The organism is Falsiroseomonas sp. HW251 (genome assembly GCF_050563545.1).
Taxonomy (GTDB): Bacteria; Pseudomonadota; Alphaproteobacteria; order Acetobacterales; family Acetobacteraceae; genus Falsiroseomonas.
In genome coordinates, this window is the sequence record NZ_JBNXUM010000011.1 from 53,782 (window position 1) to 164,565 (window position 110,784).

Here is a 110,784-nt window from a genome sequence, read left to right on the forward strand (position 1 = left end):
TGACGGCATAGGCCAGGAAATCCGTGCAGATCGGTCCGATCGGCACCAGGTCCGTCCAGGTGTCGTAGGTCAGGTTGTCGAACAGCAGCGGCGTCGTGGTGATGGTGCCGGTGTTGGTGAAGTAGAGCGCCGTGCCCGCCGGCGACTGCACGAAGGCCTGGGCGGAGAGCACGCCCTCCGCTCCTGGCCGTGCATCCACCGGGAAGGGCTTGCCGAAGCGCGCGGCCAGCGCCTCCGCGATCACGCGGACCATCACGTCGGTGGAGCCGCCCGGCGCACCCGCCGAGACGATGCGGATGGCCTGGTCGGGCCAGGCGGGCTGCGCCCGCGCGCCCTGTCCCAGCAGAAGCAGCGGCGCCGCCAGCGCCGTGCGGCGCGGCATGTCCCAGGTCCTGGCCATCGTCGTTCCTCCGGCCCACAGGTCAGCGCAGGACGCTCCGGCGCGCAACGGGGCAGGGGCCTCTCCCGACGCGCCGGCCGGCGGGGTAGCGTGGCGCGGCACTCCCGGGGGAACGACTGGATGACGCGGCCCGTCCGCATCGCCGTGGATATCGGCGGCACCTTCACCGACCTGCAGATCCTGGACGCCCGGCAGGGTCGCGTCGTCGCATGGAAGACGCCGACGACGCCGGCTGACCCGTCGGAGGGCCTGCTGGAGGGCGTGCGCCAGGCCGCCGCGCGCTTCGGCTTCGCGCTGGCCGATGTCGGCCTGCTGCTGCACGGCACGACCATCGCGACCAACGCGGTGCTGGAACGCAAGCTCGCCCGCGGCGCGCTGCTGACCACGGCGGGCTTCGAGGATGTGCTGGAGATCACCCGCCATGTACGCCGCGACATCTACGGGCTCGCGCCCGATCCCTTTCCCTGTCTGATCCCGCGCGACCTGCGGTTCGGCGTGACGGAGCGGCTGCGCGCCGATGGCAGCGTGGAGACGCCGCTGGGTGACCTCGAGCCCGTGCTGGATCGTCTGCGCGCCGCCGCGCCGGAGGCGATCGCGATCGGCCTGCTGCACGCCTACGCCAATCCCGCGCATGAGCAGGCGCTGCGCGACGCCGTCGCGGCCGCGCTGCCCGGCGTGCCGGTGAGCCTGTCGTCGGATATCAGCCCCGAGATCCGGGAATACGAGCGGCTGTCCACCACCGTGCTGAACGCGCTGCTGGTGCCGGTAGTGCGGCGGTATCTGGAGAAGCTGGAAGCCCGCCTCGGCGAGGGCGGCTTCGCGCCGCGCATCTTCCTCGTGCAGTCCAATGGCGGCATGTGCAGCCTGGCGCGTGCGGCGGAACAGCCGGCGCGGCTGCTGCTGTCGGGCCCCTCGGGCGGCGCGCTGGCGGCGGAGCGGCTGTCGCGGCGCCTCGCGCGAGAGAACCTCGTCGCGGTGGACATGGGCGGGACGAGCTTCGACGTCTCCGTCGTGCAGGGCCATCGCGTCGGGCTCGTCACCCAGGGCGAGGTGGACCGGCTGCCCGTCCGCCTGCCAATGGTGGAGATGCGCACCATCGGCGCCGGTGGCGGTTCGATCGCATCGGTGGACGCGGCGGGGCGGCTGACGGCGGGCCCGCGCAGCGCGGGGGCGCGTCCCGGGCCCGTCTGCTACGGCCGCGGCGGCGTCGAGCCGACAGTCACCGATGCCAACGCCGTCCTCGGCCGCTTCGATCCGGATTTCTTCCTGGGCGGCGCGATGAAGCTGGAGCTGGACGGCGCGCGGGAAGCGATGGCGACGCGCATCGGCAACCCGCTCGGCCTCTCCGCCGAGCAGGCCGCCGAGGGCGTGCTGCGCGTGACCAACGCCGCGCTCGCCGCCGCCGTCCGGCTCTCGCTGTTCGAGAAGGGGCTCGATCCCCGCGACTTCGCGCTGCTGTCCTTCGGCGGCGCCGGCGGGCTGCATGCCTGCGACGTTGCGGACGAGCTCGGCATCACCGAGGTCGTCTTTCCGCGCGAGCCCGGCACGCTGTCGGCCTATGGCATCCTGTTCTCCGACCTCGTGCAGGATCTCGCGCGGTCGCGGCTGATGCCGGTGGACCCGGCGCATGAAGGCGCCATCGCCGCCGAGGCCGCGGCGTTGCGCGAGGCCGGCTTCGCACGGCTGGCGGAGGATGGCGTGCCGGAAGCGGATCGCGCGGTCGGACTCGCCGTCGACCTGCGTTATCGCGGCCAGGCCTTCGAGCTGCTGATCCCCTGGCCGGAGGCGCCGGCGATCGAGCCGCTGCTCGCACGTTTCCACGCCACGCACCGGGCGCGCTTTTCCTATGCCGCCGAGGGCGAGCCCGTCGAATTCGTCACGCTGCGGGCTTCCGCGATCGGCCGTCTGGCGAAGCCCGAGGAAGCCGCGCCGACACCGCCAGTGGAACCCGGCAGGCCCGCCGCGCGCCGCGCCTGGCAGGATGGCGCGGTCAGCGACTGGCCGGTCTGGCACCGCGACAGGCTGGGGCCGCACGATCGCGTCGAAGGCCCCGCCATCATCGAGGAAGCCTTCGCCACCCACGTCATCGCGCGCGGCTGGACCGCCGCGCTGCACCCCGAAGGCGCCATCGTCGCACGGAGGACCGCCTGATGCTGGGGCCCATCGAGATCGAAGTCATCCGCAACGCGCTGACCGCCGCTGCGGCTGAGATGGACGTCACGATCTGGCGCACCAGCCGCAGCACCATCGTGCGGGAACTGCTGGACTACTCGACCGCCGTCTTCGACGCCGAGGGATCGAACCTCGCGCAATCCGCGCGCATCCCGAGCCACCTCAATTCCATGACCCATGCGCTGCGCGCGCTGCTGGCCGACCATGTGAAGCCCGACACCTGGAACGAGGGCGACGTCGTCATCTTCAACGACCCCTATTGCGGCGGCCAGCACCTGCCCGACATCCTGGCCTTCCGCCCCGTGTTCCACGACGGAATCCGCATCGCCTTCGTCGGCACGCTCTGCCACCACATCGACGTCGGCGGGCTCGCGGCCGGCAGCTATGCCGCCAAGGCGACCGAGATCTTCCAGGAAGGGCTGCGCATCCCGCCGGTGAAGCTGTTCGACCGCGGAATCCGCAACGACGCGGTCTGGGCGATGATCCGGCAGAACGTCCGTAAGCCCGACCTGCTGCTGGGCGACCTGTCGTCGCAGCTCGCCAGCCTGGAAGTAGGTGCCGCGGCCATCACGCGGCTCGCGCGGCGCTTCGGCGCGGCGGCGGTGATCGAGGCGGGACAGCGCATTCTTGACATGAGCGAGGCTGGCATGCGCGCCGCGATCGCGCGCATGCCCGACGGCACCTACGAGTTCGAGGACTTTCTCGACGACGACGGCATCGATATCGGCAAGCCGATCCGTCTGCATGTCCGGCTGACCATCGAGGGCGACACCGCGATGGTTGATCTCTCGGGCTGCTCGCCGCAGGTGGCGGGCCCGACCAACGCGACGCTCGCCAGCACCAATGCCGCGGTGATGTTCGCGCTGATGTGCTGCGCCGATCCGTCGCTGCACATGTCGGCGGGCTGCTACCGTCCAATCAGCGTCGTGGCGCCCGAGGGGCTGGTGGTGAATGCGCGCCATCCCGCGCCGGTCGCGCATCGCATCGCCGCGACGCACCGGCTGCTGAATGCCATGATGGGCGCGCTGCACCAGGCCGTGCCGGACCTCATCCCCGCCGCCTATTACGGCAACAGCTACGTCACGACCTTCCAGACCGTGGCCGAGACCGGCGCGCGCGAGGTGCTGGTGGAGATCGAGATCGGTGGGTCGGGCGCGCATCCCGCGAAGGACGGCGTCAACGCCTTTGCCTCCGGCATGCACAACAACGCGAACATCCCCGTCGAGATGATCGAGGCGCAGCTGCCGCTGACGGTCCTGCGCTATGGCCTGCGGCAGGGCAGCGGCGGCGCGGGGCGCTTCCGCGGCGGACTTGGCCTGGTCCGCGAGTGGCGCGTGGACAGCGCGCGCTGCTTCTTCACCGCCAACATGGACCGCTTCGACCACGCGCCCTATGGGCTGGCCGGCGGCGGCGCGGCGGCGAAGGGCGCGCTGCTGCTGCGCCGCGCGGGGGCGGAGACACCGATCCCGCCCAAGACCGACAATCTGCCCCTGGTGCAGGGCGATGTCGTGCGGCTCGAGACCTCGGGCGGCGGCGGCTTCGGCGATCCCGCGGCGCGCGACCACGAGGCCGCGGCACGCGACGCTCGGTTGGGCTACGTCTAGAACCCTCTCCACCCGCAGGGGGGAGAGGGCTTTCAAGGGCGCGCGCTGGACCGTCGGGGATCATCCGACCATGCTCGCTCCGACAACGGGGAGGAGATAAGCGATGCGCCTCGCTTTCCTGGCGCTGGCGGGTGCCGTTGCGCTCGCCGGCGCGGCCTCGGCGCAGACGCCGGAAGCCGCCTGCGCCGCACTGGCCGGGCGCGCCATCGCGGCCGAGGACATCGGCCTGCCGACCGGCGGCGCCACCGTCGCCACCGCCACCTTCACCGCGCCGGCCGGCCCGTCGCGCGACGCGACGGGCTTCCCGGTCTCCGCCCAGCCCGCGCATTGCCGCCTGCTCGGCAGCATCGCGCCGGTGGATCCGCAGGCGCCGCCGATCCGTTTCCAGCTCAACCTGCCGATCGCGGCCGAGTGGAACGGCAAGGCGCTGCAATATGGCGGCGGCGGCTTCAACGGCGTGCTTATCACCGGCCTCGCGCCGCTGCGCGATTCGCTGCCCGGCGCGCCGACGCCGCTGACGCAGGGCTACGCGACCTACGGCACGGATTCCGGCCACCAGAACGAAGCCCTGCCGGAGATCCAGGCCTTCGCGCTGAACGACGAAGCGCTGACCAACTTCGCCTACGCGTCCTACAAGAAGGTGCGCGACGTCGCGATGTTGCTGGTCGCCGCGCATTACGGCCGCGCGCCGGCGCGCACCTACTTCTTCGGGGGATCCGAGGGCGGGCGCGAAGGCCTCGTCGTCGCGCAGCGCTTCCCGCAGGACTATGACGGCGTGGTCAGCGCCGTGCCGGTGATCAACTGGGTAGGGCTCATGCTCGCCTTCGTCGAGCGCGGCGGCGTGGCGCAGGCCGATGGCGGCTGGCTCGATGCGCAGCGCGTCGCCGTGCTGCGGCGTGGCGTCATCGCGGCCTGCGACGGCATGGACGGGCTCGCCGACGGGGTCGTCAGCGATGTCGAGGGCTGCGCCCGCCGCTTCGGCCCCGATGCGCCGCGCTGCCCCGATGGCCGCGAGGGCGCGGAGTGCCTGTCGGACCGGCAGCTCGCGGCGGTGCGGAGCGTGCGCTCTGCCTTCCGGCTGCCTTTCGCGCAGATCAACGGCCTCGACGCCTACCCGCCCTATCTCTACGGCGGCGAGGACCAGCCCGATGGCATGGTCGCCTGGACCTTCGGGCCGGAGGCGCCGCGCTTCCCGATGCCTGCGCCGGAGCGGCAGAGCCGGCTCTGGTGGTACGGCAACGGCATGGTCCGCTACTTCGTCGCGCGCGATCCGGCCTTCGATCCACTGCGCTTCGATGCGTCACGTTTCGCCGCGCGGCTCGCAGAGCTCTCGCGGCTGATGGACACGACGAACCCCGACCTCTCGGCCTTCGCCGCGCGGGGCGGGCGGCTGATCCTGAAGGAGAACCTGGCGGACTACGCGCAGAGCCCCATGGCGGGCATCGAATACTTCCGCTCCGTCGTCGCGCGCCTGGGCCAGGACAACGTCGACCGCTTCATGCGGCTCTACACCGTGCCCGGCGCGAACCATGGCGGCCGCGTCTTCAGCGGCCTGGACGGTGCCGCGATGCCGAGCCATGTGGACCTGCTCGCCCTGCTCGACGCCTGGGCGGAGCGCGGCACGGCGCCGCCCGACGCGCCCACGCTCACTGGCCATGCGGCCGAGGCGCCCTTCGCCGCCACGGCCTCGCGCCCGATGTGCCGCTGGCCGGCCTGGCCGCGTCACGACGGCACCGGCGATCCGCGGCGCGCGGAGAGCTTCGCCTGCATCACGCGATAGACCGGGAGAAAACGATCATGCACCGATTCACGCTGCCCCGCCGCGCGGCGCTGCTTGGCGCGCTCGCCGCCCCCTTCGCCGCCCGCGCCCAGGCACCGAGGACGATCGAGCTCATCACCTTTCCCGGCGGCTTCAACTGGCCGATCTGGGTCGGCATGGAGAAGCGCGCCTTCGAACGCCACGGCGTGCGCATCAACCTGACGCCCACGCCCAATTCCGTCTTCCAGCTCACCAACCTCATTGGCGGCCGCTTCGACATGGCGGTCACCGCCATCGACAACGTCATCGCCTATGTCGAGGGCCAGGGCGAGGCGCCGGCCGCCGACGCCGCCGACCTTGTCGTCGTGATGGGCGGCGACAACGGCTTCCTGCGCCTGGTCACCGTGCCGGAGGTGACGAGCTTCGCCGACCTCCGCGGCAAGGAGCTTTCCGTGGATGCGCTGACGACCGGCTACGCCTTCGTGTTGCGCAAGCTGGTGGAGGTCGGCGGGCTGCGCCAGGACGAGGTCAGCTACGTTCGCGCCGGCGGCGTGCTGCAGCGCTACCAGGCGCTGCTCGAGAAGCGGCACGCCGGCACGCTGCTGATCTCGCCTTTCGAGGTGCAGGCCGAGGCGCAGGGCTTCCGGGTGCTGGCCGATGCCGCGCGCGCGCTCGGCGCCTATCAGGGCCTGGTGGGTGCCACGCGGCGAAGCTGGGCGGCGCAGAACCGCGACGCCGTGATCGGCTACATTCGCGGCACGGTGGACGCGCTCGGCTGGCTGTACGATCCCGCCAACAGGGCCGAGGCGCTGGCGATCCTCCGCCGCAACGTGCCCACCATGAACGAGGCGGTGGCCGAGGCGTCGTATCGCGTGCTGCTCGACCCCACCGGCGGCTTCGAGCGGCGCGCCGCGCTCGACATCCCGGGCATCCGGACGGTGCTGCAGGTGCGCAACCAGTTCGGGCCGCCCGCGACGAACCTGACGGATCCCATGAAGTACCTGGACCTCAGCTTCTATCGCGCAGCGCTGCCGGCATAGCCGTCTCGCGCCAGGGCTCCTCGGGCCAGGCGTGCTTCGGGTATCGCCCGCGCATGTCCTTGCGCGCATCGAGCCAGCCGCCGCGCCAGAAGCCCTGCAGGTCGCCGGTGACGGCAATGGGCCTGCCGGCCGGCGAGAGCAGCGCGACCTGCAACGGCACCCGGCCTTCCGCCAGCGCCGGCAGCGCGTCCAGGCCGAACAGGTGCTGCGCGCGCGCTTCTAGCGTCGGCACCTCGCGGTCGTAGTCCACCGCGGCGCTGCGCCGGCCCGGCAGCTCGATACGCGCGGGCAGCGCGGCGTCGAGGCGGCGCTGGCGGTCGTAGGATACCAGGCTGCGCAGGATGGTCGCGACATCCAGCGCCTTCGCCTCGGCCAGCTTCGTGCGGCCGTGCAGATGGGGCGCGAGCCAGTCCTGCACGCTCGCGGCCAGCGCGTCGTCCGACATGTTCGGCCATTCCTCGCCCTCGACGCCGCGCATCCAGCGCAGCCGCGCGCGCGTCTGCTTCGCGGCCTCGGTCCAGTCGAGGTCGCGGAAGCCCCGCTCCGCGATCGCTGTCGCCAGTGCGGCGGCGACCACGGCGGGATCGGGCGAGGGCAGCACCTGCTCCTCCAGCACCAGCGGGCCGAACATCCGCCGCCGCCGCGCCAGGACCGCGCCGGCGCGCGCGTCGAAGGCGGCCCCTTCCTCCCAGCGCAGGCGATCGGGGAAGCGGCGTTCCAGCACGGCGAGGTCCAGCGGCGCGGCCATTCGGATGCGCGCCTCGGTGCCCGCGAGTTCCAGGTCCGCGACCGCCAGCAGCGGCGTCTTGGCCAGCCGGTCATTCGCCGCGAGCCGCGCGCCCTGCCCCGACGCGAGCCGGAACGCGCCGTCCATCGTGCCGCGCTTCGCCGCGATCCGGTCGGGGAAGCCAGCGGCGAGCAACGGTCCGGCCTCGCCGCCCGGCAGCGCGGTGCCGTGCAGGCGGAGCCGCCGGCGGTGCAGCGCCGCGGCGCGGCGGATGCGGTGGATCGTGGCACGGTCGGCGTTCGGGTGGTCGGCGCCGTGCAGCAATTCGAGCCGCGCATTAATGTCGGAAGGCGCTTCGCGATCGCGGATGGGATCGCGTTCCTCCAGCAGTGCGGCGAGGTCGGCGGCGAGCGCCTTCTCGCGCTCGTCCTCGGCTGCCAGCAGCAGCCGCGCGAGCCGGGGATGCGTGCCCATCCGCGCCATGGCGCGGCCCATCGGCGTGACGCGCTCCGCCGCGTCCAGCGCGTCGAGCTCGCGCAGCAGCGCGCGCCCCGCGGCGAGTGCGCCGACGGGCGGCGGGTCGAGGAACGCCAGGTCCCCCGGCGCCGCGCCCCAGGCCGCCAGATCCAGCGCGAGGCCCGACAATTCGGCCTCCAGGATCTCCGGCCGGTCGGCCGGCGGCAGGCCGCGATGCAGCGCCTCGGTCCAAAGGCGGATCGCGACGCCCGGCGCGGTACGGCCGGCGCGGCCGGCGCGCTGCTCGGCCGCGGCCTTGCTGATGCGCACGGTGACCAGCCGCGTGAGGCCCGACGCGGGATCGAGCCGCGGTGCGCGACGCCAGCCGCCATCCACCACGATGCGCACACCGGGGACAGTCAGCGAGGTTTCGGCGATCGACGTCGCCAGCACGACCTTGCGGTTCGCCGAGGGGTTCAGCGCGCGGTCCTGCTCGGCCGGCGGCAGCTCGCCATGCAACGGGATCACCTCGGCGGCGATGCCGGACAGCCGCTCGGCGGTGCGGCGGATCTCGCCCCAGCCCGGCAGGAAGGCCAGCAGGTCGCCGGGATGCTTGACGAGAGCCGCGCGGATCGCCTGCGCCATTGCCTCCGGCAGGTCGCGGGCCTCCTTCAGGTCACGCTCGCGGTGCTCGATCGCCACGGGAAAGGCGCGGCCGAGCGATTCCACCACGGGACAGTCGCCCAGCACCGCGGCGAAGCGCGCCACGTCCAGCGTCGCCGACATCGCGAGCAGGCGCAGCTCCGGCCGCAGCGCGCGCTGCAGGTCCAGGCACAGCGCCAGCGCGAGGTCGGTGTCGAGATTGCGCTCATGCGCCTCGTCGAACAGCACCGCCGAGACGCCGTCCAGGCCCGGGTCGGACTGCAGGCGGCGGACCAGCAGCCCCTCGGTGATCACCTCGACCCGCGTGCGGTCCGACACCGCGCGATCGAGCCGCGTGGCGAGCCCGATCGTGCCGCCGGGCTGCGCCTCGGCCAACAGTTCCGCCATGCGGCGGGCCGCGGCGCGGGCGGCGACGCGGCGGGGCTCCAGCACCAGGATGCGCCCCGTCGCCCAGGGCTCCCGCATCAGCGCGAGCGGCGCGAGCGTCGTCTTGCCCGCGCCGGGCGGGGCGACGAGCACGGCGTTGGATCCGTCTCGGAGCGCCGCGGCCAGGCGGGGCAGCGCCTCCGTGATCGGCAGGTCGGGCAGGTCGGCCATGGCGGCCGGGCATAGACCGGATCGCGCGCCATCGCGAACCCCGCGCCCGGCGCCTGCTGGGCGTCACACTTCCTCACGGCTGACCCGCGCGGTTTGGGGTTGCCGAACGCGCCTTGCCTCGCTCTATGGAAAGCCATGTGGCGCCTGGCGGTCATGTTCCTGCTCGGCCTGGCCGCGCCCGCCCTCGGGGCGGAAAGCGCGCCGCATCGCTCGCCCCGCGCGACGGCGACGCTGGCGACCGATGTCGCGGCGGTCGCGCCGGGCACCGGGTTCCAGGCGGGGCTGCGGCTGCGGCTGGAGCCGGGCTGGCACAGCTACTGGCGAAACGCCGGGGACGCCGGCGCGCCGACCGAGATCGCGCTGACCCTGCCGGACGGCGCGACCCACGGCCCGATCGCCTGGCCGGCGCCCTGGCGCATTCCCTACGGCCCGCTGGTCAACTACGGCTACCGGAACGAGGTGCTGCTGCCGATCGCGGTGCAGGTCCCGGCCTCCGCCCGGCCGGGCGAGGCCTTCCGGATCGAGGCCGAGGCGAGCTGGCTGGTCTGCGCCGAGCTCTGCATCCCCGAGGAAGGCCGTTTCGTCATCGAGCTGCCGGTCGCGGACCGCGCCGTCCCGGCCCCCGTCGAGGCGCCGCTGTTCGAGGCGACGGCGGCCCGCATTCCCCGCCCCGCCCCCTGGACCGTCCAGGCCGGCATGACCGGCGCGACGGCGAGCCTGGCGCTGGCTGGCCCGGGCCTGTCGCCCGAGATCGTGCGGGAAGCCAGCTTCTTCCCCTTCGAGCCCGGCGTGATCGAGACCACCGCGCCGCAGAGCCTGGCCTGGCGCGACGGCTCGCTGGTCCTGGGGCTGCGGCTGGCGGAAGGCGCGCGACCGCAGGCGCTGGCCGGCACGGTCACGCTGCGCGACGCCGGCGGCCAGCGCGCCAGCTTCGACGTCTCGGGGCCCGTCACCGGGCCGGCGCTGGCCGCGCCGGTGATCCCCTTCGCGACCGCGATCCTCTTCGCGCTGCTGGGCGGGCTGATCCTGAACCTGATGCCCTGCGTCTTCCCGGTGCTCGCGATGAAGGCGATGGCGCTGGCCCGCCTGTCCGGCGAGGCACGCCGCGAGGTGCGGATCCATGCCGCGAGCTACACCGCGGGCGTGATGGCCACCTTCGCCGCGATCGGCGGCGCACTGATCGCGTTGCGGGAAGGCGGCGAGGCCGCGGGCTGGGGCTTCCAGTTCACCAATCCCGCCTTCGTCGCCGGCATGGCCTGGCTGATGCTGGCCGTCGCGCTGAACCTGCTCGGCGTCTTCTGGGTGCGGCCGGTCGGCGCCGGCCATGGGCTCGCGGCGCGCGGCGGGCATGCCGGGGCCTTCTTCACCGGCGCGCTGGCGGTGCTGCTGGCCACGCCCTGCACGGCGCCTTTCATGGCTGCGGCTCTCGGCGCCGCGCTGGCCATGCCGGCGGAGCAGGCGGTGGCGGTGTTCCTGGCGCTCGGGCTCGGGCTGGCGGCGCCCTATGCGCTGCTTGGGGTGGTGCCCTCGCTCACGCGGCTGCTGCCGCGGCCCGGGCCCTGGATGGAGCGGCTGCGCCAAGCGCTGGCCTTCCCGATGCTGGCCGCCGCGGCCTGGCTGGTCTGGGTGCTGGCGCAGCTCGCGGGGCCGGACGGGGTGATGATCGCGCTGGCAGGCGCGGTGGTGCTGGCCATCGGGCTCTGGGCGCTGGGCTGGGCGCAGCGGGCGGATGCCGGGCGCCGCGTGACGCTGGGTCGGGCGGCCGCGGGGCTGGCGCTGCTCGGCGCCGTCGCCCTGCTGCCGCAACTGACCACCGCGCCGGCCTCGGCGGCCGATGCCGGGCCGGGCGCCGAGCCCTGGTCCGCCGCGCGCGTCGCGCAACTGCGGGCCGAGGGACGGCCAGTCTTCGTCAACGCGACCGCGGCCTGGTGCATCACCTGCCAGGTGAATGAGCGCATCGCGTTGCGCGGTGCGGCCGTGCAGGACGCGTTCGCGGCGCGCAACGTCGCCTACCTCAAGGCGGACTGGACTCGGGGCGACCCCGCCATCGGCGCGCTGCTGCGCGAGCACGGGCGGGAAGGCGTGCCGCTCTATCTGTACTGGGCACCGGGCGCGGCGGCGCCCATCGTGCTGCCGCAGCTGCTGACCGAGGGCATCGTGACCGAGGCGCTCGGGCTGTAAAGCTTCGGTTCACGCCGGCGCGGCAGTCTCGGGCCATGCGCTGTCTCCTCGTCCTCCTCCTCTTCGCGGCACCCGCCCTGGCGCAGGTCCAGGAAACCGAGGTCGTCGGGAGCGATCCCATGGCCTGCACCGACCGGCGCGCCGGCGCCGTCGCCTGCATGGCGGGCAGGCTCTGTGCCTGCGGCTACCAGCGCGGCGGCATCGTGTCGGGGCGGCCGGATGGCTGGCGCTGGGATTGCGGCGTGCTGCGCCCGGCCTGCGGCGATCCCGTGCCGGCGACGGCGCCGTCCCAGCCCATGCCGATGCCGCAGCTCTTCATGAACCTGCCCACGCCGCAATACCCGCAGCCGCCCTACACGCCCTGGCAGCGCTGAGCCGGCACCCGCCGGCGAAGGCGACGGGCTACCTCCGCCGCGCAGCCAGCATCCCGATCGCCATCGCGCCGGCGCCGGCCAGCGTCGCCAGCGTGGCTAGGGGATGCAGCTGCGCCTCCAGCAGCAGGCTGGTGCGGCGCGCGGCGCGGCCGAGGCTCGATCGCGCATCGCCGCCCGGCCGGCCGCGGCGGAGGTTGTCGCGCCGTTCGGGCAGGCCTTCCGGTGACGCGGCCTGGCCCGGCTTGCCGACGGCCTCCATCGCGAAATCCGTCAGGCGCGGGAACAGCGCGCCGGCCAGCGCGATCACCGCCCCGCCGCCGCCCACCACGAGGTCGCGGCGCGGATTGGCGCAGGCGAAGCAGATCGCGCGGGCGACAAGCTGCGGATCATAGACCGGCGGCGGCACGCGCACGCCGGGCAGCTCCCAGGTCAGACGCGCGTGTTCCTGGAAGGGCGTGTCGATCGAGGACGGCTTGATCAGTGTGACGGAGATCGGCGCGCCTTCCGCTTCGAGCTCCATGCGCAGCGTGTCGGTGAAGGCCTTCACCGCGTGCTTCGTCGCGCTGTAGGTGCCCTGGTAGATCAGCGCGCGGTCCGACAGCACCGACCCGACATTGACGATCGCGCCGCCGCGCTGCCGCAGCCGCTTCGCCGCGACCAGGCTGCCGTTCACCGTGCCCCAGTAGTTCGTGTCGAAGAGCCGGCGCTGGTCGTCGATCGGCGTCTCCTCGAGCGTGCCGACGACGGAGGTGCCGGCGTCGTTGACCCAGCTGTCGAGTGCGCCGAACTCATGCTCCGCGCGAACCGCAGCGGCTTGCAGCGCGGCGATGTCGGCGACGTCGGCGACGTGGAAGGCGGCACGGCCGCCGAGGTCGCGGATCGCCTGCGCGGCCTCCGACAGCGACGGCTCGTCGCGCGCGACCAGCATCACCGCGGCCCCGCGCGAGGCGGCCATCCTTGCCGTCGCGAGCCCGATGCCGGAGCTCGCGCCGGTGATCAGGACGACCTGCCGCGCGAGCGGCTTCAGGCGGACGGGCATGCGCGACCTCATGGGGAACCGGATCGGATCGCCGCAGGGCAGGATTGCCCGGAGGCGTGAATCCGATCCGCATTTGGATCGGATCGCCGCAGGGCAGGATTGCCCGGAGGCGCGAATCCGATCCGCCATCAAGTGTCGCGCAACACGGTCAGATGCTGAGGGTTCCCGCCTTGGCCGCCGCGTAGCGCTCGGACAGCTTCGACCAGTCCAGCACGTTCCACCAGGCCGCGGTGTATTCGGGCCGGCGGTTCTGGTAGCGCAGGTAGTAGGCGTGCTCCCAGACGTCGTTGCCCATGAGGACACGCTGGCCGTCCATCAGCGGGTTGTCCTGGCCGGGCCTGGTCACGATGGCCAGCCGCCCGGCCGGCGTGACGGTGACGAAGGCCCAGCCCGAGCCGAAGACGCCGTTCGCGGCGGCGTTGAAGCGCGTCCTGAAGGTGGCGACGTCGCCGAAATCCTGCGCGATGGCCGCCGCGAGCTCCCCCGTGGGCTCGCCGCCCGCGCCGCCCATGATCTGCCAGAACATCGTGTGGTTGGCATTCCCGCCGCCGTTGTTGCGCACGGCGGTGCGAACGGCCTCCGGCACCTCGTTCAGCTTCATCAGCAGCTGGTCGAGCGGCATGGCGCCGAGCTGCGAATGGTCACGGAGCGCGGCATTCAGGTTCGCGACCTGCGCGCCGTGGTGGAAGCGCCAATGGATCTCCATGGTGCGCGCGTCGATCGCCGCCTCGTTCTTGTCGAAGGCGTAGGGCAGCGGCGGCAGGGCGAAGGGGCCGGACGGCGGCGTGGATGCCTGCGTCCCTTGGGACAGGGCCGGGCGCGCGCTCGCCCAGACGGTGGCGGCCGCGGCTGCGGCGCCGAACAGCGCCCGGCGGTTGAAGGCGGTCATGCAGTGTCTCCTGGGCTCTTCCCCGGGCGGGAGATTAGGGCGGTTCGCCCGATGCGCCAGGGGTTGATTGCCAGCCCGGGGTTCCGGGGCGAGGATGGGCGATGGGAAGGGGACGCCGATGATCCACGAGCTGCGCATCTACCATTGCCTGCCGAACCGCCTGCCCGCGCTGCTCAAGCGCTTCGAGACGGAGACGCTGCGCATCTGGGACCGCCACGGGATCCGCCAGGCCGGCTTCTGGACGGTGCTGGTCGGGCCGTCCAACCACGCGCTCTATTACCTGCTGGCCTGGGAGAGCATGGCGGAGCGCGAGGCGAAATGGGCCGGCTTCATGGCCGATCCCGAATGGCAGGAAGCACGACGGAAGAGCGAGGCGGACGGTCCGATCCTGTCGAGCATCGAGAACATGTTCCTCCAGCCCACTGCGTTCTCCTCGGTCAGGTAGCAGGACGGCGGAGCCAGGCGACGGCGCCGAGCAGCAGCAGCGACAGCAGCACCATCAGCGTCGCGGCCGCCATCACGGTCAGGCTGATCTCATCGTTCAGGCCCGCGAACATCTGCCGCGGCAGGGTGCGCTGGCCGGGGCCGGCGAGGAACAGCACCACGACCGTCTCGTCGAGCGAGGTCGCGAAGGCGAAGACCGCGCCGGCGGCAACGCCCGGCGCGATGCGCGGCAGGCAGACCCGGAAGAAGGCCCGCCAGGGATCGGCGCCGCATGACGCCGCGGCGCGCAGCAGCACGCGGTCGAAACGCGACAGCGAGGCGAGCACCGTCACCACGACGAATGGCACGCCAAGCATCGCATGCGCGATGACGAGGCCGGCGAAGGTATTGGCCAGGCCGCGCGGCCCGAAGGCCAACAGCAGCGCCACCGCGACGACGATGGCGGGCACCACCATCGGCGCGAGGATCACGCCGAGCACGAGCCGTCGCCCCGGGACATCCGCGAGCCATAGCCCGAAGGCGGCCGGCACGCCGAGCATCGTCGCGAGCGCGGCGCTTGCCGTCCCGAGGGTGAGCGAGTTCCATAGCGCCGGCAGCCAGAAGTCGGAGGCGAAGAAGGCGCCGTACCAGCGAAGCGACAGCCCCGGCAGGGGATAGTGCAGGAAGCTGCCGGCCGAGAAGGACAGCGGCACCACCACCAGGATCGGCAGCGTCAGGAATGTCAGCACGAGAAGGCCGAAGGCCCAGAGCGCGGCCCTCACGCCGTCTTCACCTTGTCGAAGCCGACCAGGCGCCCGTAGAGCCCGATCACCGCCGCCACCGCCGCCAGCAGCAGCACGCTCAGCGCCGCCGCCATGCCCCAATCCACCGTGCGGTTGGCATAGAAGCCGATGAACCAGGAGAGCATCTGGTCATTGGGCCCGCCGAGCAGCGCCGGGGTGACGTAGAAGCCGAGCGCCTGCACGAAGACCAGCAGGCAGCCCGCGCCGACGCCCGGCAGCGACAGCGGCAGCAGCACGCGGAAGAAGACGCGCGACGGCGCCGCGCCGAGCGAGGCCGCCGCGCGCGCCAGGCGCCAGTCCATCTCGCGCACCACGGCCAGGATCGGCAGCACCATGAAGGGCAGCAGGATGTGCACCATCGCGACCAGTACGGCGAAGCGGTTCAGCAGCAGCGGCAGCGGCCGGTCCAGCATGCCCGCGCCGATCAGCGCGGCGTTGACGATGCCTTCCTTCTGCAGCAGCACCATCCAGGCCGCGGTGCGTACGATCAGGCTCGTCCAGAACGGCAGCAGCACGCCGCCCAGCAGCCAGGGCTGCGCGCGCGCCGGCGCGACCGCGATCAGCCAGGCCAGGGGATAGCCGAGGATCAGGCAGAGGATCGTCGCCGACGCGCTGATCCCGAGCGTGCGCCCGAGGATGCCGCGCCAGATCGCCGCGTCCCGAGGCACCGCGACGATCGCGCCGGCGCCGTCGCGTCCGAGGTCGAGCGCGGCGAGCAGGCGGAAATCGGTGACGGGCCCGCCGGCGCGCTCGATGGCGCGCCACGGCGCCGGCGTCGCCCATTCCTCGCTGACCGAGAGGATGCGCGACCGGTCGTCGCCGGTCTGGGCGACACGGCGGCCGGTCGCGGGCAGCAGGGACCGCATGCCGGGATGCTCGGCATTCAGCCGCGCGGCGGCGCGGGCGATGCCGCCGGCGCCGGTCTCGGTGTCGCGGGCGCGGGCCTCGCGGAGGTCCTCGGCGAGCGCGGCGAAGGCGGCGTCGGGGATGGCGGCGCCGTCCCAGGATCGCAGGACGGCCAGGGTTCGCGGGAGGACCGAGGGGACCTCGACATCCGCGACGGCGCGCCAGAGGAAGGCGCCGATCGGCGCGACGAAGCCGATCAGCAGCGAGAGCAGGAGCGGCGCGACGAGAAGGACGGCGCCGCGGCGGGGAGTCATGGGGCCGTCGGGAGTTGCGCTGCCCCCTCGCCATCCCTCCCCCGCACGCGGGGGAGGGTGCCCGCACAGCGGGCGGGTGGTGTCAGCGCCACCGTCAGCAGCCGGGATCTACCGGCTCACCCACGCATTGAACCGCGTGTTCAGCCGGTCGAGGTTGTCGAGCCAGAACTTGTCGTCGATCTGCAGCGCCGATTCCGCATTCGCCGGCGCCGTCGGGAGCTGCTGCAGCACCTCGCGCGGGATCAGCGCGTTCGCGGCCTTCGACGTCACGCCATAGGGAATCCTGGGCGGCAACTGCGCCTGGACCTGCGGCTGACCCACGAAGCGCAGGAAATCCAGCGCCTTCTGCCGGTTCGGGCTGCCCTTCATGATCACCCAGCTGTCGAGCGTGTAGAGGTTCTGGCTCCACTGGATGCCGAAGTCGCGGCTGTCGTTCGCATTGGCCGCGGCGATGCGCCCGTTGTAGGCGTTGGTCAGCGCGACCTCGCCGCTCGCGAGCCATTGCGCGGGCTGGCTGCCGCGTTCCCACCACGCGAGATTCGCCTTGATGGCGTCCAGCTTGCGGAAGGCGCGGTCCAGGCCGGCATCCGTGCCGAGCACGCGATAGACCTCGCCCGGCGCGACGCCGTCCGCCAACAGCGCGACCTCGAGCGTCGTCTTCGGGCCCTTGCGCAGCGCGCGGCGCCCGGGAATTCGCGCGGTGTCGAAGAAATCCGCCCAGCCGCGCGGCGCTTCGCGGACGCGGCCGCGGTCCCAGGCGAGGACGAAGGAATAGAGGATCGCGCCGACGCCGAAGTCGCTGACGGCCTGCGGGATATAGGCGTCGCGCCCGCCGATCGCGTTCCAGTCCAGCCGCTCGAACAGGCCTTCCTCGGTGCCGATCAGCAGCTCCTCGGATTCCACCTGCACGACGTCCCAGGTGTTGGCGCCGGACTGGATCTTGGCGCGCAGCACGCCGACGCCGCCGTCCCAGGTCTCCTCCAGCAAGCGCTGGCCCGACTGCGCCATGAAGGGGCGGAAATAGACCTCGCGCTGCGCATCCTGGTAGGCGCCGCCCCAGGAGACCACGGTCAGGTCGCGCGCCTGCGCATCCGCCCCCTTCGGCGCGAGCGCCGCCGCCGCCAGCGCCCCTGCCGAGCCGATCACCGTCCTGCGCCGCATCGCGATCCTCCGTCTCCGACTGGAGGCGGGGACGCTATTCCGCGACGGCGGCCATGCCAACCGGCCGGCCCGCCCGTTCGAGCCGCGCGAGGGTCTCCAGCGCCTCGGCCCGGCGGCGGCGCAGCGTCTCGGCCAGGCCGCGCAGCTCCGATCCCGGCATCAGGCGCATCGGCTGGGCCGGCGCGACCAGCGCCACGCCCTGGTCCAGCTGCGCGGCGCGCGCGGACGCGCGCTCGGCGATGCGGCGGGCCAGGGGGGCGGCTTCGGCGGCATCGTCGCAGGCCAGCATGACCTCGGCCGCAGCCTGAGTGGTGGCGAGGAGCTCGGCCTCGAGCAGCAGGTCCCCGCCCACGGAGCGCAGCAGGGAAGGCTGGTCGTCGCGCGTATCGGCCCGCCGCCGGCCCGCATAATCCGCGGCATCCGGCGCCGAGACCGACTGGGCTGCGAGCGCGCTCAGCAGCAGCGCGCCGCCGATCGGGCCGCGCGGCGGGATGAAGGGCATGCCCCCGGCGTAGACATTGCCGACCGAGCCGGGCTGCGCGGCGAAGAAGGTGTCGGCGCGCTGCAACTGCTCCCGCGCCGGCGTGCAGCCCGTGCCGGAGGTGAAGATCTGCGGCGCCGGCACGGCCGGGGGAGGCGCGGCGCGGCCCGCGCAGGCTGTAAGCGGAAGCAGCGCGAGAAGAAGGATCCTGCAACGCGGCATGATGGCGTCCCATCCGATTTCGCGCATTAGTGGAAAAGAATTCCGCCGCCGCAACCGAAATCCTGCCGCAGCGCCCGATCAGTCCATGTCGGCACCGCCCCGGAAGACCAGGGCCTCGTCGGGCGCCCAGGCAACGCCGACGGTGCTGCCGGGTTCTGGCAGGGGCTCGCCGCCCACCGGCCGCCTGGCGATGATCTCCTCGCCGCCGGCCAGCGCCAGGCGCAGGCGGAAGTGATCGCCCTGAAACAGCACCTCGGCCAGCGTCGCCCGCAGCGCGCCGGCCACGTCCGGCGCGGTCAGCGCCACCCGCTCCGGGCGCACCATCAGCACGCCCTGGCTGCCGGCCGGCAGGGCCTCGCCCAAGGCGGCCCGCACCTCGGTCCCGTCGGACAGGCGCAGCTTCGCATGACCGTCCAGCACCGCCGCCACGCCGACCCTCAGGCTGTTGTTCTCCCCCACGAAGCCTGCGACGAAGGCGTCGGCGGGCTCGTCGTAGAGCTCGCGCGGGGGCGCGACCTGGCGCAGCCGGCCGCGCGCCAGGACCGCGATGCGGTCGGACAGCGTCAGCGCCTCCGACTGGTCGTGGGTGACGTACATCATGGTCAGGCCGAGCCGCTGGTGCAGCGTGCGGATCTCGTGCTGCATCTCCTCGCGTAGCGCCTTGTCCAGCGCGCCGAGCGGCTCGTCGAGCAGCACGATCGGCGGCTCGAAGACCATCGCGCGGGCGAGCGCGACGCGCTGCTGCTGGCCGCCGGAAAGCTGGGCCGGGCGGCGGTCGCCATAGCCGGGCAGGCGCACCATCCCGAGCGCGCGCTGCACGCGCTCCGCCCGCTCGGGCTTCGGCACGCTGCGGGCCTCGAGCGGGAAGGCGACGTTCTCCGCCACCGTCATGTGCGGAAATAGGGCGTAGGACTGGAACACCACGCCGATGCCGCGCTTGTGCGGCGGCAGCCGCGCGATGTCGCGGCCTTCCAGCAGGATGCGCCCCTCGTCCGGCAGCTCGAACCCCGCGAGCAGCATCAGCGTCGTCGTCTTGCCCGACCCCGAGGGGCCGAGCAGCGTCAGCAGCTCGCCCCGCGCAATGTCGAGATCGAGCGCCGAGAGCGCCGCGGGCGTCTCGGCGCCCTTCGTCGCGGGGTAGCTCTTCGAGACATGCTCGAAGCGCAGGAGCGGGGAAGTCATCGCGGGAACGCTTCCCGCCCGCTGCCGCGCCTGTCAACCGCTGCGTGCCGGAACCCCGCCCGTCATCGGGCGTTCGTTGCGTGACATTCCAGAACCAGGGAGATGATCGATGTCGCAACCCGCGAACGACATGCGCGACCTGCGCGACGAAGCCGTGGCCTCCGGCACGAGGCTGGCCGAGGATGCCCGCACCGAGCTCGCCCGCCTGCGCGCGCAGGTGGAGCGGCTGATGCAGGACCGCGTGACACCGGCCCTCGGCACCGCCGCGGAAACAGTGGAGGACTATTCCCGCCGCGCCCGCGACACCATCGAGGAAGGCGCCGAGACATTCGCCGAGACGGTGCGCGAGCGTCCGATCCTGGCGATCGCCACGGCGGGGCTGGCGGGCTTCCTGATCGGCCGCCTGATGGGCGGCACCACCTATGTCTACTCGAACGACAAGCGGCGCTGATCGGTGCGTCTGCTGAGCCTTGCGAAGGCGGCCTGGGCGGCGGAGGAACTCCACCTCCGCCGCCTGGTGCGGTCGCGCGGGATGCAGGCGGGCTATGCGGCCGCGGCCGTCATCTTCCTCGTGATGATGCTGGTCATGCTGCACCTCGCCGCTTTCGCCGCGCTCGAGCCCGGCCGCGGGCCCGTCGTGGCCGCGATGTGGGTGGCGGCCGGCGACCTGGTGCTGCTGGCGCTTCTGGCCTGGATGGCATCGCGCGCGGGGCACGACCCGGTGGCCGACGAAGCGGTGCGGCTGCGGCAGGAAGCCGTGCGGCAGATCGGCGACCAGGCCGCGCGGGCGATGGTCCTCGCGCCGCTGCTGCGCAGCCAGAACGCGAAGAAGGGCCTGCTCGGCGCGGCGGTGACGGCGGTGGTCGTCGGCTTGCTGTCGCGGCGATAGAACGCCGTCGAGGTCGGCTCGGCGCCGCGGGCAGCCGCGACCGGCTCTCCCGCTCCACGTCCGTTCGGGATGATCGGCTCGACGGATCAGCTCACGGGGTCAACGAAGCGGCATACGCGGCGACGGCGACCAGGTCATCCGGCGAGAGGCTTTCGACGACCGATCGCATCGGCGCGCTGTCGGCGCCCGCCCGCGCGCCTGTCCGGTAGTCGTAGAACTGGCGGACCATGTAGCTCGGCGATCGCCCGGCAATGCCGGGAACAGCTCCGACGCCGCGGAGCGCGGGGCCGTGGCAGGCGCTGCACTGCACCGCGTCGCCTGCGTCGGTGGTCGCCAGCACCCGGCCCCGTTCGAGGCTGCCCGGCGGCGCATAGGCGACGAAGCGTGCCCGTCCGTCGCGCAGCGCGAAGCTGTCCGGGTCTTCCGGCACCTCGATGACGCGTCGTCCGATGGGTTCGGTGCCGCCGCCCCCCTGGGGCACGAGATACCAGCCGGTCACCTGGGTGCTCGGCACCTGCTCGGCCTCGACCACCCGGATGGCCGCCCTTGGCCGGATCGCGGCGAAGTAGGCGGCGGCGGCCTCGACCTCCTCGCTGGTCATGGATCGCGCGGTCGCGATCATCAATTGCGTCGGTGCCCGTCCGGGCACCGAAGTGCCGCGCGCGCCGCTCCGGAATTCGGCGATCTGCTGTCGGAAATACTCGATCGGCAATCCCGCGAGACCGGCGTTCTCCGGCCCGCCTGAGCCGTCGGCACGGTGGCACGAGCCGCAGGCCATCACCGCTGGCCTGCGCCCCTGGGACACGATGTCGGGCATGGGCGGGTGATCGTCGGGATGCCAGTCAGGCGCGAAGAACAGGTTGCGGGTTTGGGTCAGGGTGAAGGCGGCGGCGCTTCCCGGCACGCGCCGGGGAATGCCGTCATCCGGTGGTGGGGAGAAGGCCGGCGGGTTGACCGCGTAGGCCCAGGCGGGCGGGCCGTCGTCGCCCTGCGCGAGGGCGCTGGCAGCGACCGCCAATGCGACGCATGCAACGGTCAGTCCGAGACGCATGATGCCCGCCCCTCGAAGGACGACCGAAGCCTATATCCAGTCGCCTCATTCGGGCCAGGACGTTCCCGGAGGAATCCGCGAACACCACGCGGAGGCGGGCACTCGCCGGTCATCCCGTCCGCCCGTTCGAACCGGGTTGCCCTCCCGCCGGCGAGGCGCTAGCCCCGGGCCAGGCCTGCGGGAAACGCCCATGTCCGACGAGCCCAGCGTCATTGCCCGCCGCGAGGGCGCGGCCGGCACCATCCTGATGAACCGCCCGCGCGCGCTGAACGCGCTCGACCTGCCGATGATCGAGCAGCTGAGCGCGGCGCTGCGCGGCTTCCGCGACGACCCGGAGGTGAAGCTGGTGGTGCTGGAAGGCGCGGGCGGCCGCGCCTTCTGCGCCGGCGGCGATGTCAGGCGCATGCGCGAGCTCGCGCTCGCCGGCGATGCCGCCGCCGTCGAGGCTTTCTTCGCCGGCGAATACGCGATGAACCTGGCGATCGCCGAATTTCCCAAGCCCTGGATCAGCCTGATCGACGGTGTCTGCATGGGCGGCGGCATCGGCGTCTCGGTCCATGGCCGCTACCGCGTGGTGACGGAGCATGCGCTGCTCGCCATGCCGGAGACGGCGATCGCGCTGTTTCCCGACGTCGGCACCAGCTACGTCCTGCCGCGCCTGCCGGGCTCGGTCGGGATGTGGCTCGCGCTGACCGGCGCGCGGCTCAAGGGCGCGGAGGCGGTGGAGGCTGGGCTTGCCACGCATTACGTGCCGCGCGCCGACCTGCCCGCGCTGCGCGAGGCGCTGCTGGAAGGCGAGGCGGAGGCGGTGGGCCGCTTTGCCCAGATCGTCCATCCCGGCGCGGTCGCCGCGGTGCGGGACGCGGTGGACCGCTGCTTCGGCGAACCAAGCCTCGAGGCGATCGAGGACGCGCTGGGGCGCGAGGGCACGGAGTGGGCGAACGCGCAGCGCGCGACGCTGATGCGGATGTCGCCGACGAGCATGGCGGTGACGATGGAGCTGCTGCGCCGTGGCGCTTCCATGTCGCTGGCGGAGTGCCTGCGGATGGAGCTCGCGCTGACCCGGAAGGTCGTGTTCCACCCGGATTTCGCGGAGGGCGTGCGCGCGGTGCTGGTGGACAAGGACAACGCGCCGCGATGGGCGGAGCGGGCACGGGTGGAGGAGATGTTTTCGTAGCGCGCTGCCTCAGCCGCTGCGCGGCTCCCTCCCCCGCAAGCGGGGGACGGATGGGGTGGGGGCAGGAAGTGCTCGGCGAAGGAGCGAGCTCTGCGGCGCGAAAATCCGCCTCAGCTCTCCGGCCTGATACCCAGCCGGCGGATCAGCCCACCCCAACGCTCGATCTCCGCGCGCTGCAGCGCCGCGAACTCGGCCGGCGTGCTGCCGACGGGCTCGAAGCCTGCGGCCTCCAGCACCCTCCGCTGCTCCGGCTGGTTCAGCGCGACCTTCGCCTCGGCCGACAGCCGCGCGACGCGGTCGGCCGGCATCCCCGCCGGGCCGAACAGGCCGATCCAGGCGACGACGGGCTCGCCGGGCGCGCCGGCCTCCTGCATCGTCGGCAGATCCGGCAGCTGCGGCATCCGCGTCGGGCCCGTCACGGCCAGGCCGCGCAGCTGCCCGTCCCGGATGTTGCCCGCGACGCCGGCCAGCGGCGCGAAGAAGGCCTGGATGCGGCCGGCCACGAGGTCCAGCACCGCGGGCGCCACGCCACGATAGGAGATGTGCTCGGCCCGGAAGTTCTCCCGCGCCGCCAGGTCCTCCATCGCCAGGTGCGACAGCGTGCCCGGCCCGGTCGAGCCGTAGTTCACCCGGCCGGGGTTGGCGCGCGCGTAGTCGAAGAACTCCCTTACGCTGGTCACCGGCAGGGACGGGTGCACCACGAAGACGAAGGGCAGCCGCGCCAGGAGCGAGATCGGCGCGAGGTCGGTGGCGGGATCGAAGCCCAGTGCGGGGTTCAGCACCTTGGCCGTGCTGCCGGGACCGCCGATCGTCACGCCGATGGTGTGCCCGTCATTGGCGCGCGCGATCGCCTCGGTGCCGATGTTGCCGCCGCCGCCGGCGCGGTTGTCCACCACGAAGGGCTGGCCGAAGACCTGCTGGAAGTGGTTGACCAGCGTGCGCGCCGCGAGGTCGGGGGTGGAGCCGCCGGGGAAGGCCACGATGAGGCGCACCGGACGGTCCGGCCAGGCCGCGCCTGGCTGACCCTGGGCGCCGGCGGCGATCGGCCAGAGGGCGACGGACGCGGCAAGCGCGCGGCGGGTGAGCATGGACGTTCCTCCCAGGGCTTCTATCGCGCCGAGGTGTACTCCAGCCGCGGCAGCACGAAACCCCGGGCGGGGTAGGCCGTCGTCCCGAGGTCGTTGATGCGGGGATACCACACCCGCACCAGCGTCCAGTCGTTGCCGGAGGAGACATCCACCACGCGCTGGTCCGTCGCGATGCGGCCGCGCGCCGAGCCCGTCGCCCAGTTCGCGTGGTCCACCCGGATCTCGCGCGACGACACGACGCGCGAGACCACGGCGACGTGCCCGTTCGGCATGCGGCTGGTGCGGCTGATCACCAGCACCGCGCCAGGGGCGGGGCTGCGCCCGCGGACATAGCGCCCGGCCGCCTGGTCCCACCACTGCCAGGCATCGCCCTGCAGCTGGATGCCCGACCGCGCCCTTGCATAGGGCACGCAGGAGGTCGGCTCGGTGATCCCGGCCTGCGGCCCCGGCGCGCGGGTGGTCCCGCAGGCCGCGAGGGCGAGCAGAAGCAGCATGGCAAGCGCGGCGCGCATGATCTTGATTTCGTTAGCGCGACAGAGGCAGGGATCGCAAGGCGAATCGGCAAACCTGGCCAGCACGGCGAAATGCGCACGGGCGCGCCCCGGCCTTATGCTACCGTCGCGGCGCCGCCGGGCGGAGACGTCACGATGGAACGCAGGCGACTGCTCTCCCTCCTGCCCATGCTCGCCGTGCCGCGCGCGCTGGCGCAGGCACCCCGGCGCATGGGGCTGCTGGTCAACGGCGCGCCGCCGCTGCAGCAGCCGCTCCTGCGGCCCTTCCTCGACGCGCTGGCGCAAATCGGCCTGGTCGAGGGCCGCGACTTCGTCCTCGAGCCCCGCTTCGCCGAGGGGCAGCTCGGCCGGCTGCCGGCGCTCGCCGCCGAACTCGTCGCGCTGCGCTGCGACCTGATCTTCGCCGGTGGAGGCGTGGCGGCCGCGGCGGCGCAGCGGGCGACCGGCAGCATTCCGATCGTCTTCGCCATCGTCACCGATCCCGTCGCGCTTGGCCTCGTTGCCTCCGCCGAGCGGCCGGGCGGCAACATCACCGGAGCGACCAGCCTCGATCCGCGCCAGGCCGAGGCGCAGTTCGCTCTGCTGCGCCAGGTGATGCCGGCCATCGAGCGCGTCGCGATCCTGAGCGACGACACCATCCCCGGCGGCGATGCCGAGGGGCATGCGCCGATCGACCGTGCCAACATCGCCGCTGCCCGCGCCCTCGGCATCGTGCCGCAACTCGTCAAGCTGCGCGGTGCCGGGCCGGGCCGGCCGGAGGTGGATTTCGAGGCGGCCTTCGACGCGATGGCGGCGGGGCGCGCGCAGGCCGTGGTCGTGCTGGATACGCCGATCCCCTTCGCTGCGCGGCAGCGGATCGGGCAGCTCGCGCTGTCACGTCGGCTGCCCTCGGTCTTCGCGGGCGGCCTGCGGGACGGCGGCGGCGTCATTACCTACGGCACGAGCGTCGTCGAGACCTGGCCGCTGACCGCGCCGCAGATCGAGCGCATCTGGAAGGGCGAGAGTCCCGCCACGATCCCGGTCCGCTTCCTGGAGCGGCGCGAACTGGTCTTCAACCTGCGCAGCGCCGAGGCGACCGGCGTGACCATCCCGCCCGACCTGCTGGCGCTGGCCGATACCGTGATCCGCTGACCCGGCGCGGGGAGGGTCACGGCCGCGCATCGCGTAGCGCACCGAGGCCCGGTGCCGAGCGCGGGTCGCGCGCGAAGTCCAGCATCATCGCGCCGGCCTCGATATCGGGCGTCGCGCGGCCATAGAGCAGCAGCAGCGGCCAATCGTCGCGGCCCGGAAGCCGGTGGCCGCCGCCACGGATCTCGTAGAGCAGCGTCGCCACCTCCGCCCGGCAACCCGTCGCGCGCTGCACGAGCACATCGGGCTCCCAGGCTGCGCCGAGGCGGGGCAGGGCGACGGGGGCGGCGAGCCCGGCGCAGCCATTCGCCCGGCGCCAGTAGGCGAAACCCTCGGGGACGGCCATGCGGCGCTCGAGCTCGCCGAAGGGGCCGAACATCACGCCGCCGTCCCAGCGCACGACGGGATCGTCCGTGCCGGCGGCGATCAGCACCGGCAATGGGCGGGCGGGTGCGCAGGGCTCGGCGGCCTGCGTCGCCGCGATCACCAGCAGCGAGGCCAGCCGGCCGGCACGCAGGCATGCATAGCGGAGCGCCAGCATCCCCCCGCTCGACAGGCCCGCGAGGTGGATGCGCGCGGGATCGGCGATTCGCTCGGCCACCAGCCGGTCGAGCAGGGCATCGAGGAAGCCGATGTCGTCGGCCGCGGACAGCAGGCCCGGCATGCGCAGCGCCATGGTGCCGTCGTTCCAGAACGGCCCGCCGGCATCGGGATAGACCACCGCGAAGCCCGCCGCGCGGGCGCGCTCCGGCAGGTGGAGCATGCCGCGCATCTCCTGCCCGCCGAGCCCCGCGCCGTGCAGCACGACCAGGGTGGGCGCCGGCGTGTCGGCCGGGCGGTCCAGCACGGCGCTGCGCCCGTCCGGCAGGGTCAACCTGTCGCCGCCGCAGCCCGCGAGGAGCAGCGCGCCGAGCGCCCGGCCCAACCAGGACGCGGCCCGGCGCGCCGTCAGCGTCAGGCCGCCTTGCGCGCGGCCGGCACCGCCCGCATCCGCCCGCCCGGCACGCCGCCGGGCACGCCCGCCGCAAGGTCGGCGGCGACCAGCAGGCGAGACCAGTCCACGCCGGTCTCCACGCCCATGCGCCGGAACAGCCAGGCCACGTCCTCGGTCGCGACATTTCCCGTCGCGCCCGGCGCGAAGGGGCAGCCGCCGAGGCCCCCCGCCGCGCTGTCCACCACATCGCATTCCGCATTCCACGCCGCCGCTACGTTCGCCACGCCCATCCCGTACGTGTCGTGGCCGTGGAAGGCGATGCGGTTGGAGCCGTCCGGCGCCGGCCAGGTCCGCACGGCATGCCCGACCACGCGCGCCACCTGGTCCGGCGCGGCGTTGCCCGTGGTGTCGCAGATCGCGACCTCCATCCAGGGATCGAGCGCGACGGCGCGCTCCACCCAGTCCAGCGCGTCGCGCTCCGGCACCACGCCCTCGAACGGGCAGTGGAAGCAGCAGGAGAGGTTGAAGCGCACCTTCATCCCCGCCGCGACGGCGTCGCGCACGATCGCCGAGAGATCGGCGAAGCTCTCCGCGCAGGAGCGGTTCACGTTGGCCTTGTTGTGGCTCTCGGTCACCGACATGAAGAGGCCGACGCGATGCGCGCCGGCGTCGCGCGCCGCCTCGAAGCCGCGGCGGTTGGGCGCGAGGACCGTGCATTCCAGCCCGGGCAGGGCGAGGGCCGCCTTCAGCACCTCGCCCGTGTCGGCCATCTGCGGCACGGCCCTGGGCGAGACGAAGCTGCCGACCTCCATCCGGCGCAGCCCCGCATCATGCAGCGCGCGGACCAGCGCCACCTTGGTCTCGGTCGGCACGAAGGCGCCGATCGATTGCAGCCCGTCGCGGGGCGAGACCTCGCTGATCGAGACGCGGGCCGTCATGCGCTCTTCTCCGCCAGAAGCTCGTTGAAGACGTGGTCGTTGTGCGCGCCGACCGCCGGCGCGGTCCACCGCACCATCTCCGGCGGTGCAACGCCGTCGAAGCGGAAGGGCGCGGCGGGGTGCAGCAGGGTGCGGCCGAGCAGTGGGTCTTGCACCTCCACCACGGTCTGCCGCGCGCGGAAATGCGGGTCCTCCGCGCAATCCTTGATGTCGAACAGGCGCGAGACCGGGACCTCGGCGGCTTCCAGCAGGCGCTCGGCCTCGGCCGCCGGCAGCGTCTTCGTCCAGGCCCCGATCGCCGCGTCGATCTCCTTCACGTTCGCGCAGCGGCCGATATTGGTCTGCAGGCGCGGATCCCCAGCCAGCTCCTCGCGCCCGATCGTCCTCATCAGCCGCCGGTAGATCGCGTCCGAATTGCCGCCGACGCAGAGCCACTTCCCGTCCGCGCAAAGATAGGTGTTGGTCGGCGCCGCGGTCGGCAGCGCCGCACCCTGGGGCTGCCGCACCCAGCCGAAGAGGCCGTATTCCGGCAGCATTCCCTCCATCAGCGAGAAGACGGAGGAGACGAGGTCCACGTCGATGATGCGCCCCTTCGCCTCCGGCTCGCCCTTGCAGGCCCATGCCGCGCCGATCACCGCCATGGCGGCGTACATCCCCGCGATGTCGTCGCTGATGGAAACCCCGCAGCGCGGCGGCGGATGCTCCGTGACGCCGGGCGTCGCGGTGAGGTGCCGGATGCCGCCCATCGCCTCGCCGATCGAGCCGAAGGCCGGCTTGTCGCGATAGGGCCCGTCCTGCCCGAAGCCCGAGACCCGCGCGATGGTCAGGCGCGGGTTGATGGCCTGCAGGACCGCGGGGCCGAGCCCGATCCGCTCGAGGTAGCCCGGCCGGAAATTCTCGATCAGCGCATCGGCGCGGCCACAGAGCTTCTTCACCTTCTCCCGCCCGTCCTCGGACTTCAGGTCGAGCGAGACGCAGAGCTTGTTGCGGCCATGGATGCTGAACCAGACGGCGTGGCCGTTCACCTGGCTGCCCCAGCCGCGATGCGGGTCGCCCTCCGGCGGCTCGATCTTGATGACCTCGGCGCCCATGTCGGCGAGCAGCCGCGCGGCGAAGGGCCCGGCGATGTAGTGGCCGAGCTCGACGACCCGGAATCCTTCGAGCGGAAGCTTGGTCATGGCGCGACGGGATCCTCCGGCAGGTCGCGGGTTTATGCGGCGGCCGGCCAAGGCGGGAAAGACTCGCCACGGCAAGGATCGCTCAAGGCTTCCAGGCGATAAGGCAATGGGGTTGCCGAGTTGTGCACCCCGTCTCTCCCTCCCCGGGGGGCCGGCCATCTCCCCCCAAGGCCAGCCTCCCGACCTTGGGCGAGGTCCCCGCAAGGGGGCCTCGCCCGTTTCTTTTCAGCCGGGACGGCCGTGCCAGGCGACGGCGAGCGCGCCGAGGCTGAGCGCCAGGCCGACGCCGAAGACCGCTGCGTGGCTGTCCCCCGTCGCGGCGAACAGGGCGGCCAGCGCGAAGCCCAACCCGACCTGCGCGACGCCGTAGAGGGCCGTCGCCCGGACCCAGACCACGCTGGCCTGCGCGCCTGCGATCTCGCGCGCGGCGGCGAGCGTGACCGCCGTCGCCCCGATCCCCGCGAAGCCGCCGAGCGGCCCGGCGAGCGCCAGCGCCGGCCACCACGGCACAAGGCAGAGCGCCAGAGCCAGCACCTGCACCGCCATCCAGGCCGGCAGGGCGCGCCGGCCGCCGATCCGTCCCGCGACCCGGCCGCCGGTCAGCGTCCCCGCCAGCGCCCCGGCGCCGAAGCCCATCCAGACCGCGGCGGCCGCCTCGATCGGCAAGCCACGGCCGCGCACCGCGAGATCGGCGAGGTAGACCATGGGCGGCACCATCCCCGCGGCCGAGAGCGTATAGGCCGACAACAGGGCTGTCGCGGCTGGCACGGTCCGGGCCGTCGCTTCCCCCGGCAAGGCGGGAGGATCGGGCCAGGCGCGCCGCGCCACGACCCAGACCAGTCCGACCGCGACGGCGAGCCCGAGCCACGCCACCGGCAGCCCGCCGCCGGCGAGCAGCAGCGGCACGATCAGCCCCGCCAGCACGATCCCCATGCCGGCGCCGCCCATCACGATCCCGCCGGCCAGGCCGCGCCGCTCGACCGGCACGGTCGCCTGCACGGCGGGCCCGGCCAGCGCCATCAGGATCCCGCCCGCCGCCCCGGCCAGCGCCCGCCAGGACAGCAGCCAGCCCAGCCCCCCGGGCCAGGCGCAGGCCGCGAAGGCGAGGATCGCCAGCCCCATGCCGAGGTCGAGCGCGCGCGGCACGCCAAGCCGCGCGCCGACCCGCCCGCCGGCCAGCACACCGAGCAGGTAGCCCGCGAAGTTCCCGGCCCCGAGCAGCCCCGCCCCGCCGCCATCCACCCACCCCGCCGCGACCATGGCGGGGAAGAGAGGCACATAGGCGAACCGCGCGAGGCCCACGCCCGACGCGATCGCCCCCGCCGCGGCGAATGCCACCCTCATTTCTCGAGCCTGAGGCGCCGGCGGCCTGGCTCGCCAGACTGCCGGCGGGACGCAGTCGCGGCCTCAGCTGGCTGTGTCGGCTGCCAATCAGGCCCGATCACGACAGCGCCATCGCGCCGATACGCGGCCGCGCCGGTTGAAGCATCGCGCTCCCTCCACCATCCTGCGGGGAGCCTACCTCCCGAGGGTCCATGTCCTCCTGCACTCCCCGCCCGGCGGCGCGACTCGGCCGCCGGTCCTTCGCGATGCTCGGCCTGCTGCCCATCGTCGGCTGCGGTGCGCCGGATGCCCAGGCCCAGCGCAACCTGGCCGCGGCGCTGCCCGACTTCGCCGACCTCGCGGAGCGCGTCCTGCCGGCGGTCGTGAACATCTCCGTCACCGCGGAATCCCGCAACGAGGTGCCGCCCGAGATGCGCGGCACGCCGCTAGAGCGCTTCTATCGCGGGGCGCCGCGGCGCCAGCAGACGCAGGGCGCGGGATCGGGCTTCGTCATCGACCCCTCTGGCCTGGTCGTGACGGCGAGCCACGTCGTGGGCAACGCGACCCGCGTCGTCGTCGCGCTGCAGGACGGGCGTGAGTACAATGCCCGCGTCGCGGGGATCGACGAGCTGACCGACCTCGCCCTGCTGCGGGTCGAGGCCGGGCGGCCGCTGCCCTCGGTGCCCTGGGGCAGTTCGGGCGGCATGCGGGTCGGCAACTGGGTGCTGGCCGCGGGTAATCCCTTCGGCCTCGGCGGCACCATCACCACCGGCATCATCTCGGCCCGCGGCCGCGACATCGGCTCCGGCCCCTTCGACGACTTCCTGCAGACCGACGCGCCGATCAACCCCGGCAATTCCGGCGGGCCGCTGTTCAACCTGGCGGGCGAGGTGATCGGCATCAACACCGCGATCTACTCGCCCTCCGGCGCCTCCGCCGGCATCGGCTTTGCCGTGCCCTCCGACCTGGCACGGCCCGTGATCGAGCAGCTGCAGCGCAACGGCCGCGTGGACCGCGGCTGGCTCGGCGTGCAGGTGCAGGACCTGCCGGGCGGCGAGGAAGGCCGCAGGACCGCCGCCAACGCGCCCCGCGGCGTCCTGATCGCCGGGGTGGAGCGCGGCAGCCCCGCCGCGCGCGCCGGCATCCGCCAGGGCGACCTGGTGACGGCGATCAACGGGGAGCGGATCGAGACCTCCCGCGCGCTGGTGCGCAACATCGCCGCCGTGCCGCCCGGGCAGTCCGTGCGACTGTCCGTGACGCGGGACGGGCGGCCGACGGAGATCACGGTCCAGGTGGGCCGCCGCCCGACCCAGCCTGCGGGGTAGGCCGGCGTGACAGGGACGCCACGGAGCTGACGGGCCTGTAAGCCTCGGGACTAGGAATCGGCGCCTTTCCCGCTCTAGGGTCCGACCATAAAAGGTTCCGGGGCACGCCATGCGAATCCTGCTGGTCGAGGACGATGCCGAAGTCGCACGCTTCGTGCGCAAGGGCCTGATGGAGGCCGGCCACACCGTCGAGCACGCCGCCAACGGGCGTGACGGGCTGTTCATGGCCGCGTCCGAATCCTTCGACGTGCTGGTGCTGGACCGCATGCTGCCCGGCGGCGTGGACGGCGTCCGCCTGGTGGAGACGCTGCGCGGGCAGGGCAACCGCACGCCGGTCCTGTTCCTCTCGGCGCTGAACGGCGTGGATGAGCGGGTGAAGGGCCTGAAGGCAGGTGGCGACGACTACCTCACCAAGCCCTTCGCCTTCGCCGAGCTGCTCGCCCGGGTGGAGGCGCTGGGCCGCCGCCCGGCCGCCGAGGTGCCGACCACGCGCCTAAAGGTCGCCGACCTCGAGCTCGACCTGCTGTCGCGCACCGTGACGCGCGGCGGAAAGAAGATCGACGTGCAGCCCCGCGAGTTCCGCCTGCTCGAGCACCTGATGCGCCATGCCGGGCAGGTCGTGACGCGGACCATGCTGCTGGAGAAGGTGTGGGATTATCACTTCGACCCGCAGACCAACGTGATCGACGTGCATGTCTCCCGCCTGCGCCACAAGCTCGACAAGGGCTTCGACAAGCCGCTGATCCACACGGTGCGCAACGCGGGGTACATGATCCGGGCGGATTAGGCCGCCCGGCCCGCGGAGCCGCGCCATCAACCCGCCCCCCCGCCCCGCGCCGCCCCTGATCCAGCCGCCGCTGCTCGGCCTGCTGCGCAGCGCCTCCGGGCGGTTCGCGCTGTTCTTCACCGCCGTTTTCGCCGCCGCCGCCACCGCCGCCTCGCTCGTGCTGTGGTGGAACACCGCCGGCACGCTCGACCGCCAGACCGAGGCGGCGATCCGCGCCGACGCCACCGCGCTCGTCGAGCGGCGGCGCAACGGCGATATCGGCGACCTCATCGGCGCGATCGAGGACCGCATCGCACTCGATGTGCAGAACGAATCCCTCTACCTGCTGGTCGCGCCGAACGGGACGCGCATCGCAGGCAACCTCTCGACCTGGCCCCCGGAAGCCCGTGGCGAGAGCGCCTGGCTCCAGATCCCGCTGCAGCGCGACGGCACGGAGACCGAGGCGCGGCTCTTCCGCGTCGAACTCGGCGGCGGCTGGCGCCTGCTGGTCGGGCGCGACGTCGCGGAGAAGCTGCGCCTGCGCGGGCTGCTGTCGGAAGGCATCGCCTGGGCGGCGGCGTCGTCCGCCGCTCTCGCGCTGCTCGGCGCCTTCCTGCTGCGCCGCGCGCTGGAGAACCGGCTGCGCCCGGTCTACCGCACGGCGGCGGCGATCGGCACCGGCGACATGACGCGGCGCGTGCCGCTGTCCGACCGCGGCGACGAGTTCGACCGGCTCGGCGGCACGATGAACGCCATGCTCGACCGCATCGCGCTGCTGATGGAGGGCGTGCGCGGCGTGTCCGACGCGATCGCGCATGACCTGCGCACGCCGATCGCGCGCGCCCGCGCCAAGCTCGAGGAGGCGCTGGCTTCCGCCCGCGACGAGGAGGCGCTGCGCGCGGCGCTGGAACAGGGCATCGCCGACCTCGACGGCATCGCGCGGGTCTTCCAGGCGGTGCTGCGCATCGCCGAGGTCGAGGCCGGCGCGCGCCGCGCCGCCTTCGCGCCCGCCGACCTGTCGCCCATGCTGCACGACATCGCCGAGCTCTACGCGGCCTCGGCGGAGGCGCGCGAGCAGCACCTCGATGCCGAGATCGCGGACGGGCTGACGCTCGTCGGCGACCGCGACCTGCTGGGCCAGGCCGTGGTGAACCTGCTGGACAACGCGCTGAAGTTCACGCCGGATGGCGGGACGGTGCGGCTGCGCGCCCGTGCCGAAGGGGGCGCGATCGAGATCGCCGTATCCGACGATGGTCCCGGCATGCCGGAAGCCGACCGGCAACGCGCCGGCGAACGCTTCTTCCGCGCGGACACCGCGCGCTCCACGCCGGGATCGGGCCTCGGCCTCTCGCTGGTGCGTGCCGTCGCCGCGCTGCACGGCGGCGCGGTGTGGCTCGCCGACACCTACGCCGGCGCCGATCCGCCGGGGCTGACGGTTACGCTGCGCCTGCCCGCCGCGGCGGCCTCGTCGGAGGGTTGACGCGCCGTCACCTGATGACCCCGCTTTCACCCCGACGCCACGCGCGTGAGCGGCGGGGTGCGGCATGCTGACGCGCATGTTCGGACCGATTCGGGTGCTGCTGGCGGCATTGGCTCTTCCCGTCGCCCTCGCCGCCGCCCCGGCCAACGAGCAGCAGCTCCGCGTGACCACGGACAGCGCCGCCTATTGCCAGGAACTGGCCGTGCGCGTCGCCGCGCAGCCCGGCCTCGACACCGATCCCGCGCTGCGCAGCCTGGCCGAGGAAGGCCAGCGCCTCTGCGGCAACGGCAACGTGCGGACCGGCATCGCCAAGCTGCGCCGCGCGCTGCGCGCCGCCCAGCCCGGGAGTTAGTCCGTCGCGCCGAACACCTTCGGGTCGAAGACCGGCGTCGCGATCCCTTCCAGCCGCGCCTTGATCTGCATCGCGAGCAGCCGCGAGTAGAAGCGGGCCTGCAGCAGGTTGCCGCCCATCATCCAGAGACCGTCCTGGCGCGTCGGCTTCCACATGTTGCGCAACTCGCCATGCCACGGCCCGGGATCCTTCGCCGTGTCCGATCCCAGCCCCCAGACGCGCCCGACGCGCGCCGCGACCTCGGGCGAGATCAGCTCCGCGACCCAGCGCTCCATCGGTTCGAAACCGGTGGCGAAGACGACGAGGTCCGCCGGCAGCCTCTCCCCGCTGTCGAGCACGACGCCATCGGGCTCCATGCGCGAGAGCGCGACGCCGGCGCGCAGCGCGATGTGGCCGTCGATGATCAGCTCCGACGCGCCGACATCGATGTAGTAGCCGGATCCCCGGCGGAAATACTTGAGGCCGTGTCCGGTCCCGTCCTCGCCGAAATCCAGCAGGAAGCCCGCATCCTGCAGCGCCGCATAGAAAGGGGCGTCGGCGCGGCGGATCTCGTCGTACGCCGCGCGCATCATCGCCGGCAGGATCGCGAAGGGTCGCGATGCGCCGGTCATGTCGGCCTGCTCCGTCGTGATGCCGGCGGCCAGCGCTTCCTCGGAATAGAGCTTGCCCCAGCTGTGGCGCATCAGTATCCCGCTGCGCACCACGGTGGTCGCGGAACGCTGCAGCATCGTCACCTCCGCGCCGCGTTCCCAGAGATCGGCCGCGATGTCATGGGCGGAGTTGTTGGAGCCCACCACGACGCAGCGCCTGCCCGCGAAGGCCGCGCCGCTGCGGTACTCGCTGGAGTGGCAGGCCACGCCGCGGAAGGCTTCGGCGCCGGGCACGACCGGGCGATGCGGCGCGCCCGACATGCCGGTCGCGATGACGAGGTGGCGCGGGCGGAGCGTCAGCGTCCCGCCCTCGTGGTCCAGCGCCACTGACCACTCGCCGCGATCGGGATCGTGGCTTGCGGCGCGGGCCGTCATCCCGCCCCGGACGTCGAGCTCCATCGCCTCGGCATAGTGGTCGAGCCAGTCGGCCATTCGGTCCTTCGGCGTGAAGACCGGCCAGCTCTCGGGGAAGGGCAGATAGGGCAGGTGGTTGGTCCAGACGGGATCGTGCAGGCAGAGCTGGTCGTAGCGCGTGCGCCAGGCATCGCCGGGCCGGGCGTGACGATCCACCAGCATCGTCGGCACGCCGAGCCGCTTCAGCCGCGCGCCGAGCGCGAGCCCGCCCTGGCCGGCGCCGACCACCAGGCAAAAGGGCTGCTCGGTGTGCCCCATCGCAGCGCGTTCCGCGGCGCGGCGCTGCGGCCAGCTCAGCCGGCCGCGGATCGCGCCATGCTCGACCCCCATCGGGCGGCGCGGGCCGGTAGCCTCCGGATGGTCCTTCAGCGCGAGCAGCAGGGTGAAGACCGTCCAGGCCAGGCCGTCGCGCAGGCGCAGATGGCCGCGCGCCGGGCCGCTCGCGGTCTCGAAGCGGAACCAGGCCTCGGCGATGCCATCGGCCTCCGTCGCCGTGCCGGGCTCGAGCGCGAATCCCCGCGGCGCCGTGCGATCCAGGCACTCGGCCAGCAGCGCCGAGACGCCCCCGGGCCCGTCCACCGTCACGATGGACCAGGTGAAGGCGAGCATGTCGCGCCAATGGCTCTCGGCGGCGAAGAGGGCGGCGGCGCCGTAGCGGTCGCGCGCCTCGAGCCGCCCGGCGAGGTCGCGGAGCCAGGCGGCCAGTCGGGCCTCGGCGTGCAAGCGCTGTTCTCCCCCCGCGGTCGTGACGCAGCAGGCCACCGAAGCGGGGCCGGCGTCGAGAGGGGGGCGCGCACCACCTGCTCAGGGGCTGCGATGCGGTGCCGGGCGCCGCCGGACGGGCACCGACGCAAAGGGCCCGGGCGGCGCCTGCCGCCCGGGCCCCCTTCGTGTGCGACGGATCAGGCGTGGGCGGGGCGCGCCGCCTTGCCAAGCAGCTTCGCGGGATCGAGCGCGAAGGCGCCCGCGCCGAGGCCGGCCTGCACCACCATCAGCACCGTCCAGATCGCCGGGAATTCCCAGCCGCCATTCGGGTTGCCGTTGAACACCCAGCCGAAGGGCGCGTGCGTCAGCGTCGCGCCGATCATGATCGGCAGCGTCAGCAGGCTGACCAGCCGCACCCAGACGCCGGCGATCAGCGCCACGCCGGCCGCGATCTCGGCGAAGGCGACGATCGCGCCGAGGACGGGCGGGTAGCCGATCGAGCCGAAGAAACCCATCGTTCCGGCCAGGCCAAAGGTGCCTAGCTTCAGCAGCGCGCCATGCGCGAGGAAGGCGACGCCGAGCGTCACGCGCAGCAGCGCCGCGGCATAGGGGGTGGTGGTGCGGGTGTCGGGGATCATCGTCGTGGCTCCTGGATCGGGGCCGGGCGGGGCGCCCGGCGTTGGCGGCTTGATGCACCCGGAGCGGCCTGCGCTTCCAACAGCGGGGCGGAACGGCCATCATCACCACCGTCAATGACAAGAGGGGGGCGATCCCCTGGCCGACCTGCAGAGCCTCGACCTGAACCTGCTGCGCGTCTTCGACGCCGTGGCGCGCGAGCGGCACGTCACGCGCGCGGCGGAGAAGCTGCACCTCTCGCAGCCCGCCGTGTCCAATGCGCTGTCGCGGCTGCGCCAGGCGCTCGGCGACGAGCTCTTCCTGCGCCGGCCCGGCGGGGTGGAGCCGACGACGCTGGCGCTCTCGCTGGCGGGGCCGGTGGCAGAGGTGCTGGACCGGCTGCGACAGACGCTCGCGGTGAACGCGCCCTTCGATCCCGCCACCACCGACCGCGTCTTCACCTGCGCGATGAGCGAGTATTCCGAGAGCGTGCTGGCCCCGCCACTCTTCGAGCTGCTGGCGAAGGAGGCGCCGAACGCGCTGATCGCGATCCGCCACGCCGACCGCACCAACGCGATGGAGCTGCTGGAGGGCGGATCGGCGGAGCTAGCGGTCGGCGTGCTGGCGGAGCCGCCGGCGCTCTACACCCGCGTGCGCCTGCTGCCGGAGGTGTTCCTCACGTTGATGCGCCAGGGCCATCCGCTGGCCGAGGGGCCGATGACGATCGAGCGGCTGGCGCAGTACCCTCACCTCCTGCACTCCGCGAACGGCTCGCGCGACGGGGCGCTGGACGGCCCGATGGCGGAGGCGGGGTTTCCCCGGCGGCTGGGCGGCGTCGTCGCGCATCTCGGCGCGGTGCCGGAGATCCTGGTGCGGACCGACATGGTGATGACGCTGTCGGCGCGGCTGGCGACGCGGCTGGCGGAGACCTACGGCCTGGTGCTGCGGCCGAGCCCGGTGCCGATCCGGCACACCAGGCTGTCGCTGATCTTCCATCGCCGCTTCGAGGCGGATGCGGGGCACGCCTGGTTGCGGCGCACGCTGCTCGCGGTGGCGCGGGAAGTGGGGCCGGTGCCGGGGGTGGGGGCGTGACTTTCGACTTCGTCATCGTCGGTGCCGGCAGCGCGGGGTCGCTGCTCGCGGACAGGCTCTCCGCCGGCGACGCCTCCGTCGCCGTAATCGAGGCCGGCGGCCGCGACCGGCATCCCTGGCTGCACATTCCCGCGGGCTATGCGCGGATCCTGGACCATCCGACGCTCACCTGGGGCTACCGCACGGCGCCGGACGCGGCGACGCGCAACCGCGCCATCGACTATCCCCGCGGGCGGGTCTGGGGCGGGTCGTCCTCGATCAACGGGCTCGGCCATGTCTGGGGCGATCCCTCGGACTACGACCTCTGGGCGCAGAAGGGCTGCACGGGCTGGTCCTGGTCGGACCTGGCGCCGCATTTCGCGGCCTATGAGAAGGCGCAGGAGGACGGGCCGCATCGCGGGCGCGGCGGCGCGCTGTCCGTCGAGCACTTGGCCGAGGTGCCGCCGCTGGTCGCGCGAATGCGCGACGCCGCCGCCGCGATCGGCCTGCCGACGCCGCGCGACATGAACGGGCCGCTGCGCGAGGGCTTCTCCACCTTCCAGCAGACGCGCCGCGGCCGCGCGCGGCATTCCGCCGCGACGGCCTTCCTCAAGCCCGCGCTGAAGCGCGGCGTCGCGCTGTTCGACCGGGCGCTGGCGCGGCGCATCGTGGTGGAGGATGGCCGCGCCGCCGGCGTCGCGATCAGCCGCGGCGGCGAGGAGCAGGTCATCCGCGCGCGGCGCGAGGTGATCCTGAGCGCGGGCGCGATCGGCTCGCCGCAGCTCCTCATGCTCTCCGGCATCGGCCCGGCCGAGGAGCTCCGCGCGCTCGGCATCGCGGTGCTGCGCGACGTCCCCGGCGTCGGGCGCAACCTGCAGGACCACTACATCGCGCGGCTGACCTATCGCCTCGCGTCGCATGAATGGTCGGCCAACCGCCGCATCGCCTGGCCGCGGCTGGCGCTGGAGGTGCTGCGCTGGGCGGCGCGCGGCGATGGCGTGCTGACTTGGTCGCCCGGCATGGTCGGCGTCTTCGCGAAGACGGCGCCGGGGCTCGAGGCACCGGACATCCAGCTCAATGGCGGCCCGGTCTCCTGGGCCGAGGGGCTGATCGGCGTGCCGGAGGATCAGCCCGGCCTGACGCTCGGCGTCTGGCAGACGCGGCCGCTCTCGCGCGGGACCGTCACGCTGCGCAGCCCGCGCGCCGAGGACGCGCCGGTCATCGCGCCGCGCTTCCTGACCGCGGCGGAGGACCGCGCCGCGATCGCGCGCGGCATCCGCCTCGCGCGGCGCTGGATGGCGGCGGCACCGCTGCAGGGCATAGTCACCGGCGAGGTCCGGCCCGGCCCCGCCGTCGAGACCGATGTACAACTCGCCGACTTCGCCGCCGCGACCGGCGGCACCGTCTATCACCCCTGCGCCACCGTCCGGATGGGCACCGAGGCCTCCGGCGCGCCGCTCGATCCTGCGTTGCGGCTGCGCGGGATCGAGGGGCTGCGCGTCGTGGACGCATCGGTCTTTCCCGACATCCCGGTCTGCAACATCAACGCGACGGTGCTCGCCGTCGCGCACAAGGCGGCCGGCTTGATTCTCGGTCATTGAGCGGGCCCGCGCGGCTGGCGCAGGATGCGGTGCGGAGGATGCGATTCATGACAGCCACCACCACCAGCCACGCCGCCGATGCGCAGTTCGAGCGCGGGCTGCGCGCCTTCTTCGAATACCGCGACCTCGGCATCCGCGGCGCCACGCGGGGCGAGTTCGGCGCGCATGTCATCCGCGCCATCCCCGGCGCGCACGCCACGGGCCAGTGGCACACCCATGACCTCGGCTTCCAAATGTTCTTCGTGCTGAGGGGCTGGGTGCGCTTCGAGTACGAGGATATCGGCGAGAGAACCTTCCGCGCCGGCGACAGCTGCTACCAGCCGCCAAAGGTGCGCCACCGCGAGATCGAGCATTCCGACGACCTCGAACTGCTGGAGATCACCGGGCCGGCGGAGTTCGCGACCTCGGAAGTGCCCGCCCCTTCCCGCGCGGCGGAATAGCCACAGGGGCCCGCCCTTCCGCCTGTCGGTGTCGGCGGATGCAGACCATTCCGGGCCTTGCGTGCTAACAGGCGCGCGATGGCCCGCGCCAAGCCCGCCCGCAACGCCGCGTCGCGCAGCATGGCGCCCGGCCCCGCCGCGCACCCCGCGGCGGGCGGCGGCTTGCGCTGGCTGCGCTGGCTGGTCCTGCTCTCGGTCTGGGGCGGCATCGCGCTCGGCGCGCTGCTGCTGGTCCTCACCTGGGACCTGCCGCGCACCGACATCGCGCTGAACCAGACGCGCCGCCCCGGCGTGACGCTGGAAGCCGCCGACGGGCGCGTCATCGCGACATCCGGCGACGTCGTCGGCGACGTCGTGCGGCTGCGCGACCTCCCGGCCCATGTCCCCGCCGCCATCGTCGCGATCGAGGACCGGCGCTTCCGCCAGCATCTCGGCATTGACCCCATCGGCATCGCCCGCGCGGCCTGGGTGAACTGGACCACCGGCCGCGTCGCGCAGGGCGGCTCCACCCTGACGCAGCAGCTCGCCAAGAACCTGTTCCTGACGCCGGAGCGCAGCCTGCGCCGAAAGGCGCAGGAGGCGATCCTGGCGCTCTGGCTGGAATGGCGGTTCAGCAAGGACGAGCTGCTCGAGATCTATCTCAACCGCGTCTATCTCGGCGCCGGCGCCTATGGCGTAGATGCGGCCGCGCGGCTGTTTTTCGGCGTGCCGGCGACGCGGCTATCGGTCTGGCAGGCCGCGATCCTGGCCGGGCTGCCCAAGGCGCCCTCCCGCCTCAATCCCCGCACCAACCCCGAAGGCGCCGCGGCCCGCGGCGTCGAGGTGCTGGACGCCATGGCCGAGACCGGCGCGCTGACCCGCCAGCAGGCGAGCCTGGCTACGGAGCAGATGCGCATCCCACCACGCCCGTCCCGCGCGTCGGGCTGGTTCGCGGACTGGGTGATGGACGACCTCGCCGACCGCTTCCCCGGCAATGCCGACCTGACGCTGCGCACCACGCTCGATCTCCGCATGCAGGCGGTGGTGGAGAGCCGGCTGGAGACGGTGCTGGCCGGCGCGGGCGCGCGGGCGCGGGTCACCCAGGGCGCGGTGATCCTGATGGAGGCGAACGGCAACATCCGTGCGATGGCCGGCGGGCGGGACTACCGCACCAGCCAGTTCAACCGCGCGGTGCAGGCCCGCCGCCAGCCCGGCTCCGCCTTCAAGCCCTTCGTCTTCCTCGCCGCGATCGAGCGCGGCGCCACGCCCGCCGACCCGGTCGCCGACGGGCCTCTCACGCTCGGCGGCTGGTCGCCCGGCAACGGCACCTGGCGGCCGCGCGGCGAGATCAGCCTGGAGGAGGCGCTGGCGCACTCCGTCAACACCGCGGCGGTGCGTATCCTGCAGCGCGCCGGCGGCCCGCGGGAGGCCGCCGCCGTCGCCCGCCGCTTCGGGCTCGCCGGGCCTTTCCCGAATGACGCGACGGTCGCGCTCGGCACCGGCGAGGTCACGCTTCTCGAGCTCACCCGCGCCTATGCCGCCTTTGCCAATGGCGGGCTGCTGCCGGCGCCGCGCGGGCTGGCTTCGGCGCGGGCCGACGGCCATGCCGTCCCCGTCGCGCCGCCCTCGGCGACGCGCGCCGCCTCGGCCGAGGACGCCGCCGCCATCCGGCGCATGCTGGAGGCCGTGGTGGCCCGCGGCACCGGCCGCGCGGCGCAGCCGGCGGGCGGGCGGCAGGTCGCGGGCAAGACCGGGACGACGCAGGACTACCGCGACGCCTGGTTCCTGGGCTTCACGTCGGGATCGGTCGCCGGCAGCGCGGCACCTCTCGTAATCGGCATCTGGTTGGGCAACGATGACGGCTCTGCGATGTTGGAGGTGAGCGGCGGGTCGCTGCCCGCCCGACTCGCCCGGGAGATACTCGAGGGCCTCGGCGCCGAAACGCGCGCCGCGGCCGGGGGATGAGGATGTTGACCGTGGACAGCGACACCGTCCCGACCACCCGCGCGCCGGCCGAGCTGGTCGCGCTCCGCCATGACCGCCTCCGCCGCACCGCGCCCGCGGTGCAGCACGAGGTCAACAACGCCCTGATGGTGCTGAGCTCCAACCTGGAGCTGCTGGGCCGCCACGCCGTGGAGGGCGCGCCGCGCCGGCAGCTCGACCGTGCGCTGGAGGCGATGCGGCGGCTCGAGGCGACGGTGCGCGGCTACCTCGACGCCGCGCGGCGGGAGGCCGAGGACCCCGCCGCCGTCGCGCCCGATGCAGCGGTGCGCCAGGCCCTGCCGCTGCTGCGCGTGGTGCTGGGCAACCGCTTCGCCGTCGACCTTGAAGGGCCGGAGAAGGGGTTGCCTGCCGTGCAGCTCGACCGCGGGCGGCTCGACCTCGCGCTGCTCTGCCTGGTGCGCGACGCCGCGGGGCGGATGGCGCATGGCGCCCGCATCCTGGTTCGCGCCGAGGACCGCGGGACGGAAGTCGCGCTGGCGCTCGACCTGCCGGAGGGCGCGGCGCCCGAGGGCGACGCTGCTCGCATGTTGGCCGAGGCCGCGGAGGTGACGGGCGGGCGCTTCGCCAGGCTGCCAGCCGGGATCGTGCTGTCCTGGCCCAGGGCCGGCTGAGGGGGCTGCGCCACAGGCCGCCCGGAAGGGAGGCGCGACGAGGCGCGTGCAACCGCATTTATTGCGATCCTGCCACGAAAGATTTACCGGTTTGACGCCCGGCCTTACGCTGCGCCAATAAGACCCTTCATGACGAAACCTTTCCCGCCCGCGAAGCGGCGCGGCGGGGAGGGTACATGGAGGAGGCATCACGATGAACGCGTATCGCGTGGCCCGGCGCGCCCTGGCCGGACTGGGCCTTGCCGTCGGGCTGGCCACAACCGCCCTTGCGCAGCAGCCCGCGGCCCCGGCGGGCGCCGCCGCCACGCTGGACGCGATCCGCGCCCGCGGCACGCTGATCTGCGGCGTCAACACCGGTCTGGCCGGCTTCGCCCAGCCCGACAGCCAGGGCGTCTGGCGCGGCTTCGACGTGGATTACTGCCGCGCCTATGCCCTCGCGATCTTCAACGACCCGAACAAGGTGCGCCTGGTGCCGACCACGGCGCAGAACCGCTTCACCGCGCTGCAATCCGGCGAAGTGGACGTGCTCAGCCGCAACACGACCTGGACGCTGTCGCGCGACACCTCGCTCGGCTTCGACTTCGCCGCGATCAACTTCTTCGACGGCCAGGGCTTCATGGTGAAGACCTCGGCCGGGGTGCGGACCGCGCGCGACCTCGACGGGGCGACGATCTGCGTCCAGCCCGGCACGACCACCGAGCAGAACCTGACGGATTGGGCGCGCGCCGCCCGCGTGCGCTTCACCCCCGTCGTCATCGAGCGGCTGGAGGAGGTGGTGCAGGCCTTCATCGCCGGCCGTTGCGATGCCTATACCACCGACGTCTCGGGCCTGGCGGCGATCCGCTCGGCCCAGTCCAATCCGCGGGACTACACGATCCTGCCCGACGTCATCTCGAAGGAGCCGCTCGCCCCGCTGGTGCGCCAGGGCGACCAGCGCTTCGCCGACCTGATCCGCTGGGTGCATTTCGGCCTGGTCGGCGCCGAGGAACTCGGCATCACCGCCGCGAATGTCGAGCAGCAGGCGCAGGGCAACCAGAACCCCGAGGTGCAGCGCATGCTCGGCCGGTCCGGCGACCTTGGCCGCATGCTGTCGGTGGACAATGCCTGGCTCCTCAACGTGATCCGCGGCGTCGGCAACTACGCCGAGATCTTCGAGCGCAACCTGGTGCCGATCGGCATCCAGCGCGGCCCGAACGCGTTGTGGAACGCGGGTGGCCTGCAGTACTCCCCGCCCTTCCGCTGAGCCGGGCCGGGGCCGGGCGCGACCCTGGCCCCGTTCTTGCTCCTTCCGGCTCCAGGAAGGTCGGAGCCGGGGCGGCACCAGCACGTGACCAATGAGTTGCACCCATCCTGCCATTCTGGGGTAGGATTTTGCACGTGCCGCAAGCATTCATGCGGCACGTGCATGCCGTTGATGGGGTAGACGCATGTCGTCATCGACCGCCGATCCACGCTTCGCCTCGGCGGGGCCACCGAGACGCCCGCTTCGCCTGTCCTGGCGGGACGAGCGGGTGCGCGGCATCGTCTGGCAGGTCCTGGTCGTCGGCCTGGTCGGCACTGTCGTGTGGTGGCTCTGGTCGAACACCGTCCACAACCTCGAGGTCCGGCGGATCGCGACCGGCTTCGCCTTCCTCCAGCGCGAGGCCGGCCTGCCGATCGGTGAGAGCCTGATCCCCTACGAGCCCACGGACACCTATCTCCGCGCCCTGACCGTCGGCGTGCTGAACACGCTGAAGGTCGCGGTCATCGGCATCGTGCTGGCGACCATCCTCGGCACGGCCATCGGCATCGCGCGCCTGTCCAACAACTGGCTGCTGTCGAAGCTGGCGGGGATCTATGTCGAGGTGATCCGCGACCTGCCCCTGCTGCTCCAGCTGCTGTTCTGGTACACCATCCTCCAGTCGCTGCCCGGGCCGCGCCAGGCGCTGAACCCCGTGGACGGCGTCTTCCTGTCCAACCGCGGCATGAAGCTGCCCTTCATCGAATGGCTGCCGGCGCATTGGTGGACGTTGCTGGCGATGGTCGCGGGCATCGGCATGACCTGGGCCTATGCGCGGGTGATGCGAGAGCGCCAGTACCGGGACGGACAGCCCCGCAAGGTCTGGCCCGCGGCGCTGATCCTGATCCTCGGCCTCCCGCTGGCCGTCTGGGCCGCCTTCGGCGCGCCGTTCACGCCCGACGTGCCCGCGCTGCGCGGCTTCAACTTCCGCGGCGGCATCACGGTCAGCCCCGAATTCTTCGCCCTGCTGCTCGGCCTCGTCACCTACACCGCCGGCTTCATCGCCGAGGTGGTGCGCGCCGGCATCCAGTCCGTGCAGCACGGCCAGTGGGAGGCGGCGCAGGCGCTCGGGCTTCGGCGCGGCGACATCCTGCGCCAGATCGTTCTGCCGCAGGCGCTGCGCGTCATCATCCCGCCGATGACGTCCAACTACCTGAACCTGACGAAGAACAGCTCGCTCGCGGTCGCGATCGGGTACCAGGACATCGTCAGCATCGCGAACACCACGCTGAACCAGACAGGGCAGGCGATCGAGGGCATCGCGATCATCATGCTGGTCTACCTGACGATCAGCCTGTCCATCAGCCTCTTCATGAACTGGTACAACGCGCGCATCGCGCTGGTGGAAAGGTGAGCGTCATGACGCAAGCCGTCACGCATGTTGCCGCGCGTTGCCATCTCCCCTTGCGTGTCCGGCCGATGGCCGGGCACGACGCGCGCATCGCGCTGGTGGAAAGGTGAGCGTCATGACGCAAGCCGTCACGCGTATGGCCGCGCGTTGTCATCGCCCCTTGCGTGTCCGGCCGATGGCCGAACACGACGCGCGCATCGCGCTGGTGGAGCGCTGAGGCCATGAGCGACATCACCCTGGACGCCGCCACCCGCGCGCCCGAAGCCGCACCCCGCAGCGCCCCCATCCGCACCACCGGGCCGATCGCCTGGATGCGCCAGAACCTGTTCGGCTCTTGGCTGTCCACCGCGGTCACGCTGCTGCTGGGCTACCTGATCGTCCGCTGGACCATCGGCTTCGTCGAATGGGCCTTCGTCAACGCGGTCTGGTCGGTGCCGCAGGTGAACGGCCAGCCGCAGACCCAGACCTGCCGCGACATGAAGGGGGTCGGCGCCTGCTGGGCGGTGATCTCGGAAAAGCACCGCTTCATCCTCTTCGGCACCTACCCCTATGAGCAGCACTGGCGCCCGGCGCTGGTCTGCCTGCTCTTCGTCGGGCTCTACATCGTCTCGGCGATGCGGCGCTTCTGGAACTGGACGCTGGTGCCGATCTGGGTGGTGACGCTGACCGTCATCGGCATCCTGATGTGGGGCGGCATCCTGGGCCTGCCCTATGTCCCGCAGGAGCGCTGGGGCGGCCTGCCGATCACGCTGATCCTGTCCACCTTCGGCCTGGCGCTGGCCTTCCCGCTGGCGGTGCTGGTGGCGCTCGGCCGGAGGTCGAAGCTGCCGGCGATCAAGGTGCTCTGCGTGCTCTATGTCGAGCTGATCCGCGGCGTGCCGCTGATCTCGCTGCTCTTCATGGCGAGCGTGATGTTCCCGCTGTTCCTTCCGGAAGGGATGAACATCGACAAGCTGCTGCGCGCGCAGCTCGCGATCACGCTGTTCGCCGGCGCCTACCTGGCCGAGGTCGTGCGCGCCGGCCTGCAGACCCTGCCGCGCGGCCAGTACGAGGCGGCGGAGGCGCTCGGCCTGTCCTACTGGCAGAAGACCGGGCTGATCATCCTGCCGCAGGCGCTGCGCCTGGTGATCCCGCCGCTGGTCAACACCTTCATCGGCTTCTTCAAGGACACCTCGCTGGTGCTGATCATCGGCCTCTTTGACCTGCTGACCGCGGGCAAGACCGCGATCGTCGAGCCGGCCTGGCAGGGCTTCGGCGTTGAGGTCTATGTCACGGTCGGCATCATCTACCTCTGCTTCTGCTTCGCGATGTCGAAGTACAGCCAGGGGCTGGAGCGCGACCTCAATGCCCATCGCCGCCGCTGACGGGGACGGCGCCATGAACACGAACGGGACCGGGGACCTGCGATGAGCGAGATGACGATGGGCGAATCGGTGATGACGGCGCCGGTCGCCTCGGCGGTGAAGGCGGACGCGCCGCCGGCGATCGTGCTGGACAGCGTGAACAAGTGGTTCGGCGCGCTGCACGTGCTGCGCGACATCAACCTCCAGGTCGCGACCGGGGAACGCGTGGTGGTCTGCGGGCCGTCGGGTTCCGGCAAGTCCACCATGATCCGCTGCATCAACCGTCTCGAGCAGCACCAGGAAGGACACATCATCGTCGACGGCATCGAGCTGACCGACGACCTGCGCAGCCTGGACGCGATCCGCCGCGAGGTCGGCATGGTGTTCCAGAGCTTCAATCTCTTTCCGCATCTGACCGTGCTGGACAACTGCACGCTGGCGCCGATCTGGGTCCGCCGGATGCCGAAGAAGGAAGCCGAGGAGGTGGCGCGCGGCTATCTCCAGCTCATGCGCATCCCCGAGCAGGCCATGAAGTATCCCGGCCAGCTCTCAGGCGGCCAGCAGCAGCGCGTCGCGATCGCGCGGGCGCTCTGCATGAAGCCCAAGATCATGCTGTTCGACGAGCCGACCTCCGCCCTCGACCCCGAGATGATTAAGGAGGTGCTCGACACCATGGTCATGCTGGCGGAGATGGGCATGACCATGGTCTGCGTGACGCATGAGATGGGCTTCGCCCGCCAGGTTGCCGACCGCGTCGTCTTCATGGACCGCGGCGAGATCGTGGAGCAGGGCGAGCCCGAGAGCATCTTCACCAACCCCCAGACCGACCGCCTGAAGCTCTTCCTGTCGCAGATCCTGCGCGGGCACTGAGGCGCGGCGGCCGGGACGCTGCCATGGGTGACGGCAGCGTCATCGCGCGATCATCTGTCTGCGTCGCCCCGGCCGGCCGCTTGCACGGCGGGCGGAACCGGCCGTATGCCTTGCGGCGTTCCGCTGCCGGAGCGCGACCTTGACCCATGCTTCCGCGGCCGACCGAAAGCTCTCGGCGGCTGCCCTCATCGGCGTGCTCGGCGTCGTCTATGGCGACATCGGCACCAGCCCGCTCTACGCCTTCCGCGCCGCGATGACGCATTTCTCCGGCGACGGGATCGAGCAGTGGGAGATCCTCGGCCTGCTCTCCCTGATCGTCTGGTCGCTGATCCTGACGGTGACGGTGAAGTACGTCGCCTTCATCCTGCGCGCCGACAACCGGGGCGAAGGCGGGATCCTCGCGCTGATGGCGCTGGCGCAGCGCTGCGCGCGGACCGAGCGCGGCAAGTGGATCGTCGCGCTGATCGGCATCGCGGGCGCGTCGCTTTTCTTCGGCGACGGCGTCATCACGCCCGCGATCTCGGTGCTGTCGGCGGTGGAAGGTTTGAAGGTCATCTCGCCGGCGCTGGACGGCATCGTGGTGCCGATCGCGGTGGTGATCCTGGTCGTCCTGTTCCTCGTGCAGTACCGCGGCACCGGCAGCCTGGGGCGATATTTCGGGCCGATTACGGCGGTGTTCTTCGCGACGATCGGGCTGCTCGGGCTGATCGAGCTCGTGAAGCATCCCCATGTGCTGGTCGCGATCTCGCCGCATCACGCCATCGTCTTCTGCGCGCATTACCAGCTGGCGGCCTTCATCGCATTCGGCTCCGTCGTGCTCGCGGTCACGGGGGCCGAGGCGCTCTATGCCGACATGGGGCATTTCGGCCGCAAGCCGATCCAGCTCGCCTGGCTGTTCTTCGTGCTGCCGGCGCTGACGCTCAACTACCTCGGCCAGGGGGCGCTGATGCTGTCCGACCCCGAGGCGATCGAGAATCCCTTCTTCCTCCTCGCGCCTGAGTGGTTTCGCCTGCCGCTGGTTGTTCTCGCGACCATGGCGACCATCATCGCGAGCCAGGCGATGATCTCCGGCGCCTTCTCCATCGCGCGGCAATGCGTGCAGCTCGGCTTCCTGCCGCGGCTGCAGGTCGTCCACACCAGCGAGACCGAGCAGGGCCAAATCTACATGCCCCAGGTCAACATGATGCTGCTGATCGGTGTCATCATCCTGACCGTGACCTTCAAGGATTCCGACAGCCTGGCAGCGGCCTACGGGCTCGCGGTGACGGGCACCTTCCTCTGCACCTCCTGCCTCGCGCTGCTGGTGTTCCGCCGCATGTTCAACTGGCCCGCGGCGCTGGTTGGCGGCGTCTTCGGCCCACTGCTGCTGCTCGACGCGTCCTACTTCGTGTCCACCGCGCTGAAGATCCCGCAAGGCGGGTACGTGCCGCTGATCCTCGGCATCCTGACCTTCACGCTCATGCTGACCTGGAAGCAGGGTCGGGAGCTTCTTTTCGCCCGCTTCCGCCAGGACAGCCTGCCGCTGAAATCCTTCATCGCCCGCCTGCCGCAGAGCCGCACGGTGCGCGTGCCCGGCATCGCTGTCTTCATGACCGGGCAGGAGGATTTCGTGCCCGGCGCGCTGCTGCACAACCTCAAGCACAACAAGGTCCTGCATGAGCGCGTTCTGTTCGTCACCGTCCAGAACGAGGACGTCCCCCGCGTCGAGAACCGGCGCGCGGTGACCGAGCTTGCGCCCAACATCCACCGCGTCATGCTGCGCTACGGCTTCCAGGAAAGCCCGGACATCCCGAAGGAGCTCGAGGCGCTGCGCGAGGTCGGCGTCGCGTTCGAACCGATGCAGGCCAGCTACTTCCTGGGCCGCGAGACCGTCGTGGCCGCCGCCGTGCCCAAGATGTCACGCTGGCGCCAGTGGATCTTCACCCTGCTCAGCCGGAATGCGATTTCGGCGACGGAGTTCTTCCGCATCCCGTCCGACCGCGTGGTCGAACTGGGCGTGCGGGTGGCGATCTGAACCGGCGCATGCGGCGCCGCGTTGGATGGCAGCCGGACGGCAAGGAGCAGGCATGACGGCCGCGAGGCTGGTGACGGTGACGCTGGCGCGGGCCTGGGATCCCGCCGACACCGCGGGAGCGCCGGGTCGGATCGAGTTCGCCATCGCGCTGGACGCGCAGGGCGCGCCGGACCTGCGGGCGTGGTTCGAAGACCCCAAGGTGTGGCCCGCCACCCGGTGGACGGACGGCGCCGAGCCCGAGACCGGCGACGTCGCGCATGACGACGAGGGCTGGCAGCTCCGCTTCTTCTCCGGCGCGCGCGATCCCGACGCGCCGGCCCATCGCCTGCTGCATGCCGAGGCCGGGCTCAGGCCCGGCGCCGTGCTCACCCTTGTCGCGCCGGAGGGCCAGGAGACCACCTGGCGCGTCGTCGGCGTGCAGTAGAGCAGATCGCGTTCTACTCCGCGGCGATCATCGCCGGCGCCCGGCGCGGCGCACCGGCCAGCAGCAGGTGCACCAGCCGCCCGAGGAAGAGCAGCGCGCCGGCGAACCACACGATGCCCGCCACGATCGCGACCACGGGCTGCTCGTGCATCACCGCGAGGTAGATGCCGGGCGGGAAGCAGATCGCCGATCCCGCCGACATCACGAACTGCGTGACGGCGAGCCTGCCCTCCGCCAGTTCGGGCCAGGCCCGGAAGGTCAGCCCCATCAGCGACAGCGACGCCCAGCCCACGAGGTTCGTGTGCGCATGCACCGGCGCCAGCTGGAAGTCATGCGCGATGCCCATGCCGATGCCGAGCGCGACGCCGCAGACCAGGCAGGACGCCGCGGCGACGAGGAACAGGAGCGGGATGCGGTTCATGGCGGGATCTCCTCCGTGACTTGGGGTTCCCGCCTTCTGCCGTGGTCCTGTTTCGTCGCGATGGCGCGCGCGGGGGAATCAGGTTGCGTGTGTGACGGCCGACCCGTCACACACGAAACAGAACCGTCCCGCCTTCATCCCAGTAGCTGCCCGCCATCCACGATGATCGTCTGTCCCGTGACCCAGCGCGCGGCCGGGCTCGCCAGGAACAGCACGACCTCGGCGACCTCCTCCGGGGTGCCGAGCCGGCCGAAGGGGATGGAGTCGAGGATGCGGCCGTAGAGCGCGGGGTCGCTCGTCCTGCGCTGTTCCCAGCTGCCGCCCGGGAACTCGATCGAGCCCGGCGCCACCGCGTTCACCCGCACGCCGTCCGGCGCGAAGGCGGCGGCCTGGCTCGCCGTGTAGTTCACCAGCAGCGCCTTCACCGCCGCATAGGCCGGCGTGCGCAGCGACGGGCGAAAGCCCGAGATCGAGGTGACGTTGACGATCGAGCCCTTGGACGCGCGGAGGAACTCGCCCGCGGCGCGCGATGCGCGCACCGTCGCCATCACGTCCACGTTGAGGCCGCGCGCCCAGTCCTCCTCCGTGTCGCGGGCGCCGAAGCCCGAGGCGTTGTTCACCAGCACGTCTACGCCGCCGAGCGCCGCCGCAGCCTGCACCACCCAGCGCGTGACCTCCCTGCCCTCGGCCAGGTCGGTCGGCACCGCATGGGCGGTGACGCCCTGCGCCGCGATCTCGGCGCGCGTCCTCTCCAGCGCCTCCGCACCGCGCGCGCAGATCGAGACGGACGCGCCGCGCTCCGCGAAGGCCAGCGCGACGCTGCGCCCAATCCCCTTGCTGCCGCCCGCAACCAGCACGCGCTTGCCCGCGAAAGACATGGTCCGCTCCCTCTGCACGGGGCCATGCAAGGCCGACCCGGGTGCCCTGGCAAGCCCGCCTTGCGCATGGCATGACAGCGCCGCGGGTTGCGGAGGATGCGATGCGGGATGGCCGGGATGGCGGCGACGCTCGCACGGTGGCGGAGGCGCTACTGGCGGACCTCGCGCGGCGCGGCACCAGGCGCATCTGGGGCGTGCCGGGCGGCGGTTCGTCGCTGGACCTGATCGCGGCCATGCCGCGCTTCGGCCTCTCCTTCGTGTTGACGAGGCACGAGGGCGCGGCGGGCATGGCGGCGATCGCCGATGCCGAGTTGACCGGCGCGCCAGGCGTGTTCCTCACGACCAAGGGCCCCGGCCTCGGCAACGCGCTGAACGCGCTCGCCTGCGCGAGCCTGGAGCGCGCACCGGTCATGCTGGTGTCCGACGGCTTCACGCCGAGGCAACTGGGCTGGGTGACGCACCAGGTCTTCGACCAGAAGCAGGCGAGCGCGGCTTTCGTCGCGGCCTATGCGCGCGCGGAGGGCGAGGCGCCGGCGGCGGAGGCGGCGGCGCTGCTGGACCTCGCGCAGGACCGCCGGCGCGCGGTGCATCTCGACCTGACGGGAGAGGCCGCGCGGCGGCCGCCGGGGGAGCAGCGGCCGGCGCGCGCGGCTGCCCCGCCCATGGTGGATCCCGCGGCCGCGCTCGGCCTCCTCGCACACGCGACACGGCCCGTGCTGGTCGCGGGGCTTGAAGCCGCCGACGGGATCGCCGCCGCGGCGCTGCGCGACCTGGCCGAGGCGCTCGGCGCGCCGGTCCTCGTTACCTACAAGGCGAAAGGCGTGCTGCCCGACGGGCATGCGCTGCATGCCGGCATCTTCACCGGCGGCGCGCTGGAAGGGCCCGTCATGTCGCGGGCCGACCTGATCGTGACCGTCGGCCTCGACCCCGTGGAGTTGATCCTGCAGCCCTGGCCCTACGGGGCGCGGGTGCTGGACGTCGCGCTCGGCGGGCATCCCGTGCGCTATGTCGAGCCCGCGGCGTCGCTGCACGGGCCGATCGCGCACTCCCTGGCAATGCTGCGGGAGGCCGCCCGGGCCGGCGGCTGGACCGCCGCGGAGATCGCGGGACTGCGCGACGCCGCGCTGGCCTCGCTGGCCTGGCGCGGGGATGGCGGCGTCGCGCCGCCCGCGATCGCCGGGATCGCGCAGGAGGTGGCGCGCGAGGCTGGGCGCGACCCGCGGGTGACGGTGGATGCCGGCGCGCACATGTTCAGCGCCACCGCCTTCTGGCGCTGCGACCGGCCGCGCGACCTGCTGATCTCGAACGGCCTGGCGAGCATGGGTTATGCGCTGCCCGCGGGCATCGCCGCGGCGCTGCACGATCCCGCGCGCGGCGCCGTCGCGATCACCGGCGACGGAGGCCTGATGATGGTAGCGGGAGAGCTGGCGACGGCCGCGGCGGCAAAGGCGCGTCTGGTCACCATCGTGCTGAACGACGGATCGCTGTCGCTGATCGACGTCAAGCAGCAGCAGCGCCAGCTGGCGCCCGAGGGCGTGCGCTGGGACCGGCCGGACTTCGCCAAGGTCGCCGAAGGCTTCGGCGTGAAGGGATTTTCCGCGCGCGATCCCGCGGCGTATCGCGCCGCCCTGCGCGCCGCCTTCGCGCATGATGGCCCGTCACTGGTCGATGTGCATGTCGAACCCGGCGGCTATCCCGCCCAGCTGCAGGCGATGCGGGGATGACGATACCCGCACTCCGCCTCGGCACCGCATGGGCGCGTCTCTGCGGCCTGATGGACGAGGCGGCGGAAAGCTTCGTCCGCACCTCCTTCTCCTCTGTCGTGCGCGACAACTGGGACATGGCGGTCGGGCTGATGGACAGCGCGGGCCGCCAGGTCGCGCAGTCCAGCCGCTCCGTGCCGAGCTTCGTCGGCACCATGCCGCGCACCCTCGCGGTCATGCTGCGGCGCTATCCCGCGGCGACGCTGCGACCGGGCGACGTGCTGATCTCGAACGACGGCTACCACGGCACCGGCCATCTCAACGACATCACCATGGTCAAGCCGCTGTTCCGGCAGGGGCACATCGCGGCCTGGATCGGCAGCACCTTCCACTGCACCGACATCGGCGGCGCCCCGTCGGTGGACGCGCGCGATTCCTGGGAGGAAGGCCTGACCATCCCCGTCGCGAGGATCCTGCGCGCCGGCGAGGAGAACGAGGACGTCGTCGCGTTCCTCGAAGCCAATCTCCGCCAGCCCGAGGAGGCGCTGGGCGACATCCGCGCGCAGCTCGCGATGTACGACCAGGCAGAGCCGCGCCTGTTCCGCATCCTGGATGAGGAAGGCATAGCCGGCCTCGATCCGCTCGCCGAGGAGATTTTCACGAGATCCGAACGCGCGATGAGCGCCGCCATTGCTGCCGTGCCGGACGGAGAGGTCATTGACGAGGTCACCGCGGACGGCTTCGAGCATCCCGTGACCATCCGCCTGCGGCTCGCCGTCCAGGGCGAGCGCATCCTGCTGGATTTCACCGGCACCGACGCGCAGATCGCCCGTCCCGTGAACTCGCCGCTGAACTTCACGCGCGCCTATTCCAACTACGCCGTGAAATGCGCCTTCGATCCCGCGACGCCCAACAACGACGGCAGCTTCCGGCCGATCGAGCTGATTGCGCCGGAAGGCAGCATCGTGAATCCGCGCCGCCCCGCGCCGGTCTGGGGGCGGCACCTGACGGGCCATTACCTCCCGATGCTGGTGCTGGCGGCGCTCGGGCGGCTGATGCCGGACCGCGTCATTGCGGAGTCCGGCAGCCCGCTCTGGAACGTCTATTTCACGGGCGAGAAGGACGGACGGCGCTTCGTGCGCATGTTCTTCATGAACGGCGGCCACGGCGCCGCAGCGTCGCATGACGGCGCGTCCTGCCTGTCCTTCCCCTCCAACGTCGCGACGCAACCGGTCGAGCAGTTCGAGAACGCCGTGCCGATGCTGATCACGGAGAAGTCGCTGATCGCCGGCAGTGGCGGCGACGGCGCGCGGCGCGGGGGCCTGGGCCAGCGCATCGGATTCACCGTCGTGGGCGACACTGCCGTCACCGCGACCTATCGCCATGAACGCGTCCAGCATCCCCCGCGCGGCCTGCTCGGCGGCGGCGCGGGGCGCGGGGGCAGGGACCTCCTCAACGGCAAGCCGGTCGCGGCCAAGGCCCGCATCGTCCTGCAGCCCGGCGACACCATCACCTTCGAGACGCCGGGCGGCGGCGGCTTCGGCGATCCGACGCAGCGCAGCGCCGCCGATCGCGACAGGGATGCGGCGGAGGGGTACGTGTGATGCGCCCGGCCCCCTCCCCATCTCTCTCCCGCAACAGCGGGGGAGGGGGCAAAGAGCGCGCGCCGACTTCTCCCTCCCCCGCTGTTGCGGGGGAGGGCGGGGAGGGAGCCTCTGACCTGACATGACCGCCCAAGCCATGTCCCCTTGGCGCATCGGCGTCGACATCGGCGGCACCTTCACAGATCTCGTGATGCTCGACACGCGCGATGGAAGGCTCCTTAACGGCAAGGTCCTGACCACGCCGCACGCGCCGGAACAGGCCGTGCTGGACGGCATCACCGGACTGCTGACGCAGCACGGCGTCGCGCCGGATCAGGTCCGCCACGTTATCCATGGCACGACGCTGGTCGCCAATGCGCTGATCGAGCGCCGCGGCGTCCCGACCGGCTTCCTGACGACGCGCGGCTTCCGCGACGTGCAGGAAATCGGCACGGAGCTTCGCCACGACACCTACGACCTCTTCATGCGCCGCCCCGACCCGCTGGTGCCGCGGCGCCTGCGGCTGGACGTGCCGGAACGCCTGGCGCCCGACGGAAGCGTTCGCGAAGCGCTCGACGAAGCCGCCGCCCGCGCCGCAATTCGCGCGCTGCGCGACGCCGGCGTGCAGGCGATCGCGGCCTGCCTGCTGCACGCCTTCGTCAACCCCGCGCATGAACGCCGCCTCGCCGAGCTCGCCGCCGAGGAAGCGCCTGAGCTCGCGGTCTGCCTCTCCGCCGAGCTGGTGCCGGAGATCGGCGAGTATGAGCGCGGTAGCACGACGATCGCCAACGCCTATGTGCTGCCGGTCTTCGCGCGCTACCTCGCGCGGCTGGACGAGGGGCTGCGCGCCGCCGGCCTGAAGGGCCCGCTCTTCCTCATGCTCTCCGACGGCGGCACCGTGGCGCGCGACGTCGCGGCGCGGCATCCGATCCGCCTGGTGCAGTCCGGCCCCGCCGGCGGCGTGCAGGCCGCGCGCGTGATCGGCGAAAGCGCGAAGGCGCCCGACATCCTCTGCTTCGACATGGGCGGCACCACAGCCAAGGCCGCGCTGATCGATGCCGGCCAGCCCGCGCGTAGCCTCGATTTCGAGGTGGCCCGGACCGACCGGTTCCGCAGGGGTAGCGGCCTGCCGCTCAAGGTGCCGGTGGTCGAGATGATCGAGATCGGCGCGGGCGGCGGCTCCGTCGCGCGCGTGGACGCGCTGGGCCTGGTGAAGGTCGGCCCGGACAGCTCCGGCAGCGATCCCGGTCCGGCCTGCTACGGCCTGGGCGGGCGCGAGCCCACCGTCACGGATTGCGACCTGCTGCTGGGCTATCTCGCGCCCGGCAGCTTCCTCGGCGGCGCGATGAAGCTCGACGTCGCCGCCGCGGAAGCCGCGGTGCGCGATCGCCTCGGCATGCCGCTCGGCCTGTCGCCGGTCGAGGCCGCCTGGGCCGTGCACGAGACCGTCAACACCGCCATGGCCCAGGCCGCCGCGATCCATGCGCTGGAGAAGGCGCGTCGCATCGAGGGCTACACCCTCGTCCCGATCGGCGGCGCCGGCCCCGTGCACGCGGTAGAGGTCGCCCGAAAACTTGGCATCGCTACGCTGGTCGTGCCGGCCGGCGCGGGCGTCGCCTCGGCCTTCGGCTTCCTTGCTGCCCCGATCAGCTTCGCGCTGCTGCGCGGCCTGGTCGCGCCGCTCGCGACGCTCGATCTCGATGCGCTGCGCGCCATGCTGGCGGAAATGGAGGCCGAAGGCCGCGCGCTGGTCGCGCAGGCCGGCGTGGACGCCGCGGAGACGCGCGTGCGCGTCGCCATGCGCTATGCCGGCCAGGGCTACCAGGTCGAGGCGGACGTCGCGACGCTCGACCGCGACGCGATCCGCTCGGCCTTCGAGGCGGAGTACAGGCGCCTCTACGGCCGCACGGAGCCGGCGCTGCCCGTGGAATGCGTGGGCTGGCGCGTGACGGTGAGCGGACCGACGCCGAGGCTCGACCTCGCCGCCGCGTCGTCGCCCTCCGGTACCGCGTCGCGCGGCACGCGGGCCGCGTATTTCGGCGGCCGGTTCGTGGAGGCGGCCGTGCTGGACCGCGCCGTGCTGAAGCCAGGCGACGTCGTGACTGGCCCCGCGCTGGTGGAGGAACGCGAGAGCACGCTCGTGATCCCGCCGGGCGCGCGCGCGACCTGCGACGCCCCGCTGAACCTGGTGGTGGAAGTCCGCTAGACCGGCGTCCGCCACTCCGGATGCGCGTCCGTGGTGCCGCGCACCACGGCCTCATACGCGGCCTGCAGCCGCTTCGTGACCGCGCCCGGCGCGCCGTCGCCGACGGGCAGGCGGTCCACGCTGGTCACCGCCACAAGCTCCTGCCCGGTGCCGCAGAGGAACACCTCCTCGGCGACATAGAGTTCGGTCCGGTCCACCTCGCGCTCCTCGACCGGCACGCCGAGTTCGCGCGCCAGCGTGATCACCGTTCCGCGCGTGATGCTCTCCAGGATGTCGCTGGAGCGGCTCGGCGTGACCAGCACGCCGTCGCGGAGCAGGAACAGGCAGGCCGCCGCGGCCTCGCTGACCTTGCCGCGCTGCGTCAGCAGGATCGCGCTGTCGTAGCCATCCGCCCTGGCCTGCAGCGTCGCGAGGCGCGAGGCGTGGTAGTTCGCGCTCGCCTTCACCCGCGGCGGCATCGCGTTGTCCGGCAGCCGCGTCCAGGACGACACCGCCGCCGCCAGCCCCGTCGCGAATTTCCGGCTGCGCTCGCGCGGCAGCGCCGCCGCGATCCAGCCGACCGGGCCGGTCGTCGCCATCATGCCCATGCCCTCGATCTGCACCTGGACCCGCAGATAGGCGTCGTCGTCGGGCTCGTTCAGCCGGACCGCATCGAGCACGGCGTTCCGCAGCACGTCCTTCGGCGGCGGGTCGTCGAAGCGCAGCACCTTCATGCCCTGCGCGAGGCGATCCAGATGCTCCTCCAGCCTGAACACCGTGAAGCCGCCGGAAGGATGGCGGTAGGCGCGCAACCCCTCAAACACCGCGATGCCGAAGGCGACGCCGAGCGCAAGCGGGTGGATGCTCGCCTCGCCGAAGGGGATCGCGCGGCCGTTATGGATGATGGTGCGGGCGGTCCACATGCCGCTTGCTCCCCCGATGCGTCGGGGCGACTCTGTTCCCGCAAAGGGAGGATGGAAAGAGGCATGGACCCGCTCGGCGGCCTTCCCGATGGGATCACCGCACGCCTCCTCGCCGGCGTGAACGGGCTCGAGATGCATGTGTTGGAAGTCGGGCGCGCCGGCGATCCCGTGCTGCTGCTGCTGCACGGCTTCCCCGAGCTCGCGTATTCCTGGCGCAAGGTGATGCCCGCGCTCGCCGGGGCCGGCTTTCGCGTCGTCGCGCCGGACCAGCGGGGCTATGGCCGCACCACGGGGTGGGACGCGGGGTACGACGCGGAGCTCGCGGCCTTCAGCATGCCGAACCTGGTGCGCGACCAGTTGGCGCTGCTGCATGCCCTGCGGATTCCTCGCGTCCACGCCGTGATCGGGCATGATTTCGGCTCGCCCGTCGCGGCCTGCTGCGCGCTGATCCGGCCCGATGTCTTCCCGCGCGTGGTGATGATGAGCTCGCCCTTTGCCGGTGCGCCGTCCTGGGACCCCGCGCCGCGCGACACCGTGCATGACGACCTGGCCGCGCTGCACCCGCCGCGCAAGCATTATCAGTGGTACTATGCGACGCGCCCCGCCAACCACGACATGCTGCGCGCGCCGCAGGGCCTGCACGACTTCCTGCGCGCCTACTACCACCACAAATCCGCGGACTGGCCGGACAACACGCCGTATGAGCTCAAGGGCTGGACGGCCGGGGAACTCGCCAAGCTCCCGACCTACTACGTCATGCACCGCGACGAGACGATGGCGGAGACCGTCGCGCCGCACATGCCGTCGCTCGCGCAGGTCGCTTCCTGCCGCTGGCTGCCGGATGCCGAGCTCGCGACCTACGCCTCGGAATACGCGCGCACCGGCTTCCAGGGCGGGCTGCACTGGTACCGCTGCCAGACCGGCGGCGGGAACGCGCAGGAGCTGCGGCTCTTCAGCGGCCGGCGGATCGAGGTCCCGAGCCTCTTCGTTGCTGGCGCCCAGGACTGGGGCATCCACCAGGTCCCCGGCGCGCTGCGACGGATGCAGGGGGAAGCCTGCACCGACATGCGCGGCGTCCGCCTGATCGAGGGCGCCGGCCACTGGGTACAGCAGGAACGGCCGCAGGCCGTGACGCGCGCCCTGCTGGATTTCCTGCACGAAACCGGCTGATCTCCTGATATGGCCATCCTCGCCACGACAGCCGATCCGCGCTCCGACGCCTATCGGGCCAACGCCGCCGCGATGCAGGCGCTGGTCGCCGAGCTCCGCGCCACCGTGGACCGCATCCGCGAAGGCGGCGGGGAGGTCGCGCGTCAGCGCCATCTCTCCCGCGGCAAGCTGCTGCCGCGCGAGCGCATCCGCACCCTGATCGACCCCGCCTCGCCCTTCCTGGAGTTCAGCCAGCTCGCGGCCCAGGGGCTGTACGGGGAGGAGATCCCCGCCGCCGGCATCATCACCGGCATCGGCCGCGTGAGCGGGCGGGAATGCGTCATCGTTGCCAACGATGCGACGGTGAAGGGCGGCACCTACTACCCCATGACAGTTAAGAAGCACCTGCGCGCGCAGGAGATCGCGGAGGCCAACCGGCTGCCCTGCCTCTACCTCGTGGACAGCGGGGGCGCGAACCTGCCGAACCAGGACGAGGTCTTCCCCGACCGCGACCATTTCGGCCGCATCTTCTTCAACCAGGCGCGCATGTCCTCGCTCGGCGTCTCGCAGATCGCGGTGGTGATGGGAAGCTGCACCGCCGGCGGCGCCTATGTCCCGGCGATGTCCGACCAGGCCATCATCGTGCGCAACCAGGGCACGATCTTCCTCGCGGGCCCCCCGCTAGTGAAGGCCGCGACGGGCGAGGTCGTGAGCGCCGAGGATCTCGGCGGCGGCGACCTGCACAGCCGGACCTCCGGCGTGACGGATCACCTGGCGGAGAGCGACGCGCATGCGCTGGGCCTGGCGCGGCGTATCGTCGCCGGGTTGAACCGCGGCAAGCCCGCGGGGCTGGACGACCCCGTGGCGCCGCGCGCGCCCCTTTATGACGGCGTGAACGGCGTCATCCCCGCCGACATCCGGGAGCCCTATGACGCGCGCGAGGTCATCGCCCGCATCGTGGACGGCAGCGAGTTCGACGAGTTCAAGCCGCTCTATGGCCCGACGCTGGTCACGGGATTCGCGCGGATCTGGGGCTACCGCGTTGGCATCGTTGCCAACAACGGCGTGCTGTTCAGCGAGAGCGCGCAGAAAGGCGCGCATTTCATCGAACTCTGCGACCAGCGCGGCATCCCTCTGGTCTTCCTGCAGAACATCACGGGCTTCATGGTGGGACGGAAGTACGAGGCCGGCGGCATCGCGAAGGACGGCGCGAAGATGGTGACCGCCGTCGCGACCGCGCGCGTGCCAAAGTTCACGGTGATCGTCGGCGGCAGCTTCGGCGCGGGCAACTACGGCATGTGTGGCCGCGCCTATGCGCCGCGATTCCTCTTCATGTGGCCGAATGCCCGGATCTCGGTGATGGGCGGCACCCAGGCCGCGTCCGTCCTTGCGCAGATCCGCCGCGACGCGATCGAGGCCAAGGGCGGCACCTGGCCGCCGGAGGAGGAGGCCAGTTTCAAGGCCCCGATCGAGGCGCAGTACGAGGCGCAGGGCAATCCGACCTATGCCAGCGCGCGGCTATGGGACGACGGCGTGATCGCGCCCGAGGATACGCGGATGGTGCTCGCGCTGTGCCTGTCCGCGGCGCGCAACAACCCGGTCGCGGGCTGGGACGGCGAGCCGCGGTTCGGGGTGTTCCGGACGTGAGGGACATCTTGTTGATCGCGCCTTTGCCCCCTCCCCATCCCTCCCCCGCGACCGCGAGGGGGGAAGAGGCGCAATGCGCTGTGGCCTGCTCTCTCCCCCGCAGTCGCGGGGGAGGGTGGGGGAGGGGGCAAGCGCTTCGATGACTTTCGCCACCCTCCTCATCGCCAACCGCGGCGAGATCGCGTGCCGCGTGATCCGCACGGCCCGACGCATGGGCCTGCGCACCATCGCCGTCTTCTCCGACGCCGATGCCGAGGCGATGCATGTCGCCATGGCCGACGCCGCGATCCGCATCGGCCCGGCCCCGGCACGCGAGAGCTACTTGTCCGTCCCCGCGCTGATCGACGCCGCCCGCGCGACCGGCGCCGAGGCCATTCATCCCGGCTACGGCTTCCTGTCGGAAAACCCCGACTTTGCTGAGGCCTGCGCCGCCGCCGGCATCGTTTTCGTGGGACCGCCGCCATCCGCGATCCGCGCCATGGGCAGCAAGGCCGCGGCGAAGGCGCTGATGGAGCAGGCCGGCGTGCCGCTCGTCCCCGGCTATCACGGCGAGGACCAGTCCGACGCGACCCTGCGCGCGTCCGCCGCGCGCATCGGCTTCCCTATCCTGGTGAAGGCCAGCGCCGGCGGCGGCGGAAAGGGGATGAAGATCGCGCGCGACGCCGCCGAACTCGACGAGGCCATCGCGCTCGCGCGCGGAGAAGCCGCGTCGGCCTTCGGCGACGACCGCCTGCTGCTCGAGCGCTACCTCACCAAACCGCGCCACATCGAGATCCAGGTCTTCGCGGACACCCACTGCAACGTCGTCTCGCTGTTCGAGCGTGACTGCTCCATCCAGCGCCGTCACCAGAAGGTGGTGGAGGAAGCGCCGGCGCCCGGCATGACGGCCGAACGCCGCGCCGCAATGGGCGAGGCCGCCTGCGACGCCGCGCGCGCCATCGGCTATGTCGGCGCGGGCACCGTCGAGTTCATATCGGAAGGCGACACCTTCGCCTTCATGGAGATGAACACCCGCCTGCAGGTCGAGCATCCCGTGACCGAGGCGATCACGGGTCTCGACCTCGTGGAATGGCAGCTTCGCGTCGCCGCCGGCGAGCCCCTGCCCACGACGCAGCCCGGCATCACCGGCCATGCGATCGAGGTCCGTCTCTATGCCGAGGATCCCTCGCGCGACTTCGCGCCGTCGGTCGGCACGCTGAAGCATCTGGCGCTGCCGACGGGCGAGGGCATCCGTGTCGATGCCGGGGTGCGCACCGGCGATGCGATCCCCATCCACTACGACCCCATGGTCGCCAAGATCATCGCGCATGGCCCGGATCGCGAGGCCGCGCGTCGCCGCCTGCTGCGCGCGCTGACGCAGACCGAGGTTGCGGGCGTCCGTACCAACCTGCCTCTGTTGCGCGCCATCGCCGCGAGCCCGGGCTTCGCGCAAGCCGATCTCGACACCGGCTTCATCGCGCGGCACCCCGATCTGCTCGCGCTGGCCGGCGCCGCGCCGCGCGCTGCCCTCGCCGCCGCCGTGCTCCGCCTGCTGCGCGACGAGCCCGTCATCGATCCCGCCGATCCGCATTCGCCCTGGGGTCTCGCCACGGCCTGGCGGCTCAACGGGGAAGGCTGGCAGGACTTTCATCTGTTCGGCGGCGAGGATTCCCTCACGATCCGCGCCCATCTCGGCGCCGCGACCACGCTTGGCCTGCCCGACGGCACCGGCCGCGTCGACGGCGCGCGCTGGGACGGCGACGCGCTCGCCTTCCGCCTTGACGGCGCCGCGATCCGCGCGCGCGTGCTGCGCGAGAACGATGCGCTGTCCGTCATTCTCGACGGCGCAACACATGAACTTCGCCACGATGACCCCCGTGCACCTTCGGGCGCCGCGGACAGCGCCGGCGGGCGCGTCATCGCGCCGATGCCGGGCCGCGTGCTTCAGGTGCTGGTCGCGCCCGGCGATGAGGTCGAGCGCGGTGCCGTGCTGCTGGTGATCGAGGCGATGAAGGTGCAGATGCGCATCACCGCCCCTGCCGGCGGCACGATCGCCGCCATCCGCTGCGCCGCCGGCGACCTCGTGGAAGACGGCGCGGAGCTCGTCACGCTGGAAGCCCCCGCGGCTTGACTTGCCACCGCGCGGCCCGCAGATACTTAGACAACGAAGCATTTTCGCGGAGGAACTTCGGATGGAGGGCGGAGCGCCGTTCCGCGGCCAGGGTTTGCCCGAACCGAGCACGCTGCCGACCGTGCTCACCGGCCAATACTTCGAGGCGCTGGAGAACTTCACCCGCACTTTCCGTCCGAAGCCGGACGACCGCATGGTCTTCCTCGCCGACCGCAACCTCGACCCGCTGGTGATCGCCGCGATCAGCGGCCTGGCGCGTGCGAACGGCGTGCGGCCCGTGGTGTACATGGCCGACACGACGCAGGTGCTGGCCGTGCCGGAGGAGGTGAAGCCGCTCCTGGAACGCGCGAGCTTCGTCGTCTCCACCTGGTTCTGCTCGATCATCGATCCCTTCTGCATCGCGCTGCGCAAGAAGGGCCAGCGCTGGGTGAAGATCACCTATTTCCGCAACCTCGATCTGCTGAAGACGCCGCAGGCGCGGTTTCCCATCGACATCGTGGGCGAGATCATCCGCGGCACCGCCGCGCGCTATCCCAAGGGCCAGGATTTCGACCTGCACTTCGCCGACCCGCGCGGCACGGACCTGACCATCCGCTTCACGGCCGGGATGCGCGACAACCAGCTGAAGTCCAACCGCTGGCGCGGCAGGATGACGCCGGAGGAGCCCGGCAGCTACGTCCACTTCATGCCGACGCACGGCCCGAACCTTTACGACCGCACCAGCGTCAACGATGACGAGGAGCTGATTGTCCCGGTCAACGGCGTCGTCTATCCCGAATGGGCCGTCGGCTTCGAACGCCCCTTCGAGGAGCGCGTGGGCGTGGTCTTCAGGGATGACCGGATCACGGAAGTCTTGGGCGATACGAAGCTCGCCGGCATCCTGCGCGACATGCTGGTCGGCGGACGGCTGATCGAGTTGGGCTGCGGCTTCAACCCGAAGGCGCCGCGGCGCGGCATCTATCCCGCGGGATCGAACAGCCCGGGCGCCCTGCATTACGGCATCGACCTCATCAAGCCCTGCGACTACATCCGCCGCGTCATGCCGGAATGGGAGGAGCCGCCGGTCCACATGGATCTCGTCGCCTTCGACAGCACCGTGCACGCGGGGAACACGCCGCTGATCACCGACGGCTTCCTGGAATCGCTGCGTGACGAGAGCGTGGTGGAGATGGCGAAGCGCTACGGCGATCCCGTGGACCTGCTGGAAGCCTGGCCGGATTGAAGATTGACCTTCCTGCCCTTCCTCTGCCTCCCCCGCAAGCGGGGGACGGCCGGGGCGGGTGCGGAGGATGAGCGCGTACTGAACGATGCCCCCACCCTGACCCTCCCCTGCGTTCGGTGGAGGGAAATGGAAGAGCGGGGAGGAAAGGACGGGAGGGAACGACGTGACGCCCACCATCACCCGACGCGGCGTGCTGTCGCTGGCCGCCGCGGCGGTCGCCGCGCCCGCGGTCGCGCAGCAGCGCCAGGTGCGCCTCGTCGTGCCCTATCCGCCGGGCGGCACGACCGACCTCACGGGCCGCATCATCGCGCCGCGCAGCGCGGAGATCCTCGGCCAGACCTGGGTGATCGAGAATCGCTCCGGCGCCAACGGCGCGGTCGGCGCCGAGGCCGTGGCGCGGAGCGCGCCGGATGGCACCACGCTGCTCTATTCCAACGAGGTGCTGACGGTGCTGCCCTTCGTGCAGCGCAACGTGCCCTTCGATCTGCAGGCCGACCTCACGCCCGTCGCGCGCACCGTCTCCATCCCTTATGTCATGATCGGCGGCGCGCAGCTGCCGCAGGTGAACCTGGCCGCGCTGCTGGAGGCCATCCGGCGCACGCCGCAGCAATTCTCCTTCGCGGGATCCTCGCTGGGATCGGTCGGGCAGCTCGCCACCGCGGCGCTGTGGCAGAAGCTCGGCATCGAGGCGACCTTCGTCTCCTACCGCGGCACCGGACCGGCCATCAACGACCTGATCTCGGGTGCGGTCAGCCTCTTCATCGCGCCGCTCGGCCCGGCGCTGCCGCTGGTACGCGACGGGCGCGCGCGCGCCTTTGCCGTGACCTCCGCGCGTCGTGAATCCGTGCTGCCCGACGTGCCGACGCTGGCCGAGGCCGGCTTCCCCGACCTCGTCTATGAGGGTTGGTGCGGCCTGTGGGGTCCGCGCGGCCTGCCGTCGGACCAGGTCGCGCGGCTCAACGCGGCCGTGAACCAGGCGGCGAACGATCCCGCCAATGTCCAGCGCATGGCGGCCGTCGGCCTGACGCCGCTGAACGAGACGCCGGACGCCTTCGCGCGCCTCATCGCCGCCGAGATCCCGCGCAACCGCGACCTCGTCGCCGCGGCCCGCATCCAGCCGGAGTGACACGATGCGCCGCCGTACGCTGATCGCCGCCTCGCTCGCGCTACCCTCGCTGGCCCGTGCGCAGGCCTGGATGCCGGACCGTCCGATCCGCGTCATCGTGCCCTTCGGCGCGGGTGGCCCGACGGATGTCGTCGCGCGTCTGCTCGCCGATCCCGTCGCCGCGGCGCTCGGCCAGCCCGTGGTGATCGAGAACCGCGCCGGCGCCGGCGGCAACCTCGGCACGCGCGCGGTCGCGCAATCCGCCCCCGACGGTCACACGCTGGTGCTGAACGCGGCCTCGCCGCTGGTGATCAACCAGTTCCTCTATCGCGACCTCGGCTACGATCCCGCGGCGCTGGCGCCGATCACGCTGCTGACGACGGGCCCGCTGCTGGTCATCGCCAATCCGCGCCTGCCGATCGCGACCATGGCGGAGCTGGTGGAGACGGCGCGGCGTCGCCCGGGCGAGCTGAACTATGCGACCGCGGGCAACGGCACCGTGCCGCATCTCGCGACCGAGCTCTTCATGCAGCGCGCCGGCGTGCGGCTGACCAACGTCACCTACCGCCAGACGCCCGACGCCACGCAATCCGTGATGCGGGGCGACACCGCGGTCTTCTTCGACGCGCCGCAGAGCATGCAGTACGCGCGCGCGGGCCAGGTGCGTGCGCTGGCGGTGACCACGCCGCGCCGCTTCGCCGCCTTCCCCGAGATCCCGACCGTCGCGGAATCCGGCGGCCCCGAGATGTCGGTCGAGGCCTGGTACGGCCTGCTCGCCCCACCCGCAACGCCGGCGCCCGTCGTGGCCAGGCTGCACGATGCCTTCATTGCGGCGCTTGCGCGGCCCGAGGTGGCGTCGCGTATCGCCTCGCTTGGCTTCGAGACCGTCGGCAACACGCCCGCCGACTTCGCGCGCTTCATGCAGGCCGAAGCGCCGAAGTGGCGCGGCGTGATCGAGGCCGCGCAGATCCGGATCGAGTGACCGGGATCAGCGCGGTCGACCTCAGATCTGCACGCGCTGCGGTGCGACCTGCTGCAGCGGGCCGGTCCAGATCACCTGCTGCGGCGTGACGTCGCGCGACAGCCGGTTCATCCCGCGCAGCTGATCAATGGCGAGCTGGATGTTCGCCACGCTGTCGGCCGTCAGGTTCATGCGGAAGCCGACCTTTGTCATCAGCTCCTGCACGAAGGCGCGGTCCTGGCGGAGGAAGCGTGCGACCTGCGCGGCGGCCTCGGCCGGGTTGGCCTCGATGAATTCCTGCGCCTGGATCAGGCTGCGCAGGAAGCGCTGCGTTGCGTCCTGGTTCGCCTCGGCCCAGCCCTTGTTCATGTAGACGTAGTTGCGGACGATCTGGACCTGGTCGTTGGACAGCAGGATCTTCGTGTTGGAGATCGCGCGAACGGCCCGCGTCGGCCAGGGCTCCCACACCGCGAAGGCGTCGATGTTGCCGCGTTCCAGCGCGGCGACCATCTCCGGCGCCTCGACATTGACGATGGTGTAGTCCGCGGGGTTGAGGTTGAGCTTGGAGACAACCGACAGCCAGAAGGTCTCGCTGCCCGTCCCGCGGGCGACGCCGACGCGCTTGCCCTTGAGCTCGTCCATGGACGCGACGTTGCGCCCGACCACGCTGATCCAGCGCAGCAGCGCCGTGCCTTCCGCGATGGCGACGACGTTCGGATCCACCAGGTGAGCGGACACGCCGGCCTGTTCGGCGCCATAGGCGGAGTTGATCTGGTTGCCTACTAGGAAGGCGATCATCGCCGAGCCCGAGGGGCCCGTGTTGACCGTCACGTCGAGCCCGTTGCGCTGGAAGAAGCCGCCTTCGCGCGCAACGTAATAGGGCGAGAAGGACGGGTCCACGCCCGTCGCGATGGTCATGCGGATCGGGGCATTCTGCGCGAAGGCGGGCAGCGGCAGCGCGGCTGCACCCGCAGCGGTCAGAAGATGACGACGGAGCATTTTTGTGTTCTCCCTGTTCACATCGTTGGGTTGAAGCGGCCTGCAAAGGCGCGGATCAGCAGGCGGAAGACGCGGTCGGTCAGGAACCCCAGCAGGCCGAGCGAGATCAGCGCCACGAAGATATCCTCGATCTGCATGAAAAGTCGCGCGTCCCACAGCATCTTGCCGAGCCCGTCGTTGGACGCGACCAGCTCTGCCGCCACGATCGTGACGAAGGCGTTCGCCATCGCGACGCGCATGCCGGTCAGGATGTAGGGCACCGTCGCGGGAAGTGCCACGAGCGCGAAGATCTGCAGCTTGTTGGCACCCAGGCACTGCGCCGCGCGGATCTTGTCGCGCCCGACCGCGCCGACGCCGGCGGCGGTGGATATCACGACTACGAAGACCGTGGTGTAGGCGATCAGGAAGATCTTGCTCTCCTCCCCGATCCCGAACCAGATCACGGCGACCGTGATCATCGCGACGGCGGGGATGAAGCGGAAGAACTCCGTCCAGGGCTCCAGCAGCAGGCGCACCGGCCTGAAGCTGCCGATCGCAAGGCCGATGGGGATGCCGATCGCGCTGCCCAGCAGGAAGCCCTGCAGGATGCGGCGCATGGAGGCCACGATCTGCTCCTGCAAGATGCTGTCCTCGATCAGCGCCCAGCCCCGGACGAAGACCGGGAAGGGCGAGGGGAACAGCACGGAGCGCACCAGATAGACCGAGCAGAGGTGCCAGACCAGGAACAGCAGCGCGAAGCCCCCGACATAGCCGGCGACCGTCACCGCCCGGCTAGTGGCTCGCATGGATTTCCTCGTGGATCAGGCCGTGGACCTCGCGGAAGACCCGCATGAACCCATCGGAGGTGCGTTCCCGCGGAAACGGCAGGTCCACCGGCACCACGGCCTTCAGCGTCCCGCCGGGCCCGCGCTTCATCACGCCGACGCGCGTCCCGAGCGCGCAGGCTTCCTCGATGTCATGCGTGATAAACAGCACGGTCTTGCGCGTCTCCGCCCAGATGCGGGAGAGCTCGCCCTGCAGCACCGCGCGCGTCATCGCGTCCAGCGCGCCGAAGGGCTCGTCCATCAGCAGGATGCGCGGGTCGTTGGCCAGCGCGCGCGCGATCTGGATACGCTGCTTCATCCCGCCCGACAGCTCCGCCGGGTGCTTGGCGCCCTGGCCGGTCAGGCCGACCATCGTCAGGAAGCGTTCCGCCGTCGCGCGGCGCTCGTTCCTGGAGACGCCGCGCAGCCGCAGACCGAAGCCGATGTTGTCCAGCGCGGTCAGCCAGTCATAGAGGCTGTCATGGCCCTGGAACACCACGCCGCGATCGGCGCCGGGGCGCGTGACGGGCTGGCCGTCCAGCAGGATGCGGCCGCTGGTCGGCGGCTCGAACCCCGCCAGCATGTTCAGCACGGTGGTCTTGCCGCAGCCCGAGGTGCCAAGCAGGCAAAAGAACTCGCCTTCGTCGAGCGAGATCGAGAAGTCGCGCACGGCCTCCCACGCACCGGTCCGGCCGCGATAGACCTTGCCCACCCCGTCCAGGGTGACGAACCCCATTCCCGAACTCCCCCGTGATTGGTTCGTCACATACGAGCGACCCCGCCATGCGGCAAGCCGGCTTCCCGGTCCGGACCCCCCGGACTAGAACCGTCATGCGCAAGAGGGAGGCAGTCCGCATGATGCTCGCAGGCAAGGTGGCGGTCGTCACCGGCGCGGGGGGCGGGATCGGGCGCGAGATCGCGCTCGCCATGGCGCTGGCCGGCGCGAAGGTCGTGGTAAACGACATCGGCGCCAGCCTGACCGGCCAGGGCCCGACCAGCGCGACCCCCGGCGAGCAGACCGTGCAAATCATCGGCCAGCGCGGCGGCGAGGCCGTGGCGAATACCGACAGCGTCGCGGACTGGGGCAGCGCGCAGCGCATCGTGCAGGCCGCGCTGGACGCCTTCGGGCGCATCGACGTCGTCGTCAACAACGCCGGCATCCTGCGCGACAACATCTTCCACAAGATGAGCGTCGAGGACTGGAAAGCCGTCATCGACGTGCACCTGAATGGCACCTTCTACGTCTCCCGCGCCGCGGCCGAGCATTTTCGCAAGCAAGGCTCCGGCGCCTATGTGCACATGACGTCGACATCGGGGCTGATCGGCAATTTCGGTCAGGCGAACTACTCGGCCGCGAAGCTCGGCATCGCGGCGCTGTCGAAGTCCATCGCGCTCGACATGCAGCGCTTCGGCGTGCGGTCGAACTGCATCGCGCCCTTCGCGTGGAGCCGCATGACGAGTTCCATCCCCGCCGGAACCGAGGCCGAGAAGGCGCGCGTCGCCCGCCTGCAGCAGATGACGCCGGACAAGAACGCGCCGCTCGCGGTCTTCCTGGCGTCCGACGCGGCGAAGGACGTCACCGGCCAGATCTTCGCCGCGCGCATGAACGAGATCTTCGTCTTCTCCCAGCCGCGCCCGGTGCGCAGCACGCATCGCGGCGAGGGCTGGACGGCGGAGGCGATCGCGGAGACCGCGATGCCCGCGCTGCGCAGCGCCTTCGTGCCCCTCGACCGCAGCGGCGACGTCTTCTCCTGGGATCCGGTCTGATGGACTTTCGACTGTCCGAAGAACAGGCCGCCTTCCAGGACAGCGTGCGCCGCTTCGCGGAGACGCACCTGGCGACGGGCGCGCTCGATCGCGCGCATGACGAGCGCTTCCCCTGGGACGTCGCCAAGCTGATGGCCGAGAACGGCCTCTTCGGCATCATGCTGCCCGAGGAGGATGGCGGCCAGGGCGGCACGCTGTTTGACGCCGTGCTGGCCATGGAGCAGATCGCCTATGTCTGCCCGCGCAGCGCCGATGTCCTGCAGGCCGGCAATTTCGGCGCCTTCCGCACCTTCGCGGAATACGCCACGCCCGGGCAGAAGGAACGCTTCTTCGGGCCCCTGCTGCGCGGGGAGACGATCGCGGCCGTCGGCATGACGGAGCCCGATGCGGGCTCCGCGCTCACCGACCTCAAGACCAGTTGCACGAAGGACGGCAATGGCTGGCGGCTGAACGGCGGGAAGGTCTTCACGTCGAACACCGAGGACGCGAACGTCTTCGTCGTCTATTGCCGCTTCGGTCCCGGCGTGAACGGGATCGGCAGTGTCATCGTGGAACGCGGGATGGACGGCTTCAGGCTCGGCCAGCCCAGCCGCTACATGAATGGCGAGACCTGGTGCGCGCTCTATTTCGACAATGTTTTCATCCCCGCGGAGAATCTGCTACTGGGCGAGGGCGGCTTCCGCAAGCAGATCGCCGGCTTCAACGTGGAGCGCTGCGGCAACACGACGCGCGCGCTGGCGCTCGGCGAATACTGCTTCCGGCAGGCCAAGGCGCATGCCGAGACGCGCCGGCAGTTCGGCAAGCCGCTGTCGGAGTTCCAGGGCCTGCAATGGAAGTTCGCGGAGATGCGCGTGGCGCTCGATGCCGCGCAGCTGTTGCTGTATCGCGCGACGCTCAGCGGCAGCGGGGGCTTGCCCGACGCGCAGCAGATCGCGATGGCGAAGTACGCCTGCAACCAGGCGGGCTGGATGGCGGCGAACGAATCCCTGCAGGTGATGGGCGGCACGGGCTACAGCCAGGACCTGCTGATCGAGTATTGCGTGCGCAAGACCAGGGGCTGGATGATCGCCGGCGGCAGCCTCGAGATGATGAAGAACCGCATCGCGGAGGGCGTGTTCGGGCGGTCGTTCCCCCAACGCAGCTCGAAGTGAGCCTGTCCGACGCGCTGCTCGCGCCGCGTCGCATCGCGCTGGTCGGCGCGTCGGCTGATCCGAACCGCCTGACCGCGCGGCCGCAGCGCTACCTCCGGCGTCACGGGTTCACGGGCGAGTTTTTCCCCGTGAATCCACGGACCCCGGAGATCCTGGGCGAGCGTGCCTATGCCTCGCTGAACGACATCCCCGGCACGATCGACTTCGCCTACATCCTGCTCGGCACCGACCAGGTGGAGGCGCAGGTCACGGCCTGCGCCGCGCGCGGCATTCCCGTGGCCTGCGTGCTGGCCGACGGCTTCGCGGAAGCGGGCGGAGAGGGCGCGGCGCTGCAGGCGCGGGTGGTCGCCGCTGCGCGGGCTGCTGGCATCCGGCTCCTTGGCCCGAACTCGATGGGCGTGATCAACACGCATGACCGCATCGCGCTGACCACCAACGCCGCCTTCGAGGCCGATAGCATCCCCTCCGGCCGCGTCGCGCTGGTCTCGCAGTCCGGCTCCATGATGGGCGCGCTGCTATCGCGCGGCGCGGCGCGGGGCCTCGGCTTCTCGCACATGATCGGGACCGGCAATGAGGCCGACCTGACCTCCGGCGAGATCGCGTCACTGCTGATCGACAGGCCGGAGGTGGACGTGGTCTGCCTCTTCCTCGAGGCGATCCGCGCGCCGGAGCGTCTGGCCGAGGCGGCCCGCAAGGCGCACCGCCTGGGCAAGCCGATCGTTGCGCTGAAGCTTGGCCGCTCGCCCTTTGGCGCCGAGCTCGCGGCGAGCCACACCGGCGCGCTCGCCGGCACGGATGCCGCGGCCGATGCCTTCTTCCGCGCGCATGGCATCCTGCGGGTCACGATGCTTGAAGCGCTGCTGGAGCTTCCTCCGCTCGTCGCGGGGCGGCGACCTCCCGCGCGTGCGCATAGCGCCGTGGGCGTGATGACGACGACGGGCGGCGGTGGCGCGCTGGCCGTGGATGCGCTCGGCGTGCGCGGGATCGAGGCTAGGAAGCCGGACGCGATGGCTGCCGCGAAGTTGCAGGCCGCGGGCATGCCGACACATGCGCGCCTGCTCGACATGACGCTCGCCGGGACGAAGCCCGACCGTGTCGCCGCCGCGCTAGATGCGCTGCGGAGCGCCGAGGACACCGACCTCGCCCTCGCCGTGATCGGCAGCTCCGCACAGTTCCGCCCGCAGGATTCCGTCGCCGGCATCGCCGAGGCCGCGAGGCACCCGGGCAAACCGATCGCCGCCTTCCTCGCGCCGCAGGCCGAGGCATCGCTGCGCCTGCTGGCCGAGGCCGGCATCGCCGCCTTCCGCACGCCGGAGGGCGCGGCGGATGCCATCGCCGCCTTCTGCACCTGGCACGCGCCGCGCGACATCGCCGCGCTGCCGACCCCTGTCGTCCCCATCCCCGCCGCGCCCGACGAGGCCGATGCACGCGCGCTCTTCGCCGCGTTCGGCCTCGTCTCCGGCGCCGTCGTCATGCAGGACGAGCCGCCCGCCGGACTGCACTATCCCGTCGCGGCCAAGATCCTGTCGCCCGACATCGCGCACAAGACCGAGGTCGGCGGCATCGCGCTGAACATCCCGGACGAAGCGTCACTGCGCAGCGCCGCCGCGGCCATCCGAGCCCGCGTCGCCACGGCGGCGCCGCATGCGCGCATCACCGGCTTCCTCGTCCAGCCCATGGCGAAGGGCCTGGCCGAGGCGATCCTCGGCTTCCGTCGCGACCCTGAGGCCGGCGCCGTCGTCCTGCTCGGCGCCGGCGGCGTGCTGTCGGAGCTTCATCGCGACATCGCGCTGCGCCTCGCGCCCGTGGGCGAGGACGAGGCCCGCGCCATGATCGCCGAGGTCCGCGCGTTGGCGCCGCTGGCGGGCTGGCGCAACCTGCCGCGCGGCGACCTCGATGCGCTGGCGCGCGCGGTCGTCGCGGTCTCGCGCCTCGCCGCGCTGGACGGCGTTCAGGAAGCCGAGATCAACCCGCTGATCATCCACGCGGAAGGGCAGGGGGTCACTGTCGCCGATGCCTGGATCGTGCCAGCCTGAGGCCATGGACGCCGAGGCCCTGATCCGCGCGCGCTACGGCACGCTGCCCTTCGCCCCCGCCGAGATCACCGACGGGCTCGCCATGCTGCTCGACCGTCGCGTCACGCGGCGCTACCGCGCGGACCCTGTTTCCGACGCACTGCTCGACACCGTGCTGGCCGGCGCGCAGTCGGCGCCTGCGAAGTCGGACCTGCAGCAGTATTCCGTGATGGTCACGCGCAACTCGGGAAAGATCGCCGCGATCGCGGACGCCATCGGCAGCATGCCCTGGATCAACGAAGCGCCGGTCCTGCTGGTCTTCTGCGGCGACATCCGCCGCGGTCGCCAGGTCTGCGCGATGCACGGGCGCGAACACGCCAACGACAGCGTGGACACCTTCCTCAACGCAAGCGTGGACGCGGCGTTGGCCATGGGCTTCTGCATCATGGCGGCGGACGCGATGGACCTCGGCACCTGCCCCATTTCCTACGTCCGCAACCACCTCCCGCTGATCGCGGAGCTCTTCGGCCTGCCCGACGGCGTCTTCCCCGTGGCCGGCCTGACGCTCGGCTTTCCCGCCGCGCGCAACGCGGCCTCGCCGCGCCTGCCGCCATCCGTCGTCGTCCATCGCGAGCGCTACGATGACGGCGGCCTCGCCGCCACGCTTCCCGCCTATGACGCGCTCCGCCCGCCGACCAAGCCGCGCTACCCCGAGGTGCACGGCCCGAAGCCCGAGGGCTGCAGCTGGAGCGAGAACGCCGCGCGTCAGCTCTCCGTGCCGGAGCGCGCCGGCTTCCGCGCCTGGCTCGCATCGAAAGGCCTCAACCTTGTCTGACATCTCGCGGCCCGACGGAGGCGCCGACAACCCCGGCGGCAACCCGGACCTCAAGCGCGCCGCCGCCCGTGCCCCCGGCACCAAGGCCGTCCGCCCGCGCAACGCCGCCAGCCTGATCGTCTGGCGCCAGGCGCGTGGCGCCGAGCCCGAGATCCTGATGGGCAATCGTCATGCGAAGCACAAGTTCATGCCGAGCGTTCTGGTGTTCCCCGGCGGCCGCGTCGACCGCACCGACCACGGCGTGAAGACCATCACCGAGCTCCGCCCGGAGACCGAGGCGCTGCTGCGCCACCGCGCGCCGCCATCGCTCGCGCGCGCCATCGGCGTCGCGGCGATCCGCGAGCTCGCCGAGGAGACCGGGCTGCTGCTCGGCGAGCGGAAGGGCGAGCGCGTCCTCGCCGATCTCGCGGCGTTGGACTATCTCTGCCGCGCCGTGACGCCGGCGTCGCGCGCGATGCGCTTCAACGCGCGCTTCCTGCTCGCGCCGGCGGAGACGGTGCGCGGGGAAATCGCGGGATCGGGCGAGCTCGAGAACCTCGCGTGGTATCCGCTGTCCAAGGCGCTGGATGCGAAGCTCGCCGACATCACGCGCAAGATGCTGGCGGAGTTCTCGTCCTGGCTCGAGACGCCGGCCGGCGAACGGCATCGCCGCCCGAAGATCGTCTTCCGCGGCAACGACAACCGGATGAGCGACGAATAGCCCGCACTACTTCGTGCCGATGATGCGCCCCTGGGCGTCGCGGACAGTCACCCGACCCGTGCTGTCCTGGGTCTGCGTGCCGGTGATGCGGCCCGACGAATCGCGCTGCGTCACGGTGCCATTGCCGTTGGACTGCGACGTGCCGGTGATGCGGCCCATGGAATCGCGCTGCGTCACGGCGCCGTTGCCGTTGGACTGCGACGTCCCGACGATCCGGCCCATCGAGTCGCGGGTCGTGACGCGCCCCGTCGAATCCCGCTCCCGCGTGCCGGTGACGCGGCCCATCTCGTCGCGCATGGTGACGCGGCCCGTGCTGTCGGTGGTCTCGGTCCCGGTGATGCGGCCCGCGCTGTCGCGCAGCGTCACGGTCTGCGCGGCGGCTGGCAGGGCGAGCGCGACGGCCAGGGCGGAAAGGCAGAACAGGCGCAGCATCGGCATTCCCTCCGGCCCCGGCCGGCCACCGGGGACGGCAGGATCATGACCGCAAATCAGGCCGGAACGAAAGCCTCTCCGTCGCGCGCGACCGCGCCCTCGGCTTGCAGCTTGACCAGATGGGCCAGCAGGCTGCGGGCCGCCGCCGGCGCCAGGCGCGGCTCCAGCGCCGGGCCGTAGACCGGCGGCACCAGATCGGCGGCCGTCGCCCGCCGCGCCGCGCGCAGCGCCTCCAGCACCTTCGCCTCGCGCTCCCGCCGGTGCGCCGCCAGCGCCGCGACGAAGGGCGCGGGGTCTGGCAGGGGCGGGCCGTGGCCCGGCAGGTAGAGCCGGTCCTCGCGGCCCTCGAGCTTCGCGAGCGAGGCCATGTAGTCCGCCATGTCGCCGTCCGGCGGGCTGACCACGCTGGTGGACCAGCTCATGACATGGTCGGCGCTGAAGAACGTGCCCTGGCCGAGCCCCTCCAGCGCGAAGCAGAGATGGTTGGCGCAATGGCCAGGCGTGTGGACCGCGACGGCGCGCCAGTCGCCGGCCTCCACGGCGGCGCCGTCGGCGAGCGTCACGTCGGGCGTGAAGTCGTGGTCGCCGCCCTCGCCGCCCTCGCCGAGCGGGGTCTGGTGCGGACCGAAGCCGAAGCTCGCCGCGCCGGTCGCCGCCTGCAGCGCGGCAACGCCCGGCGAATGGTCGCGATGGGTGTGGCTGACCAGGATGCGCGCGATGCGCTCGCTTGTCGTGGCGCGCAGGATGGCGGCGAGATGCGCGGGATCCGCCGGCCCCGGGTCCAGCACCGCCACCTCGCCCCGGCCGATGAGGTAGGTGTTGGTGCCGCGATAGGTGAAGGGGCCGGGATTGCCGCAGACGATGCGGCGCACGCCCGGTGCGACGTCCTGCACGGAACCCGGCGCCGGCGCGTCCTCGCGCAGGAAGGGGATGCTCATCGTTTCCTCCGGCGAAGCTCGCGATGCAGGATGTAGAGCGAGGCGACGACGATCAGCGCCGCGCCGGCCAGCGTCGCCAGCGCCGGCACGTTGCCGAAGGCGACCCAGCCGAACAGGATCGCCCAGAGCAGCGAGGAATAGGAATAGGGCGCCAGCGCCGAGACCTGCGCGCTGGCCCAGGCCTCCGTCAGCATCACCTGCGCCGCCCCGCCCATGACGCCGATCAGCAGCAGCAGGCCGAACTCGTGCCAGCCCGGCGTCACCCAGACGAAGGGCAGCGCCACCGCGGCGAAGGCCGTCATCAGCAGCGACTGCCAGAGGGTGATGGTCGTGGACGCCTCGGTCGCCGACAGGCCGCGCACCAGCATCGTCGTGCCGGCGGAAAAGATGCCGTGCGCCAGCGCGACCATGATGCCGAGCCGCGCCGCGTCGTCCAGCGCGCCGGCAAAGGCGCCCTGGCCCAGCGCGATCACCAGGATGCCGACGAAGCCCAGCACGACGGCGCTGGCGCGGTGGATGCCGACCTTCTCGCCGAGGAAGGGGATCGACAGCAGCGTCACGAAGAGCGGCGTGGTGTTGGTCAGCGCGGTCTGCTCGGCGAGTGGCAGCAGGGCCAGCGCGTAGAAGGAGCAGGCCTGCGCCGAGGTGCCGGTGCAGGCGCGCAGCAGGTGGCCCGGGAAACGCTTCGTGCGCAGCGCCGCGACGAAGCTGGCGCCGCGCCTGGACCGGGCGACGACGAGCAGCACGACGGGCACCGCCAGCGCGCTGCGGAAGAACATGATCTCGGCGACCGGTATGCGCCCGTCGAGCCACTTCACCACCACGCTCATCAGCGTGAAGATCGCGCTGGCCGCCAGCATCAGCACGACGCCGCGGCGGATGTCGTGGCGCAGCGGCATCACGCTTGGCCCTGCGGGCCACGCGGCCGATTCACCGCTGCGGTGCTCGGCGCCTGCGGCCCCTCCGCCCTGCGCCGATCGGACGCGGCCACGCCCGTCGCGGCGGCACGTTCCTGCTGCCGTCGCACGCGTTCCCTGTGGATGTTGTACAGACCTGCACCGACTACCACGGCCGCACCCGCCAGCGTCGTCCAGCCCGGAACCTCGCCCCAGATCGCGAAGCCCAGCGCCAGGCCCCAGATCAGGATCGAGTATTCCCACGGCGCCAGCACCGCGACCGGCGCGATCGCGAAGGCGCGCGCGAACAGGAAATGCGCGCAGCCATTCGCCAGCCCCAGGAACGCCAGCGCGAAGGCGATGCCGAAGCCCGGCCAGGCCGGGCCGGGCGAGGGAAAGACGGGCAGCAGCGCCACGCCCATCGGCACATGCAGGAACAGCAGCGCGAAGGCGATGGCCTGCGGCGTGTCGGTCGCGGCCAGCACGCGCGTCCAGATCCGTGTCACCGCCAGCAGGCAGACGCCGCCGAGCAGCACGCCCGCTTCCCACCGCCAGAGCTCGCCGCCGGGCTGCAGCATCACCAGCACCCCCGCGAAGCCGATCGCGGTGGAGGTGATGCGCCGCCAGCCCACGCGCTCGCCCAGCAGGGGGACGGCCAGCATCGTCATCGCCAGCGGCGCGACCGCGTTCACGGCGTAGCTGTCGGCCAGCGACACGCCGCGGGCCCAGGCCAGGTAGAAGGTGACGGTGACCGCGCAATGCAGGACCGACCGCGTCGCGAGCAGCGGCAGCCGGCGCGGCCGCAGCCCCTGGCCGCGCGACAGCAGCGCGATGGCGATCATGCCGAAGACGCCGCGCCAGATCATCGCGACGGCGATCCCGACCTCCGGCAGTGCCCATTTCACCGCGGCATCCGCGCATGAGATGATGGCGTAGCCCGCGGCGATGGTCGCGATGCCGTTCAGCGCGTCCTGGCGCAGCGGCAGGCTGCGTGCGGTGCCCTCAGGCACCGGCGTCGAGCACGGCTTCCCCCTGCATGCAGGTGGCACCGCTGTCGTCGCGCGTCTCGGCCGCGATCGCGCCGCCCTGCGGCCGCGCCAGCACCGTCAGCGGGCGCCCGCCGAAGCAGGGACGCCGGCCGCGGAAGGCGAAGCGGCGCAGCTTCGCGCCCGGCGCCGTCTCCGCGGCCAGCGCCGCCATCAGCGTCGCCTGCAGCGGGCCGTGCACGACCAGGCCGGGATAGCCTTCCTCCGCCGTGACATAGGGATGGTCGTAGTGGATGCGGTGCCCGTTGCCGGTCAGGGCGGAGTAGCGGAACAGCATCACGGGATCGGGCAGGACGACGCGCGTCGCGGCGTCGGGCCAGGCGGGCGCGGGCTCGGCCGCCTTTACCGCCGCGCCCTCGGCGCCGCGATAGACGATGTCCTGCTCCTCCTCGATGGCGGGGCCCGCGGGGCCCTCGACCAGGTGCTTCACGGTCACGAAGACCAGTCGGCCGCTGCCGCCGGCTTTCTCCTGCACCGACAGGATCGTGCTGGTGCGCCGCACCGCATCGCCCGCGCGCAGCACCGCGTCGAGGAAGGTCACGCGCCCGCCCGCCCACATTCGGCGCGGCAGGTCGTGCACCGGTGGCAGGAAGCCGCCGCGCTTCGGGTGGCCGTCCGGCCCGATGCCGTCCGGCATCACCCAGTCCTGGAACAGCATCCAGTGCCAGAGCGGCGGCAACAGTTCGGGCGTGGCAATGCTGAGCGTCGCGGCCATGCCGCGCATCAGCCTCTCGTCCAGCCGGTCCTCGCGGAGCTCGGTGCGCCCGACAAACTCTTCGTAGGACATCTTTCTTGATCCCTCAGACGCCGGGCGCCGCATATCCGTGCGGCTTGGCTCCGCCGCATGAGCGGCGGCGGCCATCCGGCCGCTCGGCCCGCGCGCAGCACGCGGGCTGCAGGGAGTATTGGCACATCGGTCAGTCTAGTCCTCGCGCAGGTAGAGCAGGTAAGTGTCCATGTGGACGATGCGGGTGTAGTGCCGCCAGGTCTCGGAGAAGGCGGGGTGGCGGGAGAAGTAGTCCACGAAGTCGAACTCGTCGGCGCCGCAGCGCGGGATGCCCGGGTTCTTCGCGACCAGCACGCCGGCGGGCGGCGCGCGCGCGAAGTCCTCGGCGACGGTGCGGTAGACCAGGAATTCCGGCCGGCTCATCTCCCAGGTGTCGCGGTAGCGCGGCGCGCCTTCCGGGCAGTCGGGATAGGCGCCGACCAGCAGCCAGAGGTTCATGAAGCGCAGCGTGGACCGGGCGCGGGCGTAGTTCAGCGCGGGATAGACGGGATAGATGTCGGGCGTGAGGACCAGCAGGCGCTCGCCCGCGACCTCCCGGCGCAGCACGCGGGTCAGCTCGCCGCCCGCCGTCTCGTCGTACCAGATCTGCCGCCAGGGGCTCTCGCCGCGGATGTGCAGCATGGCGACCGCGACGGCGACGGCGAGCGCCAGGCCCGGTGCGGCCGAGGCCGCGCGCGCTGGCGGCAGCGCCCGGTCAAGCCATCGCGCCGCCAGCACGCCGCCGAGCAGCGTGCTCGCCATCGCGATCGGCACGACGTGGTAGCTCCAGCCCTTGTGCTGCACCCAGGCCGAGGCGACGCTGCCCAGCCCCACCGCCAGCAGCGCCTGCGCCGTCGCCCCTGCGTAACGGCGCAGCGCGAAGGGGGCCAGTGCCGCCAGCAGCAGCACCGCCGCACCCAGCTTTTCCGACAGCAGCACGTCGAAGGGCCCGAGCCCCCCGCTGCCGAGGTAGTAGCCGATCACCAGCGGCACGACATTGTTGAGATAGGTCGGGAAGAGCAGCGGCACCGACGCCGCATAGACCACCCACAGCGCCGCCATCCCCCAGGGAAGGGGATCCCGCAGCCAGGCACGCGGGCCGCGCCGGACCAGCACCAGCGCCTCCACCAGCGCCGGCACGGCGAGGAAATGCGGCTTCAGCGCGAAGCCCAGAGCCGCGGCCATCGTCACCGTCCAGGCCAGCCGCCGCGACGTCGCCATCCCATCGATCCGGCGCGCCGCGAGGAAGGCATAGGGGATGGCGAAGAGCGCCATCAGATGCTCGCGCTGGCCGACGTCATAGGCCGGGAAGACGCAGGCCAGCGGCACCAGCGCGTCCAGCACCGCGGCCTCGAGCGGGCCTTCCAGGCGGCCCTGGCGGAGCCTGGCCGTCATCCGCCAGGCCGCCACGCAGCAGGCCAGGACGCAGAGCAGCAGCGCCTGCGCCCCGTCCAGCGGGGTCCAGCGGTCGATGAAGGCCGGGATCGCCGTGAGCATGAAGATCAGCGGAGGGTTGACGTCGATGAGGTCGCGGTAGAGCCGCTCCCCCACTACCCAGCGTTCCGCGAAGTTCAGGATCGCCGCCACGTCGTGGTTGAGCGGCGGGGCCAGCACCATCAACAGGAAGGCCGCCGTCGGCGCGAGCAGCAGGGCGCGCAGCGCGCGCGCGCGCAGGCCCGGCAGTGCCATGGAGGGGGCGGCGGCCGGGGCCGGTTCGGCCTCCGGGCTGCCGGAAGGGGGCGGGGGGCTCATGCCTGTGACTGGACGGACCATCCATGCCGCCTGGGGGTCGAGCATGCAACGCCATTGCGGCGGGATGGCGGCAGGGCTGCCCTGCATAAGCCGCGCAGGCGCCTTGCCCTTGCCGCCACCGCACCGCACAAGGGCAGGGTGGAACCGGCCGAATACGACCTGATGGACGCCGCCGAGGACGGCATGTGGTGGTATCGCGCCGCCCATGCCCGGGTCCTCGATGCGCTGCGCGACCGGCCCGGCGCGCCGGGGCCGCTGCTGGATGCGGGCTGCGGGACGGGCGGGCTGATGCGGCGCGTGGTGCAGGACCTGCCGGGGCTCGATCCCGTCGGGCTGGACTTCATGCCGCCCGCCGCCGCCCGCGCCGCCCGCAAATCCGGCCGGCCGGTGACAGCCGGCGACACCAACCGCCTGCCTTTCCCCGATGCCAGCTTCGGCGCCGCGGTCAGCATCGACGTGATCTGCCATGCCGGGGTGGATCCCGCCGCGGCGCTGGCGGAACTCCACCGCGTACTGCGCCCGGGCGGGACGCTGGTGCTGAACCTGCCGGCCTATGACTGGCTGGCGAGCGCGCATGACGTGCGCGTGCACAATGCCCGCCGCTTCACCGCCGGCGGCGCCCGCCGCCTGCTGCAAGCCACCGGCTTCGCCCGCATCCTGGCCCGCTACTGGAACGGGCTGCTGCTGCCCTTGATGGTGCTGCAACGCAAGGTGCTGCAGAGGCGCCCCGACGCGCCGTCCGACGTGACCGAATTCCCGCCCTGGGTGGACGCCACCCTGCACGCTGTCTCGGAGCTGGAGCGGCGCATCGTGCGCGCCGGCCTCCCCATGCCGGCCGGCGGTTCCGTGCTTCTCGTGGCGACCCGCCCGTGATGGAGAGACGTGACGTGACCGAGCTTCCCGCCGTGCATCCGGGCGGCCTTTCGGCCGGGCATCCCGTCGGCCTGTCGATCGTGGTGCCGGTCTACCGCGGCGCCGCCACCGTGGGCGCCCTCGTCGCCGCCCTGTCCGAGCTGAAGCCGGAAGGCGGGATCGAGGTCGTCCTCGTCAACGACGGCAGCCCCGACAATTCCGGCGATGTCTGCCGCGCGCTGCAGGAGAGCGCGGCGATCCCCGTGATCTATATCGAGCACGCCCGGAACTTCGGCGAGCACAACGCGGTCATGACGGGCCTGCGCCATGCCCGCGGCGCCTATGTCATCACCATGGACGACGACCTGCAGAACCCGCCGGAGGAGGTGGTGAAGCTCTACGACCACGCCAGGCTTGGCGGCTGGGATGTGGTCTACACCCGCTACGCCAAGAAGGAGCACGAGGGCTGGCGCAACATCGGCAGCCGCTTCGCCAACGGCGTCGCCGACCTGCTGCTCGACAAGCCGAAGGGCCTCTATCTCTCGTCCTTCCGCTGCATGTCGGCGCTGGCGGTGCAGGAAGTCACGAAGTATCGCGGCCCCTATCCCTATGTGGACGGGCTGCTGATGCAGGTCACGCAGCGGCTGGACAGCATCGAGGTCAAGCACCTGCCGCGCGCCGAGGGCCGCAGCAACTACACGCTGAAGCGCCTGGTGCTGCTTTGGCTGAACCTCGCCACCAACTTCTCCGTCCTGCCGCTCCGGCTCGCGATCCTCGCGGGGGTCGCGATGGGCTTCCTCGGCCTGCTCGGCGCGGTGGCGACGATCGTCGAGGCGATCATGGGCGAGACGCCGTCGGGCTGGGCGTCGAGCATGACCATCATGCTGCTGATCGCGGGCGTGCAGTTCCTGATCCTCGGCGTGCTCGGCGAGTATGTCGGCCGCGCCTTCCTGTCGGCCAACGGCAAGCCGCAGGGGGTCGTGCGGGAAGTGCGCGGGCCCGGCGTGCGGCAGGTGGCAGGCGAAGGCGCCAGCACTGCGGCGGCCGAGCAGTCGCCGCGCGTGCGCGCGGTGTCGTGAGGGCGCGATGACGGCGGCCTGGATCACGCTGGCGGCGGCGATCTCGACATCGCTGCTGGGCCAGGTCCTGCTGAAGTTCGGCGCCTCGCATTCCGTCGCGGCCTCGGCCGACTTCATGGACCAGCTCTTCCGCTGGCAGACCATCAGCGGGCTCGCCTGCTATGGCGGGGCGGCGCTGCTCTACATCGTCGCGCTGCGCAAGATCCCGATGAGCGTGGCGCTGCCCTGCACGGCGGCAAGCTACGTGGTGGTCGCGCTGATCGGGTGGGCGATGTTCGGGGAGTCGCTCGGCGCGACGAAGCTCGCCGCCATCGCGCTGATCTGCGGCGGCGTGGTGCTGCTTGCGGCGAGCGCGTGATCGCGCGCGCGCTGCTGGTCCTGCCGCTGCTCGCGGGCTGCGCGGCGACAGGCGCGGAGATGGCGTGCCCCGCCGGCACCCAGGCCGCGACGGTGGCGGAAGCCTTCCTTGGCCGCGCCGTGCGCGACCGCGCCGATGTCTCCGACGCCGAATGGGACGCCTTCCTGCGCGAGGTCGTGACGCCGGCCTTCCCCGACGGCGCCACGGCGCATGACACGCTGGGCCAATGGCGCGGCGCGGACGGCACGGTGCTGCGCGAGAGGTCGAAGCTGCTCGTCCTCGTCCTGCCCGGCGCCGACGCCGCGGCCGCGCAGGCCAGGCTCCGCCCCGTCGAGGACGCCTGGAAGCGGCGCTTCAACCAGGAAAGCGTGCTGACGAGTTATCGGACAGCCTGCGTCGGATTCTAGCGCTCAGCCGAAGGCGCCGACCTCATGCGCGATGGCGGCCGAGCATTCGCGCACCAGGGCAAAGAGCTGCCCCATCGGCTCGAACAGCTCGGCATGCTCGCGGGCGTAGCTCGCGCCCTCCCGCGGCGGGGCGGGTTCGTGGAAGTCGAGCCCGGCGGAGGCATCCGGCGCGGCCGGGAAGACCTCGGCCAGCAGCGCCAGAGCGCGCTCGACGTCGAGCTGCAGGATCCCGCGCAGCACGCCCTCCGGCGTCATGCCGTGGCGCGGGCTGAATTCCGGTACGCGCACCGCCAGAAGCCAGATCCGGTGGATCAGCGCGAGGCGCAGCGCATGCAGCAGCACGAGCCGGTCGGGCATGCGCGGCAGGTCGGGCCAGGCCGCGCGCAGCGCTAGGTGATCCACCTGCAGCCGCCGGAACATCCGCCGCACCGCCGACGCCAGGTCGAGCTTCTCCAGCGCGTCCGCGACGGCCACCAGCTCCTCCCGCCGGCCCGGCCTTGCGGTGGCGCCGGCGCGATCGAGCCACGGCCCGGGATCGAGCGAATCCACGCCGGCGCGCAGCACGCCGAGGTCGGAACACGCCGCCGCATGCGCGGCCATCGCGACGGCACGCGCGAAGCGCGGGCTTCTTGCCCGAAGGTCGGCGAAGGCATCGGGGTTCGCCGCCGCCGCGGCGCCGAGGCCGTGCAGCGTGTTCGCGAGCCAACCGAGCTGGTGCAGGATCGCGTTGTTCGGGATGGCGCGGAGCTGGGAGGGATGGGTGATCCGCGCGGGCCCGCCGACCCCGTCGGCCTGCCGCGCCGCGGGGCGGGATCCCGTGCGGTCCAGCAGCCCCGGCCCGAAGGCGCCGAGGAGGGCGGCATAGCCGGGATCCTCGACCAGGGCCGCGATCTCGCCGCGGACGGTGGCGAAGAAGTCCGCGCCGAAATCCGCCTCGGCATAGATCGGGTCGGGCATCGCGCCGGCATCGCCGAAGGCGTGCTCCGCGATGCGTGCGACGGTGGCGCCGGCAAGTTCCGGCGTGCCGAACAGCATGTAGCCGTCGCCGCCCTGGAAGCTGGTCTCCTCGCGCAGCCTCAGCCCCGCCCGGGCCAGGGCGCCGCGCGCCTGCGGCGGGGAGAGATAGGCGAAGCGGTCGCGCAGCGACCCCGGATGCGCGCCGCGGCCGATGCTCTCGCCATGGGTGTCGAACAGCACGAGCTCGATCCCCGACAGCCCGTGCCGCTTCAACTGGTCGGCCAGCCGCAGCTTCAGCCGCTCCGCGAGATAGGACGCCGCGAGCTGCCCGACATAGCGCCCGGAATCCGAATAGCCGAACTGCAGGCACAGACGCCCGTGCAGCCTGAGGTAGTCCCGGTAATGCGGGCTGCGCAGCGCCTCCTCCAGCACACGCTCGCCGCGTTCGAGCGCCTCGGCCGTCTCGAAGAGCGGCGAGATCTCGACATGCCTCTCGATGCCGAGCCGCCGCGCCAGCCACAGCGCCGAGAGCAGCGTGTAGCCGGTCTCGGTCTCCGCGATCAGGAAGCGCGTGGGCTGGCTGCCATCCACGTGCTTGACGATCTGGGCGACCGTCATCATCAGCCGCGCCGCGCTCGCCTGCTCCGCGATCAGCGCGCCGAAATCGAGCGGCTGCGGCGTGGCCTCGGCCAACGCGGCGTTGATATGGGCCAGCAGGCCGCGGCGCCGCGACATGTCCTCAGGGCTTTCCGTCACCTGCAGCCGCTGGCGGATCGCGTTGTGGAGCTGCGACGCGTTCAGCCGGAAATGTGTGTGCGCGAGCCCGAGCCCGTGCGAGGCAAGGCCGGCCCGCGCGACCGCGAGCGCCATCCGCGTCGCCTCGTCCGGCGCGTTGGCCAGCGCGGAGGCGAACTGTTCGACCAAGGCGTCGGTGTCGGTCAGCGCGGCCTCGCGCCGGTCGATCAGCTCCTTCGCGAAGGCCTGGACCGCGATCGGATCGGGGCTGCGCGGCGCGGCGGATAGCTGCGCGTCCACCGCCTCCAGCGCGGCCTCCACGCGGGCCGTTAGCACCGCGGCGCAATCGCCGAGCGGCGCGAGCTGGCCGGCCAGCCGGGCGAGCTGCAGCCGCTTCATCGTCAGCCGCATGCGGATGGAATCCCACCAGCCGATGTCGGTGCGGCCGTCCGTGTCGTAGCCGACCCAGGACGCCAGCAGGACCGGGCGCGGCGACAGCGCCATCCAGCGATCGCCCCAGATGCCCTTCGCCGCGCCGAGCAGCGCGCGGTTCAGCGCGTCCAGCGCATCGCGGCCGCGCGCGATCGCCTCGGCGGCCTGCTCGAACTCCTCCTCCAGCGTCGGCGCGGCGGGCCGGTGCGCCAGGTTCTCCGGCAGGGGCTCCCCGCAGGCGGCGCGGGCGAGCGCGGCCGCGGTGCCGCGCGGCAGCGAGAAGGTCGGATGCGCCGTGAAGACCGCGGCGAAGCGCGGCCGCTCGCAGGCCTCGCGGAAGGCGGCGAAGGGGACGGGGCTGTCATCGGGATCGGGGCGCGCGAGCCGCGCGGCGAGCCGCGCCATCGCCTCCTCCGTCCCGCCGAGACCGACATAGGCGGCGAGCCGCTGCGCGCGCCCGACCGCGGCGGTATGCGCCATGCGGGCCACGATGCGCGAGACCCCGACGGGATCGAGCCTGCCGTCGTCGAAGCGCCGGCTGATGGAGAGCGCGATGGACAGGACGGGATCGCCGAAGGGGTCGGTCAGCGCGGCCTCGCGCGCCTGGCGCAGGCGGTCCTGCAGTTCCGCGATGGTCGCGGCAGCCATGTCGGTGGGGGCGTCGTCGGGCATCGCGACACCATGCTGCACCTGCGAAGGTGGCGGTTTCCAGCGAAACCCGCCGCCCCGACCGCCCCGATCAGTCCAATGAGGCGCCGGATGCCTCCACGATGCGCTGCCAGACCTGTTCCTGGGCGCGAAGATAGGCAGCGAAGGCGTCCGGCGTGTCGTCCCAGACCGGCTTGAAGCCCAGGGGTTCCAGCTTCTGGCGGTAGTCGTCGGTCCGGACGACCTGGACGATGGCTTGGTGCAGCCGGGCGATCCGGTCGGACGGCGTGCCGGCCGGCGCGCTCGTCGCGTACCAGCTCTGCATGTCGATCCCCGATTGGGGCAGCAACTCCTTCATGCCTGGCACGTCCTCGAGCCCCGGCACGTAGTCCACGCGGTCGGCGCTGCCCACGGCGAGCGCCCGGAACCGCCCTTCCCGCACATGCGGCATCAGGGCGGGCATGACGTCGAACATCATGTCCACGGTGCCGGCGAGAAGGTCGGTGATGGCGGGCCCGCCGCCGCGATAGGGCACATGGGTGATCTCCACCCCCGCCGCCTTGCTGACCGCGCTGATCGTGAGGTGGCTGACCGTCCCGGTGCCGGAGGAGCCCATCGTCAGCTTCCCGGGATCGCGCCGCGCCGCCTCGATCATCTCGCCGAAGCTCCGCCAGGGGCTGCGGCTGTTCACGACCAGGAGCACCGTGCCGGTGGACACGCGCGTGATCGGGGCAAGGTCGCGGATCGGGTCGTAGGTCATGCTGCGGCGATAGAGGAACTTGTTCGCCGCCAGGATCGTCGCCGTGCCGAGCAGCAGCGTGTGCCCGTCCTTCTCCGCCTTGGCGACGGCATCCGCGCCGAGGTTGCCGCCGGCGCCGCCGCGGTTGTCCACGATCACGGTCTGCCCGAGCAGCGGCTGCAGCTTCTCCGCGAGAAGCCGGGCGGTGATGTCCACCGCCCCGCCGGGCGCGAGCGGGACGATGATGCGGACGGGCCGGCTGGGGAAATCCTGCGCCAGGGCAGGGCGTGCCAGCGAGGTGGCGGCGGCGAGGGCGATCAGGGCACGGCGTCGCATGGCGTGGTCTCCGGCAGCGGATTGACCGCAACGCGCGGGTGGCGGAAAGGCGGCACCATGAGCTTCGACATCCTCGTCACCGCCCCCCATCTCGACCGTTCCGGCCTCGACCTGCTGGAGGCCGCGGGCTGCCGGCTCGACTTCGTGCCGGCCGCGAACGCCCGGGCCGAGATGGAGCGGATGCTGGCCGGCAAGGCCTATGACGGCATCGTCTCCCGCTTCGTGCCGATCTCGGGCGCGGCGATGGCGTCCTGCCCGACGCTGAAGGTGATCTCCCGCGCGGCCGTCGGTGTGGACGCGATCGACCTCGGCGAGGCAACGCGGCGCCGCATCCCGGTGCTGGCCGCGGTCGGCGCCAATGCGCAGTCCGTCGCGGAGTTCACCATCGGCATCATGCTCGCCGCCGCCCGCGACATCGCGCGCCACGACGCCGTGACTAGGACCGGCAAGTGGGACAAGGGCCGGCTCGGCATCGAGATGCAGGGCCGCACGCTCGGCCTGGTCGGATACGGCGAGATCGCGCGCCGCGTTGCGCCGATCGCGATCGCGATGGGCCTGCGCGTGCTGGCCTGGAGCCCCCGCCTGCACCTGGCCGGCGACATCGCGCCGGTGGAGCGCGCGGCCGACCTGCGCGACCTGCTGCGGCGGTCCGATATCGTCTCGCTGCACGCGCCGCTGACGCCGGCCAACCGCGAGATGATCGGCGCGGCGGAGCTCGACCTGATCGGGCCGGAGGGCGTGCTCGTGAACACCGCGCGCGGCGGGCTGGTGGACGAGGCCGCGCTGGCCGCGGCGCTGCGCGAGGGGCGGCTCTTCGCCGCCGCGCTCGACGTGCGCCCGACGGAGCCGCCGCCGGAGGAGACGGTGCTGACCGGCGTGCCGAACCTCTTGCTGTCGCCGCATATGGGCTCGGCAACGGCGGCGTCGCGCGACCGCACGGCGCGGATCGCGGCGACGCAGCTTCTCGACGTGCTGCTCGGGCGGCCCCTGCCGCCACGAGCCTGCGTCAACCCGGACGCGCTGGCGCCGTAGGGGTCAGCCGACCGTCGGCACGAGGCGGTAGCCGGTCCCGGACCGCTCCGCCCGGCCGACCACCGCCGCCATGCTGGCGTGATAGACGATGACCGGCATGCGGTCGGCAGTCAGCTGGTCCAGCAGGCGCTTTCGGGTGGCCACCGCATCGGCGGGATCGGTGTCGAAGGCGATGTACCACTCGGGATTGGCCCAAAAGAAGCTCGGCGCGTGGATCGCGTCGCCGCTGACCATCACGGACTGCCCGCCATCGCTGACGACGAAGACGGAATGCCCGGGCGAATGGCCCGTCGCCGCGATGGCCGTCACGCCCGGCAGGATCTCGGCGCCGGGCTGGAAGGTCTCGACCTTGCCGGCATAGGCGCCGAGGCGCCGGCGGGCATTGGCGAAGGTCGGCTTCAGCAGGTCGCGCGCGCGGCTTTCCTCGCCCTCGTCGGACCAGAAGGCCCATTCGCGCTGGCCGACGAAGACGCGGGCGTTCGGGAAGTTCGGCGCGCCGCTGCCGTCCACCAGCCCGCCGAAATGGTCGGGATGGAGATGCGTCAGCACCACCGCCGTGACCTCCGCGGGATCGAGGCCGGCCGCGCGCATGTTGGCCAGGAACTGCCCGGTGGTCGGGCTGGACCCCGCGGCATTGCCGACGTCGAAGGCGACGAGGCCGCGCGGCGTGCGGACCACGGTCGGGTTGAAAGGCTGCAGGAACTCCGGCCCCGGAAAGCCCGAATTGCGCAGCGCCGCGACGACCTGCTCGGGCTGGGCGTTCGCCACCACGCCGGGATTGGCGGCGTTGCGCGCATTCGCGCCGTCGGTCACGACCGTGACCTCCAGCGAGCCCACCGCCATTCGCTGGACGGCCGGACCCGGCGAGGCCGGGATCGCCTGGCCGGCGGCGGGTGCGGCGCGCAGCAGGGCGGGGAGGGCGAGGGCGGTGCCCCCGGCGAAGAGCGTACGGCGATGCATGACGGCGTTTCCCTGGATCAGGCGACGGGGACGAAGCGGTAGCCCTGGCCGGCGCGCTCGACGCGGCCGAGACCGGGCATGACGAAGTGATAGGCGACGAGCCGCACGCGGTCCGTCGCCAGCCGGTCGAGCAGCGCGGCGCGCGTGGCCGCGGCCGTCGCCTGGTCCATGTCGAAGCCCGCCACCCATTGCGGCATCGGCAGGAAGAGCTCGGCCGAGGTCGCGACGTCGCCGATCACCATCAGCTGCTCGCTGCCATCGGCGACGAGGAAGCTGCTGTGCCCCGGGCTGTGGCCGGGCGTCGCGACCGCGGTGATGCCCGGTGCGACCGTCGCCCCCGGCGCGAAGCGCGCCACGCGGTCGCCATAGGCGCCGAGGATGCGGCGCACCGCTGCGAAGCCCGGGCGCCGGTTCTCGGCGGCGCGGGATTCCTCGCCCGCATCGGTCCAGAACGCCCATTCGCGCTCCGGCACGATCACCTGCGCATTGGGGAAGGCCGGCGTGCCGTCCGCGCGCACCAGGCCACCGATATGATCGAGGTGGAAATGCGTGATCGCGACGCGCGTCACCTGCTCGGGCGGCGTGCCGGCGGCCGCGAGATTCGCGGCCACCCGGCCCTGCCCGCCGCGGCCGGTGTCGAGCAGCACGGCCTGGCCGCCGGTCCGCACCAGCGTGACGTTCCAGGAATTCGGCAGGATGGTCGTGGCGATGTTCTGCGCGGCGAGCACGCCGCGGACCTCGTCCGGCGAGGCGTTGACGACGAAGCCCGCCGTCGCGTCCGGCCGCCAGGAGGAGCCGTCATTGACCACCGTCACCTCCAGCGCGCCGACGCGCGTGCGGTGCAGCGGGATGGTCGGCGGCGGCGCGGCGGCCTGGGCACGCGCTGGGCGCGGCATCAGGGCCGGCATTCCCGGCAGTGCGGCGGCGGCGAGGAAGGCACGACGGTTCATGCGGTAACTCTCCGGGGTCCGGTGGGATGCGATGCGGATCAGGCGGCAGGAATGAAGCGGTAGCCTGCGCCGGCGCGCTCGACGCGGCCGGTGGACGGCATCGGCCAGTGGAAGGCGATGACCTCGATGCGGTCGGCCGCCAGGCGATCGAGCAGCCTCATCCGCGTCTCGGCGGCCAGCGCGGGATCCATGTCGAGCATCGGCTGCCAGGCCGGCATGGGCAGGAAGAGCTCGGCGGCGCCAACCACGTCGCCCATCACCATCAGCTGCCGCGTGCCATCGGCGAGCAGGAAGCTGACATGGCCGGGGCTGTGGCCAGGCGTCGCCACGCTGCGAAGGCCCGGCAGCACCTCCGCATCCCGCGCGAAGGGCGCGATCCGGCCGGCATAGGGCGCGAGGCAGCGCCGGGCGAAGGCGAAGCCCGGGCGGCGGAAGGCGGAGGCCCGGGATTCCTCGCCCTCGTCGTTCCAGAAGGCCAGTTCGCGCTCCGGCGCCAGGACCCGGGCGTTGCGGAAGGTGGCGGTGCCGTCGGCCGCCAGCATCCCGCCGACATGGTCGCCGTGGAAATGCGAGAGCAGGACGACGGTGACCTCCTCCGGCTCGATGCCGGCCGCGCGCATGCTGTCGAACAGCACGCCCCCGCCGGCGCCGCCGCGACCGGTGTCGATCAGCACGACATCGGCGCCGCGGCGCAGCAGGGTCGGGTTGTAGGGGTTGCGCAGCCCGGTCGGCGCGATGCCCTGGCCGGCGAGCAGCGCACGCACCTCCTCCGCCGGCGCATTGAGCACGAAGCCTTGCGTCACGTCGGGCCGCCCGGCCGCGCCGTCGGACAGCACGACGACTTCGACATCCCCGATGCGCGTGCGGTGGAAGGCGGGCGGCGGCGCCGGCGTCTGCGCGGCGGCCCTGCGGGGCGGCAGCGTGGCGGGCAGCACGAGCGCACCCGCGCCGAGCACCAGGTCGCGACGCAACATCCGGAACCCCCCCCTTTTCGGTATCCAGCCCAGACAGGTTGGACCGTCGCCGCGTTACACAAGGGTCACGGCCGTCGCCAAGAGACAGAACGTAACGGCTGAATCGCCCCGGCGCGCCCGGACGGCATCGCTCAGCGCGCGAACGCGACCACGGATTCCACATGCGCCGACCAGCGGAACTGGTCGATCGGCGTCGCCGCGGTCACGCCGAAGCCGGCGTCCTTCAGCACGGCCGCGTCGCGCGCCAGCGCCGCCGGGTTGCAGGAGACGTAGACGACATGCCGCAGCGTGCCGCGCGCGATCTGCGCCACCTGCTCCGCCGCGCCGGCATAGGGCGGGTCCAGCACCATCAGATCGTAGGCCTTCATCTCGGCCGGCAGCACGGGCTGGCGGACAAGGTCTCGCTTCACCGCCTCGACCCGCGCCACGGCCTGCCGCGCCGCGGCATCCAGCGCGGCGACCGCCTCCGCGCTGCCTTCCATCGCGGTGACGCGGCCGCGTGCCGAGAGCGGGAAGGACAGCGTGCCGATGCCGGCATAGAGGTCGAGCAGCCTCGGCCGCACCGGCAGCTTCGCCGGCAGCGCCGCCATGACGGCGGCAACGATCGCGGCCTCGCCCTCGCGGCTGGCCTGGAGGAAGGCCCCGGGCGGCGGCGCCACCGTGACGCCCGAAAGGTCGAGCCGCACCGGCGCGTCCTGCGCCGCCGTCTCCGCCGGGCCGTCCCCAGGCTTGCTCCCCTCGGCCCACGCGATGCGCGGCAGCCCCATCTGCTGCGCGAAGGCCGCGAGCAACCGGCGGCCTGTCGCATCCAGCGGCCGGTCCGTCCGCAGCAACAGGTCCGGCCCGCTGTCCAACAGGTTCAGAACCGCTGAGCCCTCGCGCGCCAGCGCGGTCAGCCGCCGTGCCAGCGCGCGCAGCGGCGCGACCAGCGCGAAGAGAACGGGCCGCAGGATGTGGCACTCCCGGAGGTCGAGGATCTCCGCCGATCCCCGCGCATGGAAGCCGACCGCAACCGATCCGTCCGGCCGCCGGCGCAGCGCGAGGTCGGCGCGGCGGCGGCTGTCCGGCGGGGTGACGACGGTCTCCGCCACCGGCGCGTCGCGAAACCCCGCCTGCGCGAGCGCCTGCGCCAGGCGCTCGCGCTTCCAGCGGGATTGCGCCGCGAGGTCCCAATGCTGGAGCGTGCAGCCGCCGCAGCCCTGCAGGAAATGGCGGCAGGGCGGTTCGACGCGCTCCGGGCTCGCCGTGACGATCGCCTCGACCTCGGCGCGGGCGCCGTTGCGCGCAGGCGTGACCCGTGCTGCCACCATCTCGCCGGGCAGGGCCTGCGGCACGTAGCAGGGCGTGCCGTCGTGCAGCGCGATCCCGTCGCCCGCGGCGCCAAGGCGCGTGACCGCCAGCAGCGTCGTCGCGGCGCTCACGGATCGCCGCGTTTCATCCCGCGCGCCGACAACTGGACCTCGAGCAGGAAGAGCAGCAGCGCGACGAGCAGGCTCACCATGCCGAGGATCAGCAGCGCCACCACATGCGTGCCCGCGCCGACGCCGAAGACCGGCTCGAGGAAGGAGACGATGACGAGCACGCACAGCATCACGGAGGAGACGATGCAGGCGGTGATCGCGGCGTAGATGACCCTGGCGCGGCGGCGCAGCAGCGGTCGCAGGCGCGTCGTCTCGAGCGTGCCGTCCTCGAGATCGCGCTCGCGGTCCGTGACGCGCTGCAGCCGGCCCGTGAGCAGGTTGAGAACGGCCATCACCCCGCCAAGCACGAAGGCCGGCGCGATGGCGAGCTGCAGCGTTCGCTCGACGGTGAGGAGGTCGGAGCCGGTCAGCATCGCCTCCTCCGCGGGCGCAAATCAGCCGCCGAAGGCGTTCAGCCCGGTCTGCGCACGCCCGAGGATCAGTGCATGCACGTCATGCGTGCCCTCGTAGGTGTTCACGGTCTCGAGGTTCATGACGTGGCGGATGACGTGGTACTCGTCCACGATTCCGTTGCCGCCATGCATGTCGCGCGCGACGCGCGCAATATCGAGCGCCTTGCCGCAGTTGTTGCGCTTCACCAGGCTGATCATCTCCGGGCTCGCCTTGTGCTCGTCGAAGAGCCGCCCGACGCGCAGCACCGCATGCAGGCCGAGCGTGATCTCCGTCATCATGTCCGCGAGCTTCTTCTGGATGAGCTGCGTCGCGGCGAGCGGCTTGCCGAACATCTTGCGGTTCATGGTGTAGTCGCGCGCGCGGTGCCAGCAATCCTCGGCCGCGCCGAGCGAGCCCCAGGCGATGCCGTAGCGCGCACGGTTCAGGCAGCTGAACGGGCCGGCGAGGGACTTCACGCCGGGCAGGCGGTTCTCCTCGGGGACGAAGACCTCGTCCATCATGATCATGCCGGTGACCGACGCCCGCAGGCTGAACTTGCCTTCGATCTTCGGGAAGGTGAGGCCCTTCATCCCGCGCTCCAGGATGAAGCCGCGCAGGATGCCCTCGTCGTCCTTCGCCCAGACGACCGCGATGTCGGCGATCGGGGAGTTGGTGATCCAGGTCTTCGACCCGCTCAGCAGGTAGCCGCCATCGACCTTCCTCGCGCGGGTGCGCATCGACGAGGGATCGGAGCCCGCATCCGGCTCGGTCAGGCCGAAGCAGCCCACCCATTCGCCGGTGCGCAGCTTCGGCAGGTACTTATCCTTCTGCGCCTCCGACCCGAAGGCGTGGATCGGAAACATCACCAGGCTGGACTGCACGGAGAAGGCGGAGCGGTAGCCGCTGTCCACGCGCTCGACCTCGCGCGCCATCAGCCCGTAGGAGACATAGGACACGCCGGCGCAGCCATGGCTGTCGAGGGTGGCGCCAAGGAAGCCCATCTCGCCGAACTCGTTCATGATCTCGCGGTGGAAGTGCTCCTTGCGGAAGGCTTCCTGGACGCGCGGCAGCAGCTTCTCCTGGCAGAAGTCGCGCGCGGCGTCGCGGATCATCCGCTCGTCCTCGGTCAGCGCCTCGTCCAGCAGGAGGGGATCGTCCCACTTGAAGGGCGGCAGCGTGGACTTCTTCGCGACCGGGGTGACGACGTTCATGAGTTTCCTCCTCGCGGCAGGCGGCGCGGCGACGGCAGAAATCTAGGCGGTTGTCCGGCAGGAGCAACCGCCCTGGCGTTCACGCCGCCTCGGAAGCCTCGGCCTCCGGCGCGGGGTCGTGGCGGGCGGCCGGTTCCTCGCGCCGGGGGCGCGGGATCGGGATCGTCATGAAGGCCGGCACGCTGTCGCCGAAGCCCTGCACCGGCGGCCCGAGATCGTCGCGCCGGTCGCGGCGGTGATCGTCACGACGCGGCCCACGATCGTCGTCACGACGCGACCCCCGGTCGTCGTCACGACGCGACCCGCGGTCGTCGTCACGACGCGGGCGGTCCTCCTCGCGGCGCGGGGCTCGGTCATCGCGGGCGGCCTGCTCCTCGCGCCGCGGCCGGTCGCGGCGGTCGTCCCGGCGGGGCCGGTCCTCGTCGCGCCGGGGCGTGCGATCCTCCCGCGGCTCGGCGGCGCGCTCCTCGCGGCGGGGCCGGTCGCCGTCGCGCCGGGGCGTGCGATCCGCCTGCGGCTCGGCGGCGCGCTCCTCGCGGCGGCGGTCGTCGCGGCGCGGTGCGCCGCCGTCGCGGCGGTCATCGCGCCTCGGGCGGTCGTCCCGCCCGCGGCGGTCCCCGCCGCGCTCCGGCGCCCGCGAGGGCGCCCGGCCGAAGCGGCCGCGGCGCGCCTTGGCACCCTCCGCGATCTCCTCCGGCGTCACGGGATCGAGGCCCTCGATCTCCATGCGGGGAATTGGCATGCCCGTCAGCTTCTCGATCGCGGCGAGCGACTTCGCGTCCTCGGGGCAGGAGAGGGTGAAGGCATGCCCCTCGCGCCCCGCGCGGCCGGTGCGGCCGATGCGGTGGACGTAGTCCTCGGCGTGGAAGGGCACGTCGAAGTTGAAGACGTGGCTGAGCCCGCCGATGTCGAGCCCGCGCGCCGCGACGTCGCTGCACACCAGCAGCTTGATGTCGCCGGCCTTGAAGCGGTTCAGCGTGGCGAAGCGGGCGGACTGGTCCATGTCCCCGTGCAGCTCGCCCACGGAGAAGCCGTGCTTCTTCAGCGACTTGTAGAGGATGTTCACGTCGACCTTGCGGTTGCAGAAGATCAGCGCGTTCTGCACCGCTTCCTTGCGCAACATCCGCCGCAGCGCCTCGCGCTTGTCGTGCTCGCGCACCCAGACCAGGCCGGTGACGATCGTCGTCGCCACCGTCGCGGGGCGGCTGACGCTGATCTCCTTGGGGTTCGACAGGAACTGGTCGGACAGGCGCCGGATCTCGGGCGCCATGGTGGCGGAGAAGAACAGCGTCTGGCGCAGCTTCGGCAGGAAGGAGACGATCTTCTCGACATCGGGGATGAAGCCCATGTCGAGCATGCGGTCGGCTTCGTCGATCACCAGCACCTTGCAGTCCGCGAGCAGGATGCGGCCGCGGTCGAACAGGTCGAGCAGCCGCCCCGGCGTCGCGATCAGCACGTCCACGCCCTTCTCCAGCACGTCGCGCTGGTCGTTCATGGATTCGCCGCCGATCAGCAGCGCGTGGTTCAGGCCGAGGTACTTGCCGTATTTCACGAACTGCTCGGCGACCTGCAGCGCAAGCTCGCGCGTCGGCTCCAGGATCAGGCTGCGCGGCATGCGCGCCTTGGCCCGGCTGCCCGCGAGGATGTCGAGCATCGGCAAGGTGAAGCCGGCGGTCTTGCCGGTGCCGGTCTGCGCCACGCCCATGACGTCGCGGCCCATCAGGACGATCGGGATCGCCTGTTCCTGGATCGGCGTGGGGTAGAGGTAGCCGGATTCCGCGACTGCCCGAAGGATCGGCTCGGACAGGCCGAGATCGGCGAAGGTGGTCTTCGCGGCCTCCTCGGCCAGCGCCTCGTCCTCCTCCGTCGGGCCCTGCTCGTCCTCGTCGGAGGACTGGTCGTCGTCGGAGGGATCGTCCTCGGCGTCGGAGTCGGCGTCGTCGGAGTCGGCGTCGATCTCCTCAGCCTCGTCCTCGACGCGCCCGGCCTCCTCCGCCGCGGCGATGGGCGCGGGGACGGTGTCGGTGCTGTCGGCGTTGTGCTCGGTCTCGGCCGCGCGCGGGGCGGTCGCGTCGCTCGGGTCGCTCAAGGATCGCTTCTCTGATGGCCTCTGGCCTGTCGGCGCCGCCGAGGCCCCGTCGGGCAAGGGCGGCCAATATGCGGCCCGCGGGCGCAACGAAAGGCGCGCGGAGCCCATGGGAACGGCGGGCATATGCGCCGATGTCTCCAGGAAATCAAGCGCAGGCGGGCCATGGCAGCCGCGCTCGGAACCCACCGCAGCCCTGCGCGAATGGCTTGCCCAGGGCTGGCCGCCATCGCATTAGTCCGCAACGGGGGGAGCCGACGATGACCGAGACGACCATCCTCGAGACGCGTGAGACCAAGCGGTCCTACGGCCTGGGACGAGGGCTCGTCGCGATCCTGCTGCTCGGCCTGCCCTTCCTCGGCCGGCAGCGCATTACGGTGACGAACGAGCGCATCGTCATCGAGCAGGGCTTCTGGACCAAGACGCGCGACGACATCGAGATCTTCCGCATCCGCGACGTCGTGTCGAAGCAGGCGCTGTGGCACCGCCTGGTCGGGATCGGCGACGTCGTGATCAAGGCGACGGAAGGAAGGTCGGAGGAGAACCACGTGCTGCGCGGCGTGCCAGACCCCATCGGCGTGAGCGAGGCGATCCGCAAGGCCTGGAACGCCTCGGCCCGCCCGCGCACGGCGACCAACCTGGACGGATGAGGCGACGATGACCGCGACGGTGGATTTCTGGGTCTCGATCGGCAGCACCTACACCTATCTCGCGGTGATGCGGGCCGAGGCGGTGGCCCAGGCCGAAGGCGTGGCGCTGAACTGGCGCGCCTTCTCCGTGCGGAAGATCATGGTCGAGCAGAACAACTCCCCCTTCCGCAACAAGCCGGTCAAGGCGGCCTACATGTGGCGCGACATCGCACGCCGCGCCGCCGCGCGCGGCCTGTCGCCGAGGATCCCCGCGCCCTATCCGCTGGAGGAATTCGACCTGGCGAACAAGGTCGCGGTGCTCGGCCTGCAGCGGGGCTGGGGGCGCGACTACATCCGCGCCGCCTATCGCCTGTGGTTCGAGCAGGGGATCGAGGCCGGCCAGCCCGACAACCTCGCGGGCGCGCTCGGCGGCCTCGGGCTCGACGTGGCGGCGGCGCTGGAGGAGGCCCGGTCGGACGCGATCCGCGCGGCCTACGACGCCGCGACGGAGGAGGCGAAGGCGCTCGGCGTCTTCGGCGCACCGAGCTTCGTGGCGGCGGGCGAGGTCTTCTGGGGCGACGACCGGCTGGAGGACGCGCTGGCCTGGGCGAAGAACGGAACCCTTCGCCCGACCTCAGGCGAGGTCAGGTCGGCGAGTGGAAGGTCTTCTCGCTGACCGTCCAGCCGTCCTCGTCGCGTCGGATCATCGACAGGAAGTCCACGTAGTCCCGGCCGTTCCAGCGCATGGCGACCTTCACCACGGCTGCCCGGCCGGCGCGGTCGATCGACACGATGCGCATGTCGAAGCGCTCGCCCGCGGCCTCGCGCGGGCCGAGGCCGGCGGCGTAGGAGACGAACTGCTCGCGTGTCAGGCTTCGCCATTCGCCGCCACGGTAACCCTGGATGCGTGCCGTGGGATGGAAGGCGGCATTCAGCTTCGCGGCGTCGGCTTCATGCATGCCCTGCATGTAGAGACAGGCGGTGCGCTCGATGGCGGCAAGGTCCTCGTCGCGCATCGCCTGCCGCCTCACCCCATGCAGCGCAGGAACAGAACCGAGGGGTGGACGGTCTCGCCCACCTCGTCCGCCGCGCGTGGCTGGGCGCGATCCACCAGGCGGGGCTCGACGCGGTTGGCGCGGAGGAAGGCCAGCGCCTCGGTGTGCTTGACCGCGAAGTTGACGTTCTGCGGGATGTCGCCGGTGCGCTGCGCGATGCGCTGGGCGTTGAGCTTGGACACGATCACGCCGACCACGTTGCCGCTCATGTCGAGCAGCGGGCCGCCGGAATTCCCGGGCTGCACCGGTGCGCTGATCTGGAACTGCCGCTGGTTGTCGCCGAGCCCCGCCAGCGCCGAGATCTCGCCCGTCGTCAGCGTCGGCCCCGAGGACAGCAGCCCCGCCAGAGGGAAGCCGTAGGTCAGGACGCCCTCGCCGCGGCGGAGATTGGCCTCGCGCCGGAAGGGCAGGGGCGGGCCGGCCTCGGCCGGCAGTTCCAGCAGGGCGAGGTCCACCTCCCGGTCCGAGGTCACGACGCGTGCCGCGCCCTCGGTCCCGGCGGCATTGCGGTAGCGCACCGCCAGGCAGCCCTCGATGACGTGGTGGTTGGTCAGCGCGCGGCCGGGTGCCACGACGAAGCCGGTGCCGGTGGAGAGCGTCCGTCCCGAGCCACCCGGCGGCGTCGGCGCCGGCGCGCCAGGCTTGCCCGGCGCGGCCGGCACCGGCGCGGCGGCGAGCGCTGGCGGCTTCTGCGTCGGCAGCGGCGGGAAGGCGGGAGCAGGCCCCGGCTTGCCCTGGCCGAGCGCCGCGCCGGCGGCCAGGCCGATCAAGAGCGCGGGAAGAAGCGGGATGAGACGCATGACGAGGGAACCATGCCGAGATCGGCGCATCCCGGTCAATCGCCGCGTCGCTTCGTTACAGCAGGCCCTCCCGCCGGAAGGACAAATGCCGGCCGTTGCCGACGATGAGGTGGTCATGGACGATGATGCCCATCACGCCGGCGGCCGCCTTCACCTCCGCCGTCATCTCGATGTCGGCCCGCGACGGGGTGGGGTCGCCGCTGGGGTGGTTGTGCACCAGGATCAGCGCGGTGGCGCCGAGCTCGAGCGCGCGCTTCACCACCTCCCGCGGGTAGACCGGCGTGTGGTTGACCGTCCCGCGGGCCTGCGCCTCGTCGGCGATCAGCCGGTTCTTCGTGTCCAGGAAAAGGATGCGGAACTGCTCGATCGAATCGCGCGCCATGGCGGCCTGGAGATACGCCGTCAGCCGGTCCCAGTTGTTCAGCACCGGCTTCTCCGTCGCCTCGGCGCGCAGCAGGCGGAGCGCCGCGGCCTGGGCGGCCTTGATGACGGCGACCGCGGCGTCGCCGACGCCCTCTACCTCCTTCAGCGCCTCGGGCGGGGCGGCCAGCACATTGGCGAAGCTGCCGAAGCGCTCGACCATCGCCTTGCTGACGGGCTTGGTGTCGCGGCGGAGGATCGCGAAAAAGAGCAGCAGCTCGAGCAGCTCGTAATCCGCCAGCGCGTCCGGCCCGGCATCCAGCAGCTTGCGGCGCAGCCGGTCGCGATGGCCGAGATGGCCCGGTGGCGCTTCCTCGCCGACCGGGGTCAGGGCGAAGAGGCCGGCGGCCTCCGAGAGCTGTGGCGTCCTGGCCATCGCCGCCAGACTGCCGCAGCGCAGGGCGGGATTACAACCGTCGGGCGAGAGTCGGGCATGCGCGACCGGCTCAGCCGCCGAGCAGCACGTCGTGCATGATCCGCCCCGGCATCAGGGTGAACAGCCCCGTGAGGACCAGCGCACCGAGATAGAGGCCGAGCATCAGGTTGCGATGGCGCCCAACGCGGTGCCGGCGCGCCATCAGCACGGCGAGCGGCACGAGGACCAGCACGAAGGGCACGATCAGGTGGATCCAGGAATAGCGCCCATCCTTGCCCGTGATGCCGAGGGCGGAGAGCGCCACCGCCAGCATCAGCCCAACCCAGGCCCAGCCCAGCACGCGATGCGGGGTGCGGCCCTTGCGGCCGGCGAACTGGAGGATGCCGACGAGAAGCGCGCCGAGCGCGGCGGCGACATGGAGCTGCACGAGAACGGGCGCTGCCGTCAGAGGGGCGAGGTTCATGACCGGCCACCCGCCATGTGACACTCATTCACATAACAGGCGGGCCATGTCGGGGCAAGCATTGCCCGCGGCTTCAGCGCCCGCTGTAGGGCGGGCGATGCAGGCCGGCGGGCGAGATGGTGAAGATCTCCACCCCGTCCTCGGTGACGCCGACCATGTGCTCGAACTGCGCCGAAAGGCTCCGGTCCCGCGTCACGGCGGTCCAGCCATCGTCGAGGATCTTCACCTCGGGGCGGCCGGCATTCACCATCGGCTCCACCGTGAAGAACATGCCGGGCCTGAGGACGGGCCCTTCGCCGGGCCGGCCGAAATGCAGCACGTTCGGCGGCTCGTGGAAGCGCCGCCCGATGCCGTGGCCGCAGAAATCCCGCACGACGGAGAAGCGGTGGCGTTCCACGAAGGCCTGGATGGCATGGCCGATGTCGCCGAGGGTGGCGCCCGGCCGGATCGCCGCGACGCCGCGCATCATCGATTCGTAGGTCACATCCATCAGCAGCCGCGCCTTGGTGGACGCCGTGCCGGCCACGTACATGCGGCTGCTGTCGCCATGCCAGCCGTCGAGGATGACGGTGACGTCGATGTTGACGATGTCGCCATCGGCCAGCATGCGCTCGCCGGGGATGCCGTGGCAGACCACGTGGTTGATCGAGGTGCAGGACGACTTGGTGTAGCCGCGGTAGCCCAGCGTCGCGGGGGTGGCGCCGTGCGCCAGGATCCAATCGTGGATGATGCGGTCGAGCTGCTCCGTGGTGACGCCGGGCTGCACATGCGGCGTGATCATGTCGAGCGTCTCGGCGGCGAGGCGTCCGGCACGGCGCATGCCCTCGAAATCCTCGGGGCGATGGATGGTGATGCGGCGCGCTTCGCCGCCCTGCTGCTCCATGGTGTCGTGACTGTCCGCTGGGCTGGGCCGAGGGCCGGAAGATGCGCGCGGGGACCGGCGGTTGCAAGGCAAGGCTGGCGCGCGCGGGGCGCGGGGGTCTTGCGTTGCCCGGCCGTTTCGTGCCTCCGGGACTGCGTCCCTCCGCCGATCCCGCGGGATCAGCCCCCCGGGCGCTCCCCCGCCTTCCGCTCCACCGTCCCCAGCGCATCCGCCAGCCTGACGGTCGCGCTGCCGGGCCGGGCCGGCTTCTGCTGGCTCTCATGCGGCGCCCAGCCCGTCATCATGATCAGCCTGAGGCCCGGCGCGATCCCCTCCGGCCCCTGCGGCAGCGCCGCGGCGGCCATCGGCAGCAGCGCCCGCGGCGGCGGGCGGCGATCCGCCGCCAGCACCGCGTTGGTCTCGCCGGCCGCGCGGAGGTCGGCGAAGAGGCCGAGCGCGGTCCGGTAGGCCAGCGGCACCTCCTCCTGGTCCGCGACCGGCAGCGCGAAGCCCGCGCGCTGCAGCAGCCCCGCGGCGTCGCGGAGCTCGGGGAAGGGCGAGACCCGCGGCGACAGCCCGCCGCGCAGGGACGTCTCCGCCTCGGCCAGCGCCTCCCGCAGGGGCTGCAGCGTGCCGAGGCCGGGGATGGAGGCCAGGAACAGCCCGTCCGGGGCCAGGCAGCGCCGGATCTGGATCAGCGCGCCGGGCAGGTCGTTGACCCAGTGCAGCGAGACGCTGGCCACCACCAGGTCGAAGCTCTCCGGGGCGAAGGGCAAGAACTCCTCGTCCGCCGCGACCGGCAGGCCGCCGGCGCGCGCCGCCATCCCGGGCGACAGGTCGGCCGACACCACGAAGGGGATGCCCCGCGCGGCGAGCCTCGGCGCCACCACGCCCCGCCCGCCGAGATCGAGCGCGCGGGAGAAGCGCCGGGTCGTGTCGTCCAGCCGGTCGAGCAGCCGCTCCGCGCAATCCTCCAGGATCGGCGCGACGCGCGACACCGTCGCCGCGGCGCGGTCGCGGCGCTTGCGCAGCAATCGCCGGTCGAAGACCCGCATCCCGTCCATCGCGGGCAGATGCGCCGGCTTCGCGCGGCCCGCAAGCAGGCGTAGGCTCCCGCCGGAACACGAAGGAGGAGGCCAGCCCATGAACGCCACCGACGTCTCCGCCGCCCGCGCGGCCGCGGTCGCCGCCACCATCGACCGCATCCGCGCCATCGAGGCCGAGCACGGCGTCACCCGCCCCGCGCTCGAGAAGATCCGCGCCGAGATGATGAAGCTCGCGGCGCAGGAGCACCTGTTCCCCTCCGCCACCTTCCCGCCCCCGCCGAACGGCGAGAAGGGCTCCAACCGCTACCTCCTGCAGGAGGATCCGGGCAACCGCTTCGCGCTCTACATGAACGCGCTGAACCCCGGGAACTCCACCAAGCCGCACGACCACACGACCTGGGCCGTCGTCGTCGCCGTGGACGGGCAGGAGCTCAACAAGGTCTATGAGCGCACCGACGACGGCTCCGACCCCGACAGATGCGAGCTTCGCGTCCGCGAGGAGATCATGGTCGAGCCCGGGCGCGGCATCTGCCTGATGCCGGAGGACATCCACTCCATCCACACAACCGGCGACCGCCCGACGCGCCACCTCCACATGTACGGCCTGGCGCTGGAGAAGCTCGACAACCGCCGGGGCTACGACCCCGAGACCGGCGCCGTCGTGCCCTACAACAAGAACTTCATGAAGCCGACTGCGACGGCCAAGGCATGACCGTGCCGGCGGTCGGCGCGGCCACCCTGAAGGCGTGGCTGCGCGACGGCCAGGAGCTCGCCATCCTCGACGCGCGCGAGGAAGGCGAGTTCGGCGCCAGCCATCTCTTCTGGGCGGTGCCCTGCCCGCTGTCGCAGGCCGAGCTGCGCGCCCCGCGCCTGGTTCCCCGCCGCTCCGTCCGAACGGTCTGCACCGATGGCGGCGAGGGCTACGCCACGATGCTCGCGCAGGTCCTGCGCGGCCTCGGCTGGTCCGACGTGCATGTGCTGGAGGGCGGCACGCCGGCCTGGGGCAAGGCGGGCTTCGAGCTCTTTTCCGGCGTCAACGTGCCCTCCAAGGCCTTCGGCGAATGGGTGGAGCACCATTACGGCACGCCCTCGGTCAGCGCGGAGGAACTGCACGCCATGCAGGCGCGCGGCGAGGACCTGCTGATCGTGGACAGCCGCACCCCCGCCGAGTTCCGCGCCATGTCCATCCCCGGCGGCATCTCCGTTCCGGGCGGGGAACTCGCCTATCGCGTCCCCTCCATGCTGGCGCGGCCGACGACCACGGTCGTCGTGAACTGCGCCGGCCGCACCCGCTCCATCATGGGGGCGGAGAGCCTACGCCAGGCCGGGCTGGCGCAGCGCGTGGTGGCGCTCCGCAACGGCACGATGGGCTGGGAGCTCGCGGGCTTTCGCTGCGAGCATGGCCGCACCGACCGCTACGAGGAGGGCACGCCGGCCGACGCCGCCGAAAGCCTGGCCCGCGCGCGCCGCTTCGCGGAGGCGCATGGGGTGAAGCGGGTGGACCGCGCGGGGCTGGCCGCAATGCGTGCCGGCGCGACACGCACGACCTACCTGCTGGACGTCCGCGACGCCGGTGAATTCGCGGCCGGCCACCTCGAGGGCTCGGTCAATGCGCCGGGCGGGCAGCTCGTGCAGGCCACCGATGGCTGGGTCGCGGTGCGCGGCGCGCGCATCGTGCTGGTGGACGACACCGGCACGCGGGCGCTGATGACCGCGGGCTGGCTGCGCCAGCTCGGGGGGTGGGAGGTCTTCGTGCTGGAAGGCGGCCTGGACGGCAGGCTGGAGACGGCGCCGGCGCCGACCTTCCCGCCAGGCACGCCGCGCATGAGCGTGGCCGACCTCGCGGCGTCGCTGGCCGAGGGCGGCGCGACGGTGGTGGACCTCCAGCGCTCCATCGCCTTCCGTGCCGGCCACATCCCGGGCGCGGTCTGGGGCGTCCGCACCCGCCTCTCGCGCATCACGCCGCGCCTGCCGGCCGACCGCCGCATCGTGGTGGCGGGGCCGGAGCCGATGCTCGCCGCCCTTGCCGTGGCGGAGCTGCGCGGCCTGGTGAAGGCGCCGATCGCCGCCCTCGAAGGCGGCGTCGAGGGCTGGAAGGCGGCCGGGCTGCCCGTGCTGGCGGACCGCGCCGACCCGCCGGACGAGGCTTGCGTGGACTTCCACCTCCGCCCCTATGACCGCAACCACGGCGTCGAGCAGGCCATGCGCGACTACCTCTCCTGGGAGGTGGAGCTGGTGAAGCAGGTCGAGCGCGACGGCGACGCCCGCTTCGGCCAGTGGGGGTGACGACGCTCGGCCGCCTGGCCACCGCCTTCCTCGACGCGCTGCTGCCGCCGGTCTGCCTGACCTGCGACAGCCCCGTGGACGCGCAGGGCGCGCTCTGCGCGGGGTGCTGGCGGGGCCTGCACCTGCTGACCCCGCCCTATTGCCGGCGCTGCGGCGTGCCCTTCCTGCATGCCGGCCAGGCCGGGCCGGGCGGCGACTGCGCTTCCTGCCTGAACAGGCCGCCGCCCTACGACGCTGCCCGCGCCGCGCTGCGCTACGACGAGGGCGCGCGCCGCCTGATCCTGCCCTTCAAGCATGCCGACCGCACCGATTTCGCCGCGCCGCTGGCCGCCCGCATGGCCCGCGCCGGAGCCGAGCTCATCGTCCGCGCCGACGTGCTGACGCCGGTGCCGCTGCATTGGCGCCGGCTGGCCGCGCGGCGCTACAACCAGGCCGCGCTGCTGGCCCGCCGCATCGCGGCCTCCGCCGGCAAGCCCTGGATCCCCGACCTGCTGCGCCGGCCGCGGCCCACACCCTCGCTCGATCATCTCCGTGCCGAGGACCGCGAGGCCACGCTCGCCGGTGCCTTCGCCCTCGGCCGCGGCGCCGCGCCACGCATCGCGGGCAGGCGCGTGCTGCTGGTGGACGACGTCATGACATCCGGCGCGACGGCCGGGGCCTGCGCGCGCGTCCTGCTGGCGGCGGGCGCGGCGGGGGTGGACGTGCTGGCCGCCGCGCGCGTGCCTGACCCGCGGCTGGAATCCAGCCCGCGGGCTTGACGCGCGCCCCCGGCGCGGCGACCTCTGCCGCATGGCGAAGGTCGAGATCTACACCCAGGATTTCTGCGGTTACTGCGCGCGCGCGCTGGCGCTGCTGACGAAGAAGGGCGTCCCCTTCGAGGAGAAATACGCCCCGCACGGCTCCGCCAACCGCGCCGAGTCGATCGAGCGGTCGGGTGGCCGCACCACCGTCCCGCAGGTCTTCATCGACGGGAAGCATGTCGGCGGGTCCGACGAGCTGATCGCGCTGGACCGCAAGGGCGAACTGGACGCGCTGCTGGCGGGCTGAGGGCGCCCCCCCTCTGGCACACCGGCCCCAGGACTGCCAAATGCCATTGCGCCGCCACACAGGGCGGCCAGGACAGGGGCATGATCCGCTACAAGCTGCGCTGCGGCGCCGGGCACGAATTCGAGAGCTGGTTCCAGGACGGCGCCGGCTTCGAGAAGCTGGCGAAGGCCGGGCTGGTCGAGTGCGCGGTCTGCGGCAGCGCAGCGGTCGAGAAGGCGCTGATGGCGCCCGCCGTGGTGTCCAGCCGGAAGAAGGCCAGGCCGCCCGCGCCGCCGCAGGCCGAGGCGCCGCCGCCCGCCCCGCCGTCCCAGCCGCCCCAGGGCCCGCAGATGGCCGCCGGCCCGATGCCGGCCCAGGTCATGGCCATGCTCCAGCGCCTGCGCGCCGAGGTCGAGAAGAATTGCGACTACGTCGGCAAGGATTTCGCGGAAGAGGCCCGCAAGATCCACACCGGGGAGGCCGAGGCGCGGGGGATCTACGGCGAGGCCTCCGACGCCGAGGCCGAGGCGCTGGCCGACGAGGGCATCGACATCGCCCGCCTCCCCTGGGTCCCACGCGCGGACGGCTGACGCCGCGCCGTGCCGGTTGTCCAGGACAACGCCGGCTGGTGCTGGTTCCACCGCGAACGCGCGCTGAGCATCGGCGGCGTCACCGTCTTCGGCAGCGTGGCGGGCCGTGACGCGGGCGCGGCGCGCGCCGGCGACCTCCGGCTGACCGCCATCGGCGGGGATGGCAAGACCAGGGTCTCGGTCGTGCTGGACCGGATCGCCCCGCCGGATGACCACAATGTGCCTGCGCTCTGCTGGCTGGGCGGCGACAGGCTCCTCGCGGCCTGGCAGGGGCACGACAGCGGCACCGCGATCGCCCACCAGGTCCTGGACCTCGGGCTCAACCCGCTCTCACCCGTGATGCGGACGGAAACCGGGGCGCGGGTGTCCTACAGCAACCTCTTCCGCCTTCCCGACGGCCGCGTGCTGAACTTCCATCGCGGCCGCGGCCGGAACCCGAACTGCCTCGCCTCCGACGATCCGATGCGGGGCTTCGTCCATGCCGGGACGCTGCTGCGCTGGCCGCGGCCGGCGCCGGAGGATCCGCGCGCCACGGGCCTCGGCGGCGGCCGGCCCTATGTGGTCTATGCGCAGGACGGGCCGCGCCTGCACATCGCGGCCGTCGAGGACCATCCGCGATCCTACGACACCTCCGTCCATCACGCGGTGCTGGAGGACGGCGTGCTGCGCGGCTCCGACGGCCGGGCCGCCGGACCGCCGCCTGCGATGGGGTTCGCCGGCTTCACCCGGGTGTTCGAGGGCTCCGCCGATGCCGTGCCCTGGGTCTGCGACATCGCGGCCGGGCCCGGCGGGCGCGTCACCATCGCTTTCTCCGTCCAGGTCTCGGGCGCGGCGGCCCGGCATCGCCGCGGCGCGGGCGGCGAGGATATCCGCTACCGCCTCGCCCGCTGGGACGGCGCGGGCTGGGACTGCCTGGAGGTCGCGGCCGCCGGCCCCTGCCTCTATCCCGGCGAGGACGACTACAGCGGGCTGGTCTGCATCGACCCCGAGGATCCCGACCGCATCGCGCTCTCGGCCGGCATCTGCCCCGCGACGGGCGCGGCGCTGTCCCATCGCGAGATCTACCTCGGCCGCGTGGACTGGACGGCGCGGCGCGCGCGCTTCGAGCCCGTGACCGCCGGCTCCTCCGAGGACAACATCCGCCCGGTCTTCAGCCGCCGCATCGGCGGCCCGTCGCGCGCGCTGCTCTGGATGGCGGGCCGCTACGCCAGCTTCAACGACTTCGACACCGCGATCCACGCGGCGATGCTGGATTAGTCTTGAGCCTGAACCGGCGCCGAGAGGCCGCTGGCTGTCGAGGCGCTGCGCGGCCCGTGATCACCCCCGCCTCGCCGCCACCAGGTAGTTCACCCCGAGGTCCCGGCTCTCCCGCCAGCGGCCGCTCAGCGGGTCCATCGTCATCCCCGCAAGGTCGGTCACCGCCAGCCCTGCGCGCCGCAGCCCTGCGCCGAGTTCGCCGGGGCTGACGAACATCCGCCAGTCATGCGTCCCCACGGGCAGCATGCGCAGCAGGTATTCCGCGCCGAGCTTCGCGAACAGAAAGGACCGCGCCGTCCGGTTCAGGGTGGAGAGGAAGACCATTCCCCCGCGCGCCTCCGGCGCGACACCCCCCGGCTTCGCCAGCGCCGCCAGCGCGGCCAGGAAGGCATCGCGGTCCTCGACATGCTCGATGACCTCCAGCGCGACCACGGCGTCGAAGGTCTCGCCCGTCGCGGCCAGCGCCTCCGGCGTGCCCTCACGGTAGTCGATCGCGAGCCCGCCGGCCGCGGCATGCTCCCGCGCGGCCTCCAGCGCCTCGCCGGCCGCGTCGAGGCCCGTGACCGAGGCCCCCATGCGCGCGAAGGCCTCGGAAGCCAGGCCGGCGCCGCAGCCCACATCCAGCAGGCGTAGCCCCGACAGGTCGCGCCCCTTCCGGTCCTCCGCCGCCGCGATCCGCCCGGCGATCCAGCCCGTCCGCAGCGGGTTCATCCGGTGCAGAGGCTTCATCGGCCCGCCCGGGTCCCACCAGCGCCCGGCCAGCGCCCCGAACTTCCGGATCTCCGCCTCGACCGCCGTCGTCATGCCTGCTCCTGCCAACGGGCGGTTGCCCCCCGCTCGCGCCCCGTTTATCTGAGCGCCCCCGGTGGGGCGCAACAGGGGCCGCCCGCCGCCGCCACGCCGCGCGCCCCTATCCCTGCCAAGGCCCCGCACCCGATAATGGCCCGCATCGTCATGAAGTTCGGCGGCACCTCCGTCGCCGATCTCGACCGCATCCGGAACGTGGCCAACCGCGTCAAGCGCGAGGTGGAGGCCGGCAACGAGGTCGCCGTCGTCGTCTCGGCCATGGCCGGCGCCACCAACCAGCTGGTCAAGTGGTGCTCCGAGCTCTCGCCCCTGCACGATGCCCGGGAATACGACGTCGTCGTCGCGACCGGCGAGCAGGTCACGATCGGGCTGCTGGCCATCGCGCTGCAGACCATCGGCGTTGACGCAAGGTCCTGGCAGGGCTGGCAGATCCCCATCGTCACCGACGCCGCGCATGGCAAGGCCCGCGTGGACCGCATCGACGGCAGCCTGCTGATCGAGCGCATGAAAGCGGGCCAAGTGCCGGTGATTGCGGGCTTCCAGGGCATCGAGCCCGACCGCAACCGCGTGACCACCCTGGGCCGCGGCGGGTCGGATCTGTCGGCCGTCGCGGTCGCGGCCGCGGTGAGGGCCGAACGCTGCGACATCTACACCGACGTGGACGGGGTCTACACCACCGACCCCCGCATCGTGCCGCGCGCGAGGAAGCTCGAGCGCATCAGCTACGAGGAAATGCTGGAACTCGCCTCCGTCGGTGCCAAGGTGCTGCAGACGCGCTCGGTCGAGCTTGCGATGAAGCAGCGCGTGCGCGTGCAGGTGCTCTCCAGTTTCGAGGACAAGCCAGGCAGCCTGGTCGTTGACGAGGACGAGATCGTGGAACAGCCTATCGTGTCCGGCATCGCCTATTCCCGCGACGAGGCGAAGGTGACGCTCCGCCGCGTGCCTGACCGGCCCGGCATCGCCGCCCATGTCTTCGGGCCGATGGCGGCGAACAACGTGAACGTGGACATGATCGTCCAGAACATCGGCGCCGACGGCACCACCGACATGACCTTCACTGTCGGCCGCGCCGACCTGCCGCGCGCGAAGGACATCCTGGAGAAGCAGAGGGGCGACATCGGCTACGAGGCGCTGGTCACCGATGCCGAGGTCGCCAAGATCTCCGTCGTTGGCATCGGCATGCGCACCCATGCCGGCGTCGCCTCGACCATGTTCAAGGCGCTGGCGGAGAAGGGCATCAACATCCAGGTCATCTCGACCAGCGAGATCAAGGTCTCCGTGCTGATCCCCGTTGACTACACCGAGCTCGCGGTGCGTGCGCTCCATACGGCCTATGGCCTCGACGGACCCGAGCCCGCGCGCCGCGGAGAGGACTGACCTGATGGACGCGCTGACCCCGGACACCGCCGCGCCCGAAGCGACGCCCCCTTGGGCCGTGGCGGAGATCGAGCGCCTCATGGCCCGCGGCGCCGCCTTCCTCGGCAGCCGCTACGCCATCATGGGCGGCGCGATGTCCTGGGTGAGCGAGCGGCACCTGGTCGCCGCACTCTCCAATGCCGGCGCCTTCGGCGTGATCGCCTGCGGCGCGATGGAGCCGCCGCGCCTGGCGGAGGAGATCGTCGGCACGCAGGGGCTCACCCGGAAGCCCTTTGGCGTGAACCTCATCACCATGCATCCGCGGCTGGACCAGCTCGTCCAGACCTGCCTCGACCACCAGGTCGGCCACATCGTCTTCGCTGGTGGCATCCCGCCGGGCAGCGCGATCAAGGCGGCCAAGGATGGCGGCGCCAAGGTCGTCTGCTTCGCCCCCGCGCTGGCGCTCGCGAAGAAGCTGATCCGCAGCGGCGCCGACGCCCTGGTGATCGAGGGCAGCGAGGCCGGCGGGCATATCGGCCCCGTCTCGCTCAACGTCCTCGCGCAGGAGATCCTGCCCCATGTGCGCGAGGTGCCGGTCTTCGTCGCCGGCGGGATCGGCCGCGGCGAGGCGATCCTGTCCTACATGGAGATGGGCGCGGCGGGCGTGCAACTCGGCACGCGCTTCGTCTGCGCGACGGAATCGATCGCGCACCCCAACTTCAAGCGCGCCTTCATCCGCGGCGCCGCGCGCGACGCGCTGCCCACCGTGCAGCTGGATGAGCGCTTCCCCGTCATCCCCGTCCGCGCCCTGCAGAACGGAGGCACCAGGCGCTTCCTCGAGCACCAGGCCGAGACGATCCGCCGCTTCCTCGCCGGCGAGGTGGAGAAGGCCGCCGCGCAGCTCGACATCGAGCATTTCTGGGCCGGCGCGCTGCGCCGCGCGGTGATCGACGGTGATGTCGAGAACGGCTCGCTGATGGCCGGGCAGTCCGTCGGGATGGTCACGAAGGAGCAGCCGACCGCGGAGATCGTGCAGGAGCTTGTCCTGCAGGCAGCCACTGCCCTCGGCGCGCGCGGACCGCGCGTGACCGCGCCATGACGTTCCACTTTTCCGCGATGATTCGGTTTACGCCGGCCGCCATCACAGGCTAGGTAGCGCCCCCGTGCCGTACGACCTGAAGCGCATCCCCCGACCGGTCGAGAATGCCGGCGCCGACGTGGCCCGCATCGGAGACGAACTCCGCGAGGGCCGGCTTGCCCTCGGCCTGTCCGTCGAGGACGTGGCCCAGCAACTGCGCATCCGCCGCGTCTACATCGCCGCGCTGGAGGAAGGGCGGCTCCGCGACCTCCCCGGCGCCGCCTATGCCGTGGGCTTCGTCCGCACCTATGGCGCCGCGCTCGGCCTGGATGCCGACGACCTCGTGCGCCGCTTCCGCGAGGCGACGGGCAGCAGCGCGCCCAAGCCCAAGCTCGTCTTCCCCGAGCCCGTGAGTGAACGCGCCATGCCCGCCGGCGCGATCGCCACGGTCGGCGCGATCCTCGCCATCGGCATCTATGTCGCCTGGTTCAACCTATCGGGCGGCGGCCAGCGCAGCGTGGACGTGGTCCCGCCGGTGCCGCCGCGGCTCGAACAGGCGGCCGAGCAGGGCCGCGCCCAGCTTCCGCAGCGCGAGGCCGCGCTGCCCTCCGCCAACCCCGGTGCCCTGCCGCTTGCGGCCCTGCCGCCGCCCGGCGGGAACGCCGCGGGGGCCAACACCTCCGCCCAGGCCGCGACCGTGCCGGCCGCGCCGACGCCGGCGCCGCCCCCCACGCCGGTCGCCGCCCCCGCCGCGCCCGCGCCCGTCGCGATCCCCGGCGTGCCCGACGGCACCCGCATCGTGCTGCGCGCCCGCACCAACAACCCCGAAGGCGCCTGGGTCCAGGTGCGCGAGGCCCGCTCCGGCCAGGTCCTGGTCAACCGCGTGCTGCGCCCCGGCGAGGCCTGGCCCGCCCCGGTCCGCGACGGCCTGCTGCTCGACACCGGCAAGGCGGATGGGCTGGAGGTGCTGCTCGACGGCCAGAACCAGCCCCTGCTGGAGGGACTGGTCGGTGTGCGCCGGAACGTCCCGCTCGAGGTGGACAAGGTGCGCCAGCGCCTGGTCCCGGCGACGGCCAGCGCCCAGCCTGCGCCGCAGCCGGCGCCGCCGCCGGCGCCGCCGCAGCGGAACTGAGCTTCCGCCGGGCGCCTGCGCCGCCCGCCGATGCGGGTCGCGGCTATCGCCGAGGCATCGCGAAGGCGAGGCCGACCGCCGCCGCGCCGGCGAGCGCCGGCAGGGCGAAGGCCGGCACCCCCGCCTACCCGCCACCGGCCTCGTCGCGGCCGGAGCGGCGATGCCGCTGCCGCGGCGACGTGTCCTCCACCGCATCCTGCAGCAGCCGCAGCAGCTCGGGATCCCCGCCCTCCTGCTGGAGATGGCGGAGAAGCCGCGCGCGGGCGGGATGCGCGAAGGCGGCAACCCCGCTGTTGCACGCGGCGGCGGCGGTATCGGCCGAGGGCGCGGCCGGCCCCTGCGCCGTCATGGCGTGGCCCCGGCGGGCGCCGGCAGGGCCAGGGCGAAGAAGCTCGCGACCTGCGCTGCCGAGTATTCCGTCGCCTGGGCCCAGAACGCCGTGCGAAGCCGCATGCCGGGGCGGCCGGGCCAGGTCACCGTCATCGATTCGTGGGGGCCGTTCGGCGGCAGGTCCCAGGCATGGCCGGCGCCGGCATAGCGCAGGTGCCGGACGGGGGCGGTGCGCGCGATCCGCGCGGCGAGGCCGGCGCAGTCCGCCGGCGTGTTGGCGGGATCCTCGTCGCCGTGCAGCAGCAGCACCGGCGCGCGCGGCGCCGCCTCCGCCGCCGCGCCGAGGCCGGCACAGCCGGGATAGAGCAGCGCCATCGCGCCGATCCGGCCGCCGACGATCGGATCCGTGGCGGCGCGCATCGCGGCCGCGCCGGAGGCGCCGAAGGACAGCAGCCCGACCGGCGCCTGGGCGAAGCGGGGATCCTCCGCGAGGAAGCCGATGGCCTGCTTCACCCGTGCGAGCGCGGCCGCTTCGTCATCCCCCGCCGGCATGGCCACGATCCCGTCGGCGGAATAATCCTGCAGCTCGACATGCAGCACCGCGATGCCGGCGGCGGTGAGCTGCTCGGCATAGCGCCAGCCCCGGGGATCGACGCCCGGGAAGTCGTAGAGCGCGACCACCACCGGGACCGGCGCGGCGGTCGCCGGGTCGTCCGGCAGCCAGAGCAGGCCGACATCGGCCTGCGCGGCGGTCTCGACGGCATGGCCCGGCCCCGCCGGCGAAAGCGCAAGCCCGGCACCGAGCAGGAGCCCGGCCAGTCCCGCCCGCA

104 protein-coding genes (2 of these 104 cut by a window edge) are annotated in these 110,784 nt (G+C 72.3%); 56 read left to right on the forward strand and 48 right to left on the reverse strand.

All coding sequences use genetic code 11. The annotated features are described in order from the left end of the window. Window positions 1-400, reverse strand: the 5' portion of a protein-coding gene (locus ACLF3M_RS14870; protein ID WP_430657725.1) for a Bug family tripartite tricarboxylate transporter substrate binding protein. 581 nt of this gene lie to the left of the window's left edge; the window shows 400 of its 981 coding nt (coding positions 1-400); its start codon is at window positions 398-400; its stop codon lies off the left edge, out of view. A 120-nt stretch (window positions 401-520) separates the two neighbouring features. Here ACLF3M_RS14870 and ACLF3M_RS14875 point away from each other — a divergent pair, with 120 nt between their 5' ends. The 4 genes from ACLF3M_RS14875 (at window position 521) to ACLF3M_RS14890 (ending at window position 6,975) form a co-directional block, all read left to right on the forward strand. Next, a complete protein-coding gene (locus ACLF3M_RS14875; RefSeq protein ID WP_430657726.1) occupies window positions 521-2,551 on the forward strand; it encodes a hydantoinase/oxoprolinase family protein in 2,031 nt (676 codons plus the stop codon). After that, window positions 2,551-4,176, forward strand: coding sequence for a hydantoinase B/oxoprolinase family protein (locus tag ACLF3M_RS14880; RefSeq protein ID WP_430657727.1), 1,626 nt, complete (start codon window positions 2,551-2,553; stop codon window positions 4,174-4,176). The genes ACLF3M_RS14875 and ACLF3M_RS14880 overlap by 1 nt, the downstream gene beginning before the upstream one ends. Window positions 4,177-4,279: 103 nt before the next feature. Continuing rightward, window positions 4,280-5,956, forward strand: a complete 1,677-nt coding sequence (locus tag ACLF3M_RS14885) for a tannase/feruloyl esterase family alpha/beta hydrolase (protein WP_430657728.1) — start codon at window positions 4,280-4,282, stop codon at window positions 5,954-5,956. A gap of 17 nt (window positions 5,957-5,973) precedes the next feature. Beyond that, on the forward strand, window positions 5,974-6,975 hold the full coding sequence (locus tag ACLF3M_RS14890; RefSeq protein WP_430657729.1) for an ABC transporter substrate-binding protein: 1,002 nt from the start codon (window positions 5,974-5,976) through the stop codon (window positions 6,973-6,975). Here ACLF3M_RS14890 and hrpB read toward each other — a convergent pair. Beyond that, on the reverse strand, window positions 6,944-9,418 hold the full coding sequence (gene hrpB / locus ACLF3M_RS14895; protein WP_430657730.1) for an ATP-dependent helicase HrpB: 2,475 nt from the start codon (window positions 9,416-9,418) through the stop codon (window positions 6,944-6,946). The genes ACLF3M_RS14890 and hrpB overlap by 32 nt on opposite strands. A 135-nt stretch (window positions 9,419-9,553) precedes the next feature. On the opposite strand from hrpB, the gene ACLF3M_RS14900 reads away from it, so the two are divergent. Beyond that, the gene (locus tag ACLF3M_RS14900) at window positions 9,554-11,599 is read left to right on the forward strand and encodes a protein-disulfide reductase DsbD family protein (RefSeq protein ID WP_430657731.1); all 2,046 of its coding nucleotides are present in this window, start codon (window positions 9,554-9,556) and stop codon (window positions 11,597-11,599) included. A 35-nt stretch (window positions 11,600-11,634) separates the two neighbouring features. Beyond that, complete coding sequence (locus tag ACLF3M_RS14905; RefSeq protein WP_430657732.1) at window positions 11,635-11,973, forward strand: hypothetical protein; 339 nt, start codon at window positions 11,635-11,637, stop codon at window positions 11,971-11,973. 28 nt (window positions 11,974-12,001) lie between these two features. Here the strand turns inward: ACLF3M_RS14905 and ACLF3M_RS14910 are convergent, their stop codons facing one another. Together ACLF3M_RS14910 and ACLF3M_RS14915 are read right to left on the reverse strand one after the other, a co-directional pair. Beyond that, window positions 12,002-13,012: an SDR family oxidoreductase gene (locus tag ACLF3M_RS14910; RefSeq protein WP_430657733.1), complete on the reverse strand. Its 1,011-nt coding sequence runs from the start codon at window positions 13,010-13,012 to the stop codon at window positions 12,002-12,004. Between the two features lie 148 nt (window positions 13,013-13,160). Next, window positions 13,161-13,901 carry a superoxide dismutase gene (locus tag ACLF3M_RS14915; RefSeq protein WP_430657734.1) on the reverse strand — a complete coding sequence of 247 codons (741 nt, stop codon included), beginning with the start codon at window positions 13,899-13,901 and terminating at the stop codon, window positions 13,161-13,163. 118 nt (window positions 13,902-14,019) lie between these two features. On the opposite strand from ACLF3M_RS14915, the gene ACLF3M_RS14920 reads away from it, so the two are divergent. After that, entirely contained in the window at window positions 14,020-14,346 is a 327-nt protein-coding gene (locus tag ACLF3M_RS14920; protein ID WP_430657735.1) for an NIPSNAP family protein, read from the forward strand. On the opposite strand, the gene ACLF3M_RS14925 is transcribed toward ACLF3M_RS14920, so the two are convergent. The 5 genes from ACLF3M_RS14925 to ACLF3M_RS14945 all read right to left on the reverse strand — a co-directional run bounded on the left by ACLF3M_RS14925 (window position 14,339) and on the right by ACLF3M_RS14945 (window position 19,333). Then, window positions 14,339-15,106: an ABC transporter permease gene (locus ACLF3M_RS14925; protein WP_430657736.1), complete on the reverse strand. Its 768-nt coding sequence runs from the start codon at window positions 15,104-15,106 to the stop codon at window positions 14,339-14,341. The genes ACLF3M_RS14920 and ACLF3M_RS14925 overlap by 8 nt on opposite strands. After that, the gene (locus ACLF3M_RS14930; RefSeq protein WP_430657737.1) at window positions 15,103-16,287 is read right to left on the reverse strand and encodes an ABC transporter permease; all 1,185 of its coding nucleotides are present in this window, start codon (window positions 16,285-16,287) and stop codon (window positions 15,103-15,105) included. Before ACLF3M_RS14930 ends, ACLF3M_RS14925 begins: the two co-directional genes overlap by 4 nt. 108 nt (window positions 16,288-16,395) lie before the next feature. After that, the gene (locus ACLF3M_RS14935) at window positions 16,396-17,448 is read right to left on the reverse strand and encodes an ABC transporter substrate-binding protein (RefSeq protein WP_430657738.1); all 1,053 of its coding nucleotides are present in this window, start codon (window positions 17,446-17,448) and stop codon (window positions 16,396-16,398) included. 34 nt (window positions 17,449-17,482) lie between these two features. Then, window positions 17,483-18,073, reverse strand: coding sequence for a hypothetical protein (locus ACLF3M_RS14940; protein WP_430657739.1), 591 nt, complete (start codon window positions 18,071-18,073; stop codon window positions 17,483-17,485). Between the two features lie 156 nt (window positions 18,074-18,229). Continuing rightward, entirely contained in the window at window positions 18,230-19,333 is a 1,104-nt protein-coding gene (locus tag ACLF3M_RS14945) for an ABC transporter ATP-binding protein (protein WP_430657740.1), read from the reverse strand. A 109-nt stretch (window positions 19,334-19,442) separates the two neighbouring features. Here ACLF3M_RS14945 and ACLF3M_RS14950 point away from each other — a divergent pair, with 109 nt between their 5' ends. Both ACLF3M_RS14950 and ACLF3M_RS14955 read left to right on the forward strand, forming a co-directional pair. Next, entirely contained in the window at window positions 19,443-19,784 is a 342-nt protein-coding gene (locus ACLF3M_RS14950; protein ID WP_430657741.1) for a DUF883 family protein, read from the forward strand. A gap of 3 nt (window positions 19,785-19,787) precedes the next feature. Continuing rightward, window positions 19,788-20,222 (forward strand): hypothetical protein, encoded by a 435-nt coding sequence (locus ACLF3M_RS14955; RefSeq protein WP_430657742.1) that lies wholly within the window; start codon window positions 19,788-19,790, stop codon window positions 20,220-20,222. Window positions 20,223-20,313: 91 nt separating this feature from the next. Here ACLF3M_RS14955 and ACLF3M_RS14960 read toward each other — a convergent pair whose 3' ends face one another. Further along, window positions 20,314-21,240 (reverse strand): c-type cytochrome, encoded by a 927-nt coding sequence (locus ACLF3M_RS14960; protein ID WP_430657743.1) that lies wholly within the window; start codon window positions 21,238-21,240, stop codon window positions 20,314-20,316. Between the two features lie 223 nt (window positions 21,241-21,463). On the opposite strand from ACLF3M_RS14960, the gene ACLF3M_RS14965 reads away from it, so the two are divergent. Beyond that, complete coding sequence (locus ACLF3M_RS14965; RefSeq protein ID WP_430657744.1) at window positions 21,464-22,450, forward strand: enoyl-CoA hydratase/isomerase family protein; 987 nt, start codon at window positions 21,464-21,466, stop codon at window positions 22,448-22,450. 110 nt (window positions 22,451-22,560) lie between these two features. On the opposite strand, the gene ACLF3M_RS14970 is transcribed toward ACLF3M_RS14965, so the two are convergent. Next, the gene (locus ACLF3M_RS14970; RefSeq protein ID WP_430657745.1) at window positions 22,561-23,538 is read right to left on the reverse strand and encodes a Bug family tripartite tricarboxylate transporter substrate binding protein; all 978 of its coding nucleotides are present in this window, start codon (window positions 23,536-23,538) and stop codon (window positions 22,561-22,563) included. Window positions 23,539-23,558: 20 nt separating this feature from the next. Then, a complete protein-coding gene (locus ACLF3M_RS14975; protein WP_430657746.1) occupies window positions 23,559-24,050 on the reverse strand; it encodes a CHAP domain-containing protein in 492 nt (163 codons plus the stop codon). A 135-nt stretch (window positions 24,051-24,185) separates the two neighbouring features. On the opposite strand from ACLF3M_RS14975, the gene ACLF3M_RS14980 reads away from it, so the two are divergent. Then, the gene (locus tag ACLF3M_RS14980; protein WP_430657747.1) at window positions 24,186-25,181 is read left to right on the forward strand and encodes an ABC transporter substrate-binding protein; all 996 of its coding nucleotides are present in this window, start codon (window positions 24,186-24,188) and stop codon (window positions 25,179-25,181) included. A 16-nt stretch (window positions 25,182-25,197) separates the two neighbouring features. Here the strand turns inward: ACLF3M_RS14980 and ACLF3M_RS14985 are convergent, their stop codons facing one another. From ACLF3M_RS14985 to ACLF3M_RS15000, 4 genes are all read right to left on the reverse strand, one after another. Continuing rightward, entirely contained in the window at window positions 25,198-26,103 is a 906-nt protein-coding gene (locus tag ACLF3M_RS14985) for an alpha/beta hydrolase family esterase (protein ID WP_430657748.1), read from the reverse strand. A gap of 29 nt (window positions 26,104-26,132) precedes the next feature. Further along, entirely contained in the window at window positions 26,133-27,050 is a 918-nt protein-coding gene (locus ACLF3M_RS14990; RefSeq protein WP_430657749.1) for a hydroxymethylglutaryl-CoA lyase, read from the reverse strand. Beyond that, a complete protein-coding gene (locus ACLF3M_RS14995) occupies window positions 27,047-28,228 on the reverse strand; it encodes a CaiB/BaiF CoA transferase family protein (RefSeq protein WP_430657750.1) in 1,182 nt (393 codons plus the stop codon). Before ACLF3M_RS14995 ends, ACLF3M_RS14990 begins: the two co-directional genes overlap by 4 nt. A gap of 225 nt (window positions 28,229-28,453) precedes the next feature. Continuing rightward, window positions 28,454-29,572, reverse strand: coding sequence for a YbfB/YjiJ family MFS transporter (locus tag ACLF3M_RS15000; RefSeq protein WP_430657751.1), 1,119 nt, complete (start codon window positions 29,570-29,572; stop codon window positions 28,454-28,456). A gap of 191 nt (window positions 29,573-29,763) precedes the next feature. On the opposite strand from ACLF3M_RS15000, the gene ACLF3M_RS15005 reads away from it, so the two are divergent. From ACLF3M_RS15005 to ACLF3M_RS15020, 4 genes are all read left to right on the forward strand, one after another. Next, window positions 29,764-30,876 carry a S1C family serine protease gene (locus ACLF3M_RS15005; protein ID WP_430657752.1) on the forward strand — a complete coding sequence of 371 codons (1,113 nt, stop codon included), beginning with the start codon at window positions 29,764-29,766 and terminating at the stop codon, window positions 30,874-30,876. A gap of 109 nt (window positions 30,877-30,985) precedes the next feature. Then, window positions 30,986-31,663 (forward strand): winged helix-turn-helix domain-containing protein, encoded by a 678-nt coding sequence (locus ACLF3M_RS15010; RefSeq protein ID WP_430657753.1) that lies wholly within the window; start codon window positions 30,986-30,988, stop codon window positions 31,661-31,663. A 157-nt stretch (window positions 31,664-31,820) separates the two neighbouring features. After that, a complete protein-coding gene (locus ACLF3M_RS15015; protein ID WP_430657754.1) occupies window positions 31,821-33,122 on the forward strand; it encodes a HAMP domain-containing sensor histidine kinase in 1,302 nt (433 codons plus the stop codon). A gap of 76 nt (window positions 33,123-33,198) precedes the next feature. Further along, a complete protein-coding gene (locus ACLF3M_RS15020; protein WP_430657755.1) occupies window positions 33,199-33,474 on the forward strand; it encodes a hypothetical protein in 276 nt (91 codons plus the stop codon). Here ACLF3M_RS15020 and ACLF3M_RS15025 read toward each other — a convergent pair. Both ACLF3M_RS15025 and ACLF3M_RS15030 read right to left on the reverse strand, forming a co-directional pair. Then, window positions 33,471-35,261 (reverse strand): flavin-containing monooxygenase, encoded by a 1,791-nt coding sequence (locus ACLF3M_RS15025; protein ID WP_430657756.1) that lies wholly within the window; start codon window positions 35,259-35,261, stop codon window positions 33,471-33,473. The two genes, ACLF3M_RS15020 and ACLF3M_RS15025, sit on opposite strands and share 4 nt — an antisense overlap. Before the next feature lie 179 nt (window positions 35,262-35,440). Continuing rightward, window positions 35,441-35,881, reverse strand: coding sequence for a DoxX family protein (locus ACLF3M_RS15030; RefSeq protein WP_430657757.1), 441 nt, complete (start codon window positions 35,879-35,881; stop codon window positions 35,441-35,443). A 169-nt stretch (window positions 35,882-36,050) separates the two neighbouring features. Here ACLF3M_RS15030 and ACLF3M_RS15035 point away from each other — a divergent pair, with 169 nt between their 5' ends. From ACLF3M_RS15035 to ACLF3M_RS15085, 11 genes are all read left to right on the forward strand, one after another. Beyond that, the gene (locus tag ACLF3M_RS15035; protein WP_430657865.1) at window positions 36,051-36,950 is read left to right on the forward strand and encodes a LysR family transcriptional regulator; all 900 of its coding nucleotides are present in this window, start codon (window positions 36,051-36,053) and stop codon (window positions 36,948-36,950) included. Beyond that, window positions 36,947-38,530 (forward strand): GMC family oxidoreductase, encoded by a 1,584-nt coding sequence (locus ACLF3M_RS15040; protein WP_430657758.1) that lies wholly within the window; start codon window positions 36,947-36,949, stop codon window positions 38,528-38,530. The genes ACLF3M_RS15035 and ACLF3M_RS15040 overlap by 4 nt, the downstream gene beginning before the upstream one ends. A gap of 47 nt (window positions 38,531-38,577) precedes the next feature. Further along, window positions 38,578-38,970: a cupin domain-containing protein gene (locus ACLF3M_RS15045; RefSeq protein WP_430657759.1), complete on the forward strand. Its 393-nt coding sequence runs from the start codon at window positions 38,578-38,580 to the stop codon at window positions 38,968-38,970. A 78-nt stretch (window positions 38,971-39,048) separates the two neighbouring features. After that, entirely contained in the window at window positions 39,049-40,914 is a 1,866-nt protein-coding gene (locus ACLF3M_RS15050; protein WP_430657760.1) for a transglycosylase domain-containing protein, read from the forward strand. Window positions 40,915-40,925: 11 nt separating this feature from the next. Beyond that, entirely contained in the window at window positions 40,926-41,564 is a 639-nt protein-coding gene (locus ACLF3M_RS15055; protein WP_430657761.1) for a histidine kinase dimerization/phospho-acceptor domain-containing protein, read from the forward strand. 193 nt (window positions 41,565-41,757) lie between these two features. Next, a complete protein-coding gene (locus ACLF3M_RS15060; protein ID WP_430657762.1) occupies window positions 41,758-42,807 on the forward strand; it encodes an amino acid ABC transporter substrate-binding protein in 1,050 nt (349 codons plus the stop codon). A gap of 184 nt (window positions 42,808-42,991) precedes the next feature. Continuing rightward, window positions 42,992-44,197, forward strand: a complete 1,206-nt coding sequence (locus ACLF3M_RS15065; protein WP_430657763.1) for an amino acid ABC transporter permease — start codon at window positions 42,992-42,994, stop codon at window positions 44,195-44,197. A 218-nt stretch (window positions 44,198-44,415) separates the two neighbouring features. After that, window positions 44,416-45,558 carry an amino acid ABC transporter permease gene (locus ACLF3M_RS15070; protein WP_430657764.1) on the forward strand — a complete coding sequence of 381 codons (1,143 nt, stop codon included), beginning with the start codon at window positions 44,416-44,418 and terminating at the stop codon, window positions 45,556-45,558. Between the two features lie 51 nt (window positions 45,559-45,609). After that, entirely contained in the window at window positions 45,610-46,407 is a 798-nt protein-coding gene (locus ACLF3M_RS15075; protein ID WP_430657866.1) for an amino acid ABC transporter ATP-binding protein, read from the forward strand. A gap of 139 nt (window positions 46,408-46,546) precedes the next feature. Next, complete coding sequence (locus ACLF3M_RS15080) at window positions 46,547-48,421, forward strand: potassium transporter Kup (RefSeq protein WP_430657765.1); 1,875 nt, start codon at window positions 46,547-46,549, stop codon at window positions 48,419-48,421. A 52-nt stretch (window positions 48,422-48,473) separates the two neighbouring features. Further along, complete coding sequence (locus ACLF3M_RS15085) at window positions 48,474-48,845, forward strand: hypothetical protein (protein WP_430657766.1); 372 nt, start codon at window positions 48,474-48,476, stop codon at window positions 48,843-48,845. Window positions 48,846-48,858: 13 nt separating this feature from the next. Here the strand turns inward: ACLF3M_RS15085 and ACLF3M_RS15090 are convergent, their stop codons facing one another. Both ACLF3M_RS15090 and ACLF3M_RS15095 read right to left on the reverse strand, forming a co-directional pair. Further along, window positions 48,859-49,266, reverse strand: coding sequence for a hypothetical protein (locus ACLF3M_RS15090; protein ID WP_430657767.1), 408 nt, complete (start codon window positions 49,264-49,266; stop codon window positions 48,859-48,861). 134 nt (window positions 49,267-49,400) lie between these two features. Continuing rightward, the gene (locus ACLF3M_RS15095; RefSeq protein WP_430657768.1) at window positions 49,401-50,144 is read right to left on the reverse strand and encodes an SDR family NAD(P)-dependent oxidoreductase; all 744 of its coding nucleotides are present in this window, start codon (window positions 50,142-50,144) and stop codon (window positions 49,401-49,403) included. Window positions 50,145-50,245: 101 nt separating this feature from the next. On the opposite strand from ACLF3M_RS15095, the gene ACLF3M_RS15100 reads away from it, so the two are divergent. The 3 genes from ACLF3M_RS15100 to ACLF3M_RS15110 all read left to right on the forward strand — a co-directional run bounded on the left by ACLF3M_RS15100 (window position 50,246) and on the right by ACLF3M_RS15110 (window position 55,636). After that, a complete protein-coding gene (locus ACLF3M_RS15100) occupies window positions 50,246-51,868 on the forward strand; it encodes a thiamine pyrophosphate-binding protein (RefSeq protein ID WP_430657769.1) in 1,623 nt (540 codons plus the stop codon). Further along, on the forward strand, window positions 51,865-53,451 hold the full coding sequence (locus tag ACLF3M_RS15105) for a hydantoinase B/oxoprolinase family protein (RefSeq protein WP_430657770.1): 1,587 nt from the start codon (window positions 51,865-51,867) through the stop codon (window positions 53,449-53,451). Before ACLF3M_RS15100 ends, ACLF3M_RS15105 begins: the two co-directional genes overlap by 4 nt. A 121-nt stretch (window positions 53,452-53,572) precedes the next feature. Beyond that, the gene (locus ACLF3M_RS15110) at window positions 53,573-55,636 is read left to right on the forward strand and encodes a hydantoinase/oxoprolinase family protein (RefSeq protein WP_430657771.1); all 2,064 of its coding nucleotides are present in this window, start codon (window positions 53,573-53,575) and stop codon (window positions 55,634-55,636) included. Here the strand turns inward: ACLF3M_RS15110 and ilvE are convergent. After that, complete coding sequence (ilvE, locus tag ACLF3M_RS15115; protein WP_430657772.1) at window positions 55,633-56,538, reverse strand: branched-chain-amino-acid transaminase; 906 nt, start codon at window positions 56,536-56,538, stop codon at window positions 55,633-55,635. The genes ACLF3M_RS15110 and ilvE overlap by 4 nt on opposite strands. Window positions 56,539-56,601: 63 nt before the next feature. Between ilvE and ACLF3M_RS15120 the strand changes: the two genes are divergently transcribed. The 6 genes from ACLF3M_RS15120 to ACLF3M_RS15145 all read left to right on the forward strand — a co-directional run bounded on the left by ACLF3M_RS15120 (window position 56,602) and on the right by ACLF3M_RS15145 (window position 64,753). After that, window positions 56,602-57,708, forward strand: a complete 1,107-nt coding sequence (locus ACLF3M_RS15120) for an alpha/beta fold hydrolase (RefSeq protein WP_430657773.1) — start codon at window positions 56,602-56,604, stop codon at window positions 57,706-57,708. Window positions 57,709-57,717: 9 nt separating this feature from the next. Next, the gene (locus ACLF3M_RS15125) at window positions 57,718-59,334 is read left to right on the forward strand and encodes a carboxyl transferase domain-containing protein (RefSeq protein ID WP_430657774.1); all 1,617 of its coding nucleotides are present in this window, start codon (window positions 57,718-57,720) and stop codon (window positions 59,332-59,334) included. A gap of 139 nt (window positions 59,335-59,473) precedes the next feature. After that, window positions 59,474-61,444, forward strand: a complete 1,971-nt coding sequence (locus ACLF3M_RS15130; RefSeq protein ID WP_430657775.1) for an acetyl/propionyl/methylcrotonyl-CoA carboxylase subunit alpha — start codon at window positions 59,474-59,476, stop codon at window positions 61,442-61,444. 121 nt (window positions 61,445-61,565) lie between these two features. Next, entirely contained in the window at window positions 61,566-62,666 is a 1,101-nt protein-coding gene (locus ACLF3M_RS15135) for a hypothetical protein (RefSeq protein WP_430657776.1), read from the forward strand. Window positions 62,667-62,829: 163 nt separating this feature from the next. Next, window positions 62,830-63,792 carry a Bug family tripartite tricarboxylate transporter substrate binding protein gene (locus ACLF3M_RS15140; RefSeq protein WP_430657777.1) on the forward strand — a complete coding sequence of 321 codons (963 nt, stop codon included), beginning with the start codon at window positions 62,830-62,832 and terminating at the stop codon, window positions 63,790-63,792. A 4-nt stretch (window positions 63,793-63,796) separates the two neighbouring features. Further along, on the forward strand, window positions 63,797-64,753 hold the full coding sequence (locus ACLF3M_RS15145) for a Bug family tripartite tricarboxylate transporter substrate binding protein (protein ID WP_430657778.1): 957 nt from the start codon (window positions 63,797-63,799) through the stop codon (window positions 64,751-64,753). Between the two features lie 21 nt (window positions 64,754-64,774). Here ACLF3M_RS15145 and ACLF3M_RS15150 read toward each other — a convergent pair whose 3' ends face one another. The 3 genes from ACLF3M_RS15150 to ACLF3M_RS15160 are packed head-to-tail and all read right to left on the reverse strand — an operon-like array spanning window position 64,775 to window position 67,270. Next, window positions 64,775-65,731, reverse strand: a complete 957-nt coding sequence (locus ACLF3M_RS15150; RefSeq protein WP_430657779.1) for an ABC transporter substrate-binding protein — start codon at window positions 65,729-65,731, stop codon at window positions 64,775-64,777. 17 nt (window positions 65,732-65,748) lie between these two features. Further along, window positions 65,749-66,516: an ABC transporter permease gene (locus ACLF3M_RS15155; RefSeq protein WP_430657780.1), complete on the reverse strand. Its 768-nt coding sequence runs from the start codon at window positions 66,514-66,516 to the stop codon at window positions 65,749-65,751. After that, entirely contained in the window at window positions 66,503-67,270 is a 768-nt protein-coding gene (locus ACLF3M_RS15160; protein WP_430657781.1) for an ABC transporter ATP-binding protein, read from the reverse strand. Before ACLF3M_RS15160 ends, ACLF3M_RS15155 begins: the two co-directional genes overlap by 14 nt. Before the next feature lie 119 nt (window positions 67,271-67,389). On the opposite strand from ACLF3M_RS15160, the gene ACLF3M_RS15165 reads away from it, so the two are divergent. From ACLF3M_RS15165 to ACLF3M_RS15185, 5 genes are read left to right on the forward strand one after another with little or no spacing between them, the layout of a single operon-like run. Beyond that, a complete protein-coding gene (locus ACLF3M_RS15165) occupies window positions 67,390-68,301 on the forward strand; it encodes an SDR family NAD(P)-dependent oxidoreductase (protein WP_430657782.1) in 912 nt (303 codons plus the stop codon). Beyond that, complete coding sequence (locus ACLF3M_RS15170) at window positions 68,301-69,452, forward strand: acyl-CoA dehydrogenase family protein (protein ID WP_430657783.1); 1,152 nt, start codon at window positions 68,301-68,303, stop codon at window positions 69,450-69,452. The genes ACLF3M_RS15165 and ACLF3M_RS15170 overlap by 1 nt, the downstream gene beginning before the upstream one ends. Then, window positions 69,449-71,488 (forward strand): acetate--CoA ligase family protein, encoded by a 2,040-nt coding sequence (locus ACLF3M_RS15175; RefSeq protein WP_430657784.1) that lies wholly within the window; start codon window positions 69,449-69,451, stop codon window positions 71,486-71,488. The genes ACLF3M_RS15170 and ACLF3M_RS15175 overlap by 4 nt, the downstream gene beginning before the upstream one ends. A gap of 4 nt (window positions 71,489-71,492) precedes the next feature. Next, a complete protein-coding gene (locus tag ACLF3M_RS15180) occupies window positions 71,493-72,302 on the forward strand; it encodes a nitroreductase family protein (RefSeq protein ID WP_430657785.1) in 810 nt (269 codons plus the stop codon). Then, on the forward strand, window positions 72,295-73,002 hold the full coding sequence (locus ACLF3M_RS15185) for an NUDIX hydrolase (RefSeq protein ID WP_430657786.1): 708 nt from the start codon (window positions 72,295-72,297) through the stop codon (window positions 73,000-73,002). The genes ACLF3M_RS15180 and ACLF3M_RS15185 overlap by 8 nt, the downstream gene beginning before the upstream one ends. Before the next feature lie 6 nt (window positions 73,003-73,008). Here ACLF3M_RS15185 and ACLF3M_RS15190 read toward each other — a convergent pair whose 3' ends face one another. The 6 genes from ACLF3M_RS15190 to ACLF3M_RS15215 form a co-directional block, all read right to left on the reverse strand. Continuing rightward, window positions 73,009-73,434, reverse strand: a complete 426-nt coding sequence (locus ACLF3M_RS15190; protein ID WP_430657787.1) for a hypothetical protein — start codon at window positions 73,432-73,434, stop codon at window positions 73,009-73,011. Between the two features lie 56 nt (window positions 73,435-73,490). Next, on the reverse strand, window positions 73,491-74,372 hold the full coding sequence (locus ACLF3M_RS15195) for an MBL fold metallo-hydrolase (protein WP_430657788.1): 882 nt from the start codon (window positions 74,370-74,372) through the stop codon (window positions 73,491-73,493). Further along, window positions 74,369-75,271, reverse strand: a complete 903-nt coding sequence (locus tag ACLF3M_RS15200) for a DMT family transporter (RefSeq protein ID WP_430657789.1) — start codon at window positions 75,269-75,271, stop codon at window positions 74,369-74,371. Before ACLF3M_RS15200 ends, ACLF3M_RS15195 begins: the two co-directional genes overlap by 4 nt. After that, window positions 75,271-76,278 carry a DMT family transporter gene (locus tag ACLF3M_RS15205; protein ID WP_430657790.1) on the reverse strand — a complete coding sequence of 336 codons (1,008 nt, stop codon included), beginning with the start codon at window positions 76,276-76,278 and terminating at the stop codon, window positions 75,271-75,273. Before ACLF3M_RS15205 ends, ACLF3M_RS15200 begins: the two co-directional genes overlap by 1 nt. Next, the gene (locus ACLF3M_RS15210) at window positions 76,271-77,101 is read right to left on the reverse strand and encodes an FAS1-like dehydratase domain-containing protein (protein ID WP_430657791.1); all 831 of its coding nucleotides are present in this window, start codon (window positions 77,099-77,101) and stop codon (window positions 76,271-76,273) included. The genes ACLF3M_RS15205 and ACLF3M_RS15210 overlap by 8 nt, the downstream gene beginning before the upstream one ends. A gap of 135 nt (window positions 77,102-77,236) precedes the next feature. Continuing rightward, window positions 77,237-78,832 carry a hypothetical protein gene (locus ACLF3M_RS15215; RefSeq protein ID WP_430657792.1) on the reverse strand — a complete coding sequence of 532 codons (1,596 nt, stop codon included), beginning with the start codon at window positions 78,830-78,832 and terminating at the stop codon, window positions 77,237-77,239. A gap of 138 nt (window positions 78,833-78,970) precedes the next feature. On the opposite strand from ACLF3M_RS15215, the gene ACLF3M_RS15220 reads away from it, so the two are divergent. The 4 genes from ACLF3M_RS15220 to ACLF3M_RS15235 are packed head-to-tail and all read left to right on the forward strand — an operon-like array spanning window position 78,971 to window position 81,528. Beyond that, window positions 78,971-79,705, forward strand: coding sequence for a methyltransferase domain-containing protein (locus ACLF3M_RS15220; RefSeq protein WP_430657793.1), 735 nt, complete (start codon window positions 78,971-78,973; stop codon window positions 79,703-79,705). Between the two features lie 14 nt (window positions 79,706-79,719). Next, window positions 79,720-80,763 carry a glycosyltransferase family 2 protein gene (locus tag ACLF3M_RS15225; protein ID WP_430657794.1) on the forward strand — a complete coding sequence of 348 codons (1,044 nt, stop codon included), beginning with the start codon at window positions 79,720-79,722 and terminating at the stop codon, window positions 80,761-80,763. Window positions 80,764-80,770: 7 nt separating this feature from the next. Further along, window positions 80,771-81,121, forward strand: a complete 351-nt coding sequence (locus ACLF3M_RS15230) for a DMT family transporter (protein ID WP_430657795.1) — start codon at window positions 80,771-80,773, stop codon at window positions 81,119-81,121. Then, window positions 81,118-81,528: a DUF3574 domain-containing protein gene (locus tag ACLF3M_RS15235; protein ID WP_430657796.1), complete on the forward strand. Its 411-nt coding sequence runs from the start codon at window positions 81,118-81,120 to the stop codon at window positions 81,526-81,528. The genes ACLF3M_RS15230 and ACLF3M_RS15235 overlap by 4 nt, the downstream gene beginning before the upstream one ends. A 3-nt stretch (window positions 81,529-81,531) precedes the next feature. Here the strand turns inward: ACLF3M_RS15235 and ACLF3M_RS15240 are convergent, their stop codons facing one another. Both ACLF3M_RS15240 and ACLF3M_RS15245 read right to left on the reverse strand, forming a co-directional pair. After that, entirely contained in the window at window positions 81,532-84,324 is a 2,793-nt protein-coding gene (locus tag ACLF3M_RS15240) for a phosphoenolpyruvate carboxylase (RefSeq protein ID WP_430657797.1), read from the reverse strand. 67 nt (window positions 84,325-84,391) lie between these two features. Continuing rightward, on the reverse strand, window positions 84,392-85,375 hold the full coding sequence (locus ACLF3M_RS15245) for a Bug family tripartite tricarboxylate transporter substrate binding protein (protein WP_430657798.1): 984 nt from the start codon (window positions 85,373-85,375) through the stop codon (window positions 84,392-84,394). Window positions 85,376-85,432: 57 nt separating this feature from the next. Between ACLF3M_RS15245 and ACLF3M_RS15250 the strand changes: the two genes are divergently transcribed. Then, a complete protein-coding gene (locus ACLF3M_RS15250) occupies window positions 85,433-86,407 on the forward strand; it encodes an NAD(P)-dependent oxidoreductase (RefSeq protein WP_430657799.1) in 975 nt (324 codons plus the stop codon). A gap of 3 nt (window positions 86,408-86,410) precedes the next feature. Here ACLF3M_RS15250 and ACLF3M_RS15255 read toward each other — a convergent pair whose 3' ends face one another. From ACLF3M_RS15255 to ACLF3M_RS15285, 7 genes are all read right to left on the reverse strand, one after another. Further along, the gene (locus ACLF3M_RS15255; protein WP_430657800.1) at window positions 86,411-87,367 is read right to left on the reverse strand and encodes an MBL fold metallo-hydrolase; all 957 of its coding nucleotides are present in this window, start codon (window positions 87,365-87,367) and stop codon (window positions 86,411-86,413) included. A 17-nt stretch (window positions 87,368-87,384) separates the two neighbouring features. Then, on the reverse strand, window positions 87,385-88,317 hold the full coding sequence (locus tag ACLF3M_RS15260; protein WP_430657801.1) for an MBL fold metallo-hydrolase: 933 nt from the start codon (window positions 88,315-88,317) through the stop codon (window positions 87,385-87,387). Window positions 88,318-88,355: 38 nt separating this feature from the next. Further along, window positions 88,356-89,291 (reverse strand): MBL fold metallo-hydrolase, encoded by a 936-nt coding sequence (locus ACLF3M_RS15265; protein ID WP_430657802.1) that lies wholly within the window; start codon window positions 89,289-89,291, stop codon window positions 88,356-88,358. Between the two features lie 131 nt (window positions 89,292-89,422). Next, window positions 89,423-90,712 (reverse strand): class I SAM-dependent RNA methyltransferase, encoded by a 1,290-nt coding sequence (locus ACLF3M_RS15270; RefSeq protein ID WP_430657803.1) that lies wholly within the window; start codon window positions 90,710-90,712, stop codon window positions 89,423-89,425. Further along, window positions 90,709-91,125: a DUF2721 domain-containing protein gene (locus ACLF3M_RS15275; RefSeq protein ID WP_430657804.1), complete on the reverse strand. Its 417-nt coding sequence runs from the start codon at window positions 91,123-91,125 to the stop codon at window positions 90,709-90,711. Before ACLF3M_RS15275 ends, ACLF3M_RS15270 begins: the two co-directional genes overlap by 4 nt. Window positions 91,126-91,146: 21 nt before the next feature. After that, a complete protein-coding gene (locus ACLF3M_RS15280; protein WP_430657805.1) occupies window positions 91,147-92,355 on the reverse strand; it encodes an acyl-CoA dehydrogenase in 1,209 nt (402 codons plus the stop codon). A 79-nt stretch (window positions 92,356-92,434) separates the two neighbouring features. Next, a complete protein-coding gene (locus ACLF3M_RS15285; RefSeq protein WP_430657867.1) occupies window positions 92,435-94,075 on the reverse strand; it encodes a DEAD/DEAH box helicase in 1,641 nt (546 codons plus the stop codon). A gap of 626 nt (window positions 94,076-94,701) precedes the next feature. Here ACLF3M_RS15285 and ACLF3M_RS15290 point away from each other — a divergent pair. Beyond that, a complete protein-coding gene (locus ACLF3M_RS15290) occupies window positions 94,702-95,091 on the forward strand; it encodes a PH domain-containing protein (RefSeq protein ID WP_430657806.1) in 390 nt (129 codons plus the stop codon). Window positions 95,092-95,098: 7 nt separating this feature from the next. After that, window positions 95,099-95,746 carry a 2-hydroxychromene-2-carboxylate isomerase gene (locus ACLF3M_RS15295; RefSeq protein ID WP_430657807.1) on the forward strand — a complete coding sequence of 216 codons (648 nt, stop codon included), beginning with the start codon at window positions 95,099-95,101 and terminating at the stop codon, window positions 95,744-95,746. Here ACLF3M_RS15295 and ACLF3M_RS15300 read toward each other — a convergent pair. The 6 genes from ACLF3M_RS15300 to ACLF3M_RS15325 form a co-directional block, all read right to left on the reverse strand. Further along, window positions 95,715-96,086, reverse strand: coding sequence for a nuclear transport factor 2 family protein (locus tag ACLF3M_RS15300; RefSeq protein ID WP_430657808.1), 372 nt, complete (start codon window positions 96,084-96,086; stop codon window positions 95,715-95,717). The two genes, ACLF3M_RS15295 and ACLF3M_RS15300, sit on opposite strands and share 32 nt — an antisense overlap. A gap of 11 nt (window positions 96,087-96,097) precedes the next feature. After that, a complete protein-coding gene (locus ACLF3M_RS15305) occupies window positions 96,098-96,925 on the reverse strand; it encodes a S1C family serine protease (protein ID WP_430657809.1) in 828 nt (275 codons plus the stop codon). 55 nt (window positions 96,926-96,980) lie between these two features. Continuing rightward, window positions 96,981-97,721, reverse strand: coding sequence for a RadC family protein (gene radC, locus ACLF3M_RS15310; protein ID WP_430657810.1), 741 nt, complete (start codon window positions 97,719-97,721; stop codon window positions 96,981-96,983). A gap of 70 nt (window positions 97,722-97,791) precedes the next feature. After that, complete coding sequence (locus ACLF3M_RS15315) at window positions 97,792-98,184, reverse strand: DUF2306 domain-containing protein (RefSeq protein ID WP_430657811.1); 393 nt, start codon at window positions 98,182-98,184, stop codon at window positions 97,792-97,794. Window positions 98,185-98,257: 73 nt separating this feature from the next. Further along, window positions 98,258-99,067: a type I methionyl aminopeptidase gene (gene map / locus ACLF3M_RS15320; protein ID WP_430657812.1), complete on the reverse strand. Its 810-nt coding sequence runs from the start codon at window positions 99,065-99,067 to the stop codon at window positions 98,258-98,260. Between the two features lie 158 nt (window positions 99,068-99,225). After that, window positions 99,226-100,110, reverse strand: a complete 885-nt coding sequence (locus tag ACLF3M_RS15325; RefSeq protein WP_430657813.1) for a methyltransferase domain-containing protein — start codon at window positions 100,108-100,110, stop codon at window positions 99,226-99,228. Window positions 100,111-100,189: 79 nt separating this feature from the next. Here ACLF3M_RS15325 and ACLF3M_RS15330 point away from each other — a divergent pair, with 79 nt between their 5' ends. The 6 genes from ACLF3M_RS15330 (at window position 100,190) to ACLF3M_RS15355 (ending at window position 105,251) form a co-directional block, all read left to right on the forward strand. Then, window positions 100,190-100,804, forward strand: a complete 615-nt coding sequence (locus ACLF3M_RS15330; protein WP_430657814.1) for a cysteine dioxygenase — start codon at window positions 100,190-100,192, stop codon at window positions 100,802-100,804. Then, on the forward strand, window positions 100,801-102,378 hold the full coding sequence (locus ACLF3M_RS15335) for a rhodanese-like domain-containing protein (RefSeq protein WP_430657815.1): 1,578 nt from the start codon (window positions 100,801-100,803) through the stop codon (window positions 102,376-102,378). The genes ACLF3M_RS15330 and ACLF3M_RS15335 overlap by 4 nt, the downstream gene beginning before the upstream one ends. Continuing rightward, window positions 102,375-103,136, forward strand: a complete 762-nt coding sequence (locus tag ACLF3M_RS15340; RefSeq protein ID WP_430657816.1) for a double zinc ribbon domain-containing protein — start codon at window positions 102,375-102,377, stop codon at window positions 103,134-103,136. Before ACLF3M_RS15335 ends, ACLF3M_RS15340 begins: the two co-directional genes overlap by 4 nt. A 31-nt stretch (window positions 103,137-103,167) precedes the next feature. Continuing rightward, a complete protein-coding gene (gene grxC / locus ACLF3M_RS15345) occupies window positions 103,168-103,425 on the forward strand; it encodes a glutaredoxin 3 (RefSeq protein WP_430657817.1) in 258 nt (85 codons plus the stop codon). 80 nt (window positions 103,426-103,505) lie between these two features. Beyond that, window positions 103,506-103,994: a DUF1178 family protein gene (locus tag ACLF3M_RS15350; RefSeq protein WP_430657818.1), complete on the forward strand. Its 489-nt coding sequence runs from the start codon at window positions 103,506-103,508 to the stop codon at window positions 103,992-103,994. Between the two features lie 9 nt (window positions 103,995-104,003). Beyond that, a complete protein-coding gene (locus ACLF3M_RS15355; protein WP_430657819.1) occupies window positions 104,004-105,251 on the forward strand; it encodes a BNR-4 repeat-containing protein in 1,248 nt (415 codons plus the stop codon). A gap of 60 nt (window positions 105,252-105,311) precedes the next feature. On the opposite strand, the gene ubiG is transcribed toward ACLF3M_RS15355, so the two are convergent. Then, a complete protein-coding gene (ubiG, locus tag ACLF3M_RS15360; protein WP_430657820.1) occupies window positions 105,312-106,055 on the reverse strand; it encodes a bifunctional 2-polyprenyl-6-hydroxyphenol methylase/3-demethylubiquinol 3-O-methyltransferase UbiG in 744 nt (247 codons plus the stop codon). Between the two features lie 135 nt (window positions 106,056-106,190). Here ubiG and ACLF3M_RS15365 point away from each other — a divergent pair, with 135 nt between their 5' ends. The 3 genes from ACLF3M_RS15365 to ACLF3M_RS15375 all read left to right on the forward strand — a co-directional run bounded on the left by ACLF3M_RS15365 (window position 106,191) and on the right by ACLF3M_RS15375 (window position 109,624). Beyond that, window positions 106,191-107,435, forward strand: coding sequence for an aspartate kinase (locus tag ACLF3M_RS15365; protein ID WP_430657821.1), 1,245 nt, complete (start codon window positions 106,191-106,193; stop codon window positions 107,433-107,435). Between the two features lie 4 nt (window positions 107,436-107,439). Continuing rightward, a complete protein-coding gene (locus tag ACLF3M_RS15370) occupies window positions 107,440-108,513 on the forward strand; it encodes an NAD(P)H-dependent flavin oxidoreductase (RefSeq protein WP_430657822.1) in 1,074 nt (357 codons plus the stop codon). Between the two features lie 64 nt (window positions 108,514-108,577). Beyond that, entirely contained in the window at window positions 108,578-109,624 is a 1,047-nt protein-coding gene (locus tag ACLF3M_RS15375; protein WP_430657823.1) for a helix-turn-helix domain-containing protein, read from the forward strand. Window positions 109,625-109,748: 124 nt separating this feature from the next. Here the strand turns inward: ACLF3M_RS15375 and ACLF3M_RS15380 are convergent, their stop codons facing one another. Both ACLF3M_RS15380 and ACLF3M_RS15385 read right to left on the reverse strand, forming a co-directional pair. Next, on the reverse strand, window positions 109,749-109,973 hold the full coding sequence (locus ACLF3M_RS15380) for a hypothetical protein (protein WP_430657824.1): 225 nt from the start codon (window positions 109,971-109,973) through the stop codon (window positions 109,749-109,751). After that, on the reverse strand, window positions 109,970-110,784 hold the 3' portion of the coding sequence (locus tag ACLF3M_RS15385; protein WP_430657825.1) for a dienelactone hydrolase family protein. The gene runs 43 nt beyond the window's last position; only the last 815 of its 858 coding nucleotides appear in the window; the start codon falls outside the window, past its right edge — the gene reads right to left on this strand; its stop codon occupies window positions 109,970-109,972. Before ACLF3M_RS15385 ends, ACLF3M_RS15380 begins: the two co-directional genes overlap by 4 nt.

Coding starts and splice junctions, on each gene's coding strand:
- ACLF3M_RS14875 (WP_430657726.1), top strand. CDS start 521: ATGACGCGGCCCGTCCGCATCGCCGTGGATATCGGCGGCACCTTCACC.
- ACLF3M_RS14880 (WP_430657727.1), top strand. CDS start 2,551: ATGCTGGGGCCCATCGAGATCGAAGTCATCCGCAACGCGCTGACCGCC.
- ACLF3M_RS14885 (WP_430657728.1), top strand. CDS start 4,280: ATGCGCCTCGCTTTCCTGGCGCTGGCGGGTGCCGTTGCGCTCGCCGGC.
- ACLF3M_RS14890 (WP_430657729.1), top strand. CDS start 5,974: ATGCACCGATTCACGCTGCCCCGCCGCGCGGCGCTGCTTGGCGCGCTC.
- hrpB (WP_430657730.1), bottom strand. CDS start 9,418: ATGGCCGACCTGCCCGACCTGCCGATCACGGAGGCGCTGCCCCGCCTG.
- ACLF3M_RS14900 (WP_430657731.1), top strand. CDS start 9,554: ATGTGGCGCCTGGCGGTCATGTTCCTGCTCGGCCTGGCCGCGCCCGCC.
- ACLF3M_RS14905 (WP_430657732.1), top strand. CDS start 11,635: ATGCGCTGTCTCCTCGTCCTCCTCCTCTTCGCGGCACCCGCCCTGGCG.
- ACLF3M_RS14910 (WP_430657733.1), bottom strand. CDS start 13,012: ATGCCCGTCCGCCTGAAGCCGCTCGCGCGGCAGGTCGTCCTGATCACC.
- ACLF3M_RS14915 (WP_430657734.1), bottom strand. CDS start 13,901: ATGACCGCCTTCAACCGCCGGGCGCTGTTCGGCGCCGCAGCCGCGGCC.
- ACLF3M_RS14920 (WP_430657735.1), top strand. CDS start 14,020: ATGATCCACGAGCTGCGCATCTACCATTGCCTGCCGAACCGCCTGCCC.
- ACLF3M_RS14930 (WP_430657737.1), bottom strand. CDS start 16,287: ATGACTCCCCGCCGCGGCGCCGTCCTTCTCGTCGCGCCGCTCCTGCTC.
- ACLF3M_RS14935 (WP_430657738.1), bottom strand. CDS start 17,448: ATGCGGCGCAGGACGGTGATCGGCTCGGCAGGGGCGCTGGCGGCGGCG.
- ACLF3M_RS14945 (WP_430657740.1), bottom strand. CDS start 19,333: ATGACTTCCCCGCTCCTGCGCTTCGAGCATGTCTCGAAGAGCTACCCC.
- ACLF3M_RS14950 (WP_430657741.1), top strand. CDS start 19,443: ATGTCGCAACCCGCGAACGACATGCGCGACCTGCGCGACGAAGCCGTG.
- ACLF3M_RS14965 (WP_430657744.1), top strand. CDS start 21,464: ATGTCCGACGAGCCCAGCGTCATTGCCCGCCGCGAGGGCGCGGCCGGC.
- ACLF3M_RS14970 (WP_430657745.1), bottom strand. CDS start 23,538: ATGCTCACCCGCCGCGCGCTTGCCGCGTCCGTCGCCCTCTGGCCGATC.
- ACLF3M_RS14975 (WP_430657746.1), bottom strand. CDS start 24,050: ATGCGCGCCGCGCTTGCCATGCTGCTTCTGCTCGCCCTCGCGGCCTGC.
- ACLF3M_RS14980 (WP_430657747.1), top strand. CDS start 24,186: ATGGAACGCAGGCGACTGCTCTCCCTCCTGCCCATGCTCGCCGTGCCG.
- ACLF3M_RS14990 (WP_430657749.1), bottom strand. CDS start 27,050: ATGACGGCCCGCGTCTCGATCAGCGAGGTCTCGCCCCGCGACGGGCTG.
- ACLF3M_RS14995 (WP_430657750.1), bottom strand. CDS start 28,228: ATGACCAAGCTTCCGCTCGAAGGATTCCGGGTCGTCGAGCTCGGCCAC.
- ACLF3M_RS15000 (WP_430657751.1), bottom strand. CDS start 29,572: ATGAGGGTGGCATTCGCCGCGGCGGGGGCGATCGCGTCGGGCGTGGGC.
- ACLF3M_RS15005 (WP_430657752.1), top strand. CDS start 29,764: ATGTCCTCCTGCACTCCCCGCCCGGCGGCGCGACTCGGCCGCCGGTCC.
- ACLF3M_RS15010 (WP_430657753.1), top strand. CDS start 30,986: ATGCGAATCCTGCTGGTCGAGGACGATGCCGAAGTCGCACGCTTCGTG.
- ACLF3M_RS15020 (WP_430657755.1), top strand. CDS start 33,199: ATGTTCGGACCGATTCGGGTGCTGCTGGCGGCATTGGCTCTTCCCGTC.
- ACLF3M_RS15030 (WP_430657757.1), bottom strand. CDS start 35,881: ATGATCCCCGACACCCGCACCACCACCCCCTATGCCGCGGCGCTGCTG.
- ACLF3M_RS15045 (WP_430657759.1), top strand. CDS start 38,578: ATGACAGCCACCACCACCAGCCACGCCGCCGATGCGCAGTTCGAGCGC.
- ACLF3M_RS15050 (WP_430657760.1), top strand. CDS start 39,049: ATGGCCCGCGCCAAGCCCGCCCGCAACGCCGCGTCGCGCAGCATGGCG.
- ACLF3M_RS15060 (WP_430657762.1), top strand. CDS start 41,758: ATGAACGCGTATCGCGTGGCCCGGCGCGCCCTGGCCGGACTGGGCCTT.
- ACLF3M_RS15065 (WP_430657763.1), top strand. CDS start 42,992: ATGTCGTCATCGACCGCCGATCCACGCTTCGCCTCGGCGGGGCCACCG.
- ACLF3M_RS15070 (WP_430657764.1), top strand. CDS start 44,416: ATGAGCGACATCACCCTGGACGCCGCCACCCGCGCGCCCGAAGCCGCA.
- ACLF3M_RS15075 (WP_430657866.1), top strand. CDS start 45,610: ATGACGATGGGCGAATCGGTGATGACGGCGCCGGTCGCCTCGGCGGTG.
- ACLF3M_RS15085 (WP_430657766.1), top strand. CDS start 48,474: ATGACGGCCGCGAGGCTGGTGACGGTGACGCTGGCGCGGGCCTGGGAT.
- ACLF3M_RS15090 (WP_430657767.1), bottom strand. CDS start 49,266: ATGAACCGCATCCCGCTCCTGTTCCTCGTCGCCGCGGCGTCCTGCCTG.
- ACLF3M_RS15095 (WP_430657768.1), bottom strand. CDS start 50,144: ATGTCTTTCGCGGGCAAGCGCGTGCTGGTTGCGGGCGGCAGCAAGGGG.
- ACLF3M_RS15100 (WP_430657769.1), top strand. CDS start 50,246: ATGCGGGATGGCCGGGATGGCGGCGACGCTCGCACGGTGGCGGAGGCG.
- ACLF3M_RS15105 (WP_430657770.1), top strand. CDS start 51,865: ATGACGATACCCGCACTCCGCCTCGGCACCGCATGGGCGCGTCTCTGC.
- ACLF3M_RS15110 (WP_430657771.1), top strand. CDS start 53,573: ATGACCGCCCAAGCCATGTCCCCTTGGCGCATCGGCGTCGACATCGGC.
- ilvE (WP_430657772.1), bottom strand. CDS start 56,538: ATGTGGACCGCCCGCACCATCATCCATAACGGCCGCGCGATCCCCTTC.
- ACLF3M_RS15120 (WP_430657773.1), top strand. CDS start 56,602: ATGGACCCGCTCGGCGGCCTTCCCGATGGGATCACCGCACGCCTCCTC.
- ACLF3M_RS15125 (WP_430657774.1), top strand. CDS start 57,718: ATGGCCATCCTCGCCACGACAGCCGATCCGCGCTCCGACGCCTATCGG.
- ACLF3M_RS15130 (WP_430657775.1), top strand. CDS start 59,474: ATGACTTTCGCCACCCTCCTCATCGCCAACCGCGGCGAGATCGCGTGC.
- ACLF3M_RS15145 (WP_430657778.1), top strand. CDS start 63,797: ATGCGCCGCCGTACGCTGATCGCCGCCTCGCTCGCGCTACCCTCGCTG.
- ACLF3M_RS15150 (WP_430657779.1), bottom strand. CDS start 65,731: ATGCTCCGTCGTCATCTTCTGACCGCTGCGGGTGCAGCCGCGCTGCCG.
- ACLF3M_RS15155 (WP_430657780.1), bottom strand. CDS start 66,516: ATGCGAGCCACTAGCCGGGCGGTGACGGTCGCCGGCTATGTCGGGGGC.
- ACLF3M_RS15160 (WP_430657781.1), bottom strand. CDS start 67,270: ATGGGGTTCGTCACCCTGGACGGGGTGGGCAAGGTCTATCGCGGCCGG.
- ACLF3M_RS15165 (WP_430657782.1), top strand. CDS start 67,390: ATGATGCTCGCAGGCAAGGTGGCGGTCGTCACCGGCGCGGGGGGCGGG.
- ACLF3M_RS15170 (WP_430657783.1), top strand. CDS start 68,301: ATGGACTTTCGACTGTCCGAAGAACAGGCCGCCTTCCAGGACAGCGTG.
- ACLF3M_RS15180 (WP_430657785.1), top strand. CDS start 71,493: ATGGACGCCGAGGCCCTGATCCGCGCGCGCTACGGCACGCTGCCCTTC.
- ACLF3M_RS15190 (WP_430657787.1), bottom strand. CDS start 73,434: ATGCTGCGCCTGTTCTGCCTTTCCGCCCTGGCCGTCGCGCTCGCCCTG.
- ACLF3M_RS15195 (WP_430657788.1), bottom strand. CDS start 74,372: ATGAGCATCCCCTTCCTGCGCGAGGACGCGCCGGCGCCGGGTTCCGTG.
- ACLF3M_RS15200 (WP_430657789.1), bottom strand. CDS start 75,271: ATGCCGCTGCGCCACGACATCCGCCGCGGCGTCGTGCTGATGCTGGCG.
- ACLF3M_RS15210 (WP_430657791.1), bottom strand. CDS start 77,101: ATGTCCTACGAAGAGTTTGTCGGGCGCACCGAGCTCCGCGAGGACCGG.
- ACLF3M_RS15215 (WP_430657792.1), bottom strand. CDS start 78,832: ATGAGCCCCCCGCCCCCTTCCGGCAGCCCGGAGGCCGAACCGGCCCCG.
- ACLF3M_RS15230 (WP_430657795.1), top strand. CDS start 80,771: ATGACGGCGGCCTGGATCACGCTGGCGGCGGCGATCTCGACATCGCTG.
- ACLF3M_RS15240 (WP_430657797.1), bottom strand. CDS start 84,324: ATGCCCGACGACGCCCCCACCGACATGGCTGCCGCGACCATCGCGGAA.
- ACLF3M_RS15245 (WP_430657798.1), bottom strand. CDS start 85,375: ATGCGACGCCGTGCCCTGATCGCCCTCGCCGCCGCCACCTCGCTGGCA.
- ACLF3M_RS15250 (WP_430657799.1), top strand. CDS start 85,433: ATGAGCTTCGACATCCTCGTCACCGCCCCCCATCTCGACCGTTCCGGC.
- ACLF3M_RS15255 (WP_430657800.1), bottom strand. CDS start 87,367: ATGCATCGCCGTACGCTCTTCGCCGGGGGCACCGCCCTCGCCCTCCCC.
- ACLF3M_RS15260 (WP_430657801.1), bottom strand. CDS start 88,317: ATGAACCGTCGTGCCTTCCTCGCCGCCGCCGCACTGCCGGGAATGCCG.
- ACLF3M_RS15265 (WP_430657802.1), bottom strand. CDS start 89,291: ATGTTGCGTCGCGACCTGGTGCTCGGCGCGGGTGCGCTCGTGCTGCCC.
- ACLF3M_RS15275 (WP_430657804.1), bottom strand. CDS start 91,125: ATGCTGACCGGCTCCGACCTCCTCACCGTCGAGCGAACGCTGCAGCTC.
- ACLF3M_RS15280 (WP_430657805.1), bottom strand. CDS start 92,355: ATGAACGTCGTCACCCCGGTCGCGAAGAAGTCCACGCTGCCGCCCTTC.
- ACLF3M_RS15285 (WP_430657867.1), bottom strand. CDS start 94,075: ATGGGCCGCGACGTCATGGGCGTGGCGCAGACCGGCACCGGCAAGACC.
- ACLF3M_RS15290 (WP_430657806.1), top strand. CDS start 94,702: ATGACCGAGACGACCATCCTCGAGACGCGTGAGACCAAGCGGTCCTAC.
- ACLF3M_RS15295 (WP_430657807.1), top strand. CDS start 95,099: ATGACCGCGACGGTGGATTTCTGGGTCTCGATCGGCAGCACCTACACC.
- ACLF3M_RS15300 (WP_430657808.1), bottom strand. CDS start 96,086: ATGCGCGACGAGGACCTTGCCGCCATCGAGCGCACCGCCTGTCTCTAC.
- ACLF3M_RS15305 (WP_430657809.1), bottom strand. CDS start 96,925: ATGCGTCTCATCCCGCTTCTTCCCGCGCTCTTGATCGGCCTGGCCGCC.
- radC (WP_430657810.1), bottom strand. CDS start 97,721: ATGGCCAGGACGCCACAGCTCTCGGAGGCCGCCGGCCTCTTCGCCCTG.
- ACLF3M_RS15315 (WP_430657811.1), bottom strand. CDS start 98,184: ATGAACCTCGCCCCTCTGACGGCAGCGCCCGTTCTCGTGCAGCTCCAT.
- map (WP_430657812.1), bottom strand. CDS start 99,067: ATGGAGCAGCAGGGCGGCGAAGCGCGCCGCATCACCATCCATCGCCCC.
- ACLF3M_RS15325 (WP_430657813.1), bottom strand. CDS start 100,110: ATGGACGGGATGCGGGTCTTCGACCGGCGATTGCTGCGCAAGCGCCGC.
- ACLF3M_RS15330 (WP_430657814.1), top strand. CDS start 100,190: ATGAACGCCACCGACGTCTCCGCCGCCCGCGCGGCCGCGGTCGCCGCC.
- ACLF3M_RS15335 (WP_430657815.1), top strand. CDS start 100,801: ATGACCGTGCCGGCGGTCGGCGCGGCCACCCTGAAGGCGTGGCTGCGC.
- grxC (WP_430657817.1), top strand. CDS start 103,168: ATGGCGAAGGTCGAGATCTACACCCAGGATTTCTGCGGTTACTGCGCG.
- ACLF3M_RS15350 (WP_430657818.1), top strand. CDS start 103,506: ATGATCCGCTACAAGCTGCGCTGCGGCGCCGGGCACGAATTCGAGAGC.
- ubiG (WP_430657820.1), bottom strand. CDS start 106,055: ATGACGACGGCGGTCGAGGCGGAGATCCGGAAGTTCGGGGCGCTGGCC.
- ACLF3M_RS15365 (WP_430657821.1), top strand. CDS start 106,191: ATGGCCCGCATCGTCATGAAGTTCGGCGGCACCTCCGTCGCCGATCTC.
- ACLF3M_RS15370 (WP_430657822.1), top strand. CDS start 107,440: ATGGACGCGCTGACCCCGGACACCGCCGCGCCCGAAGCGACGCCCCCT.
- ACLF3M_RS15380 (WP_430657824.1), bottom strand. CDS start 109,973: ATGACGGCGCAGGGGCCGGCCGCGCCCTCGGCCGATACCGCCGCCGCC.